The organism is Bacillus sp. NEAU-Y102 (assembly GCF_054788175.1).
Genome location: NZ_JBTWFK010000001.1, coordinates 57,672 through 173,014, shown reverse-complemented (window position 1 = coordinate 173,014; position 115,343 = coordinate 57,672). Strand labels below are relative to the sequence as shown.

Annotated in this window: 97 protein-coding genes, 6 pseudogenes and 1 riboswitch; of the genes and pseudogenes, 78 read left to right on the top strand and 25 right to left on the bottom strand. The window is 34.6% G+C overall.

The features are described 5' to 3' along the window. Nucleotides 1-137 precede the first annotated feature (137 nt). The gene (locus tag ACYFX0_RS00765) at nucleotides 138-1,388 is read right to left on the bottom strand and encodes an MFS transporter (RefSeq protein ID WP_106082066.1); all 1,251 of its coding nucleotides are present in this window, start codon (nucleotides 1,386-1,388) and stop codon (nucleotides 138-140) included. Between the two features lie 222 nt (nucleotides 1,389-1,610). On the opposite strand from ACYFX0_RS00765, the gene ACYFX0_RS00760 reads away from it, so the two are divergent. Further along, entirely contained in the window at nucleotides 1,611-2,192 is a 582-nt protein-coding gene (locus ACYFX0_RS00760) for a TetR/AcrR family transcriptional regulator (protein WP_098611775.1), read from the top strand. 81 nt (nucleotides 2,193-2,273) lie between these two features. On the opposite strand, the pseudogene ACYFX0_RS00755 reads toward ACYFX0_RS00760, so the two are convergent. Next, nucleotides 2,274-2,552: pseudogene (locus ACYFX0_RS00755) on the bottom strand (DUF7832 domain-containing protein); the annotation flags it as partial. Nucleotides 2,553-2,811: 259 nt separating this feature from the next. Here ACYFX0_RS00755 and ACYFX0_RS00750 point away from each other — a divergent pair. The 11 genes and pseudogenes from ACYFX0_RS00750 to ACYFX0_RS00700 form a co-directional block, all read left to right on the top strand. Further along, nucleotides 2,812-4,632 carry an S-layer homology domain-containing protein gene (locus ACYFX0_RS00750; RefSeq protein ID WP_306692630.1) on the top strand — a complete coding sequence of 607 codons (1,821 nt, stop codon included), beginning with the start codon at nucleotides 2,812-2,814 and terminating at the stop codon, nucleotides 4,630-4,632. Nucleotides 4,633-5,003: 371 nt separating this feature from the next. Further along, a pseudogene (locus ACYFX0_RS00745) lies at nucleotides 5,004-5,420 on the top strand (DnaD domain-containing protein); the annotation flags it as partial. A 135-nt stretch (nucleotides 5,421-5,555) separates the two neighbouring features. Then, complete coding sequence (locus ACYFX0_RS00740) at nucleotides 5,556-8,969, top strand: DUF4132 domain-containing protein (protein WP_247727458.1); 3,414 nt, start codon at nucleotides 5,556-5,558, stop codon at nucleotides 8,967-8,969. 468 nt (nucleotides 8,970-9,437) lie between these two features. Beyond that, entirely contained in the window at nucleotides 9,438-9,803 is a 366-nt protein-coding gene (locus ACYFX0_RS00735) for a hypothetical protein (RefSeq protein WP_106082063.1), read from the top strand. Between the two features lie 80 nt (nucleotides 9,804-9,883). After that, nucleotides 9,884-10,657, top strand: a complete 774-nt coding sequence (locus ACYFX0_RS00730; protein ID WP_106103367.1) for a DUF6612 family protein — start codon at nucleotides 9,884-9,886, stop codon at nucleotides 10,655-10,657. Nucleotides 10,658-10,829: 172 nt separating this feature from the next. Continuing rightward, nucleotides 10,830-11,897 (top strand): glycoside hydrolase family 113, encoded by a 1,068-nt coding sequence (locus ACYFX0_RS00725; RefSeq protein ID WP_000739768.1) that lies wholly within the window; start codon nucleotides 10,830-10,832, stop codon nucleotides 11,895-11,897. A gap of 89 nt (nucleotides 11,898-11,986) precedes the next feature. Then, nucleotides 11,987-12,178 (top strand): DUF378 domain-containing protein, encoded by a 192-nt coding sequence (locus ACYFX0_RS00720; RefSeq protein ID WP_000670804.1) that lies wholly within the window; start codon nucleotides 11,987-11,989, stop codon nucleotides 12,176-12,178. A gap of 207 nt (nucleotides 12,179-12,385) precedes the next feature. Next, a complete protein-coding gene (gene serC / locus ACYFX0_RS00715) occupies nucleotides 12,386-13,468 on the top strand; it encodes a 3-phosphoserine/phosphohydroxythreonine transaminase (protein ID WP_106082060.1) in 1,083 nt (360 codons plus the stop codon). A 12-nt stretch (nucleotides 13,469-13,480) separates the two neighbouring features. Beyond that, nucleotides 13,481-14,653, top strand: a complete 1,173-nt coding sequence (locus tag ACYFX0_RS00710; RefSeq protein ID WP_000490235.1) for a 3-phosphoglycerate dehydrogenase family protein — start codon at nucleotides 13,481-13,483, stop codon at nucleotides 14,651-14,653. A 13-nt stretch (nucleotides 14,654-14,666) separates the two neighbouring features. After that, nucleotides 14,667-15,914: a DUF1015 domain-containing protein gene (locus ACYFX0_RS00705; protein WP_001063062.1), complete on the top strand. Its 1,248-nt coding sequence runs from the start codon at nucleotides 14,667-14,669 to the stop codon at nucleotides 15,912-15,914. Nucleotides 15,915-15,998: 84 nt separating this feature from the next. After that, nucleotides 15,999-16,199, top strand: a pseudogene (locus ACYFX0_RS00700) (hotdog family protein); the annotation flags it as partial. Nucleotides 16,200-16,260: 61 nt separating this feature from the next. Here ACYFX0_RS00700 and ACYFX0_RS00695 read toward each other — a convergent pair. From ACYFX0_RS00695 to ACYFX0_RS00685, 3 genes are all read right to left on the bottom strand, one after another. Next, nucleotides 16,261-16,656 carry a DUF3224 domain-containing protein gene (locus ACYFX0_RS00695; protein WP_000454103.1) on the bottom strand — a complete coding sequence of 132 codons (396 nt, stop codon included), beginning with the start codon at nucleotides 16,654-16,656 and terminating at the stop codon, nucleotides 16,261-16,263. A gap of 75 nt (nucleotides 16,657-16,731) precedes the next feature. After that, on the bottom strand, nucleotides 16,732-17,763 hold the full coding sequence (locus ACYFX0_RS00690) for a S66 family peptidase (RefSeq protein WP_000905878.1): 1,032 nt from the start codon (nucleotides 17,761-17,763) through the stop codon (nucleotides 16,732-16,734). Beyond that, the gene (locus ACYFX0_RS00685; protein ID WP_106082059.1) at nucleotides 17,757-17,999 is read right to left on the bottom strand and encodes a hypothetical protein; all 243 of its coding nucleotides are present in this window, start codon (nucleotides 17,997-17,999) and stop codon (nucleotides 17,757-17,759) included. Before ACYFX0_RS00685 ends, ACYFX0_RS00690 begins: the two co-directional genes overlap by 7 nt. 35 nt (nucleotides 18,000-18,034) lie before the next feature. Here ACYFX0_RS00685 and ACYFX0_RS00680 point away from each other — a divergent pair, with 35 nt between their 5' ends. Both ACYFX0_RS00680 and ACYFX0_RS00675 read left to right on the top strand, forming a co-directional pair. Further along, nucleotides 18,035-18,676, top strand: coding sequence for a F0F1 ATP synthase subunit alpha (locus ACYFX0_RS00680; RefSeq protein WP_016077469.1), 642 nt, complete (start codon nucleotides 18,035-18,037; stop codon nucleotides 18,674-18,676). A gap of 331 nt (nucleotides 18,677-19,007) precedes the next feature. Then, a complete protein-coding gene (locus ACYFX0_RS00675; protein ID WP_000747488.1) occupies nucleotides 19,008-19,847 on the top strand; it encodes a YitT family protein in 840 nt (279 codons plus the stop codon). A 213-nt stretch (nucleotides 19,848-20,060) separates the two neighbouring features. Here the strand turns inward: ACYFX0_RS00675 and paiB are convergent, their stop codons facing one another. The 3 genes from paiB to ACYFX0_RS00660 are packed head-to-tail and all read right to left on the bottom strand — an operon-like array spanning nucleotide 20,061 to nucleotide 21,704. Then, complete coding sequence (gene paiB, locus ACYFX0_RS00670; protein WP_000275827.1) at nucleotides 20,061-20,684, bottom strand: protease synthase/sporulation negative transcriptional regulator PaiB; 624 nt, start codon at nucleotides 20,682-20,684, stop codon at nucleotides 20,061-20,063. Between the two features lie 23 nt (nucleotides 20,685-20,707). Further along, entirely contained in the window at nucleotides 20,708-21,226 is a 519-nt protein-coding gene (locus tag ACYFX0_RS00665) for a GNAT family N-acetyltransferase (RefSeq protein WP_000207056.1), read from the bottom strand. 25 nt (nucleotides 21,227-21,251) lie between these two features. Continuing rightward, nucleotides 21,252-21,704 carry a MarR family winged helix-turn-helix transcriptional regulator gene (locus ACYFX0_RS00660; protein WP_106082058.1) on the bottom strand — a complete coding sequence of 151 codons (453 nt, stop codon included), beginning with the start codon at nucleotides 21,702-21,704 and terminating at the stop codon, nucleotides 21,252-21,254. Nucleotides 21,705-21,818: 114 nt separating this feature from the next. On the opposite strand from ACYFX0_RS00660, the gene ACYFX0_RS00655 reads away from it, so the two are divergent. From ACYFX0_RS00655 to ACYFX0_RS00640, 4 genes are all read left to right on the top strand, one after another. Continuing rightward, the gene (locus ACYFX0_RS00655; RefSeq protein ID WP_074789731.1) at nucleotides 21,819-22,484 is read left to right on the top strand and encodes a YczE/YyaS/YitT family protein; all 666 of its coding nucleotides are present in this window, start codon (nucleotides 21,819-21,821) and stop codon (nucleotides 22,482-22,484) included. A 161-nt stretch (nucleotides 22,485-22,645) separates the two neighbouring features. After that, nucleotides 22,646-23,323: a response regulator transcription factor gene (locus tag ACYFX0_RS00650; RefSeq protein ID WP_000781960.1), complete on the top strand. Its 678-nt coding sequence runs from the start codon at nucleotides 22,646-22,648 to the stop codon at nucleotides 23,321-23,323. A 1-nt stretch (nucleotide 23,324) separates the two neighbouring features. After that, on the top strand, nucleotides 23,325-24,701 hold the full coding sequence (locus ACYFX0_RS00645) for a sensor histidine kinase (RefSeq protein WP_097825870.1): 1,377 nt from the start codon (nucleotides 23,325-23,327) through the stop codon (nucleotides 24,699-24,701). Nucleotides 24,702-24,903: 202 nt separating this feature from the next. Continuing rightward, nucleotides 24,904-25,374 carry a DinB family protein gene (locus ACYFX0_RS00640; RefSeq protein WP_000831311.1) on the top strand — a complete coding sequence of 157 codons (471 nt, stop codon included), beginning with the start codon at nucleotides 24,904-24,906 and terminating at the stop codon, nucleotides 25,372-25,374. A gap of 182 nt (nucleotides 25,375-25,556) precedes the next feature. Here the strand turns inward: ACYFX0_RS00640 and ACYFX0_RS00635 are convergent. Both ACYFX0_RS00635 and ACYFX0_RS00630 read right to left on the bottom strand, forming a co-directional pair. After that, nucleotides 25,557-26,636: pseudogene (locus ACYFX0_RS00635) on the bottom strand (MFS transporter); the annotation flags it as partial. Nucleotides 26,637-26,705: 69 nt separating this feature from the next. Further along, nucleotides 26,706-27,329, bottom strand: a complete 624-nt coding sequence (locus tag ACYFX0_RS00630) for an ArsR/SmtB family transcription factor (protein ID WP_014895296.1) — start codon at nucleotides 27,327-27,329, stop codon at nucleotides 26,706-26,708. Between the two features lie 184 nt (nucleotides 27,330-27,513). Between ACYFX0_RS00630 and ACYFX0_RS00625 the strand changes: the two genes are divergently transcribed. Both ACYFX0_RS00625 and ACYFX0_RS00620 read left to right on the top strand, forming a co-directional pair. Next, the gene (locus ACYFX0_RS00625; protein ID WP_000477741.1) at nucleotides 27,514-28,578 is read left to right on the top strand and encodes an ABC transporter permease; all 1,065 of its coding nucleotides are present in this window, start codon (nucleotides 27,514-27,516) and stop codon (nucleotides 28,576-28,578) included. Further along, nucleotides 28,578-29,249: an ABC transporter ATP-binding protein gene (locus ACYFX0_RS00620; RefSeq protein ID WP_000202594.1), complete on the top strand. Its 672-nt coding sequence runs from the start codon at nucleotides 28,578-28,580 to the stop codon at nucleotides 29,247-29,249. The genes ACYFX0_RS00625 and ACYFX0_RS00620 overlap by 1 nt, the downstream gene beginning before the upstream one ends. 50 nt (nucleotides 29,250-29,299) lie before the next feature. Here ACYFX0_RS00620 and ACYFX0_RS00615 read toward each other — a convergent pair whose 3' ends face one another. Both ACYFX0_RS00615 and ACYFX0_RS00610 read right to left on the bottom strand, forming a co-directional pair. After that, entirely contained in the window at nucleotides 29,300-30,412 is a 1,113-nt protein-coding gene (locus ACYFX0_RS00615) for an LPXTG cell wall anchor domain-containing protein (protein ID WP_142398800.1), read from the bottom strand. A gap of 150 nt (nucleotides 30,413-30,562) precedes the next feature. Continuing rightward, nucleotides 30,563-31,144, bottom strand: coding sequence for an ATP-binding protein (locus ACYFX0_RS00610; RefSeq protein WP_000826975.1), 582 nt, complete (start codon nucleotides 31,142-31,144; stop codon nucleotides 30,563-30,565). A gap of 215 nt (nucleotides 31,145-31,359) precedes the next feature. On the opposite strand from ACYFX0_RS00610, the gene ACYFX0_RS00605 reads away from it, so the two are divergent. From ACYFX0_RS00605 to ACYFX0_RS00580, 6 genes and pseudogenes are all read left to right on the top strand, one after another. Then, nucleotides 31,360-32,280, top strand: a complete 921-nt coding sequence (locus ACYFX0_RS00605) for a class I SAM-dependent methyltransferase (RefSeq protein WP_002082494.1) — start codon at nucleotides 31,360-31,362, stop codon at nucleotides 32,278-32,280. Nucleotides 32,281-32,423: 143 nt separating this feature from the next. Beyond that, a pseudogene (locus ACYFX0_RS00600) lies at nucleotides 32,424-32,639 on the top strand (RtcB family protein); the annotation flags it as partial. 285 nt (nucleotides 32,640-32,924) lie between these two features. Then, nucleotides 32,925-33,884: an RtcB family protein gene (locus ACYFX0_RS00595; RefSeq protein ID WP_044783136.1), complete on the top strand. Its 960-nt coding sequence runs from the start codon at nucleotides 32,925-32,927 to the stop codon at nucleotides 33,882-33,884. Nucleotides 33,885-34,211: 327 nt separating this feature from the next. Then, complete coding sequence (locus tag ACYFX0_RS00590; RefSeq protein ID WP_106082056.1) at nucleotides 34,212-35,444, top strand: DUF4073 domain-containing protein; 1,233 nt, start codon at nucleotides 34,212-34,214, stop codon at nucleotides 35,442-35,444. Between the two features lie 397 nt (nucleotides 35,445-35,841). Beyond that, nucleotides 35,842-36,837 (top strand): D-cysteate sulfo-lyase, encoded by a 996-nt coding sequence (gene cuyA / locus ACYFX0_RS00585; protein WP_001046613.1) that lies wholly within the window; start codon nucleotides 35,842-35,844, stop codon nucleotides 36,835-36,837. A gap of 260 nt (nucleotides 36,838-37,097) precedes the next feature. Next, entirely contained in the window at nucleotides 37,098-37,652 is a 555-nt protein-coding gene (locus ACYFX0_RS00580) for a hypothetical protein (protein ID WP_098901705.1), read from the top strand. A 130-nt stretch (nucleotides 37,653-37,782) separates the two neighbouring features. Here the strand turns inward: ACYFX0_RS00580 and ACYFX0_RS00575 are convergent, their stop codons facing one another. Continuing rightward, nucleotides 37,783-38,376 carry a hypothetical protein gene (locus tag ACYFX0_RS00575; RefSeq protein ID WP_000554429.1) on the bottom strand — a complete coding sequence of 198 codons (594 nt, stop codon included), beginning with the start codon at nucleotides 38,374-38,376 and terminating at the stop codon, nucleotides 37,783-37,785. Nucleotides 38,377-38,772: 396 nt separating this feature from the next. Here ACYFX0_RS00575 and ACYFX0_RS00570 point away from each other — a divergent pair, with 396 nt between their 5' ends. Both ACYFX0_RS00570 and cypD read left to right on the top strand, forming a co-directional pair. Beyond that, nucleotides 38,773-40,251, top strand: coding sequence for a DHA2 family efflux MFS transporter permease subunit (locus ACYFX0_RS00570; RefSeq protein ID WP_016098696.1), 1,479 nt, complete (start codon nucleotides 38,773-38,775; stop codon nucleotides 40,249-40,251). A gap of 735 nt (nucleotides 40,252-40,986) precedes the next feature. Then, nucleotides 40,987-44,184, top strand: coding sequence for a bifunctional P-450/NADPH--P450 reductase (cypD, locus tag ACYFX0_RS00565; protein WP_106082055.1), 3,198 nt, complete (start codon nucleotides 40,987-40,989; stop codon nucleotides 44,182-44,184). A 211-nt stretch (nucleotides 44,185-44,395) separates the two neighbouring features. Here cypD and ACYFX0_RS00560 read toward each other — a convergent pair whose 3' ends face one another. Next, complete coding sequence (locus ACYFX0_RS00560) at nucleotides 44,396-46,507, bottom strand: TerD family protein (protein WP_247727456.1); 2,112 nt, start codon at nucleotides 46,505-46,507, stop codon at nucleotides 44,396-44,398. A 673-nt stretch (nucleotides 46,508-47,180) separates the two neighbouring features. Between ACYFX0_RS00560 and ACYFX0_RS00555 the strand changes: the two genes are divergently transcribed. From ACYFX0_RS00555 to ACYFX0_RS00520, 8 genes and pseudogenes are all read left to right on the top strand, one after another. Further along, complete coding sequence (locus tag ACYFX0_RS00555; RefSeq protein WP_000022536.1) at nucleotides 47,181-47,609, top strand: DUF5412 domain-containing protein; 429 nt, start codon at nucleotides 47,181-47,183, stop codon at nucleotides 47,607-47,609. A gap of 364 nt (nucleotides 47,610-47,973) precedes the next feature. Further along, entirely contained in the window at nucleotides 47,974-48,924 is a 951-nt protein-coding gene (bla, locus tag ACYFX0_RS00550; protein ID WP_000636466.1) for a class A beta-lactamase, read from the top strand. Between the two features lie 191 nt (nucleotides 48,925-49,115). Next, the gene (locus tag ACYFX0_RS00545) at nucleotides 49,116-49,802 is read left to right on the top strand and encodes a response regulator transcription factor (RefSeq protein ID WP_000444082.1); all 687 of its coding nucleotides are present in this window, start codon (nucleotides 49,116-49,118) and stop codon (nucleotides 49,800-49,802) included. Next, entirely contained in the window at nucleotides 49,799-50,875 is a 1,077-nt protein-coding gene (locus tag ACYFX0_RS00540) for a sensor histidine kinase (protein ID WP_106082053.1), read from the top strand. The genes ACYFX0_RS00545 and ACYFX0_RS00540 overlap by 4 nt, the downstream gene beginning before the upstream one ends. Before the next feature lie 247 nt (nucleotides 50,876-51,122). Further along, nucleotides 51,123-51,884, top strand: coding sequence for an ABC transporter ATP-binding protein (locus ACYFX0_RS00535; RefSeq protein WP_000595165.1), 762 nt, complete (start codon nucleotides 51,123-51,125; stop codon nucleotides 51,882-51,884). Between the two features lie 16 nt (nucleotides 51,885-51,900). Then, nucleotides 51,901-53,730 (top strand): FtsX-like permease family protein, encoded by a 1,830-nt coding sequence (locus ACYFX0_RS00530; RefSeq protein ID WP_016077487.1) that lies wholly within the window; start codon nucleotides 51,901-51,903, stop codon nucleotides 53,728-53,730. A gap of 563 nt (nucleotides 53,731-54,293) precedes the next feature. After that, nucleotides 54,294-55,640 carry an FAD-binding oxidoreductase gene (locus ACYFX0_RS00525; protein WP_016098693.1) on the top strand — a complete coding sequence of 449 codons (1,347 nt, stop codon included), beginning with the start codon at nucleotides 54,294-54,296 and terminating at the stop codon, nucleotides 55,638-55,640. Between the two features lie 42 nt (nucleotides 55,641-55,682). Then, nucleotides 55,683-55,877, top strand: a pseudogene (locus ACYFX0_RS00520) (alpha/beta hydrolase); the annotation flags it as partial. A gap of 474 nt (nucleotides 55,878-56,351) precedes the next feature. Here ACYFX0_RS00520 and ACYFX0_RS00515 read toward each other — a convergent pair. From ACYFX0_RS00515 to ACYFX0_RS00505, 3 genes are all read right to left on the bottom strand, one after another. Beyond that, nucleotides 56,352-58,139: a helix-turn-helix transcriptional regulator gene (locus ACYFX0_RS00515; RefSeq protein WP_247727453.1), complete on the bottom strand. Its 1,788-nt coding sequence runs from the start codon at nucleotides 58,137-58,139 to the stop codon at nucleotides 56,352-56,354. Nucleotides 58,140-58,253: 114 nt separating this feature from the next. Then, entirely contained in the window at nucleotides 58,254-58,832 is a 579-nt protein-coding gene (locus ACYFX0_RS00510; protein ID WP_000836849.1) for a sensor domain-containing protein, read from the bottom strand. Nucleotides 58,833-59,190: 358 nt separating this feature from the next. Further along, the gene (locus ACYFX0_RS00505) at nucleotides 59,191-60,528 is read right to left on the bottom strand and encodes an erythromycin esterase family protein (protein WP_127725871.1); all 1,338 of its coding nucleotides are present in this window, start codon (nucleotides 60,526-60,528) and stop codon (nucleotides 59,191-59,193) included. A gap of 359 nt (nucleotides 60,529-60,887) precedes the next feature. Here ACYFX0_RS00505 and ACYFX0_RS00500 point away from each other — a divergent pair, with 359 nt between their 5' ends. The 3 genes from ACYFX0_RS00500 to ACYFX0_RS00490 all read left to right on the top strand — a co-directional run bounded on the left by ACYFX0_RS00500 (nucleotide 60,888) and on the right by ACYFX0_RS00490 (nucleotide 64,416). Then, on the top strand, nucleotides 60,888-61,772 hold the full coding sequence (locus ACYFX0_RS00500; protein WP_460269658.1) for a CPBP family glutamic-type intramembrane protease: 885 nt from the start codon (nucleotides 60,888-60,890) through the stop codon (nucleotides 61,770-61,772). Nucleotides 61,773-62,408: 636 nt separating this feature from the next. Continuing rightward, entirely contained in the window at nucleotides 62,409-63,854 is a 1,446-nt protein-coding gene (locus ACYFX0_RS00495; protein WP_001064072.1) for a L,D-transpeptidase family protein, read from the top strand. 346 nt (nucleotides 63,855-64,200) lie between these two features. Beyond that, a complete protein-coding gene (locus ACYFX0_RS00490; protein WP_460269656.1) occupies nucleotides 64,201-64,416 on the top strand; it encodes a hypothetical protein in 216 nt (71 codons plus the stop codon). A 191-nt stretch (nucleotides 64,417-64,607) separates the two neighbouring features. Here the strand turns inward: ACYFX0_RS00490 and ACYFX0_RS00485 are convergent, their stop codons facing one another. Together ACYFX0_RS00485 and ACYFX0_RS00480 are read right to left on the bottom strand one after the other, a co-directional pair. Further along, nucleotides 64,608-65,981 (bottom strand): sensor histidine kinase, encoded by a 1,374-nt coding sequence (locus tag ACYFX0_RS00485; RefSeq protein ID WP_460269654.1) that lies wholly within the window; start codon nucleotides 65,979-65,981, stop codon nucleotides 64,608-64,610. After that, nucleotides 65,978-66,652, bottom strand: a complete 675-nt coding sequence (locus ACYFX0_RS00480; RefSeq protein ID WP_001264526.1) for a response regulator transcription factor — start codon at nucleotides 66,650-66,652, stop codon at nucleotides 65,978-65,980. The genes ACYFX0_RS00485 and ACYFX0_RS00480 overlap by 4 nt, the downstream gene beginning before the upstream one ends. A 271-nt stretch (nucleotides 66,653-66,923) precedes the next feature. On the opposite strand from ACYFX0_RS00480, the gene ACYFX0_RS00475 reads away from it, so the two are divergent. The 3 genes from ACYFX0_RS00475 to ACYFX0_RS00465 all read left to right on the top strand — a co-directional run bounded on the left by ACYFX0_RS00475 (nucleotide 66,924) and on the right by ACYFX0_RS00465 (nucleotide 70,829). Then, nucleotides 66,924-67,394 carry a hypothetical protein gene (locus ACYFX0_RS00475; protein ID WP_460269651.1) on the top strand — a complete coding sequence of 157 codons (471 nt, stop codon included), beginning with the start codon at nucleotides 66,924-66,926 and terminating at the stop codon, nucleotides 67,392-67,394. Between the two features lie 20 nt (nucleotides 67,395-67,414). After that, entirely contained in the window at nucleotides 67,415-67,738 is a 324-nt protein-coding gene (locus ACYFX0_RS00470) for a PepSY domain-containing protein (RefSeq protein WP_000912129.1), read from the top strand. A 1,015-nt stretch (nucleotides 67,739-68,753) separates the two neighbouring features. Next, a complete protein-coding gene (locus tag ACYFX0_RS00465) occupies nucleotides 68,754-70,829 on the top strand; it encodes a serine hydrolase domain-containing protein (protein WP_247727450.1) in 2,076 nt (691 codons plus the stop codon). 308 nt (nucleotides 70,830-71,137) lie between these two features. Here ACYFX0_RS00465 and ACYFX0_RS00460 read toward each other — a convergent pair whose 3' ends face one another. Both ACYFX0_RS00460 and ACYFX0_RS00455 read right to left on the bottom strand, forming a co-directional pair. Continuing rightward, nucleotides 71,138-71,461, bottom strand: a complete 324-nt coding sequence (locus ACYFX0_RS00460; protein WP_000528636.1) for a hypothetical protein — start codon at nucleotides 71,459-71,461, stop codon at nucleotides 71,138-71,140. A 135-nt stretch (nucleotides 71,462-71,596) separates the two neighbouring features. Beyond that, a complete protein-coding gene (locus ACYFX0_RS00455; protein ID WP_001145295.1) occupies nucleotides 71,597-71,989 on the bottom strand; it encodes a VOC family protein in 393 nt (130 codons plus the stop codon). 111 nt (nucleotides 71,990-72,100) lie between these two features. On the opposite strand from ACYFX0_RS00455, the gene ACYFX0_RS00450 reads away from it, so the two are divergent. The 14 genes from ACYFX0_RS00450 to menA all read left to right on the top strand — a co-directional run bounded on the left by ACYFX0_RS00450 (nucleotide 72,101) and on the right by menA (nucleotide 87,090). Beyond that, nucleotides 72,101-74,410: an AAA domain-containing protein gene (locus tag ACYFX0_RS00450; RefSeq protein WP_247727449.1), complete on the top strand. Its 2,310-nt coding sequence runs from the start codon at nucleotides 72,101-72,103 to the stop codon at nucleotides 74,408-74,410. A 75-nt stretch (nucleotides 74,411-74,485) separates the two neighbouring features. Further along, nucleotides 74,486-74,587, top strand: a riboswitch (SAM riboswitch). 88 nt (nucleotides 74,588-74,675) lie between these two features. After that, nucleotides 74,676-75,881, top strand: a complete 1,206-nt coding sequence (locus ACYFX0_RS00445) for a M20 family metallopeptidase (RefSeq protein ID WP_000501376.1) — start codon at nucleotides 74,676-74,678, stop codon at nucleotides 75,879-75,881. 351 nt (nucleotides 75,882-76,232) lie between these two features. After that, entirely contained in the window at nucleotides 76,233-77,489 is a 1,257-nt protein-coding gene (locus ACYFX0_RS00440) for an MDR family MFS transporter (RefSeq protein WP_247727448.1), read from the top strand. A 168-nt stretch (nucleotides 77,490-77,657) separates the two neighbouring features. Continuing rightward, complete coding sequence (gene arsR, locus ACYFX0_RS00435) at nucleotides 77,658-77,963, top strand: arsenical resistance operon transcriptional regulator ArsR (protein ID WP_098901708.1); 306 nt, start codon at nucleotides 77,658-77,660, stop codon at nucleotides 77,961-77,963. 60 nt (nucleotides 77,964-78,023) lie between these two features. After that, nucleotides 78,024-78,461 carry an ArsI/CadI family heavy metal resistance metalloenzyme gene (locus ACYFX0_RS00430; protein ID WP_460269646.1) on the top strand — a complete coding sequence of 146 codons (438 nt, stop codon included), beginning with the start codon at nucleotides 78,024-78,026 and terminating at the stop codon, nucleotides 78,459-78,461. An 18-nt stretch (nucleotides 78,462-78,479) separates the two neighbouring features. After that, entirely contained in the window at nucleotides 78,480-79,520 is a 1,041-nt protein-coding gene (arsB, locus tag ACYFX0_RS00425) for an ACR3 family arsenite efflux transporter (protein ID WP_042598263.1), read from the top strand. 24 nt (nucleotides 79,521-79,544) lie between these two features. Next, the gene (gene arsC / locus ACYFX0_RS00420) at nucleotides 79,545-79,949 is read left to right on the top strand and encodes an arsenate reductase (thioredoxin) (RefSeq protein ID WP_000428371.1); all 405 of its coding nucleotides are present in this window, start codon (nucleotides 79,545-79,547) and stop codon (nucleotides 79,947-79,949) included. Nucleotides 79,950-80,257: 308 nt separating this feature from the next. After that, nucleotides 80,258-80,914, top strand: a complete 657-nt coding sequence (locus tag ACYFX0_RS00415) for a uridine kinase family protein (RefSeq protein WP_000359529.1) — start codon at nucleotides 80,258-80,260, stop codon at nucleotides 80,912-80,914. Between the two features lie 321 nt (nucleotides 80,915-81,235). Next, on the top strand, nucleotides 81,236-82,219 hold the full coding sequence (locus ACYFX0_RS00410; RefSeq protein ID WP_247727447.1) for a phosphotransferase: 984 nt from the start codon (nucleotides 81,236-81,238) through the stop codon (nucleotides 82,217-82,219). 54 nt (nucleotides 82,220-82,273) lie between these two features. Beyond that, nucleotides 82,274-82,873: a DJ-1/PfpI family protein gene (locus tag ACYFX0_RS00405; RefSeq protein ID WP_247727446.1), complete on the top strand. Its 600-nt coding sequence runs from the start codon at nucleotides 82,274-82,276 to the stop codon at nucleotides 82,871-82,873. Nucleotides 82,874-83,241: 368 nt separating this feature from the next. Beyond that, entirely contained in the window at nucleotides 83,242-83,991 is a 750-nt protein-coding gene (locus ACYFX0_RS00400; protein WP_000503231.1) for a metal ABC transporter ATP-binding protein, read from the top strand. Continuing rightward, on the top strand, nucleotides 83,988-84,854 hold the full coding sequence (locus ACYFX0_RS00395; RefSeq protein ID WP_000706183.1) for a metal ABC transporter permease: 867 nt from the start codon (nucleotides 83,988-83,990) through the stop codon (nucleotides 84,852-84,854). Before ACYFX0_RS00400 ends, ACYFX0_RS00395 begins: the two co-directional genes overlap by 4 nt. Nucleotides 84,855-84,871: 17 nt before the next feature. Next, nucleotides 84,872-85,807 (top strand): manganese ABC transporter substrate-binding protein/adhesin MntA, encoded by a 936-nt coding sequence (gene mntA, locus ACYFX0_RS00390; RefSeq protein WP_000669597.1) that lies wholly within the window; start codon nucleotides 84,872-84,874, stop codon nucleotides 85,805-85,807. 371 nt (nucleotides 85,808-86,178) lie between these two features. Further along, nucleotides 86,179-87,090 carry a 1,4-dihydroxy-2-naphthoate polyprenyltransferase gene (menA, locus tag ACYFX0_RS00385; protein WP_000536383.1) on the top strand — a complete coding sequence of 304 codons (912 nt, stop codon included), beginning with the start codon at nucleotides 86,179-86,181 and terminating at the stop codon, nucleotides 87,088-87,090. Nucleotides 87,091-87,188: 98 nt separating this feature from the next. Here menA and satA read toward each other — a convergent pair whose 3' ends face one another. Continuing rightward, the gene (gene satA, locus ACYFX0_RS00380) at nucleotides 87,189-87,746 is read right to left on the bottom strand and encodes a streptothricin N-acetyltransferase SatA (protein ID WP_001050464.1); all 558 of its coding nucleotides are present in this window, start codon (nucleotides 87,744-87,746) and stop codon (nucleotides 87,189-87,191) included. A gap of 395 nt (nucleotides 87,747-88,141) precedes the next feature. Between satA and ACYFX0_RS00375 the strand changes: the two genes are divergently transcribed. From ACYFX0_RS00375 to ACYFX0_RS00330, 10 genes are all read left to right on the top strand, one after another. Then, entirely contained in the window at nucleotides 88,142-88,984 is an 843-nt protein-coding gene (locus tag ACYFX0_RS00375) for a polysaccharide deacetylase family protein (RefSeq protein ID WP_081144015.1), read from the top strand. Between the two features lie 347 nt (nucleotides 88,985-89,331). Continuing rightward, nucleotides 89,332-90,924 (top strand): spore germination protein, encoded by a 1,593-nt coding sequence (locus tag ACYFX0_RS00370; RefSeq protein ID WP_106082044.1) that lies wholly within the window; start codon nucleotides 89,332-89,334, stop codon nucleotides 90,922-90,924. After that, nucleotides 90,921-92,108: a Ger(x)C family spore germination protein gene (locus tag ACYFX0_RS00365; protein ID WP_460269640.1), complete on the top strand. Its 1,188-nt coding sequence runs from the start codon at nucleotides 90,921-90,923 to the stop codon at nucleotides 92,106-92,108. The genes ACYFX0_RS00370 and ACYFX0_RS00365 overlap by 4 nt, the downstream gene beginning before the upstream one ends. 27 nt (nucleotides 92,109-92,135) lie before the next feature. After that, complete coding sequence (locus tag ACYFX0_RS00360) at nucleotides 92,136-93,224, top strand: GerAB/ArcD/ProY family transporter (protein WP_033668948.1); 1,089 nt, start codon at nucleotides 92,136-92,138, stop codon at nucleotides 93,222-93,224. A gap of 365 nt (nucleotides 93,225-93,589) precedes the next feature. After that, complete coding sequence (locus ACYFX0_RS00355; protein ID WP_000798165.1) at nucleotides 93,590-93,952, top strand: Na-translocating system protein MpsC family protein; 363 nt, start codon at nucleotides 93,590-93,592, stop codon at nucleotides 93,950-93,952. Nucleotides 93,953-94,559: 607 nt separating this feature from the next. Continuing rightward, nucleotides 94,560-96,092 (top strand): NADH dehydrogenase subunit 5, encoded by a 1,533-nt coding sequence (locus tag ACYFX0_RS00350; protein WP_106082043.1) that lies wholly within the window; start codon nucleotides 94,560-94,562, stop codon nucleotides 96,090-96,092. After that, complete coding sequence (locus ACYFX0_RS00345; RefSeq protein WP_460269638.1) at nucleotides 96,092-98,698, top strand: DUF2309 domain-containing protein; 2,607 nt, start codon at nucleotides 96,092-96,094, stop codon at nucleotides 98,696-98,698. Before ACYFX0_RS00350 ends, ACYFX0_RS00345 begins: the two co-directional genes overlap by 1 nt. A 63-nt stretch (nucleotides 98,699-98,761) precedes the next feature. Then, on the top strand, nucleotides 98,762-99,283 hold the full coding sequence (locus tag ACYFX0_RS00340; protein ID WP_106082041.1) for a carbonic anhydrase: 522 nt from the start codon (nucleotides 98,762-98,764) through the stop codon (nucleotides 99,281-99,283). A gap of 327 nt (nucleotides 99,284-99,610) precedes the next feature. Beyond that, a complete protein-coding gene (locus tag ACYFX0_RS00335) occupies nucleotides 99,611-100,636 on the top strand; it encodes an alpha/beta hydrolase (RefSeq protein ID WP_106082040.1) in 1,026 nt (341 codons plus the stop codon). 174 nt (nucleotides 100,637-100,810) lie between these two features. Continuing rightward, a complete protein-coding gene (locus tag ACYFX0_RS00330; protein WP_069604627.1) occupies nucleotides 100,811-102,028 on the top strand; it encodes an NAD(P)/FAD-dependent oxidoreductase in 1,218 nt (405 codons plus the stop codon). A gap of 136 nt (nucleotides 102,029-102,164) precedes the next feature. Here the strand turns inward: ACYFX0_RS00330 and ACYFX0_RS00325 are convergent, their stop codons facing one another. Next, a complete protein-coding gene (locus ACYFX0_RS00325; RefSeq protein ID WP_106082039.1) occupies nucleotides 102,165-102,734 on the bottom strand; it encodes a DUF3841 domain-containing protein in 570 nt (189 codons plus the stop codon). A gap of 310 nt (nucleotides 102,735-103,044) precedes the next feature. On the opposite strand from ACYFX0_RS00325, the gene ACYFX0_RS00320 reads away from it, so the two are divergent. From ACYFX0_RS00320 to ACYFX0_RS00300, 5 genes are all read left to right on the top strand, one after another. Next, on the top strand, nucleotides 103,045-103,470 hold the full coding sequence (locus ACYFX0_RS00320; protein WP_001061041.1) for a MarR family winged helix-turn-helix transcriptional regulator: 426 nt from the start codon (nucleotides 103,045-103,047) through the stop codon (nucleotides 103,468-103,470). Between the two features lie 5 nt (nucleotides 103,471-103,475). Then, entirely contained in the window at nucleotides 103,476-104,297 is an 822-nt protein-coding gene (locus tag ACYFX0_RS00315; protein WP_106082038.1) for an SDR family oxidoreductase, read from the top strand. Nucleotides 104,298-104,369: 72 nt separating this feature from the next. Continuing rightward, nucleotides 104,370-105,800, top strand: coding sequence for a cryptochrome/photolyase family protein (locus ACYFX0_RS00310; protein WP_460269633.1), 1,431 nt, complete (start codon nucleotides 104,370-104,372; stop codon nucleotides 105,798-105,800). Nucleotides 105,801-105,911: 111 nt separating this feature from the next. Then, nucleotides 105,912-106,367, top strand: a complete 456-nt coding sequence (locus ACYFX0_RS00305) for a TspO/MBR family protein (protein WP_000749748.1) — start codon at nucleotides 105,912-105,914, stop codon at nucleotides 106,365-106,367. 103 nt (nucleotides 106,368-106,470) lie between these two features. Then, nucleotides 106,471-107,181, top strand: a complete 711-nt coding sequence (locus ACYFX0_RS00300) for an alpha/beta hydrolase (RefSeq protein WP_016077501.1) — start codon at nucleotides 106,471-106,473, stop codon at nucleotides 107,179-107,181. Between the two features lie 87 nt (nucleotides 107,182-107,268). Here the strand turns inward: ACYFX0_RS00300 and ACYFX0_RS00295 are convergent, their stop codons facing one another. Continuing rightward, complete coding sequence (locus tag ACYFX0_RS00295) at nucleotides 107,269-107,634, bottom strand: YxeA family protein (protein ID WP_000714889.1); 366 nt, start codon at nucleotides 107,632-107,634, stop codon at nucleotides 107,269-107,271. 575 nt (nucleotides 107,635-108,209) lie between these two features. On the opposite strand from ACYFX0_RS00295, the gene ACYFX0_RS00290 reads away from it, so the two are divergent. After that, nucleotides 108,210-109,748, top strand: coding sequence for an alpha/beta hydrolase (locus ACYFX0_RS00290; RefSeq protein WP_460269629.1), 1,539 nt, complete (start codon nucleotides 108,210-108,212; stop codon nucleotides 109,746-109,748). A gap of 112 nt (nucleotides 109,749-109,860) precedes the next feature. Here ACYFX0_RS00290 and ACYFX0_RS00285 read toward each other — a convergent pair whose 3' ends face one another. Further along, nucleotides 109,861-110,016 carry an acyl dehydratase gene (locus ACYFX0_RS00285; RefSeq protein WP_074789697.1) on the bottom strand — a complete coding sequence of 52 codons (156 nt, stop codon included), beginning with the start codon at nucleotides 110,014-110,016 and terminating at the stop codon, nucleotides 109,861-109,863. Between the two features lie 119 nt (nucleotides 110,017-110,135). Here ACYFX0_RS00285 and ACYFX0_RS00280 point away from each other — a divergent pair, with 119 nt between their 5' ends. From ACYFX0_RS00280 to ACYFX0_RS00255, 6 genes are all read left to right on the top strand, one after another. Beyond that, the gene (locus ACYFX0_RS00280; protein WP_000549431.1) at nucleotides 110,136-110,522 is read left to right on the top strand and encodes a YflT domain-containing protein; all 387 of its coding nucleotides are present in this window, start codon (nucleotides 110,136-110,138) and stop codon (nucleotides 110,520-110,522) included. Between the two features lie 74 nt (nucleotides 110,523-110,596). Continuing rightward, nucleotides 110,597-110,998 (top strand): peptidase U61, encoded by a 402-nt coding sequence (locus ACYFX0_RS00275; RefSeq protein WP_106082036.1) that lies wholly within the window; start codon nucleotides 110,597-110,599, stop codon nucleotides 110,996-110,998. Between the two features lie 35 nt (nucleotides 110,999-111,033). Next, nucleotides 111,034-112,059 carry a ParM/StbA family protein gene (locus ACYFX0_RS00270; protein ID WP_000839447.1) on the top strand — a complete coding sequence of 342 codons (1,026 nt, stop codon included), beginning with the start codon at nucleotides 111,034-111,036 and terminating at the stop codon, nucleotides 112,057-112,059. A gap of 305 nt (nucleotides 112,060-112,364) precedes the next feature. Further along, on the top strand, nucleotides 112,365-113,315 hold the full coding sequence (locus tag ACYFX0_RS00265) for a magnesium transporter CorA family protein (protein ID WP_000388934.1): 951 nt from the start codon (nucleotides 112,365-112,367) through the stop codon (nucleotides 113,313-113,315). 458 nt (nucleotides 113,316-113,773) lie between these two features. Beyond that, the gene (locus ACYFX0_RS00260) at nucleotides 113,774-114,217 is read left to right on the top strand and encodes a MarR family winged helix-turn-helix transcriptional regulator (RefSeq protein ID WP_000111431.1); all 444 of its coding nucleotides are present in this window, start codon (nucleotides 113,774-113,776) and stop codon (nucleotides 114,215-114,217) included. Between the two features lie 219 nt (nucleotides 114,218-114,436). Further along, nucleotides 114,437-115,315 carry a LysR family transcriptional regulator gene (locus tag ACYFX0_RS00255; protein ID WP_000423185.1) on the top strand — a complete coding sequence of 293 codons (879 nt, stop codon included), beginning with the start codon at nucleotides 114,437-114,439 and terminating at the stop codon, nucleotides 115,313-115,315. The last annotated feature ends 28 nt before the right edge of the window (nucleotides 115,316-115,343 follow it).

Here is a 115,343-nt window from a genome sequence, read left to right as displayed (position 1 = left end):
ATTTCGATAGTATAGGATCTCTTATTATGAAATTGTGAATCAACGGCATTTTTTATATGAAAATGCCGTTGATTTGTGTTAAAAAATAAATGCTATTCTATAGTCTTGTAGAAAAACACGTATTAATCATAAATGAATTATTCTTCGTTCAGCTGTGATGATCGCCGCAAGGTTATTATCCAAAATAAAAGAGCACAAGCACTAATAGATACACCTAATATGCATACGCCATCCCAACCATATTTTGCATACGTATTTGTTGAAAGAATTGCACCTGTTGCACTACCGATAGAATAAAAAATCATGTAACTGGCAGTAAGTCGACTTCTTGCTTCGGGACGCACTGTGAACAGCATACTTTGATTGGTGACATGTACAGCTTGCACCGCTAAATCTAAGAGGATAATGCCGAAAATTAGTAATAATAGAGAGTGATTAATAGATTTAATTAGGAGCCATGAAAGTACTAATAAAGATAAAGCTATGCCAGTTGTTCTTTGTCCTAATCCTTTATCAGCTAATTGTCCAGCTTTAGTAGCAGCTAATGCACCTGCAACTCCAGCAAGGCCGAACGCACCAATAGCTGTATGTGAAAGATTATGTGGTGTAGCACTTAGAGGTAATACTAAAGAAGTCCATAAAATACTGAATGAAGTGAAAATGAGCAATGCTAATATTCCGCGAATGCGTAAGAGTTGTTCTTCTACAAATAATAAGAGTACAGAACGTATTAACTTCCGGTAAGGCATAGTTGTCATTCTGCTCTGTTCAAGAGTAGGTAAATTACGATATAACAAAACAGTTACGAATAGTATAAGTGTAGCGGAGGTGAGATAAACGGATCGCCATCCAGCTAAATCTGTTAATGCGCCTGCAAATGTACGCGCAAGGAGAATGCCTATTACAACGCCGCTTGTAACGAAACCTACTATGCGTCCACGTTCAGCTGGATTTGCTAAAATGGATGCGTATGCGACGAGTGTTTGCGTAACTGTTGCAAGAATTCCTACTAAGGCCATACCTATAAAAAGTACGATGGCCGAGGGAGCGGTCCCAATTACAATTAAAGCGATAACGGATAAAACCATTTGAACAATAATGAGTCTTTTTTGGTTTAATAAGTCACCAAGTGGAACTAATAAAAGTAATCCGATTGCATAACAAACTTGAGTAATAGTAATCACAATACCGATAGTTGAATGACTAATCTTAAATTCATTTGATAAAGAATCAAGTAGCGGATGAGCGAAATATATATTTGCCACCGCCATCCCGCAAGCTATTGCGAATAATAGAGTCATGTAGCGGGACATGTTTGTGCTAATAGGTGAATGTAACTGGGGATCATTATGTTTAAGAGTGGTCATCATCTTTTCCTTGCTATTCATAAAATCAGCTCCATTTTGTATTGTTGTAAATAACGTACCGAACGGTATGTTATTTTGTAAGTAAAATATAATCTTGAGTAAATATATATGTCAAGTTTCTTTTGATTTAATTCCGTTTTCTTTGACACATCGTTTATAATTTAATACGATATATAATATACTGATTGGTACATAAAGTGTTAGTTTATAATCTGAAAATGTAGAGGAAGGGGATATTTTTAAATGGCTCGACTACGCGAATTTGATGAAGAAAAAGCTTTGGATGCTGCTATGCAACTTTTTTGGGAGAAAGGATACGCTGCTACTTCATTAAGTGATTTAACTGCAAGAATGGAAATACAAAAACCGAGTTTATATTCAGCTTTTGGTGATAAAGAGGGCTTATTTGAAGCGGCATTAAGGAGATACACAAATTTACATGCGGCTCGTATACGAACAAAACTTCAAAACGAACAATCTGTAAAAGAAGCAATTCGGATGTTTTTTGAAAATATGGTGGAAGAGGAATATAAAAAAGAGTTCAGTAAAGGCTGTTTTTGTATTAACACAATGGTTGAGCTTGCTCCTCATAATGAAAAGTTTGAAGTACTGACTAGAGAACACCAAATGTATCTTGCAGTTATTTTTCAAGAATTAATCATGAAGGGAATTCGATCAGGAGAACTACAAAGTGATTTGAACGCTAAAGCATTAGCGCAAACATTAGTCACGTCCTTAATTGGATTAACAGTGTTAATGAAATCACGCCCAGAACGTTCCGTTATAGATAATTCGGTATCTATAATAGTATCGTTAGTAAAATAATTTTTGAGTGAGATGTTAATCAGCAAATTAAATATTAAGAAAGTCGATTCCTTATTAAAATAAGAAATCGACTTGTTATAATTATATATTTTGTAAGTTGTCTTTCCAAAAATTATAGCTATTATCAATAACTTCTTTTAATTTGAAATAATTTTCTCAAGTAACTTGCACGTGGTAGAGAGTTTCTCCATCGTCTGTAAAAATACCTGAGTAATCATCTATATACTTCCACTCATCCTTATTGTTAAAGTAGTACATTGCGAATTGGTTGCCCTCATCATTTAACATGTCGTCTACTAACACGCCATCCCAATTTATATAAATTTGTGTGCCAGTCATTTGTTTAAGTTTAAATTGATTATTTTGACGGCATTTGTAATTAGTTGTAAAATAATGTTTGTTGACGAATTTTATAAAAAGTATGTTAGATGAAATTCATCTGTAGGGATGACATATAAATATTTTCTTAATGGGTATAAAATATAGTAATTTAAATATATAAATAAAAAGAAAATGCATTAGAAGTACATAGTAGATTCATATTTTAAAAAATTAATGTGACAATAAAGGGAGGTTGAGATACATACACGGCGGGAATGTGTATGTATCTATTATAATAATGAATAAGACAATCAAACAACAAGTAATCGCACTATCAACAAGTCTAGTGATTTTAGGGAGCGTACCTTTATCAGTATCAGCAGAAGAGATAAACAACTCTCAAACTGATCAACTTAATATTGCCCAAGGAGAACACGGATCGAGCGGATTAAATTATTCTAATTTCAAGTTGGAAGTTCCTAATCATGTACAAATTAACGAAGCAGAAGTATCTGAAAATGAAAAAATGCTTTTAGAAGAATATAAGCATAAACATGATGAAACAGAAGAATTAAACAAAATGCAAGATGCTAAGAAGGGACAAGTAGCAGAAAAGGAAGCTATTTCAAACATTGAAAAGGCATTTGAATCTGTAGATGGTCGAAATGATGGGTCTGATCGTCAAATGAAACCTGTTGCAAAGCCAAGAGGTATTCAATATAGCGCACAGAGTACGAAGAAATATGGAACACTTGCAGGAGTTCCATTTGTGGAGTGGATTGTTCCAGCAGGAAATCCTGATATTCGTCCTGCAAATCCGATGAAAGCACGTTACATTACAATTCATGAGACCGCAAATACAGCCGCTGGTGCTAATGCTGAAAATCATGCGAAATATTTATACAAGCAAGCAACTGAAGGCACTTTCCGAACAGCTTCATGGCATTTTACTGTAGACGATAAACAAATTTATCAACACTTACCAACAAACGAAAATGGTTGGCATGCAGGAGATGGAGATGGATCAGGAAACAGGGAATCTATCGGTATCGAGATCGCGGTTAACCAAGATGGTGATTACAATAAAGCATTAGAAAATGCAAAACGACTTGCAGGTTATTTAATGAACAAAGAAGGAATTGGTGCAGATCATATTTACAAGCATCAACAATGGAGCGGGAAAAAATGTCCTGACATTTTAATTTCACGTGGTAATTGGGCTGGTTTCGTACAAGGAATTCAGTGGTATGCAAATATAAATGCGCAGATTGATACGCCTTTACAAGATAAAAATGACTCATTTAATCCAAATGAAAATAATCCAGCTGAACCTAGCATGGAACTAGTGGTAAATGGTAGTGGCATCAATGTACGTAGTGATGCGGGTATTGAACATCGTGTTGTACGTAAAGCTTCAAACGGAGATCGTTACAAAGTATTAGCGGTTAAAAATGGTTGGTATAAAGTAGGTAATGGAGAATGGATTTTCTATGACCCAAGTTGGATTAAAATTAACTACAATGTACCAAAGGAAGAAGTACAAAAGCCAAAGGAAGAAGTACAAAAGCCAAAGGAAGAAGTACAAAAACCAAAAGATGATATTACAGGTGGCTGGTTTGAAGGGCATATTCGTAAATTAAACAGTCTAGGTATTATGCAAGGCGAAGGTAATGGTGTATTTGCGCCATATCGAAATGTAACGAGAGCGGAGTTTGCGAAATTAATCTCGAATGCTCTTAAACTACCAGAGGGAAATAAGTCATTTGTAGATATTAATGAGGCACATCCATCACTTCATGACGGTATTAAACGTTGTGCAAGTGCAGGAATTATTAATGGTCGTGGTGAAGGGATTTTTGATCCTAACTCACCAATTACTCGTGAAGAAGTATCTATTATGATTGACAAAGCATTACGATATAAAGGAATTACAGGTGAGTTAGTAGCATTACCATTTACAGATAAGCATTTAATAACATACAAAGAATCGGTTCAACGATTATACAGTCTAAAGGTAGTTAATGGTATTGGAAATAATGAGTTTGATCCTCGAGGCACAGCAACTCGTGGTCAGGCAGCTGCCTTTATTGTGAAGATGTTAGATTCAATGCAAAAATAAAATGAAACTTTAATCAGTGAGGGTCACTCGCATTGCAATCGAGCAGTTTATTCACCGAATTTTGAAATGAGAGTGTTACTGCCCGCAAATAGCAGAAGAAATTGTATGTAGAAGCTGACATTGGTAGAAGTAAAAAATAAGAAGAATTTGAAAGGAGCTATCCAAAATAATAATTTGGAATAGCTCCTATTTAGTAGGAAGAACAAATTGTATTTGATAGATTGTAATGTAGAATGCCCTTCCAAGCCCCTCATAAGCCCCTACCAAGTAATAAATTACTAAGAAAAAACAAAAACAAAAACAACTACAAGAACAAAACAAGCGCGAAAAAATGAAACCGGCGTTGTAGTAGTAAAAAAATTGTAATTCGAATGCCAAAACCATTCCCGCATGCCTATCTTTATAATGAAGGATTAAAATTTTCCTATTTACTAGCAAAGAGTGGAGGGAAACATATGGCGGTATACCGTAATGTGCAGGTGAACTTTTGGCAAGATGAATTCATATTAGATTTAACGCCAGAGGAGCGTTATTTTTACATATATTTGTTAACTGGTACGAAAACAAAGCAATGTGGTATTTACATATTACCGAAGCGTGTGGCAGAGCTTGAAACAGGTTATAGTATGGAGACTGTTGAGAAGCTGCTAAACAGGTTTGTTGAGTATGGAAAGATTCTATATGATACGAAAACGAAAGAGGTATTCATAATAAACTGGTTACACTATAACCCTATTTCAAATACGAATGTGGAGAAGTGCGTAATGGGAAGTTTAGAGAGAAGGAAATGTATTTTGAGTAGTGTATTTTAATTTACATTAACTTAACATAGAATGTATGTTCGTTTTTGTGAGGTTTATGCTATACTACCATTAAATAAGGGTATTTTTATAATAGATAAAAAGATGCGGGGGGTACAAAGTTTGACTACTAGTACATCTGAGTTGTTTCAATATGTTAATATGACAGAAGAACAGAAACAATTATCACAACGATATTTACAGACAAAAGAAGAAGGGATTTTAAAAGATATTCAACTAACGACAATTCGTGATCAAAAAAGAAGCGATTTTGCGGAGCGATTTATAAACGATTTTAGGAAAGTGCATAAACAAGATCCGGATTTTTTTCGATTATTTTACCATATACTCGAGGAGCAATTATTAAATGTTCTTGTAGTCCGTTTTGCGCATGTCAGTTTTTCTAAAATGAAGATTTATTTAGAAAAAAGTGCACTTCCTTTGGACAAACTTGTAGCAATCGCATGTAAATATTTATCCAGTATTTCAAGTTATGTGAATGAAGCAGATGTTTTTCTTAGAGAGTTAACAAGAGAGAATCCGAACTATATAGAGGGACAATTACATACTTTACCAACTAACCAGCAAGTAACATTACTTCTTGTAATGTTTGATGTAGATTATGAAAAGTTTCGTACATATAGTTCTTTATTGAATGAGAGGTTAGAAGAACATACAGAATTTATATTGAAACTGCTAGGGGAAAAGGAAAAGGTTGAAGCAGTTAAACGGTATTTAAAAGGTAAAGATGATAGTGAAGTATTTATAGGTTGGAATTTACCGGAACATATTTGGCGGCTATTATTTTGTGTTCATAAATATTCGGATGTTGCGAGGCGATATATTGAAATATTGGCGAAGAAAAATGTTTGGGGTTTTATAAACTATGCAACACGTTATATGTGTCACACTCTCGGTCAGTCTCAAAACTACAAAAAAACTGGTAGTGTAAATAGAGAAACATATGAAGAAATTCAAAGTTTTTGTACACAGTTTTGGATTTCTAAGGAACGATTTTTCGCGCATCGTCTAAGGCAACATGATTTGAATAGTGAGGATTTTTGTAAGACGTATGAATATGAATTGCTATGCTTTATGTTGGAGGAAGATCCTGAATTTATTCAACGTACTTTGCAATATGTAAGTAAAATGAATTATCTCATCATCGCACGCACGTTAGCTGAAAAAGGATATGAGCTAAATATAGGGAAAATGCGAGAAGAATTTTTTGTTGCTGCTTTGCAAATAAAATTGTCTACAGTGCGGGATACATATCGTGATTATTTACTAGGGAAATTGTCACTTGAGGATATGGAGCAAATACTTAAAAATCCGAAATATAGAAGTATGTATTGGGGTATGCCGGTGTTAGAGGTTGCGCTTCTTTGGGATATAGATGATGTAGCGAAGAGGGAAGCTGTACTTACACTACAGTTTGGAGATGAAGATAGTGTTAATTTATACGAACTTCTTTACGAATGTTCTGTCAGGGGAGTAGAACCGAAACAAGTATTAGAAGATCTGCTTTCGTATGGATTAAGTAAGGAAAAGCTTATCGCTTATGCAGTTGAAGAAGCTGCATGTTACAGTGAAGAGCGAAATAAGGCGAAGGAAGCGCTTGTTTGTGTAATTGTAAAAGAACAAGCGTACATCATTGAACGATTTGATGAGTATTCTGCTGTGGCCAAAGCATATATTTTAGAAGAGTTAGCAAAGGATAACATGATTAAAATGCGTCCAATTTTAATTAAAAGCTTAGGAGATTCATCTAAAAAAATGCGTGAGTCTGTAGTTAAACTGCTTTCAAAAGATGTAGAAGCTGCAGCAGATGTAGCAGTTGAACTTCATAATAAAAAGAAAATTGTTCGTGAAAATGTGATGAAAATACTTATAGAGTATAAGCTTGAAAAATATACGAAACTTGTACAGGAAGCTTTGCAAGAAAGTAAAAATGAATCTTTCGCAGGGAAATTCTCGTTTTTATTTCAAACGGAGGAAGAAAAGATAGAAGAACTATGTGCACGTATTTTAACTGAACAAACAAGAAATTCACTTCTGCAATTGATTGGGGATGAGCCACAAATCCGTTTACGTGACTCTGATGAAATTGCTGATGCTGCAATTCCGTTAGCCTATCTACAACAGTATATTTCAGATGTTGTTATTGAGAAGAAAGAAACAGCAGAAGTAATTGGTAGAGCTTTAAATGAAGAGGACTTAAAAGAATATGTGCAAACAATATATCAAATATGGATTTCTCAAGACGCAGATGTGAAGAAACGTGGAATTCTTTCGTTATACGGAATGTATAGTGACGACAAAATGGTCGACATACTTATAAAGCAAATTGATGAATGGGTGCTTCAAATGAGAGGAAAGATAGCAGCGGATGCCGTTCGTGCTTTAGGTTTGTCTTCATCTAAGCTTGCACTTATGTCTATTCATGCAATAGCATTTAAATATAAACATAAGCAAGTACGTAATGCAGCAAAAGAAGCGCTAAGTTTTGCTGCGAAAACACGTGGTATAACAGAGGAAGAGCTGGAAGATCAATTGGTGCCGGACCTCGGCTTTACTATACATGGTGAAAAAATAATTGATTTCGGGAATCGAAGTTTTACTGCCATTTTAACTACAGAGTCAAAAATTGAATTAGAGACAGAAGAAGGAAAACGTATGAAGTCACTTCCAAAGCCGAATGCAAAAGATGATGTAGAAAAGGCTGAAGAGGCTAAAAAAGAATTAGCCTCTTTAAAGAAGGAACTCCGAAATACTCTTTCCATGCAAAAACAACGATTGGAAACGGCACTTTCATTAAAGCGTTATTGGTCACATAATGCATGGAAGTCTGTATTTATGGATAATCCAATTATGAAGCAATTTTCTATTTCACTCATTTGGGGTGAGTATAAGGAAGGGAAGTTGCTGAAGGCATTCCGTTATGCAGAAGGTGGCGTGTTCTGTACAATTGACGGGAAGAGTTATGAACTTTCATCTGGCACTGTTATTGGTTTCGTTCATCCGTTAGAATTGCCTGAGGCGGAGAAGGAATTATGGAAAGAGCAATTAGAAAGTGCGGGAATTGTTCAGCCGTTCCTACAAATTGAGCGTCCAGTGTTTGTAGTAGAAGAGAATGATGAGAGTGCTATTGAGAGATTTGGCGGTATTTTACTAAATGGTCGTTCGTTATTCGGTAAGATGACGAAGCTTGGATGGATCCGTGGGTCTGTTCAAGATGGCGGTGTGTATTATACATTTTACAAAGAAGATACTCGTACCGGATTAGGCGTGCAATTGTCATTTAGCGGAGCGCCGATTGGTTATGAAGATGAAGAAGATGTATGTGTATTTGACATTCAATTTTATAAAGCAGGTACAGTGAATCGTGGTTCATATGAATACGATGAGATTGATGATGAAAGACGCATTGTACCAAAAGAAGTAGATAAACGCTTCTTTAGTGAAATGTTATATGATGTGCAAGTAGCGACAGATTCAAATCTTGGGCATAATGAAAGTTGGCGTAGCGAACGATAAGAAAACCCCCTTCATTGGTAGGAAAATGAAGGGGGTTTTTCAATGTTTCAAAAGGTTCTTTCATAATAAAAGCGAATTAGGGGGAAGAGGATTTTTATCCTTTTAGAAGGGATTGGTATCATGATCAAATAGATGATTGGGTAAATGGAGAGTATCATACGACTACACTGAATACAGCGGGAATCGAAGGGAAAATGTTAACGTTATAGCCACGGTAATGATAGAAAAGACTTTTACTATATGTAAGAGTCTCTTTTTTTGTAAACGCGACAAAATTTGACAAAAAAATTTGCAGGAACTTGTTATAATTTCTGTTGGAATATTTTGTTTAACGAGAAATGGGTGTATAGCGTAAAAGATTTCGATGTCATACAAATACATTTTTTGTTTTACATTCAAGGATTTCATAAGAGAAGAATTACAAAAATGAATGACATGGAGAATTCATAGGGGGAGAGGAGATTTAGCATGAGTATTAAAGTAATAAGAGCGACAGGGATAATGGGAGGAGCAGCAAGAGTTGCTGTAAAGGTAGATAACGAAGTAGTAATGAAACTTGAGAATAACGAAGAATATACGCTTCCTTTTGAGGGAGATGAAGTGAATATAAAAGTGAAACAATTCTTTTTTGGAAGTAAAGAAAAGAAAGTAAAGGATGGCGATGTAGTAGAAATTAAGATAAATAGTATTGCCATGCTATTACTGATAGTGTCAATGATGGCTGTTTTATTCGGTTCGTCAATTGGTATAAATATTGTTGTTTTTGGTGTGATAGGAGCTTTAGTTACATTAGTATACGGATTGAATAACTGGTTTCGTTTAGAGGTTAAATAATTATTGTATATATGTTTATTTCAGTTGATTTACTATACATGGGATGAAAATATTTTAAGCGGGAAATGGGGAGGATCAGTATGAAGAAAATGGTTGTAATATCTAGTTTAGCGCTAATAGTAGGTTTAACAACTGGTTGTAGCAGTGAAAAAACAAGTGGACCTAAAACAGTATCTGTAAAAAAAGAAAAAGAGTTAGTAGCGAAAGATATTTTTAAAAAAGCAGCTGACGGATTAAAACAAGAGGAGTATCTTACATTGACATCTCTTATGTCAATGAAGGGGAGCAACCAATCAGAAGAAATTAAAATGAAAATACAGATGGAGCCGAAACTGAAGAATTCTAGAGCTGAAATGAAAATAAGTGGTACAGATATTGTAACGTATGAAGTAAATGGAAAGGTCGCTGCTCAAGTGAAAAACCCTGATACAGGAGAGTTAGTTACGATACCTAATGATCAATTTAATGTAAATGATGTAATGGTCAGTAAAAATTTACTTAATGAGTTAGATTTACCGGAAGCTTTGGCTAAGAAAATGAAGGCAAAGAAAGATGGAGACACATATAAACTTACACTTGAATTAAAGGGAAAAGAAGCGGTAGATACGTTACAAAAAATTAATGGGGATATGAAAAAATTAACGGAAGGATTTAATATGGATGCGTTTAACATTGAATATATAATAACAAAAGATTATAAATTTGAAGAGATGCGAACAACTATAAAAGTGAGTGAAAGTAACTCAGATAAAAAAGCTAGTACAGATAAGGAAAAATTGGATGCAGTTGTGAGTATAAAGATTGATTCATATGAAAAGTTTAATTCAATTAAGTTACCAGAAGGGATTCAATAATTTCAATCGTAAAAGGATAAAAAGGAGCGGAAAACTGCTCCTTTTTTATTTTTCCTACTATTTTTAGGAGATTTATATGAATATAGTTGAACGGCACTTCATTTTTTTCTGGAATAAATGTGAAACGTTGTATAAAATAATCAAGAAAGCCAAAAATTATAGGGGGAAAGTTGTGAAGAAAAATAAGAGTTTAATAAGTTTTTTAGGAGTGTTTATTATGTTGTTTTCTTTTTGTTTTCAAGGAAATGTACAGGCAGATGTAAATACTGTTCAATCTGGAAAAATCAAATCAGGAAACGTAACAGTATGGGAAGTTGGAAATGTAGCGAAAGTATTAGCGGATGTGGAGCGCTTAAATTTAAATACAGTAAATGTACCGATTCAAGTAGATATCCCAAATGTGACTTCTACTAACATGGTAATTAATCAAGCGCAAAAGCAACAAGCTATTATTTTAATTCAAGAATTATTAAAGCGTAATATTCAAGTTATAGTGGAACCGTTCCCGTATATTCAGCAGGGGAATGTTGGAGAGACAGAATGGAACCCAAGTAACATTAATGATTTCTTCTGGAATTGGAAGACGGTTATTCTGCAAGATATTTTTAATTCCATTACAAGTAAATACAATGTGTATGGACTAAAGATTGCTTCTAATTTCGTGAATATGGAGTATGCAGAAGGATACTGGAGCGATACAATTGATTTTGTTCGTAATCAGTATAAAGGAAATGTTTTGTATCAAATGAACTGGTGGTTAACAGCAAGCTGGGACCCTTCTTATGAAGCGAAGTTTAAAGAGAAAATCAATCGTCCGTATTTAAAAAAGGTGGATATTGTAAGTATTGATAGTTGGTTTGAAGTTTCAGGAAAAAGAAATCCAACATATGAAGAAGTAAAGAAAAGTTTATTTGCGACGACAGTGTATAATCGTGGACAAAATGTTGTTCAGCAATTGGAACAATTACATAATGCAACAGGAAAACCAGTTTACTTCGGTGGGTTTAACGTTCCGGCGCGTGAACTTGGATTACAAAATCCGTGGAATCCAGATGTTTCAAATGTGTTTTCAAAAGATGTACAATTAAATGGATGGCGTGCTTACCGCGATGTATTAGAACCGAAACCATATTTTAAAGGTTTTTCAATTTGGTTTATTGGCTCTAATGATAGTACACATGCGTATCAAATACATAGTAAAGAAGCAGAGGCAGTTATTAACGGGTGGTACCGAAAATAATTTTTATAAAATAGGTAAGTTTTAAAGATTACTACATATATTTCTAGTGAAAGGCCTTTCACCATCTTATCACCTAGGGGGCAATCATAATGAAATTTTTGTCTTACCTTACAGTAATTTTGGTGATTCTCGGCGGTTTGAATTGGTTATTTGTAGCGTTAGATTACAATGTAGTTGAGAAATGGTTTGGTTCTATGCCGGCGCTTGTGGACACTATTTATTGGCTCATTGGTCTTTCTGCTATTTATCAAATTTTTGATCGGTTCTTTACGAACGACTAGCTATTATTATTCTATTATTAGAGTGTTAAGTGCGATTATGTACTTAACACTTTTTTATGTATATATAAAAAGTCTGCACTTGCAAGCGATTCCATCGCGTCTTGCGTCGTAATAATAGAAAACAAATTGACCATATATTATATTTTGGGTTATAATTCAGAAAGTTTAAAAAATAATCGAATGAGAAATAGGGAGGTTATGAGGGTAATGGAGAGAGTCTATAATTTTTCAGCAGGACCATCAATACTCCCTTTGCCAGTTTTAGAGAAAGTGCAAAAGGAGCTTTTAAATTATAACGGGACAGGCATGTCTATTATAGAAATGAGTCATCGATCTTCTTATTTTCAAAGTATTATAGAGGAAGCGAGTAACTTACTTCGTGAATTAATGAGCATCCCTGATGAGTATGATATTTTATTTTTACAAGGCGGTGCGTCATTACAATTCTCTATGATACCGTTCAACTTAATGAATACGTATAAAAAAGCTGGATACGTACTAACTGGCTCATGGTCTAAAAAGGCACTACAAGAAGCCGAAAAAGTTGGGGAAGTACAAGTGATTGCTTCTTCCGAGCAAGAGAAGTTTACTACGATTCCTAAACTGGACGGTTTATTAAGTGATGAAAAACTAGATTATGTACATATTACAACGAATAATACAATTGAGGGGACAAAATATGTGGACATTCCACATGTAGAAAGAGTGCCGCTCGTTGCGGATATGTCCTCAAATATTTTATCAGAGCGATATGATGTTTCGAAGTTTGGTCTTATATATGCGGGGGCGCAAAAGAATTTAGGACCTGCGGGCTTAACGATTGCTATTATAAAAAGAGATTTAATTGGGGGAGCAGATCGCTCTTGTCCGACAATGTTAAATTATGAAACTTACAGTAAAAATAACTCCTTATATAATACACCGCCATCCTTTAGTATTTACGTAACAAAACTTGTACTAGAGTGGTTGAAAGAGCAAGGCGGGGTATCTGCGATTGAAGAACAGAATAGAATGAAATCTTCACTTCTTTACAATTTCTTAGATGAATCAAAATTGTTTACTTCACCAGTTGATCCTACGTATCGATCACTTATGAATCTTCCGTTTACAACACCGTCAGAAGAGCTGAACAATGAGTTTTTACAAAAAACGAAAGAACGCGGCCTTGTTACGTTAAAAGGACATCGCTCAGTCGGTGGTATGCGTGCAAGTATTTACAATGCGATGCCAGTACACGGTGTACAGCAATTAGTAAATTATATGAAGGAATTTGAGCTTGAGAATAGATAGGGAGATGGGGATATGTTTCGTGTTCAAACGTTAAATCAAATTGCAGAAAAGGGTTTGCAAGTTCTTGACGGAGAGCGTTATGAAGTAGGGGATAGAATGGACCACCCAGATGGTATTTTACTTCGCAGCTATTCTTTACACCAAGAAGAGTTTTCAAAAGACTTAAAGGCGATTGCAAGAGCTGGCGCTGGTGTAAATAATATTCCTGTCGAGCGATGTACAGAAAAAGGAATTGTAGTATTTAACACGCCGGGGGCAAATGCAAACGCTGTAAAGGAACTCATTATTGCCAGTCTTATTATGTCTTCACGTAACATTATTAATGGTGTAAGTTGGACGAAAAACTTAGAGGGTGAAGAAGTACCACAGCTTGTTGAATCAGGAAAGAAACAATTTGTTGGATCAGAAATTGCAGGGAAACGTCTAGGTGTTATCGGACTTGGCGCAATCGGTGCTTTAGTTGCGAATGATGCGTTAGCGTTAGGGATGGACGTTATTGGATATGATCCTTATATTTCAGTTGAAACAGCTTGGCGTCTTTCTACACATGTGCAAAGAGCATTTAGCCTTGATGAAATTTTTGCAACGTGTGATTATATTACCCTTCATATTCCTCTTACAAATCAAACGAAGGGAATTATTGGGGAACACGCTATAGAGAAGATGAAAAAAGGTATGCGTTTATTCAATTTCTCAAGAGGAGAACTTGTAGATGAAAATGTTCTTCAAAAAGCGTTAGAAGAAGATGTTATTACGCATTACGTAACAGACTTCCCGAATGAAAATGTGATAAAGATGAAAAATGTAACAGCGACGCCTCACCTTGGTGCATCTACGTCCGAATCAGAAGAAAACTGTGCATTCATGGCAGCGCGCCAATTACGTGAATATTTAGAGACAGGAAATATTCGTAATTCAGTAAACTATCCAAACGTAGAATTGCCGTATATCGGAAAGAAACGAATTACAATTATGCATCAAAACGTCCCGAATATGGTAGGGCAAATTACAGGATGCTTAGCGGAACATCATATTAATATTGCCGATATGATTAATCGTAGTAAACATTCTTGGGCATACACAATGATTGATATCGATAACGGAATTGATGATATAATAAAAGAGAATATTGTAGAAAATATAAGCAAAATTACAGGTGTTGTAGCCGTTCGAATGATTGTGTAAAGGAGAGAGGAATGTGGCAAAAATACGACCGTTTCGGGCCATTCGTCCAGTAGAGGAAAAAGCGGCACAAGTGGCAGCTTTACCGTATGACGTATTAAATAGTGAAGAGGCAAGGGAAGTTGTAAAAGGGAATCCATATTCTTTCTTGCATGTTGATAAAGCAGAAATTGATTTAGACCCGGCACTTTCACCGTACGATGATCGTGTATATGAAAAAGCGGGTGAAAATTTAAATCGATTTATACGAGAAGAAGTGTTCATTCAAGACGAAGAGCCAGCGTTATACATTTATGAACTGACGATGCAGGGAAGAACGCAGTCAGGCCTTGTCGTTTGTACATCTATTGATGAGTATGAAGATGATACAATTAAAAAACATGAGAGAACGCGTCATGAAAAAGAGCTAGATCGTATTCGTCACGTAGATGTGTGTGATGCAAATACGGGTCCTATCTTTTTAACGTATCGTACAAAAGAAGAGATAAAGCATTTCATTGCCAGCTGGAAAGAAGAACATGCGCCAATCTATACATTTACAGCAGAAGACGGCGTTAGGCACGTTGCTTGGAAAATAGCTGATGAAGAAGTAATTGCAAGTTTAGTAAACTTATTTGAAGATATTCCTAACCTGTACATTGCAGATGGACATCACCGCTCTGCATCAGCTGCAAAAGTAGGGATCATGCGAAGAGAACAATATCCGAATTACACAGGAGAAGAAGAGTTTAATTTCTTCCTATCTGTATTATTCCCTCAGGATGAATTATCGATTTGGGACTATAACCGAGTTGTGAAAGATTTAAATGGCTTATCAGAGGAACAGTTTTTAAATCAAATTACGCAGTACTTTTATGTAGAAGAAGCACCTGTTTCTCCGTATAAACCAAATGAGCCAAAAACATTTGGTATGTATGTAAATGAGAAGTGGTATAAGCTTACTGTGAAAGAAGAAACATTTGATGCGAATGATCTTGTTAGAGGTTTAGATGTATCTATCCTGCAAGATCATTTATTAAGTCAAGTACTTGAAATACATGATCCGCGTTCTGATTCACGCATCGATTTTGTCGGAGGAATCCGCGGATTAGAAGAACTAGAACACCTTGTAAAGAGCGGTGAATATAAAGCAGCATTCGCATTATATCCGACATCAATGGAAGCTTTATTAGCAATCGCAGACGCTGGAGAAGTTATGCCGCCAAAATCAACGTGGTTTGAACCGAAACTGCGCAGCGGGTTGTTTGTACATTCATTAAAATAAATAGACTTCTTTAGATTGAAAAACCGAAATGATTATAGTTTCGGTTTTTCTTATTTTAAAAGAGTTTTTGAGGAGGCGCATGGGATGAAATTACAAGTAGGCGAAAAAATCACCTTTGAACGAACGTTTACAAAAGAAGATGTTGCGCTATTTACGGAAGTATCGAAAGATGAAGGTGTTCATCATGTTACGCCAGATGAGCAAGGGAGATTCGTTGTACAAGGACTATTAACATCAACGCTGCCTATAAAAATTGGTGGTGACTATAACGTACTAGCTCGTCAACAAAAAGGACATTCCTAGTATTACAATAAATGTCTTTTCCGCTAAATTATAGGATATTTTGCTAAAATTCCAACTCTAAAATTAGTTTACTGGTTTGACCTGTAAACTGATAATTATAGGACCCTCTCAGATTTTCTAAGTTACCAGTAGCTTTAATAATTGTTCCTGGGGAATCTAAATTTCCTTTATCAAATATTCCTTGCTCTATAGCTGTAAATGTCCCTTGTTGCCCCTTATAAATTCCTTCAAAGTGTAAAAATCCAGAAATTTTAGCAGTAGCTAAGTGACCATCATTTATATTTGAGTCTAAATAATATAAGAAGTATTCAACAAAAGCTTTTCCTTTTAATTCACCATCAATATCATATTCGACATGTGCAATATTAATAGGGAAATCTTTTCTAGTATCATCGATTGGTTTTTCATCCCATTTACTTACTGTAAATGTTACTTCCATACACGTAATCTCCCTCCAATTATATACTTTTAAAAAGTACCAATTCACAGACATATCTCATAGGAGTGTTTTTATTCATTCCACGCCACTCTCTAAAATAGAAAAAGATACATTTTCACAATCAATTTCTGCCAACGCGCCGTAAGGTAAAATAAACTTTGGCTCGGTATGGCCAAAATTTAAATTATAAAGAATCGGTAAATCTTCTAAATGATGTTCCTTCATAACCAGCAGTATTTCATGTTTATATTCTTCATAATATTGTTCATCTTTCGGTTTACCGAAGATGATACCTTTTGCTTTTTGCAGAATACCTTGCGCTGCATAATTTCGTAACCAATATTTTATATAACTTGGTTCCGGATGATCTTCAGAGGTTTCAAAGAAAAGGATACTATTCTCCCAATGTTTTTTCTCAGGCCAAAGTTCCGTTCCTTTTGCAAATTCCAGTACTTCTATACAACCACCAATTAAACGCCCTTGTACAGTAGTAGAGCCTTGAAGTAGCTCATATCCTTTGTTTTGCTGCATCGTACGTCTTGTATCCTTATTACTCTCTATCCATTCTAAACGCTCACTCGTCCATTCATGAGCTGGTTGAATTTCGTCAATCGTTTCATTTGAAAAGAGAGTTCGATTTACCATTTCAACTGTATATGGATCCATCTCTACATTTTCAGCAAAATCAGTCAAAATTGCTGGACCGTATAAAGAGGAAAGGCCTGCTTTATGACAAAATAAATGTGAAATAGTAACGTCAGAGTACCCCATAAAAATTTTCGGGTTTTCGCGTATCACATTAAAATCTATATAGGGGAGTAACCGGATGCTATCTTCACCGCCAATATTCGCGATAATTGCTTTCACGCGTGTATCTTTAAATGCAGTCATTATATCTTCCGCACGAGCCTCTGGATTGTTATAAAGGTATTCGCTACCTTTTAAACTATTTGGCATTGGGATAACCGTAAGACGAAAAACCTCTTCTAATCTTTTTACTCCTTGCTCATATCGCCATCTTATTTCAGAATCACCTGCTCCTCCCCATGAAGGACTTACTGTCGCCACGATATCTCCTGGCTGTAATCTCTTTGGTTTTATTAACATATGAATCCCGCTCCTACATAATGTAATGAACTACGGCTATAAAAATCGTAGCGCTGAAAAATATGATGCATAACATTAGCTTCTTCATCATCAACAATTTCACCTGCTGTAACTCGAGAATCTAGACTCATTGTTGTATATTTAAAAATTACAGTATGCAACATTGCATGAGGAAAACGGTTGTTATTTTCACAACCTGTAACTATAATGATTACAGGTTGGTCGATACCAATCAAACAAATACAATCATCATGAATGGAGATGTTTCATAATGGGTATGAAAAAAATAATTTTAGCAGGTGCTTTAGGGATCGCAGCATTATCAGGAACAAATTTACCAGGACTAGAAGTAACAAAAGCGAGTGCAGCTTCTATTGAATCGAACTTCTCGACGTTAGAAGGACGAGTAGTAGAAGTAGATAACGGTGTAATTGTCGTAAAATCTAAGCAATACGAAGAACCTGTTAGTGTGTATATTGATTCATTTTCAAATGTGAAAGTAGGAGATGAAGTAAAAGCTACTGGATCTATGATGCGTAATTTTACAGAATATATGGTTGCAACTGCAGTTGAAAATACAACAAACAAGTTAGGTATGCACATGAAAGAAGATGGCTCACCTAATTATGTAATTGGAGAAGTATCAAAAGTAGGAACGATGGAAGATGAGGGAGACGGTGCTACTAAATATGTTGTAGTTGAGTATCCATCGCTAAATGGGAAGAAAGATATTATTGATGTTTTCTTAACAAAGGGACAAGTATTTAATGTGGGTGAGAAAGTGAAAATTGATATGGAGTATGTGGGCTGGGGTGGTATTTCTATTAACTGGAACACAGTTGATCATATTGAAAAAGTTCATGAAGCAAAGACGAACGCTGAAAATAATGATGATGTATGGATTTGGTCTTAATAAGGCGAGTATAGGTCGTTATTTGCAATTTTCTCCAAACAATACATGTAAAAACTAAATGTATCATGCAGTACCCATCTAATTCTCATTGCGTATGACAATTAGATGGGTACTTTTTTATTTGAAATTTGTGCAAGTCAATGTTTAGCATTTCTTTTTAAGAGTAAATTACGGTTGAAATCAAAACTTTATTTGCAGTACATAATAAATAATGTTGATTTTTTATCTTATATTAAAATAAAAACAAACCACTGTTCGATTTGAATATTCCACGATATAATAGTGAGAGTTTATGGCAGAATAAATATTTACATAAGAAGTGAGGTACTGTATGAAAAAAAGAACGACAGACATTATTTTTATTATTATCGGTGCATTTCTTTTTGCGTTAGGTGTTAATTTGTTTGTTATCCCGAACGAGTTTGGTGAGGGTGGGGTAACAGGTATCACGATTATTACGTACTATTTATTTGAATGGTCACCGGGCTTAGTTAACTTAATTTTAAATGCGATTTTGTTAATAGCCGGTTATAAGTTTTTAAATAAGATTACAACAATTTATACGATTATCGCTGTAGTTACGAACTCGCTATTTCTTCATTTGACAGAAGGCTGGACGATTGCTTCGGATGAAATGCTTGTAAATGCCATTTTCGGAGGAATATTTATTGGGTGCGGGATTGGTCTTATTATTCGCGTTGGTGGAACAACTGCAGGTACTACGATTTTAGCAAGGATGACGCATAAATATTTAGGCTGGAGCATTAGCTACGGTCTACTGTTCTTCGATTTAATTGTTGCGTTTTCATCTTATTTCATCATTGGTGCAGAAAAACTGATGATAACAATTATTATGCTATATGTAGCAACGAAAGTGATGGAGTTTGTAATTGAAGGTTTAAATCCGAAGAAAGCCATTACGATTATTTCTGATAACCCGAATGAAATAGCTGGGAAGGTAACTACCTTAATGGGCAGAGGGGTTACTGTGTACTCAGGTCATGGCTATTACACGAAAACTCCAAAGGAAATTCTTTATGTTGTTATTAATAAGCAAGAAGTAGTGAAGCTAAAGCGGATTGTTCAAACTACGGATCCGGCGGCGTTCATCGCTATACACGATGTTCGTGATGTGTTCGGAGAAGGATTTGTTGATATTTCGAAGGCTTAGAAATTATTTTTGATTAAAATAATCTTAATACTAAAATGTAAGAATCTATTTTGAATAATCTTTTTTCAAAATAGATTCTTTTCTAATGGATCTATATTTATAATTAACCCCCATGCACTTTAAGCTCAATCTTTTACGTTCTAAAGAAAACTGCCGATAAAGCCCTCCAGTCTTTTCTTTAATTTTGAAATGTGAGAGTTGAATTACAATGGATTATATGTGATTGTTTAATCTATTCCCCATGAGTTTTGCCATTTGTTTCGCATCTGGATTTCCTTCATCGTACAATTTATCAATAATATTACTATAATCCCTCTCATTCCGATTTTGACTTAATTTATATGCAGCCTGGATGTCTCCTACTTTAATTTTAAACCCAACTATCCCTTTCAGTTCATTTTCTAAGAGAGTTGGGGAAAGTTTATCCCATAATATTGGATTTTCACGATGTTCTTCATATTTTTTCAACATTGTTGTTAATTCATCTATTAATTCCTGTTTATCTAAAATACTTGCTTTACCATATATATGAACGGCTTGATAATTCCATGTTGGAACTTCTTCATTTTCATACCAAGAAGAAGAGATGTAAGAGTGCGGTCCCTGAAACATTACAAGAACATCTTCGCAGGTTTCAAATGTTCTCCACTGGGGGTTCCCATAAGCCATATGTCCAGTAATAAAATAGTCATCACCTTGTTTAGTTAATCCAAAGGGCAAATGAGTTGCGATTGGTTTCTCTTTTTTAGTTGTGACGATTGTTCCAAAAGAGTTTTTTTGAACAAAATCCCAAATTTCATCAACATTTGTGACTTTAAAATACTTTGGAATATACATAATAGCCCACCTTTCAAAAAAAGTTATATGAGTGTTTTGATCATTATAAGGTCAACTTGTTCGTCATCGCCCATATAAAAGGAATGAGAGCCAGCTTGTACAAAACCTAATTTCTTATAAAAAGCAATAGCATTTTCATTTTTCTCCCATACGCCTAGCCAAATATTCTTTTTATTATGTTCTATTGCAATTTCAATAGCATTATTTAGTAGATATTTACCAAGACCATGTTTTTGAAAGGAGCTCTTTATATAAATTCTCTCTACTTCAAGTGATTCATTTCCCATTTCTTCAGACTGAGCATCATCAATATTGACCTTTAAATATCCAGCAATTTCATCGTTAAAGTAGACAAAAAAGAATTGAGAAGAGATATTGGATAATTCTTTTTCTAATTGTTTTAAGTTAAATGCCTTTTCCAAATAGTGATTCATACTTTCGGGTGAATTCTGATGTTTAAAAGTCTCATTAAATGTTTCATAACTAATATCTTGAAGTCTGTGTATATCTTCAAGGGTGCACTTTTCTATATGTGTAGTCATTTGAATAGTTCGCTCCTTTATATAATCAATAATTTCTCTTATTTCCCTTTTTTACAAATTCCCAATCTTTTTCTATATTTTCTCTTACTCTTTGAAGAAGATTAGAAATAGTTTCCGCTTCTGTTTCCGAAAATCCCTCTAATGCAACAGTATTTGAATAATCGTTTTCTCTTTTAATAAAAGGATAGACATTTTTCCCTTTTTCTGTTGGGAAAAGTTTTTTGATTTTCTTGTTAGATTCATCTTCTTTCTTTTCGATAAATCCATTGATTTCAAGCTTTTTGATAGCACGGGCTGCGGTTGTACGATCTACTTTTATCATCTCAGATAGCTTTTCTTGAATGATTCCTGGGTTTTCACATATTCGCACAAGGTACAAATACTGACCTTTTGTAAGCTCATATTCTTTAAATTCTATATTACTAATAGAATCTAATGCTCTTGCAATCATGCCAATTTCACGAAGAATTTCTTTCATAATGAACTCCTTATCTTTTGTTTTTATTGCAAATGCAACAATTTGAAGTTACATTTAATATAAAATATTTTTATTGTAAATGCAACAAAAATGACGATGAAGAGGTTGATTAAAATGAAGTATGTTTTTTATGTATTAGGAATTTTAATATTAACCCTTGGTATTTCTGTCACAATACAATCAGATTTTGGCACTTCACCTTTTGATGCACTTTTAGTAGGACTTTCTTTAAATGTGGGGCTTACTGTGGGAAGCTGGGAAATAATAATAGCTTTATTATTAATATGTTGTAATTCGAAATTAAAAAGACAAAGACCAGAGGTACTAGGGTTGTTAACAGCATTCATAACGGGTATTGGTATTGATGTGTGGCTATTTTTATTACGCGATTTAATTACACCTGAAATATGGTACAGTAAAATGATTTATTTTGGAATCGGATTAGTTAGTACAGGATTAGGAACTGCAATATATTTACAAACAAATTTTGCTCCCATTCCAATTGACCGATTAACTTTAATCATACAAGAATTAACTAGAACGAATATTTTTATAGCACGAACATTTATTTACCTTATATTCTTAATAATGGCAACGATTTTACATGGACCAATTGGTGTTGGAACTATATTAACTGTTTGTTTAGGTGGGTTATTACTGAATTTCTTTATACCACTTACTAAAAAAGTAATAGATCACTTATTCGTACACCAGAGTACGTCATCAAGTTATAAGAAAAATAAAGCAGCTGACCATAATGATAACAAAAGTATCTTCTAAGGAATCCTTTTCTTTAAATTACTTATACATTTGAAGACTGACTGTTTTTGAAACCTTCTTCAATCCACCAAGAACTTATAAATTCTGTTTTTCTTTTTCTTGCAAAAAATCCAATTGTTTCTTAATGTAGTGATGTAGAAGGATGAACGAGAGAGGGTTTAATGAAGATGATACATATTTTATTAGCTGATGATGATAAACATATTAGAGAGTTATTGCATTATCATTTACAAAAAGAGGGGTTTAAAGTTTTTGAGGCTGAAGATGGAAAGATAGCGCAAGAAGTATTAGAGAAGGAAAATATTCATCTTGCGATTGTAGACATTATGATGCCGTTTGTTGATGGTTATACGTTATGTGAAGAAATTCGTAAGTATCATGATATTCCTGTTATTTTATTAACTGCGAAAGACCAGTTAGTGGATAAAGAAAAAGGATTCATTTCTGGTACAGACGATTATATCGTAAAACCATTTGAGCCAGCTGAAGTCATTTTCCGTATGAAAGCATTACTTCGTCGTTATCAAATGCTGAGTGCTGATATTATTACGTTGCACGGTACAACAATTGACCGAAAAGGCTTTGAAGTGAAGTGTAACGGACAAACGATTTTGCTTCCACTGAAGGAATTTGAATTGTTATCGCAACTGGCTAGTTATCCTGGAAGAACATTTTCAAGGGAAGAATTAATTGAATTAGTATGGGGAATGGATTTTGAAGGGGATGAACGAACGGTTGACGTTCATGTAAAGCGATTAAGAGATCGTTTTTCAAAACGAACGGATGATTTTCAAATTACAACGGTGCGCGGCCTCGGGTATAAGTTGGAGCTGAAATAAGATGAAATCACTATATTCTAGATTTGTATTTATGACGGTCGGCATTATGCTACTTAGTAGTATTATAGGCTTTTTATTAACGAACGTATATTATCAAGTGAAGTTAAAACCGTATAATAGTGAAAAGATTTTAAAGTATGCTGAAGAAGTAAAATCGTTATATGAAAAGCAAAGTGAAGAAAATCAAGAGGCATACTTACGGTCTATTGCGAAGCTAGGATATGAAATTTATATTGTCGATGATCAAAAGAATGGAAAGCGTATCGGAAATGCATTTCGTAAGACGACAATAAGTGATGATACCGTTCATAAAGTATTGCAGGGGGAGACATTTAATGGTGTTTCTACTTATCCAACGCGCCTTTTCATTACAGGATTTTTCGATAATGAATTAATTAATAGCGTCGGTGTCCCGGTAAAACACGGTGATAAACAGTACGCTTTATTCATTCGCCCTGACATTCAGCAACAATTTGGCGAGATGCGAATTTTCTTAGCGGTATTACTTGGGTTTATCGTTTTACTAAGTATTATTTTTATAGCGATTGCAGCAGGTTATATCGTTCGTCCCATTCGTAAATTTACGAAGGCTACGCAAAAAATTGCGAGTGGGGAATATGAAATTGAATTAGACGTAAAACGAAAAGATGAAATAGGAACGTTATCTACAAGCTTCCAAAAGATGACGAAGAGTATTAAAGAACTAGATGAAATGAGACAAGAATTCGTTTCGAACGTTTCACATGAATTTCAGTCGCCACTTTCTTCCATACAAGGTTTTTCAAAGACGTTGCAAACAGAAAAGATGAGTGAGGAAGAAAGAAATCATTACTTACAAATTATTGAGGGTGAAAGTAAGCGAATGTCTAGTTTATGTAAACAGTTACTTACGCTCGCTTCATTAGATAAAGAGGAAAAGGTTCTACAAATAAGAGAATTCAATCTACAGAAGCAAATTAAAGACGTCATTTTTATGCTTGAGTGGAAATGGCGGGAAAAAGATATCGCCGTTGAATTTGATGTGCCAGATATCACTATAAAAGGTGATGAAAACTTACTTCATCAAGTATGGAGTAACATTTTCACGAATAGCATTAAGTTTTCAAACGATGGTGGGACGATTGAGTTTTTCGTCGAAGAGTTAGAGTCTAGTGTCATTATCTCTATATCTGATAACGGAATTGGTATGGAAAAAGAAGAGATGGACCGTATATTTGATCGTTTTTACAAAGTAGATACGGCAAGAGCGAGAAACGTAGAAGGTAGTGGTTTAGGATTATCGATTGTGCAGAAGATTGTGGAACTGCATAACGGAGACGTTTCAGTGTATAGCACGAAAGGGGAAGGGACTACTGTTCGGGTGGAGCTTCCGAAATAGATGGAAGAGGCTGTTTGGGAACGGCCTCTTCTTTTTTTGGGCGCTAGTATACGTGTAAAGTGAAAGAATGGGAGTCATTTTAATTACATAATTGGACCGATTTGTGGCATAAGATTAGCAGGAAGTTTATTTAAAAATGTAGAATCTCTACAGAGTTATAAGGATTGTATTAAAACTTGAACCGTGTAGGGAGGAAATTAATTTGAAACGAACTGACTTGTTATTAAACGCACTAGATTCAACATTCGATAAAGAGAGTTGGTATGCACCGTTTAAACATGCTATAGAAGGACTTACAGCCGAACAGGCTATGTGGAAACCATCTGGTGAGGAAACGAATACCATTTGGGAGAACGTTAATCATCTCATTTATTACAAAGAGAGGCTTGCTGCAAACTTGGAAGGTCATGGATGGGCACATAACCTTGACGGTAATGACACTTTTTATCTTACTAAGCAATCTAATGATGACACGGAATGGAAGGAAGTCGTTGAACGTTCTGAAAATGCTCAGCGTAATTTAAGACAGGTATTGAGCGTGATTTCTGAAAAAGAGCTTGAACAAAATTCACTTGAAGAGAAATTACTGGACATCATGCTTCATGATGCTTATCATACAGGCCAAATTATTCAATTAAGGAAAATGCAGGGGGCATGGCCAGCAAAGCGTTAACGGAACGTATTAGTTATTCCATTAAAGGGTGCTATTTTGCATCAAAAAGTAAACAAGCATAACTTCGTTCGAAATTTCGAATAGGGTTATGCTTGTTTGAGCTTTGTAACAGAAAGAAAATATTTTCTTTCTGTTACAAAGCAGTACCTTTCACCTGTTCTTCCTTAAACCGAAGCTCAAAAGTATCCGCCAATTAAAGAGCCAAGCGGCATAGCAATTGTGCCCATACTCCGTGTGACTGAATTGATACGCCCAAGATATTGGTTTGGAATTACAATTTGACCAATAGTCGCAAATAATATGTTGGTCGCACCAATTGGTATCCAAGCTAAGCCGAATAAAAAAATAGATAACCATTGAAACGGTACAACCGTAGAGAGAAACCAAAAGAAAGCACCAGTGGCAAAGCTAATAATGGAGACACGGCCAACATTATATTTACCAACCGATGAACTGAATAGTGCTCCAATTAAACAACCGGCGGATATAGCGGCTAAAAAGAAACCATATAATTTCACACCGCCTAAAGAATCAGCGAAAGAAGGGAGTATTGCCATCGTCATACCGATTGAAAAATTAGCGACAACGGAACCGATTAAGAAGACGCCCATCAATGAACGAAAGACGATTGAAAAGCCTTCTTTTAAATCAGAGAAATATTGCTTTGTTGAAAGTGTTGTGTCTGCTTCAGTTTGTTTTGGCATTTTTAATGAAAAGAACAAAAGGGCAGTAATCGCGAATGTAAAGGAGTCGATCACATATAAAGTAATTGCGCCAAATAGTGCTACTAATATTCCAGAAAGAGTCGTACAAATTAAATCAATGCCTTGATATGCAAATGAAAAGAGTGAGTTTCCTTTTAATAATTGTGTTTTATGCAGTAGAAGTGGTAAAGCTTTCGATTGTGCGGGATAGGCGAATTGTTCGATAAAAGCTACGATGGGCATGATGATGAGTAGTAGGTGGACTGTTAGTAGGTCGAAGTAGTGTGTAATTGGAATGATTAAAATAAGAATGCATTGCAAAACTTGTGTGATGACGAGGGTGTTTTTTATTGACCATCTATCGACGAATGGACCAGTAAGAAATTGTAATGCAGAAGGTAATAACGTAAGGGAACCAGCCAATCCAGAATAAAAAGGATTACCACTTAATTTGTATACGAGCCACATTGCTGCTACATAATACAAGCTATCTCCTATGTTTGTAAAAATTCTCCCTAAAAATAATAAGAGGAAATTCCGGTTTTTTAATATGTCCACTTTATCTACTCCTTTATAATAATTTTATTCGGTAAAATAAAATTGACCGTCTCGGTAAAAAAAATCGTATTACGATTTTTCTTCTTTTTTAATAAATTGCTGCATTGTTCTCTCGGCGATTTGAAGTGCAGTAGTAGAAATATAATAAGGTTTGCTATTCGGATCTTTATCTGCACCTTTTGTGATTTCGTTTAATTCAGCCATTAATTCATAAAACTTTTTCACCCACACTTGAAATTGTTCTGGCGTAGCATCAAATTCCCAGCAGGATGAAACGTAATTCCACTTAGCTGGATCTTCACTTGCATTTTGTAATGTAAAAGCTTCTTCTGGTGCAGCAAGAATTTGGCTTTTCGTTCTTTCTATCATTTGTAAAAAGATTTGGCGACCTGATTCGCTTAATATTTCTAAATGAGGTAATAGATCTGCGGCAGGGGTGAAGCCTTTAGCGACAGATTGATAAAACTTTTGAACAATGCCATTCTTTTCTTCTGTATAAACAATCTCTATAAGACCATTCTTTTCTAATTCTTTTAAATGATAATGAATTTTCGCCCTTGAAATGCCGAATTTCTCAGATAGTAATTGTCCAGTATAAGGACGTTCGCATAGACGTATCATCATTTCGGCACGTAGTGGATCGCTTAATGCTTTTAGTTGGCTATAAGTGGTTAGTGTTAATACGGGCTTCAACATGATCAACTCCTTTAATAAAATTACTCGGTCAATATTATTTGACTGAATTGTATCAAGGATTCTATTTATTTTCAATACTTTCAGAAAATTTATTTTTTACTCTGTAATCTTCTGTTCATATTCCGTTCATATTTCTTTTTTATGATAAGTGCATAGAAAGAAAGAGGAAGGAGCGAGCATAATGTTTTTAGCTCTGCGTGAATTGAAACAATCAAAATTAAGATACGGATTAATCGGACTTATCATGGTTTTATTATCATTTTTAGTCCTTGTTATTTCAGGATTAGCAAATGGATTATCATATGATAATGCTTCATCGATTCAAAATATGGAGGCGAATAAGTTCGTTTTAGCAGATGATGCGGAAAATAAATTACTTCGTTCACAAATTAAGAAAGACGATGTAGATAACGTAGTAAATCAAGTGGACGAGAAAGAGGCAGTTCCATTTCGGGTGAAAGTTTCAACGTATGAAAAGAAAGATAGTTCGAAAAAGGTTGATATCGCTATTTTTTCAAGTGAACGTGATTCATTTTTAGAACCGAACATTGTAAAAGGTGAGAAATTAGGTACAGCAAATAATGAAATGGTTGCTGATGAATCAATTAAAGAAAAAGGAATCGATATTGGGGATACAATTATCGATCCTGTTTCAAAGAAAGAATTTACAATCGTCGGATTTACGAAAGATCAAATGTTTAGCCATACACCAGTCGTTTATGTAAATGAAGACGTATGGGGCGCTATTTCACAACCAAACCAAAAAGATTATAGTGCAATCGCACTTAATACAGATAAAGAAGTAAAAAATGCACACGTAATTGACAAAAAAGAAGTGCTGCAAAGTATTCCAGGGTTTAAAGAAGAGCAAGGAACATTAACAATGATCATTGCATTCTTACTTGTTATCGCTGCATTACTAATTGGTGTATTCTTCTACGTCATTACACTGCAAAAAACACAGCAATTAGGTGTATTAAAAGCAATCGGTACAAAGAACTCGTATTTAGCAAATAGCTTAGTCGTGCAGGCGTTATTCTTATCAGTCGTTGCGATGGTAATCAGTATCGTTCTTGTACAAGGGTTAGAACAAATTTTACCAGCAGGTATGCCGTTCTTATTAACAACACCGATGATTGCACAATATGCAGCAATCTTTATCGTAATTAGTATTTTAGGAACACTTATTTCGTTATACCAAGTATTAAAAGTTGATGCGCTAGAGGCAATTGGAGGCGGGATGTAATGACTTCATTATTAAAATTAGACAAAGTAAGTAAAGTGTACGGAGAAGGGAATACGGAAGTAACAGCCCTTCATCCGATATCGCTTGATGTGAAAGCCGGAGAATTTATCGGAATCGTCGGTCCTTCTGGATCAGGGAAAAGTACGTTATTATCAATCGCGGGTGCATTATTATCACCATCAAAAGGGGATATTTACATTCGTGAGCAAAATATTACACAGTTATCAGAAAAGGAAATGACAGACATTCGTTTGAAAAAAATCGGCTTCATTTTCCAGTTTGCAAATCTTGTTCCATATTTAAATGTGAAAGAACAATTGCTTTACATTGCAAAGCTGAAAAAAGAAAGTAAACAAGAATCGGAAAAGCGTGCAGATCATTTATTAGCGGCATTTGGATTAGGAGAAAGAAAGAATCATTATCCAAATCAACTATCTGGCGGGGAAAAACAAAGGGTAGCAATCGCTCGTGCGTTCATGAACAACCCAGATTTAATATTAGCGGATGAGCCAACGGCAAGCTTAGACTCAAAACGTGCACGTGAAGTTGTAGAAATGATGAAACGTGAAGTGAAAGAGAGCCAAAAAGCAGCAATTATGATTACACATGATGAAAGAATGCTTGATGTATGTGATCGTATATTGATGCTTCGAGATGGACAGTTAATATAAAAAAAGGAAACCCGTACATGTATGTGCGGGTTTCCTTTTTTTTAATGGATTTATTTAGAGAATAACGTTTTAATTTTATTACGAGTAAGTAATAAAACACCGCCTAATACAGATAGCATTCCTAGAGCCATATTGTTTGATTGCTCGCTACCAGCGTTAGGAAGTTCTTTAGCGTTATTGTTTTTAGTACCATTATCTGCTTGCGTTTGTTTAGCCTGTGATACTTCATTAATCTTATTATCAACATTTTGCTTCGTTGTATGTATCTCAGCTAATTTGTCATCAATTTTTTTCTCAGTGTGTTTAAAGTCGTTGATTTTAATATCTAAGTCTTGTTTTTTCTTTGATAAATCGTCTGAAACAGTTTGTTTTGATTGTTTAATTTCGTTAATTTTATTGATTAAATCTTGTCTAGCTTCTTGTAATGCAGCTAGTTTGTTTTTCACATCTTGTTTAGCTAGTTCTAAGTTAGCGGAAAGACTGTCTAAATTGCCTTTAATTTTCTTAAGTTCCTCTAACGTGTTACCAGTATTCGGCTTGTTTTCTTTTAACTCAGCAAGTTTGTCCTCAGCAGTTTGTTTCGCTTTCTTTAACTCAGCTAATTTTTCATCTACTTGTTTTTTTACTTCCTTAAGTTCATTAACCTTTTGATCGATGTTCTCTTTATGTTGCTTCATTTCATTCACTTTTTCATCGACAGTTTGTTTATGTTCTTTAATCTCATTCACTTTGTTATCGATATTTTGCTTATGCTCTTTTACTTCAGCAACTTTATCTTCTACTTGTTTTTTATGCTCTTTAATTTCAGCGATTTTATCTTCGGCGATTTGTTTGTCTTGCTGAAGTTTTGCATCTAACTCTTGTTTATGTTGTTTAATCTCGTTAATTTTTTCATCAGCAACTTGTTTACGTTCATGTAGTTCATTCACCTTCGTATCAACATTTTCCTTAACCTTGTTAAGTTCATTCAATGTTTGATCCACGTTTTCTTTGTGTTGCTGCAATTTCGCATCTAACTCTTGTTTATGTTGCTTAATTTCAGCTAATCGATCTCCCGTACTTTGCTGAGGAGTAGCATCATTTACTTCCGCATGAGCAGGGTTCGCGCCAGCAATCATTGCTAAAGCTAGTGTAGACGCAGCGATTGTTTGTTTTGTTTTCATATTTTTGTACCTCTTTTCTTTCATATGCATGAACTGTTTTGTGTAAAAATGAGCATATAGAAGTAGATTATCTTATTATTATATACTATGTTAGGCGCTTAGAGGAAGGATTTGCATAATAATCTATGATTATGTAATTTTTATAATCTCTTATTTGGGGGTAGGGGATAAACCTTTAGCTAGATGAACAATTTCTTCTATAGTAAAGCTTACATCTTTATTATTGCGAATAACAAACAAATAATCAGCCTCGTTTTCTACAGGATCTACCACATCATCGTGAAGTGATTCAGTTTGTTGTCGATCAAGTACTTCTTTGAAACTAGAATATCCACCTCTAAAAATATTCGTACTTCGCGTGCTTCGAGCCACTCTTTCGTAAAGTACATCATCTGGAATGTCAAAATGAACTAATATGCGTACATATTCATTCTGTGGAAATAATTCGTTTAGTAAATAGAATCTTCCGCTTTTACTGCGATTGGAGTTACAAATAATAAGGTGTAAATTTGTATGTTCTTTCGCATAATCAACAATGAATTTTGAAAGACCGTGCTTTAGTATATTTGAACCTTCTGTCGGCTGTAATTTTTCATAATGTGTGTTAATAAATTCAGCTTGGTTGTCCTGGTCCATAATAAAAGAATTAGGTAACTCTTTTTCTAGCTCTTTTGCAAATGTAGTTTTTCCACTGTGTGTTTTTCCAACTGTAATGATGACTAATCTTTTCATGACGCCCTCCATTTGTATTGTTATGAACTGGAATATTCGGTGTAGATCGAAATCTTCCTGCTAGAGATTACACAAATTATTGGAGCGTTAGTAGGCTGAAAACTTGACAAAAAAACTTATTTATGCTATAATTTACCAATATAAAAATAAGGTGTATAATAGGGTTCTCCTGGCCAGGGGAACCCTATTTTTGTTGTGAAAATGAAGGAGAGTGTATGTGCGTGAAACAAGGTGAAGCAAGTGTAACGTCGTTAGTATCAGCTTTCGGAAGGGCGTATCATAGTGAATTTGATAATCCTAAAATCTTTGATGATTATGTAGCTAAAGATTTCATTTCACAAAAAGAACGTAACAATATTGAAACGAACATGGTTCAAGGGATTCACTTTTTCAATAAAGAAATTGCAGAGCAGTTTCAAGACAATCCAAAAGAAATATTAAAATGGATTACGCAAGTTCAGTTATCACCAACACCTTTAGCACGTGCCGCATATTGTGAAAGAGTATTACTACATGAAATTACATTAGGAGCGAAACAATACGTCATACTCGGTGCAGGCTTAGATACGTTCAGTTTTAGACACCGAGAATTAGAAAATAAAATAGAAATATTTGAAGTGGATCATCCTTCTACGCAGGCGTTTAAGAAGGAAAGAATAAAAGAAGTAGAACTTGAAGTTCCAAATAACCTTCATTTTGTTTCAATGGATTTTACGAAAGGATTTTCCTATGAACAGTTACGCAATGAAAGATTTGAAAATAAAAAGACTTTCTTTAGCCTTTTAGGTGTTACGTACTATTTAACGAAAGAGGAACTTGCTAGTTTAATAGAGTGCTTGTTTGAGATAGTTCCAGTAGGGAGTTCTATCGTTTTCGATTATCCCGATGAAAACTTATTTACGAAAAAAGGACTGTCCAATCGAGTTGAAAATATGGTGAAAATGGCTGCGGTAGGCGGAGAACCGATGAAATCATGTTATTCTTATGCTGAAATGGAAGAACTGTTAGAGAAGGCGGGCTTACTCATTTATGAGCATTTATCACCAGAGGATATTGATGTATTATATTTTGAAGGACGAAACGATTATTTAGAAGCTTTTGAGACAGTACATTATGTACATGCGGTAAAAAGGTAGGAAATTAGTAGGCATGGGGAGGAATCTCTGTGTCTTTTTTTATAAAAAAGGAAATGAGCTGTAGTGGTGGAAAATATAATTATAAATATATAATATCTATAAATTAATGTTTTGTAGAAACTAAAGGAAAGGGGTAATAGAAGATGTTGAAATTACAAGGGAAATACAATGAAGCAAAAGTGTTTACTACGAATGTAGAAAAAACTGCAGCAGGTCAAATTATTGATCTTTGTAACCAACAATTCGTAAAGGATAGCAAGATCCGTATTATGCCAGATACACATGCGGGCGCAGGTTGTACGATTGGGACAACAATGACAATTCAAGATAAGATTGTTCCTAATTTAGTCGGGGTTAACTAAGCGGCTCAGACTTTAAACTACTCACTCAATTGACTGGAAACCCTAACGATAAAAGGCGAGGGCAATCAGCAGCCAGTGGTTATGGTGACATAATCGAATGGTTCAGAGACTTGTACGATGTTAGCAGACTAAGGTACAGAATTATTCCTCATCCATTTTGAATTGAAGAGGAATAATTAATACGGTGAGCCTACAGTAGAGACTGCATATCTCGATGACTGTAGAGAAGGTATAGTCCACTCTTTCAGGAAACTGAGAGGTAAGTACGATATTGGTTGTGGCATGGAAGTTGTTATGATTAATAAGAAAAAAGAGGAAATCAACTTCGATCACTTAGACGAAACGATACGTAAATTTGTCCCAAGTGGTTTTCGTATTCGAGATAAGGAACATAGATTTTCAAAAATGATTGATTTTGATAGTGTAAGAGCCCCGTTTACATTGCAACGTGCTCAAAAAAGTATTGGTACGCTTGGAGGGGGCAATCATTTTGTCGAACTGAATGAGGATGATAAAGGAAATGTATACATTGTCATTCATAGTGGTTCGCGTAATTTAGGGAAACAGGTAGCAGAGTATTATCAAAACTTTGCTTACGAGCAACTTATAAACGTTAAATCTATTAAAGAAGAAATCATTGAACGTTTAACGAAAGAAGGTAGACAACAAGAAATACATGAAGCTTTACGTGAAATTAAGAAACCGGTGATTCGCAAAGAATTAGCTTATTTAGAAGGACAAGGATTTAAAGATTACATGAATGATATGAAAATTGCTCAACAATATGCGGAATTAAATCGTAAAGCAATGATTGATGAAATCGTCACTAAAATGGATTGGAAAGTAACAGATCAATTCACTACAATCCACAACTACATCGATATGGACAATATGATTCTAAGAAAAGGTGCTATTTCAGCTCAGAAAGATGAACGAGTAATCATTCCAATTAATATGAGAGACGGTTCTATCATTGCATTTGGTAAAGGAAATCCAGATTGGAACTTTTCTGGCCCTCATGGAGCAGGACGTATTATGAGCCGTAAGAAGGCGAAAGAAGTACTTAACTTAGAGGATTTTCAAAATACAATGACAGAGGTTTGGACTACATCTGTTGCAGAAAGTACTTTAGATGAAGCACCAATGGTATATAAGCCAATGGATGAGATTGTTGAGAATACAAAGGACACAATTGATATTAAACATATTATTAAGCCGATTTATAATTTTAAGGCTAATTAAAAGAGGAGTAACGTTTATTAAATGAAGAGAACTTGAAAAGAGAGCGTATTTTGTGGCGGTTATATAACAAAGATTAAAAAGACAACATATCAAACGAAGAGATTCATCATATTCATTTACATTTATGTAATGTTAAAGACTAGAAAGCTAGATTGGCGCGAATTACTAATTGTGGAGTGTGAAAAAAAGACAAAATCTCTTAAAAAACACTTAATTTTTTATTCCATTAATCTTTACAATCGCCCCCTATAATGTGAATTGGACAAGCACCTAAGAGAAAGCAGAACATGTCAGTTTGTACATTCTATTATTAGGGGGAGAATTTGTATGAAAAAGACGGTTGCTTCGTTAGCAGTTATGGCGGCATTATTACCGACGTTTTCAGCACATGCGGAAGGGAAAGAGCAAGTTCGAAAATCAGCTACAACTTTTAATGTTATTAGTGACATTCAAGGTGATTTAGGAGATTTTGATCACGTATTAAAAGATATGAATAAAGTAACGCCACTTTCTAGAGCGCTTATTATGAATGGGGATATAACGCCAACTGGACAACAGTCACAATATGATGATGTAAAGCGTGTGTTAAATAAAAATAAGCATCCAGAAAATGTATGGTCTACTGTTGGGAATCATGAGTTTTATGCTGGGAAATGGACAGCAGATGGGAAACTCTCTCAAAGTACATGGCCAAATGGTGTAACTGAGGAAACTTTATTTAACCGCTATCTGAAATTTAGTGGACAAGAAAAGGTATATCATAAAAAAGAATTAGATGGCTATCCACTTTTATTTTTAGGAACTGAAAAATATATGAAATACCACGATTCAAAAATGTGGGACGAAGTATATATGAGTGATGAGCAATTAGGTTGGTTAAAACAAAATTTAGAAGAGTATAGTCAAAAAGATAAAAATAAACCAATCTTTATTTTCTCTCATCACGTTTTACCTGATACGGTATCGGGATCAAGACAATCGCCGTATTTACAAGATTATTTAAACGTGGATAAATTGTACGATATATTAAAAGACTATCCGCAGGTTGTTTTCTTCACGAGTCATACGCATTGGGATTTAAACTTACCTGACTGGGCTGGTAAAAAGAAAATTAAAGGCGGAGATGAAAAAGGTTTCACTGTTGTAAATACGGGTGGGATTGAAACAGGCTGGATGTCAGCAGGACCAAATGGAGGAGAGAAAACTGCTCCAGATGGCTATTCATTTAAACAAGGGTTACAAGTGAAAGCATATGGTAACGATGTAATTGTGACAGCTTACGATTACAAACGTGATAAGGATATAAAGAAGTTATTAATTAGTGATTCAAAAATTGCGCAGATGGCACCAAATGTAACGGCAGATGATAGTAAAAATATAATTGTCGGTGCAACTGAATATATGGAGTATTCTATAGAAGGAACGAATGAGTGGCATACGTATAGTAAAGCAAATCCTCCGAAATTTAATGGAGATAAAGTCGTATACGTACGCCATAAAGGTGAAATGAATTTAGAACCGGGATTAACACAGTTACTTCGTTTTTCGGTAAATAAGTGATTGGAGGGAGCCCACATTTGAATGTGTGGGCTCTTTTTTTGTTGATGAGAAAGGGGTTGCCTGTCTGTCGTTTTTTGTCGATAGATCGATATATTAAGAAAATCGTTGATATATTGCAAGTTACGATAGATATATTTGAAAAATCGTTGATATATTGTAAGGAATGAACGATATATTTGAAAAATCGTTGATATATTGTAAGGAATGAACGATATATTTAAAAAATCGTTGATATAAATTTCATGTACCGTAATTAAGTTAAAATCATTAATACGGTTTTACTTATCAAAACGAAATTCTAATACATTTTTAACCCAGAAAGATGACTTCACCATTTTTACGTGTAATAATAGTAACGTTACATATATTGTGAAAGAAGTACAAAAGGAGCGTTACAATGAATTTAGCTAAATTCCCGAGAAAAAAATATACAGAATCATATACACCAATTGAAAAGTTAAACAACTTTTCTGAAGCACTTGGTGGCCCGACTATTTATTTTAAACGAGATGATTTACTTGGTTTAACAGCTGGTGGCAATAAGACGAGAAAATTAGAATTTTTAGTTGCAGATGCACAGGAAAATGGTGCAGATACGTTAATTACAGCTGGTGGTATTCAGTCAAATCATTGCCGCCTGACACTGGCAGCTGCGGTAAAAGAAAAAATGAAATGTATCCTTGTATTAGAGGAAGGGCTTGAGCCAGAAGAGAAGAGAGACTTTAACGGAAACTATTTCTTATATCACTTATTAGGTGCTGAAAATGTCATTGTTGTACCAAACGGAGCAGACCTGATGGAAGAAATGCATAAAGTAGCAAAAGAAGTAAGTGAAAAAGGGAATACACCATATGTAATTCCAGTTGGTGGATCAAACCCTACGGGCGCTATGGGATACGTTGCTTGTGCGCAAGAAATTATGGCGCAATCATTTGAGCAAGGAATTGATTTTAGTTCAGTTGTTTGTGTAAGTGGTAGCGGCGGTATGCATGCTGGGTTAATTACTGGTTTTTCTGGAACACAAAGCCATATTCCTGTAATCGGAATTAACGTAAGTAGAGGAAAAGCTGAGCAAGAAGAGAAAGTAGCAAAACTTGTAGATGAAACTTCAGCACACGTTGGTATTCCAAACTTTATCCCGCGCGACGCTGTTACGTGCTTTGATGAATATGTAGGGCCAGGCTATGCGTTACCAACGCCGGAAATGGTAGAGGCAGTTCAGTTACTTGCGAAAACAGAAGGTATTTTACTTGATCCAGTGTATACAGGTAAGGCAGTAGCGGGATTAATCGACTTAATTAGAAAAGGTAAATTTAATAAGGAAGACAATATTTTATTCGTACATTCAGGTGGTTCACCAGCTTTATATGCGAATACTTCTTTATTTGCGTAAGTGTAAAAAGCATTGGGTATCCAATGCTTTTTTGTTATATACTGGAATTGTCGAGAGGCGGGAGGATGATATGAATTCAAATTTAAAATGGATTATATATACGGTACTCGGCATTTCTATTCTATTAATCTTATTTGTGGCTTATGGGGTGTATTCGTATTTTATATTTTAAAAGCGTAATGGAAGTGAACCATAATGTAATGTATGTTATAGTTTGATATGTTAATTACTTACAATACTTTCTACAAGGAGAATACATAATGAGAGCAAAGAAACTAGTAACGTTAGCAGTTCCATTTATGCTGTTAGTCGGATGCGAGGTAGGAGATAAAGATTCTACTCATAAGACTGAGCAAACTAGTAAACCAATAACGAAAACAGTACTTTCCGAACAACAGTATCCGTACTACATAAGTGAGCAAGTGGTAGAGTTCCAATTTAAGAAGGATGAACTATTACTAAACTTAGGAGAATCCTTAAAGGACAAAGAAAAAGCAAAAGCTGTTTTAAAAACATCAAACGAGATAGATAAAATTTTAGACAATATGGAACACATAAAAGTACCTGATACATACAAAGACATTCACAAATCCATACAAGAAGGGGTAACAGAGGCAAGAAAAGCAACCAAGTTAATTAAGGATGCTGGTAAAGAAGATAAACAGAAGATTCAAGAAGCTACAATGAAAGGTACTGAATTTTTATCAGGTGTAGACGGAGAGCATTGGAAAAAAGCAATTTATGAGTTATCGCAGGAAAACAAAGATGCTTATAGTAAGGCACTTGATAAGAAAGTAAAGGAGCACTCAAAGTAAAACAGTAACTTGTAACAATACATATCCACCTAAAATTTCCGCGAATGCTATGCTAGGAAGTTAGGTGGGAGATTACTGTCCTTAAATGTGGCTGATTAAAGCTACAGCCACATTCTCCTGTTCTAATTAACTAAAAGAAGAACTTCCCCATCCCGATTAGACTACTAATCATTCCTATTCCACTCATGGTGCCTTTTCCTGCTGTAAATAAGTTTCCAAGCATTCCTAGCTGACCGTTACCTCCGTTATTTCCCCATCCCATTGGGGCCCACGGACTACCCCATCCTGGAGGGTTTCCAAAAACACCCGAGTTATTGGTATTGATATGAAAAGGCTTAGCTGGCGGCGATAATAAAGCGGCAAGATGACCTTGTGCGAACATCCCTGTATGATTGAATGGTTGGGCCCAGGGGAAGGGAGGTTTTTGAAAATTAAAACCTGCATGACCTGGTAATGGAGGCCAATTAGTAGGGTGACCTTGTGGCATTATCCCTGCATAATTGATTGGTTCCCCCCAAGAGAAGGGAGGGGGTTGGGGAGTGAATCCCGTATAATTGGCTGATGAATCCCAACTAACTGGATAGACTCGGTAACTCCAATTCTCAGGAATCTTCAAATCATTCATTACCTCAGATTTAGTTATTTCGGGCTGTGAATATAATGAAATTTGGTTAGTATATTGTTCCCCGTTTCCCTTTGAATTCAAATACCAATATTGGTGCATACGCTTATTCTCCTCACTTTAAAAATGTAATGTTAGACTTAGCCTATGTAATATTCCTTTTTATGGATGGTTACATAACTAGATCTACAAGCCTGTATTTAAAGGAATGGGTGTGTGGCCTTGTTGATTTAAAGTTTCACTTTATTTTAGAAGGGTATTTTCAGTCGCTTCTTTTATATATTTCAGCCTAATTTAAATTCCGTTAACAAACGTTTTTATAAAGGTTTCATCAACAAAAAGATTTTAAAATGTTATGTTGGGCAAGTGGAATTGCTAAAAAGAGAATATCCATTCGAAGAGTTTGGCAAAATACTGCAAGGGTAATGTTTTCTTGTGCAAATATGTAAACGATTTAAACGAATCAATGAAATTTATAATGAAGGGGCAATTAAATATATGAGTGAAACATTACATAAAAGAAAACCACCATATTTAATGCTTGTAATCCTTTTTATTGGGGCATTTGTTTCATTTCTAAATAACTCGCTTTTAAATGTAGCCTTGCCATCAATAATGAAAGATTTAGACATTCAAGATTATTCAACGATCCAGTGGCTTTCTACAGGGTATATGCTTGTAAGTGGTATATTAATTCCGGCATCAGCATTTTTAATAACGCGTTTCTCGAATAGAAGCCTATTCATTACATCTATGGTGATTTTTATTCTTGGTACTGCCTTAGCAGCTGTAGCGCCGAATTTTGGTTTATTACTTACTGGTCGGATGGTTCAAGCGGCAGGCTCTTCAGTTATGGGGCCTTTGTTAATGAATATTATGCTAGTAAGCTTTCCAAGAGAAAAAAGGGGAACAGCAATGGGGATTTTTGGACTAGTTATGATTACAGCTCCAGCAATTGGACCGACACTATCAGGTTATATTGTAGAGTATTATGACTGGCGTTTGCTTTTTGAAATGATTTTACCGTTAGCAATCATTAGCTTACTGTTAGGGATTTGGAAATCTGAGAATGTCATGAAACAAAACAAAAATGCAAAACTTGATTATCTCTCATTACTATTATCTTCTGTCGGTTTTGGCGGTTTGTTATATGGATTCAGTTCTGCAAGCTCCGATGGTTGGACAAATAAAGTTGTCTTAACAACCTTAATCATAGGCGCTATTGCCCTAATTGCTTTTATTATCCGCCAATTAAAAATGGATGAGCCGTTATTGGATTTACGTGTTTACAAGTACCCAATGTTTGCACTTGCGTCTGTAATTGCAATTGTCAACGCAGTGGCCATGTTTTCGGGGATGATTTTAACACCAGCTTATGTACAAAACGTCCGTGGTATTTCACCGCTGAGCTCTGGGCTGATGATGCTTCCAGGTGCGGTAATAATGGGGATTATGTCACCAATTACAGGTAAACTATTTGATAAATATGGCCCTCGGATTCTTGGTATAGTAGGACTTTCCATTACAGCCGTTTCAACTTATATGCTGGCAAATCTGCAACTCGATTCTAGTCACACACATATTATTCTTATTTACACATTGCGGATGTTTGGGATGGCGATGGTGATGATGCCACTTATGACAAATGGCCTCAATCAATTGCCAACTCGCTTAAATCCGCACGGTACAGCTGTTAATAATACAGCTCAACAAGTGTCCGGTTCGATTGGTACTGCTATTCTTGTTACGATTATGAACTCTGTAACAAAAACAAAAGCTGAAAGTTTAATGTCTGATATAGATCCAACAACCTTCACAGAAACTACGAAGGCAATAGTAACTCAGAAGGCTTTATTATCCGGAATTCAATATTCATTCTATGTAGCGCTTGGCATGAATGTTGTTGCACTACTATTAGTTTTTTTCGTTAAACGTGTAGATACAAGTGCGGAAGCTGTCGAGAAGTTAAATCGGTAGAGAAGAATAAAACGCTAGATAATGATTCCTACAAGTTTTTTTGCTGCTAAGGCGCCGATATTTAAAGCTGGAAAAGAGCTGAAAGAAGCAGTGAAATAATTATATATAGTGAAAGAGGACCTGACGTTCATATCAGGTCCTCTTTCATTAGTAACACGGTATACTTGCTTATCGTATTGGTTTAACTAAACTACTGATTTTTCGAATACTACAATCTTAAGCTCGTCAACTTCTCTATTTTGGGGTGTTTTAGAAGAAAATAAATCAAAATGATCGTTTTATAAACAAATACAAGAGATGAGATCCGTTTGCAATTTCTCATAAACATTACAAGTCTAGATTATCTTTTAACACCAACATTAAAAGGCTCCAATTATATTTATTCGCTTCATGTTAATTTAGTATTTTTCTACAATTTATAAATCTAATTGCCAAGCTTATACGCAATATCATAATCATGAATAGTTAGGGAAAGATAAAATAAGGTAATCAATTACATATCTTTATCCCAGGCGATTAGTTGCTATTTCCTCTTTATTAAATGGGATATGTTATCCCGCATTAACGGGCAGTAAGACCCCCACCTCAAAATTTAGCGGAAGCAAAGAAGTTAGGTGGGGGACCAACTGCCCGTAAAAGCCCGATTGGTTCAACTAATAATCAGTGGGGGATGAACAAAACCCCCACTGATTAAAGTTTCACTTTATTTCATGCTTTTTTGAAAGGGTGTTTTAAATGGAAAAAAAAGTATCTGCCATTCCTCAGCCGAAAACATATGGACCGCTGGGTAATCTCCCATTAATCGATAAAGATAAACCGACTCTATCGTTTATTAAGCTGGCGGAAGAGTATGGTCCCATTTTTCGAATTCAAACTTTAAGTGATGCCATAATTGTCGTTTCTGGACATGAACTGGTAGCAGAAGTTTGTGACGAAACGCGGTTCGATAAAAGCATAGAGGGTGCTTTGGCAAAGGTTCGTGCCTTTGCTGGAGACGGATTATTTACTAGCGAGACTCACGAGCCTAACTGGAAAAAAGCTCATAATATTTTGATGCCTACATTTAGCCAACGGGCAATGAAAGATTACCATGCCATGATGGTCGATCTTGCTGTACAACTCGTTCAAAAATGGGCACGGCTTAATCCGAATGAAGACGTAGATGTTCCGGAGGATATGACTCGCCTTACGTTAGATACAATTGGTCTATGTGGTTTTAATTACCGATTTAATAGCTTTTATCGTGAGACCCCTCATCCTTTTATCACTAGCATGAGCCGTGCTCTAGATGAGGCGATGCACCAATTGCAGCGGCTGGATATAGAAGACAAACTCATGTGGAGAACGAAACGTCAATTTCAGCATGATATCCAGTCTATGTTTTCTTTAGTAGATAATATTATTGCTGAACGTAAAAGTAGTAGAGAACAGGAAGAAAATGATTTACTTTCCCGTATGTTAAATGTACAAGATCCGGAAACTGGTGAAAAACTAGATGATGAAAACATTCGTTTCCAAATTATCACTTTTTTAATAGCTGGGCATGAGACAACAAGTGGGTTGTTATCTTTTGCAATTTACTTTTTATTAAAGAATCCGGATAAGTTAAAAAAAGCCTATGAAGAAGTAGACCGTATTTTGACAGATCCTACTCCAACATACCAACAAGTTATGAAACTGAAGTATATACGGATGATTTTAAATGAATCGCTACGTCTATGGCCTACCGCTCCAGCATTCAGTCTCTATGCAAAAGAAGATACAGTGATTGGCGGGAAATACCCAATTAAGAAAGGAGAAGATCGTATTTCTGTTCTTATTCCACAGCTGCATAGGGATAAAGATGCATGGGGAGACAATGTGGAAGAATTCCAACCTGAACGATTTGAAGAGCTGGATAAGGTTCCTCATCATGCTTATAAGCCATTTGGAAATGGCCAGAGAGCATGTATCGGTATGCAATTTGCACTTCATGAAGCCACTCTTGTAATGGGAATGCTTCTTCAACATTTTGAATTAATCGATTATCAAAACTATCAGCTGGACGTAAAACAAACATTAACGCTAAAGCCCGGTGATTTTAAGATTAGGATTCTACCCCGAAAACAAACTATTAGTCATCCTACTGTTCTTACACCTACAGAGGACAAGCTGAAAAACCATGAAATTAAGCAGCACGTTCAGAAGACACCTTCTATTATTGGGGCTGATAATCTTTCACTTCTTGTTCTGTACGGCTCGGATACAGGTGTAGCAGAAGGTATTGCAAGAGAATTAGCAGATACAGCTAGTTTAGAAGGGGTTCAAACGGAAGTGGTAGCTCTTAACGATCGAATTGGAAGTCTACCGAAAGAAGGAGCGGTTCTTATTGTAACTTCTTCTTATAATGGAAAACCGCCAAGTAATGCAGGACAGTTTGTGCAATGGTTGGAGGAACTAAAACCAGATGAGCTAAAAGGTGTTCAATACGCAGTTTTTGGTTGTGGAGATCATAATTGGGCTAGTACCTATCAACGGATTCCAAGATACATTGATGAGCAGATGGCTCAAAAAGGAGCAACAAGGTTTTCTAAACGCGGAGAAGCAGATGCAAGTGGTGATTTTGAGGAACAGCTCGAGCAATGGAAACAAGGCATGTGGTCTGATGCGATGAAGGCATTTGGATTGGAATTTAACAAAAATATGGAGAAAGAGCGTAGTACTTTGAGTCTGCAATTTGTCAGTCGTCTTGGAGGATCTCCTCTTGCACGAACATATGAAGCAGTTTATGCAACTATACTAGAAAATCGTGAACTCCAATCATCCAGCAGCGATAGAAGTACACGACATATCGAGGTATCCTTGCCAGAAGGCGCTACATATCAAGAAGGAGACCACCTTGGAGTGCTGCCAATTAATAGCGAGAAGAATGTTAATCGAATTTTAAAACGCTTTGGATTAAACGGAAAGGATCAAGTCATACTGAGTGCAAGTGGACGAAGTATAAATCACATACCTTTAGACAGTCCTGTTAGTTTATTGGACCTTCTTAGTTATAGTGTCGAAGTTCAAGAAGCAGCCACTCGTGCACAAATACGAGAAATGGTAACATTCACAGCATGCCCTCCTCATAAAAAAGAATTGGAAGCATTATTAGAAGAAGGGGTCTATCATGAACAAATACTAAAGAAACGTATTTCAATGTTGGATCTTCTTGAAAAGTATGAGGCTTGTGAAATCCGATTTGAACGCTTTTTAGAACTGCTTCCTGCGCTCAAACCGCGTTACTATTCTATTTCAAGCTCTCCACTTGTTGCACAGAATCGTCTGAGCATTACGGTCGGTGTTGTTAATGCGCCTGCATGGAGTGGAGAAGGGACATATGAAGGAGTCGCTTCTAATTATTTAGCTCAGCGTCATAATAAAGATGAGATTATTTGTTTCATTCGAACGCCACAATCAAACTTTGAATTACCTAAAGATCCAGAAACACCAATTATTATGGTTGGGCCAGGTACTGGAATTGCACCATTCCGTGGATTCTTGCAAGCGCGTCGTGTTCAAAAGCAAAAAGGTATTAATTTAGGACAAGCGCATCTATATTTTGGTTGTCGTCATCCTGAAAAAGATTATCTCTATCGTACAGAGCTAGAAAATGATGAAAGAGATGGATTAATCTCTTTACACACAGCTTTTTCTCGTCTAGAGGGACATCCCAAAACATATGTACAGCATTTAATAAAACAAGATAGTATCAATTTAATTTCGTTATTAGATAATGGAGCTCATCTTTATATATGTGGTGATGGCAGTAAAATGGCTCCGGATGTAGAAGATACCCTTTGTCAAGCATATCAAGAAATTCATGAAGTCAGTGAACAAGAAGCAAGGAATTGGTTGGATCGTGTGCAAGATGAAGGGCGATATGGAAAAGATGTTTGGGCTGGTATATGAATGTTTCTTAATTAGATACGTATTAACTAATGAACTTCTTTCGAATAAATTTTACTTTATTAGTATCGTGTATTTAGCTGAATAATGATTAACCGGACTATTTAGTATCTACTAAATAAAAAACAGGACCTGATATGCATCTATCAGGTCCTGTTTCACATAGACATTATACATGGATATTTTCCACACATTATCAATGTTTGTAATGTAGTTAGCCTTGTGGGTCAGCTATAAAATCAGATATTATTTTTTCAATATCGAAAGGAGTAATCCCTTTATCCAAAGAGAAAATAGTTTCTGCTTCTTCGATGTCTTGAACGAGTTCACCTCTAGCTTCAATATGTAATCGGAACAAGTCATATAAATTCGGTTTAACTAAATTAGTTAAAGCCTTTCCAACTAGTATCATACCTTTTTGATTCGCCTCGATGGTATTATCATAAGTTAGATCTCTTGTAAGAGATAAATCTGTCCAAATCAATTTTCGTTCCTTTAAGTCTAAGATAACTGGAATAGAGATTTGGGTGTCGGCAGTAATATCCACTTTATCTTGAACAGTAGAAGGTTCAAATATTTCACCTGAACCAGGATATTGACGAACCATCCAACCAGTAAAGCATTCTGGTAAATCTTTATATGGTTGGTCTGTGTAAGAAAGCAAAGTCATGACTACATAGCGTCCACCATATTTCAGCACAGACGGAATATCGAAATCAATGAATTCAGATGCCCCCTTTGGTGCAGAAGTAATGTCTCCGCTATGGTAGGCTTTGAAATTTTTTGAACGTAAGTTCGTGAAGGATACATGTTCTTTGTATTGCCAATCTTCGTCGTACATTGCAGCAGACAAATCAATGTCAACGCGTCCTGTATGTTGTCCATTCACATAGCCTTCTTTCCACCATAGGAAAAAACGAATCGTATCTCCTTCTGGCAAATCTACTTTACTTCCTCGAGATAATGTGCGAAGCGCTTTGCTGGCTGAACGTTGAGAGAAGGGAACTAAGTGATTTTTTAACTGTTCATCCAAAAATACTTTTCCGAGACTTGGAAGTTTTGCGAAGCGATTTTTTAAAGTATCTTCACACATTTTTACAATCATTAAACAAATATCCTCTGAGATAAATGGAAGTGTATTTTCAATACCTATAGCTTTTGCTACATTTCCCTTTGGAAAAAAGGTACGAAATTCATTTTTATCATTTCGATGCTTAAAATGAGCTGTGAGTTGAAGTAATACAGGAGTAGAAACGTCTCCTATTATACTTAGAAACTCTTCGAGAATATGGAAAACATCTGTTGACTTATCACTACATAAACGGATTAAATGATCCAAGCGTCTGGCAAATTCCCCAGGGCGAGTTTTTAAAAGATTTTTCGCTGTCATGATATCACGATTCAACAAAGCTGCTTCTATTTTTCCATTAAATGTTTCAACTTTAATGTTGTTGCGAAGAATCTCAAATGCTCGGTGGGTTTTTGGGAAACGAGTATGATATTCTGCTGGATGAAGAATTTCACCTAGACGAATCCAACGTTTTTTGTATCGAAGCATATCTTCAGTAATGTTTCCGCATTGCTCTAACAATCCTAAAAGGAAGCGTCTTTCTGCTCGGTTAAACTTCTTGAATCGAACGGAAGATGCTAAACTCACATCGCCTTCAGATAAAGCAACTGCAAGGCGAAGAACATCAGTTGCTGTTTTAAAATACTTTGCAGCAGCATCGGCTGATATTTTTCTGTTTATTAATAAAACTCCAATTATAAAAGACATATTTTCCTTATGAGGAATTACATTAGGTAGAAAACAGGAAACATCTTCAGTGTGTGTAATAGCCCATTCTACATCTGTCTTATCAGTTGAGGAAATAGAGCTGTTTGCACTAATCAATTGAGAAATCATTTGATTGAAATCTTCTTCACTTCCTAAGTTAATAACTTTCAAATCAACGCTATCTAAAAGAGGAAGTCGTTCTTCTACTTTTGATACAGGTAGGCGCAACGTCACATAATGAATAATAGCATTAATGTATAAATCAGCGTCACTTAAATCCATCATTTGTTGCGGAAAGTTTGGATACATAGGAGTAAACTGAATATGTGCACCAACCATTTCTTTTAAATGTTTTACCAACTCTTTGTAAAACGATGTGAATGTATCAACCGAAAGTGTTTGCAACTCTTCTATTAAAGGCTCGGAAAAAGTAAATCCTAAACTTTCCAAGTTTTTTAAAACAGTGGCTAAATAAATGTTCGGTAGTTTATTTTCTTCTCTTTTTATAATTACTTTCAAACTTCTTCTTATGTAAATAGAATTTTTCATGAGAACGCCAGCTATTCACTCCTTATAAAAGAGGGGAATAGTCTGACTGTCCTCCTTTCAGTGGTAGATTTTTATTTTTACATGCATAAACACACTAATTATAGAGAAATGCACTGAGGGTACATAGCTATTTTTTAGTGGAAAATTAGGGGTATAACATTTAGTTGTTAAGTGGTAATTTGTTAATTAAGAAAAGAAAACCTCTACATCAATGGTTGATAAACTAAAGTTTATTCAATCCCAAAGAAGAAAGAGGTTTTATAGTCTAATTGTTTTCATAGGAAATTGACAACTCTAAAACAATTTGAAATTTCTGGAAAAGAAGGAAGAATTGTCATAGCCTATGTGTTTAGCAGGAAAGTAACATCCCTATTTCGCCAAAGAAGTTAGAAGGAAGGAACGTCATAGCCTGCTTTATTAGTATATTCTCTTGCGAAGAGCAATTCAAGTATACTGTCTGATTTTTTATATTTTTCTTAAAGGGGAATTTTCATGTTTATCCCGCATTAACGGGTAGCCCGATTGGTGAGTGGGATTAAAGTTTCACTTTATAAAGAGGGAGACCATCACATGCCCTTTTTATAATACTATTACGGGAGGATTTTTATTTTTGATATATTATACCATTTATTTAATGGTATAATATGGTATTAGTTCTATGGAATGGAGTTGAATGAGTATTATAAATACAAAAGGTGAAATTAAAAAAACAAAAAGAAAAGTATTACTAACTATAATTACTATGTTAGTAATTATAATTGGGTTTGGATATTGGAAATTTTTTAGTTTGCAAGGTGTTCCAAAAGGGGAATTAATTCGAACAGTGAAATCTCCAGATGGAAAATATCTCATCAAGACTTATTTTCATAATGCAGGATCATTAAGTGCGGATGCTGTTAGGGGTGAATTAGTTAACCTTGATACAGATTCAGAGAAAAATATATATTGGAATTATCCAGATACCGATCCATATATTGAATGGGTAAATAAGAATATTGTTAGAATTGGAGATCAAACTTTAGATATTTCACAGAAAGAAACCTATGATTGGCGTGATGATGATAAGCACGTTAAAGAAATGCCTAAACAGTTTAGTAGATAAAGCAAGAAAATTTAAATTTATTTAATCTTATTCGTTTAACTATAGATAGGATTATATGAGTGAAAAAGTCCATTTAGATCTTCTAAATGGACTTTTTTAGGTTTCTAGATACGACTACTGATAAAAATGGAACAAACTTGTTACTTAAGTTGTCTATTAAGTATACGTATAAAACAGGTGTTCATGATAATTCGCTCATTTTATCCCGCTATTTACCCGTAAAAGCCCGATTGGTGAGGGCTTCTTGCATTTCACTTTATGAAAAGTGAGATGCAAGAAGAGTGATATCCGATAGACTTTTTCATTGTGTCGGTATGTATAACACCTAGAAAAACTATATATTCTTGAAAGAGGTTGAAAATGTATGATAGTCTTAAACAAGTTTTTTAACATTTTACATTACAAAAAGATGGTACCTGTAGTATTTCTTTCATGTGCAACGCTTATAGGCTGTTCCGATGGTAATACTCAATCTGAATCACTTAAACAAACGAAACAAACAAATCAAATCAAACAAGAAACTACTGGTAATGATTCTTTTGCTAAACTTGAAAAAGAATTTGATGCTAAACTTGGTATTTATGCATTGGACACTGATACGAATCAAACCGTTACGTATCAATCAGATAAACGGTTTGCATACGCATCTACCCACAAAGCTTTAGCTGTGGGAGTACTTTTACAAAAGAAATCAATAGAAGATCTAAATCAAAGAGTTTTGTATACTCGTGAAGATCTTGTTAATTACAATCCAATTACAGAAAAGTATGTTGATAGGGGGATGACTCTGAAAGAGCTTGCAGATGCTTCCCTTCGATATAGTGATAATACTGCACAAAATCTTATTCTTAAACAATTAGGTGGACCTAGCGAATTCAAAAAATCACTGAGAGAAATAGGAGATACCGTTACAAATCCTGAACGTTTTGAACCAGAGTTAAACGAAGTGCATCCAGGAGACGTACATGATACTAGTACCCCAAAGGCATTAGCTACTAGTCTTCAGGCTTTTGCGTTAGGAGATGTACTTTCAACTGAGAAACGGGATTTATTAATAGATTGGATGAAAAGGAATACTACCGGAGACAACTTAATTCGTGCTGGAGTTCCAGGAGGATGGGAAGTAGCTGATAAGACGGGCTCGGGATCTTATGGAACCAGAAATGATATCGCAATTATTTGGCCACCAAATAAAAAGCCAATTGTTCTTGCGATACTTTCTAATCATGATAAAGAGGATGCTAAATACGATGATAAGCTTATTGCAGAAGCAACCAAAATAGCGCTGGGTGTCTTAAAAGCTAAAAATAAATAATAATAGTATTAGTTATTGAAATTTTCCTGTTTTTCCGTCACAATACTGTGACGGTCTTTTTGTGTATTTTACAAAGAATCGTCTTAATTAAAGAAAAAAAGATAGAAACTATCTCTAGTAAGTTTATTAATTAAGTAACAACAAATATATGCTTTATTGTATACTTATTGCATTTAATGTGGAGGAATAATATGGAGTCAAAAATTCTTATTGTTGATGATGATAAAGAGATTAGAAATCTTATCTCTGTATATCTAGAAAATGAAGGCCTAAAAACTCAAAAGGCAGAAGATGCTATACAAGCTTTACAACTGTTAGAAGAAAAGGAATTTGATTTGGTTATTTTAGATATTATGATGCCGAATATGGATGGCATTGAAGCATGTATGAAAATTAGGGAAGATCGCAATATGCCTATCATTATGCTATCTGCAAAATCTGAGGATATAGACAAAATTCAGGGCCTAGCCTCTGGTGCAGACGATTATTTATCAAAACCGTTTAACCCATTAGAATTAATCGCTAGAGTGAAATCCCAATTAAGAAGATTTAAAAAATACAATACGTCCGTAGAACATAATAAAAGCATTCTAGAAATTGGTGACTTAACCGTAAATACAGATACACGTCAAGTATGGGTAAGAGGAAAAGAAACAAGGTTAACTCCAAAAGAGTTTGCTATTCTCGAACTACTTGCCCGCAACAAAGGGATTGTCCTGAGTGTAGCAAAAATATATGAAGCAGTTTGGAAAGAGGTTTTTTATAAATCAGACAATACCGTCATGGTGCATATTACAAAAATAAGAGACAAAATTGAAGAGGATTCTAAACATCCCATTTACATTAAAACTGTTTGGGGAATTGGGTATAAAATATGAAGAATGTTAGTTTCAGAAATAAGATCATTATAAAACTTCTTGGTGCTGTTGCAATTAGTTTTTTTATTTCATTTGGTTTAACAATCCTCATTTTGGCATACGTCATAGATCCATTATTTATAAAACACGAAGAATTTGGTATGTTTGAATTCAATGTCGCAATGTTGTTCTTATTCGCGTTCGCAATCTTTACCTTTATTATACTTTTTTTGATATTGGTTCGAAAGAAAATAGTATATTTGAAGCTTATTTCTGATAACGTGAATGATATTGCCAATGGAAAACTAGGTCTAACAATTGGGATTAAGGGGAAGGACGAATTGACCCAACTTGCTAAAAATATCAACTATATGTCTAAGGAATTGGAAAATACATTTGAACAAGAAAGACGATTAGAACGTACAAAAAATGAACTCATAACTAACGTATCTCATGACTTACGCACACCGTTGACATCTATTATTGGTTATTTAGATTTATTAAAAAGAGGGCAATACAACAATAACACACAATTACAGGAATACCTTGAAACCACTTATTCAAAGTCACAGAGACTGAAATATTTAATTGATGAGCTGTTTGAATATACTCGTTTATCAGGCATAGATGCTAAGTTAAATCTTAATGAAGTTGATTTATCAGGTCTGTTGGAGCAAATAGTTGGAGAATACATTCCTATATTTGAAAAGGAAAGTTTAATCGTTCAAAAATCAATTACACAAGAAATAATACCTATCTTCATAGATGCAGAAAAAATGGTACGTGTATATGAAAATCTGTTTATGAATGCGATAAAGTACAGCATGAAACCATCCCAATTATTCATATGTCTTGAATTAATGGATAACAAAGCAATTTTAAAAGTATCAAATAAAGTCGAGAGACCGCCTGTTAGCGATCCAAATAAATTGTTTGAAAGGTTTTTCAGGGGTGATAAGGCAAGAAAAAATGATCAAGGAAATGGACTGGGACTTGCTATCTCAAAAAGAATTGTTGAACTTCATGATGGTAATATACATGCAGAATATGAAGATGGCTGGATGTCCTTTATTGTTGAACATCCAATCAAATAGACCGGCTTATGGAATTACAGGTTCCATAAGCTTTTTTTATAAAACTTAAGAATTCTTAAGGATTTTACAGGGTGTTTCCTAATTTTCATAGTTTATCATGGGTGTATTCAAAGTGATGAGGTGAGCAAAGAAGAAAAAAGGAAAGACTTCATTGTAGCTTTAGGGTGAATGCAATATGACTATTTTATTAGTAGTAAACAAACGTAGTAGCTTATTGTAATGAAATAAAAAATGTAGGAGGATATAAATGATAAAGCCAGTTGTAGATGTAAAAAACATTCAAAAATTGTACGGTAAAAAAGGTGAGAATCAATCACATGCATTAAAAGGTGTATCATTCTCAATTCAAGAGGGGGAGTTTGTCGGTATTATGGGGCCTTCTGGTTCTGGTAAAACAACATTATTAAATGTAATTTCAACGTTAGATAAAGCGACAGGCGGCATTGTTGAAATTGCAGGAACGGATATTACGAGAATGAAGCAAGGTGAACTTTCTGATTTTCGTTCACAAAAGTTAGGGTTCATTTTCCAAGACTTTAACTTATTAGAAAATTTATCTATCTATGAAAATATCGCACTCCCACTTTCACTTCAAGGTGTTTCATCTCGTAATATTGGAAAGAAAGTAGAAAAAGTAGCTGATATGTTAGGTATTACAGCTATACTTCAAAAATATCCTTCTGAAGTATCTGGTGGACAAAAGCAACGTTCTGCAGCAGCACGTGCGTTAGTTCATGAACCAGCAATTATTTTGGGAGACGAACCGACTGGAGCTCTAGATTCTAAAAATGCAACGAGTTTACTTAATGCCATGACAAGCTTAAATAAAGAGCAAGGTGTATCCATTATGATGGTTACGCATGATCCTTATAGCGCAAGTTACTGTCAGCGTATTTTATTCATTCAAGATGGTGAGTTATATAAAGAAATTCATCGCGGTGGTACCCGTGAAGAATTCTATAAAGAAATTTTAGACGTGCTTGCAAACTTAGGCACACAAAAAGCGTAAGGAAGGAAGTTCAATCATGTTATTTAAGCTTTCTATGTCAGGCCTAAAAAGTAAGTTGCAAGATTACATTGTTTTACTTGTTGGTCTTATTGTCTCTATTTCAACTTTTTATATGTTTCAAACGCTAGCATCCAATAAAACGTTCCTTGAATCTAACTCTTCTATTAGGGATATTGTGGCTGTCTTTAAAATTGGTTCCTTTTTGTTAGCGGTTATCACATTTTTTTATATTTTATATGCAAACTCTTTCTTATCAGCTCTTCGTCAAAAAGAATTTGGTATGTATATGATGTTAGGAGCAAAAAAGCATAAAGTTACATTACTTATGTTTATCGAAACAATCGTATTAGGCGCTGCGTCTCTTGCGATTGGTATTACAGTTGGTGTAGGACTTGCAGAAGGAATCGGTCAGTTATTAATGAAACAACTCGAGTTTGCTGGTGAAGGTTATAAAGCATTTTATCTGCCATCAATAGCTATTACTTGCGTCTTCTTCTTTGCACTATTTGTATTATCTGCAATTATGAATAGTATTAAATTATCGCGTATTTCTGTACTGCAACTTGTACATGCAGATGCACAAACAGAACGTGTTGCCATAAAAGGAAAAATGACAGTTGTAATTGCATTCCTTGGTATTCTTTTATTAGGTATTGGTTATGCATCACTGATCTATATGTCATATGCAAATCCGCTAATTGCTTTGGGATTAATGGCCGTTGGATTAATCTCAGCAACCGTTGGTACTTACCTTATATTTGGATCCCTTCTTCCAGTTATGATTAACAAGCTAAAGAGTAATAAAAAACGTAGTGAAAAAGGCCTCAATGCTTTTACTTTTGCACAATTAAATTTCCGCATTAATAGTCTAACAAATGTGCTTGCAACAGTAGCAATTTTAGTGGCTCTTGGTGCTGGTGGAATTGCTTGTGGTATGGCATTTAAAAACAACATTATAAACATGACAGATCAAATGCGAATTTACGATTCAGTCATTCATAATCCAACTGCGGAAGAAAAGACAATTTTGGGTGGTATCTTATTTCAAGAAAAATTTGAATACCATTACAAAGTTGATGATAGGTATGTTTATTATCTTAAAGAAGATGTAGAAAAAAATCGTCCTTTCTTGCAAGGTATGAAAATAGAGAAAGTTTCAGAGGAAATACCAATTGGTGCATTTTCAATAAAATGGGTTAAAGGAGAGATCGACACAAAACAATGGATTCAGGCTTTCAGAACGATCCAGCCAAATTATATGTATCCTGATTATGAAATCAAAATTGTAGAACAAAACATATACGATGGGTTGAAGGGTAAAGAAAGTACTGTATTTATAGGGAAAACAGATGATTTTGGATCATACATAAAAGAATGGAAAAAACTTGATGAATTACAGATAGCAAAATATAAAAATGTGAAAGCGGAAGAATTGGATAGTAAGTATCAAAAATATATTATGAGTCATGATTTTTCCAGCGGACTAATGTTTATGGGCTTTTTCGTTGGAGTTGCATTTTTAGCAATGATGGCAAGTTGCTTAATGTTTAAAGTTCTGTCGGGAGCATCAAAAGATGTAGCACGTTATCAAATGCTTCGTAAAATTGGTGTTCGCCGAGAATTATTAACAAAATCAATCTATAAAGAGTTATTCTTCATATTCTTATTCCCAGCAATTGTGGGGATTACTCACATATTAGTTGGTATGAACATGTTTGGATCGCTTTTAATCGATCCGTACTTTCGTATTTGGTTACCACTTGTTATTTTTGTAGTAATTTACTCGATTTATTACTTGATTACAGTTCAATTATATAAAGGGATTGTACTCCCGAAAAAAGATTAATGTAATGATGTTATTTATACGAAGTATAGACATAATCGGACCTCGTTTTATTGATTATTTTGAATGGGTACAAGAAATTTAGAAATAATAGGTGGACTAGCACTACGGTCCATAAACTATTTATTTTAGATTTTAAATTAAAAATTTATCTTTTATCTAAGAAGGGGCGCGGCAACGATTACTACTTTTAGGGGCCATTGGCAAGTTTTATTTAATAGGATTAATTTGTATGAGTTTTCTTTAAAGCTTGTAATGCTATAATCTCATAAGTTAAAGTTTCACCCTGAAAATCTATTATTTATAATGAGTAGCCCGAAAGAGAAAGGATTGTTGCCGTGTCCTATCACCATCAAGCAAGGTTGATAGGTATGCGTCACTACGCCATATAGTAAAAATAAAGGCTCAAAAACGGCTTTTGTCGATTTAAAAGCTGCACGGATTTGTTTAATTTTATGAAAAAAAGTAAGAATCACCAATATAATTGGCGGTTCTTACTTTTTTTTACATACATATTATTAGCATGATAGCATTAAAAATTTTTGTACGGAGAGAGAGGTTTCTATATGCTCTATGATGAAAATATAAGTTTAACAGGACGTATTGTATCGCCTGGTGAAGCGCAATATGATTCAGCACGTCAAGCGTTCAACACATTTTTTAATAGATTCCCTTTTGTTATTGTCTTTGCACAAAATACTCAAGACGTTGTGAATGCAGTACGATGGTCGTTACATAATAACGTACCTATCCGAGTACGTTCAGGAGGGCACAATTATGAAGGCTTGTCAGTTTTAGATGGTGGTATTGTAATTGATGTCAGTGAGATAAATCAAATAAAAATAGATCCAACATCAAAAACTGTTACAGTAGGAGCTGGTTGTAAAAATCTCCATCTAGCTGAGCTTCTTGGGAAAGAGGGATTAGCTATTCCTAATGGGGTCTGTCCTAAACCAGCTATCGCAGGAATAGCGCTAGGTGGTGGGCAAGGTATTCTTTCTCGACCATTAGGACTACTACTTGATCATGTCGTAGAAATAGAAATGGTTGATGCTAACGGCTGTGTATTGCAGGTTAATGATCAGGAGCATCCTGATCTATTTTGGGCTTTACGTGGTGGAGGCGGAAGTTTCGGTATTTGTACATCTTTTCGCTTTCGTACTCAGGAAATTAAGACTGTTGGTTTTGTTGAAGTTAGTTGGAGGCATCAAGATTTAAAAGCCGTTATACAGGAATGGCAAAAGTATACTCTACCTACTTCTGATAAACGCTTTACTCCTACATTATTATTGTCTTCAGAAAAGACAGCTCCTGTGTTGATGCATGGGATTTTTCATGGATCAGTTACAGACTTACAGAAATTGATACAACCACTTCTCAAAATTGGATCACCTATAAAGGTAGACATAAAAGAACTCTCTTATTTAGAAGCTATAACGTTAATATCCAATCATCAGCCTACAACTCCTTTTCCATTTAAAAGCGTAGCACCTTTTATGGATTCTTTATTACCTGAAGAAGGTATTGCTACGATTCAACATTTTATGAGTCAATGTCCACCTAATTCTACTGTTTCTATATTTTTTCAGGGCTTAGGGGGGACTGTTTCTGCAGTACCCGAGGAAGCAACTGCTTATTTTTATCGAAAAGCTCTAATGAATATGGTGTTATTTTCCACTTGGGACAAACCTGAGGGAGCTGCACAAGGGATTCGTTGGGTAGAAGCTTTTCGTCACGCGTTGATTCCTTTTACGAAAGGTGTCTATGTTAACACACCTGACCTCTCAATGAAAGATTGGTCGGATTTATATTATGGTGAAAACTTTAAACGATTGACTCAAGTGAAAGCTAAATACGATCCAGAAGATATTTTCAATTTTCCACAAAGCATTCCACCTGTTTATAAAAAATAGAAATCCTTTGCCGACCTTAAATTTTGCAATTTATAAAGAATGATAGATAATCCTTTTTGGAAATAACAATTAAAAGAGAGAGATAACATTGATTATTGACTGTATCAAAAGTTAAATCACTTCTTTACAGAAGGAGAAGGAGAATTAAGTCAATCGGATGAATAGTATAGTCCTGCTAATATCCCAGAGTATGTTATAAATGATATTGCCACTTGGGTGCAAGGAAGAGTGAAATGAAATTAGCAACTATATTTTTAAATGACTATTTTCAGAGACAACAAGTGAATTAGGGGGGACTGGTTTAGAGGAATCCCCACATGAAAAGACCTGAAACTGTCTTCCGTATAGCGATAATAAAGATGTTTAATTTCTAATATAGAAAACAATAGCGTTGCTACATTCAATATGTAGTAACGCTATTTAAATTTTTTAAAACAGGGTTAAATTTTTCAAAAAAATTACCTATCAAAAATGATATTCAATTAAATTCATAAGTTTATCCCGCATTAACGGACAGTAAGACCCCCACCTCAAAATTCAGCGAGAGCAAAGAAGTGAGGTGGGGCGGGCTGCCCGTAAAAGCCCGATTGGTGAGGGCTGATAATCAGTGGGGGATGAACAAAACTCCCACTGATTAAAGTTTCACTTTATCCTTTACTGTATCTTGTAACTACATTTTACCTTGCTGTAGAGAAACAAAAAACATTTTTCTTATTCAATAATTCCAATTTCTAGAGCCTTTTGAACAGCTTCTTCTTTGTTGCGGACTCCTAGCTTTGTATAAGCTGTGGAAGCATAATTTCTGACCGTACCATTCGATAAATATAACCTTGATGCTATGGTAGTGTATCGAAGTCCCTTTGCCACTAGCTGCAATATTTCTACCTCCCTAGCTGTTAGCTCATAAGCGGTTGCTTTTGATTGTGGTGTCTCTTTTTGCTCATCAAACTTCTCAAATATTTTGTGAGACATTCCCTGATCAATCAGTGTCCCACCTTTGTGAATAAGTCGGATCGTATTAGCTAGCTCCAATGTTTCAATAGATTTGAGTAAAAAACCATCCGCACCGTTGCGAAGTGATTCCAACGCCTGTTCGGTATCCTGAAAAGTTGTGAAAATCAATACGCGGATATGTGGCCATTGTTGCTTAATCTTTTTGGTTGCTTCAACTCCATCCATGTGCTGCATATCTAAATCCATAAGTATAACATGGGGTTGAAGGCGCCCACACAAATCGATGGCTTGATTGCCATCCTCAGCTAAATCGACTACATTTAAATCTTCATATCTATCGAGTAGTGTCCTCAAACTTTCCCGAACAAATGGTTGATCGTCTACAATTAACAAACGAATAAGTCCATCTTTTATTTCAGTTTGTCGCGGTATGGTACATGTAACAAGCATTCCTTCCTCTGGCTTTGTATATACAGACAATTGCCCTTGTAAATTCATTGCTCGTTCTTTCATCGCATTCAGACCGAAGCCTTCCTGCCATTCTACATTTCCTTTTCCATTATCTTGAACTTCTAATCTCGTATATTGTTGTTCAAACTGCAATGAAACTATAATTTCAGTTCCCTGACCATGACGTACTGCATTCGTAAGGGACTCTTGTAAACAACGAATGAATGCGATCTTCGCTTGCCGAGACAGTGGATATTCCTCTCCGAATGTCCTAAAACTTACATTTACCTGAGCGTGCTCCTGAAATTCGACCCCAAGATTTTGTAGAGATTGAATCAAGGAAGGCGATTGACACGGAGACTCCATTTGATGTAAGTAACCTCTCACATCTTCGATGCTTTTACGTCCCATTTCAAGCAGAGAATCTAGCCTCTGTATACCCATTTCAGTAGCAATTTCGGTACGCAACGTTTCCATCCCCATAATAATAGAAGTATAAGCGTGACCAACTGTATCATGAAGCTCACTCGACAGTCTGTTTCGTTCTTCCGCCAGTGTAATGCGTTCAATCTGAGACATATATTGCTCAAGTACCGCGTTTTGTTTACGAATCGCTTCATTTTGCTTATGATTGACGATTAATAAATGGAAAGCGAAGCCCATTACATAAGCAAGTCCATAGTAGGTAACTAAAATCCAATAGCTATTACTTGGCGCAACCGCATAGAGAATTCCAGTTGTTATAAAAACTGTTGTTGGAGCTGTCCAATAATAGGACAAATGCTTACTATTCGCAGCAATTAGAAAAGCCGATATCAGAAATGTAACGTTAGCTTCCGGAAATAAAGAGGTTAAATATATACACAGTCCACCATATAGCAGTATTTCTGTGAACAAGTAATATTTGTAATTGAACAGTAAGGCTACCCATGGAATCGAGAAGGCAACAACCTCCCAAAAAATAACAATCCAAAGTGGCAATGTTAAACTATCCTGAAAATCGAATGTGGTTATGGCGATAGAGACACTAACAAGTATACGGACTCCTAACATAATCCAATCGTACCAAAACCAATACTTAACCATATCTAACAAGTCATTTACCCCCTAAGTAGCCTACCTTTTTACTTCATATATTATAATTTAATCCTTCATGCCTATTATACTTTTTAATTTAAAACTGCGATACTACTCACAGATTGCAAACTTCTATTGATTTAGTTGCTGAATCATACTACGTGTATAGCCCCCAATTTTCTGTGTCAAACCTTCTACTATTCTAATACTTATGGCGGTAAATACTATACCCATAAACATTACAAAGAGTGACTTGGCAAACGTATCTATCTGTATGAATATAATATTCATATCGATGTATCGATACAGTAGTGGTGCCAACAGGAACATAAGTGGCATTACATAAAAAATGATTGCACTAATAAGACTGAAAATGCCAATCACAAATTTCTGCATTAACCAATAGACAGCAGACCAAGTGCGACGATCTGTAAGCACTAATTTCACCTGAGCCCAGTTCGATGTATCCATTGTTATATTTCTATCGTAAGAGTCTGTTGAAATATCTGTATAAATTTTCGTCTGTATGCGCTCGAATTGGATAAAGTGTGTGGTAGTCTGTAGTACGCGCATAATTAATGGAATCCCAACAACAGTAAATGAAAGGGTGAAACTAAATAGCAGAGCTATTAGATAAAAACAAAAATAAAACAATCCTGTAACGAAAGTTAGCAATAAAAAATAACCATTCTGGATGAATTTTGATTTCATAAAGTTCATCGCTCCTATCTATGTAATAACCGAATCATACTGCTTTTTTTGTCATTCTCACTAGTGTAAAAGTGTCATATGACATTTCTAAATGATGCTAAAAAGGGGAGAGCAGCCTACTGCTGGTTAAAAAGATGCTTATATCCCGCTATTTGCCGGGCAGTAAGACCCCCACCTCAAAATTCAGGTGGAAGCAAAGAAGTTAGGTGGGGGTCGGGCTGTCCGTAAAAGCCCGATTGGTGAGGGCTGATAATCAGTTGGGATGAACAAAACCCCTACTGAATAAAGTTTCATTTTATTAATCCTCCACAAAACAATCCCGTTTTTGCATTTGCAAGAACGGGATTGTTTTGTACTTTTATTTAATATGAGATGGACTTGTTTTTCGAATGTGAAAAATAATATCAAATTGCTCAAGCAATGATTTATCAAAGTATGTCGATTCGTTTGGGAATATTTGTCCCCCTATACTTAGTAATGGTCTTTTGGCTTTAACCCATTTCTCTGCTTGTCCTTTAAGGTGACGGTTATCCAATAAAAACATGTTATATGGTACTTTTCCGAGGGTATAGTTAAAACTATTTACATTTTGTGGAATCGCACGCGTTGTAATCTTACCTCCAGTAGAAGGATCATATTCGCTGTATAAGGTGAAATTCCCCTTCGTAGTTGTACTACCAATTGTGACATAATTATTGTCTAAACGTTCCTTCAAAAATTGCCCCGCAACATAAGGGTATAATTTCTCATCGATAATTCCTTTAGCAATATGAATATTGTGTCCCCATACCATCGTTTTACCACCAAATGTTTCTTGTGCCCACATTGCATGATCGGCCAAGTATTGCTCATGTAGCTTTAACATACTTGGATAGTCGTTAGGAATTAGCATTGTGGTAAATTTCTCTATTGCACTTGCCGTTGCTTTCGCCCAGATGTACTCGGGTGAAACTATTTCTGTGTTGGCTTGTTTATTCTCATCTTTTAGTAATCGAGCTACTCTCTCAGCGTTTGTTTTGAACTTTTCTTTTATTTCAGGAGCAAGGTCCATATATTCCTGTGTACTTCCATTAAAAGCCGACAATTCTTTATAATTTTCTTCTACTTCTGCCAGCAAATTTGGTCGATGCAGCTTTACATAATCAATTACTTTATTAAAGCAACCTTGGTCCAATTCCTTTAAGTCGAGCCCGATAAATTGGATCTTTTTTTTATTGGATGGATCGGCATTATAATCTTTCATCCACTCAATCATGGCTATAATTTCATCAGTAGGATATAACAAGTTTAAAAACTCCCTAGGGTTTCCTTTTCCTGTTTGGATATATTCATTTAGCTTTAAGCCGTTTCCCCAATCTTCTTCCATTGCGAAATTTGTAAAACCCATCTCAGTAACCAAATATTTCACAAGGCGAAATTTCATAGTGAAAATTTCAGAGCTTCCATGAGTATTCTCTCCTAATCCCACATATTGCGCGCTCCCAATCATTTTCTTAAGTGGTTTTAAATCCTCAAATGATTTTGACGGCTCTATCGTTTTTAATGGGTAAGCCTGTGATTGTATGGATTTAACTATATTTTTTTGTATTGATTGACCTGAATTTTCGACTGCTACTGTTTGAGCCTTTCCTACTTCTACACATCCTGTGACTAATAAAGCTGTACTAACCATTGCAATTATGCTTTTCTTATTCATTTTTTCCACCTCAATTGAATTATTTGTAAAGCAAGATTGATTCATTGTACTTGAACGAATCAATTGCCTTAATTCAATTGTTATCTATTCCATATCATATTTTCTAGTTACATATTGTCATAAGGTTAATTGACACAGGTCATAGACTAATCATTACACTTTTGTACTATCGGTTATGACAACTTATAAATAATAATTACATTGATGAGTCGTAAGTAAGACTAGACTATAAATTGGGGAGGGATTTTAAAGATGAATGAATCTGTATACAAAAACATTTTTATTCTAAGTTGTGTCTGTGGAAATGACAAGAAGTAAATTCGATAAACAAGTGAATGAAAGGGGAAGGGCGGATTAAAATGATATTACACGCAAAATCGTTCCACAATAAAGATAAAATCCAACGTGCTAAAATAGGACTTCAACTCTTTTTGAGTATCTTAATCATTACTTCTATTATCCTAAATGTAGTAGTAATAATTACGAAAAGTATGCCGCTTATTGTGGTATATATGTTTACCCCAGCATTATCTTCTATTTTGACTCGCATAATACTGAAAGAAGGGTTTAAAGATGTATCTTTTAGTCTCGGTAACTTAAAGATATGGAAAGGGATTGGTTTTGCTCTGCTAATCCCTATGATTATTTGTGGAATTACTTATTCTATCGCCTGGTTGAGCGGAATTGCGGGGTTTCAGTATCCCGAAGTTGGTATGTTTATTTTAGAACCGATCTACAATATGCTTGGGCTTCAGTATGTAACGGCACCATTCAACTTCATTTATCTAGTAGTATTGAGCGGCATTTTCGGAAGTTTGCTTGGCTTAATCCCGGCTTTGGGAGAAGAAATGGGTTGGCGAGGTTATATGCTCACAAGGCTAGTCGATGCAGAGTTTTCACGGCCCATCCTTATTAGTGGATTGATTTGGGCAACGTGGCATGTTCCAATAGTTATTGCTGGTCTATATGTAGCGGGACCATCTGTCGTTCTTTCAGTACTTGGTATCTATCTTTGTATTGTACCATTCGGTTATATTATAGCTTATTTACGACTTATCACAGGTAGCATTTGGCCTTCGGTTATCATCCATGCTACTTGGAATGCCATTATTCAAGGACCTTTCACACGTGCAAGTACAGGGTATCAAACTGAGATTTGGATTGGAGAATCTGGCTTGATAACCGCTATTATTATCTTGATTACTTCAATAATTACGTCTCGAATCGTAAATTTTACTAAATAGCATACGGATGTGTTTTAAATTCAATTAGTGAAATATGACGAGGCGAAATAAGATGCACCTAAAAATATTAGAAAAAATCTAGTTGAATGGACTCTTACTTAATCTTAGGCTGCTGGATATATGGGAGGCATCAAGCTAAGGGTTTAATTTATAAAAATAAACTTGATTGTCATAAAAAACATAATGTTTTTCATTTAAAGGCTATGAGATGAAATTTCATCATCTTCATCACGTTAGACCTTCAGGAAATAAAAAGTTAAACGATTATACAAATACTCTAACTGAAAAAACGATAGTCCTTTTATCAAAAATGTAGAAGGACTATCGTTTATTTTTTTGACAAAATTAGGGGTTGATGTTCATAAAATGGAGAATATAATTCGTATTTTACGTAAAGAGAAAAATTTCCCCCTAGAATATTAAGCTAAATCTCTTGGTGTGACGGTTGATTTAAGTTTCACTTTATGACTTGTAAAGGGCTGTTCAATGCATCGTACTATTAAAAAATCTAAATTTAATTATTAAATTGCGATAAAATGTGGTCGGAAATAATGAAATTTTAGGAAAAATAAGGTACACTAGTCTATGATTTTAGTTGAAAATCGTTTGACGTTAATGCATACGGGGGAAAGATTGATGAACAACAATACAACAAATGAATCAGTTGAAGAAATTGATCAAAAACGAGTAAGATCAAAAAAACGTTATACAAATTGGAAGTTTATCGCAGTGGGTATTGGTGTAATTGCACTTCTTATTGGGGGAATGAGTTATTATCAGGCAACTCACTTCAATTCGAATGTTACAATTAATGACACAAAAGTTGGTGGTCTGAGCGCTGATCAGGCAATACAGAAATTAAAGACATCTGGACTAGCAAACAAAGTCTATGTTGATCAACAACAAATTTTAGATGAAAAAGATACAAAAACGGAACTTACGGAAAAAGATTTGCCTCAAGTTAAGAAACTATTAAAAAGTCAGTGGACATTTTTCCCTTCCTCAAAGGGAGAAAATTATTCATTACTACCAGAGAAGGCAGATCAGTATCGTAGTGAAACGATGAAAAAACTTGTAGAAGAAACGCTCATCTCTATGAATGAAAAATTAAAAGCGCCTCAAGATGCTATGGCGAAGCTAGAACAAGGGAAAATTGTTATTTCGAAAAGTGTTGAAGGAAAACAGTATGACGTTACTAGTCTACTGAAAGATTACGATAAGCAAAAATATAAAAGCGAAATTCATCTGAAGTCTGCATACATAAAACCTATTAAAGAAGACGATCCGATTGTCAAAAAAGAGGAGAAAGCACTACAGAATCTTCTTGGGCAGTCTGTTGAGTATAAAGTGCAGGATGAAGTTTATCCTTTAAAAGCGAAAGATTTAATTCAAAATGCCTCTATGTCAAAGGATATGAAAGTTACAATTGATGCGAGTGACATTAAGAAGAAAATTACTGAAATTAATAATGCCAAATCAACATTAAATAAAGATTTCTCATTTAAAACGCATTCCGGTTCAGTTATATCAGTAAAAGGGCAAGGCTACGGCTGGGCACTAGATGTTGAAAAAGAAACTAAACAAGTTCAACAAGCCTTTGAGAAAGGCGAAAAGTCGCTTTCTGCTTCTAATATTCACGGAAATGGTTGGGAGAAGGAAGGTATCGGTTATAAAACAACAGCGAATAATGGCATCGGAGACACGTATGCGGAAGTTTCAATTGCAGAGCAACAAATTTGGATTTATAAAGATGGAAAATTAGTCGTTACAACAAATGTAGTAACGGGTAAACATAGCACGGGTGAAGATACATCACCAGGTGTGTGGTACGTCCTATACAAACGAACACCATACACGCTAAGAGGTAGCGCAGTAGGGAAAGCTGATTATGCGGTTAAAGTAGATTACTGGGTTCCATTCACAAATAGCGGTCAAGGATTCCACGATGCCGGCTGGCGAAAAGACTGGGCAAATAATGCTTATTTAACAGGTGGATCAGGTGGGTGTGTGAACCTTCTTCCTAATGTTGCAAAAACTGTATATGATAGTTTGAACACGTATGATCCAGTAATTGTGTACTAAAAAATAGCTACGTATCTAGAAATAAACAAAGCAGGAAATCTTACCTGATGGTATATGAAAAAACACCTCTTGCATTCGCATACTAAGTGTGCAAATGTAATGGAGGTGTTTTTGTTTGAATATAAAAGTGTATTGCTTATAAGAAACAAAGTAGAAAGAGATTGAGAATAAGTATTCAAATAATCAATAAAATTGACAATGAATATCATTTTCACTTAATATAGAATCGTCGCATTTAATTAGACATGAATTTTTTGTTAATATAATAGATTTCTATTAAGTTGTCATATTTACGAACTATCATTAAATATTTTAAGAATTTAAACGTAGGAAAGGGTAATATAAAATGAACTGGAAAAAAGGCGGGTTATGGGTTATTATTTTTTTCGTTATAAAAGGCACGATTTCTACACTTTTAATCGTTACAGGTGCTAAATATTTTGATTTATCATTTATGCAACTTATCTTATTAATTCTGACCTTATTAGTGATTTCTCTAATAAGTCGAAAATTGCTCTATAGACATAAACAAAACAAAAAGCAAAAAGAGCTAAATATATAATGAAGCCCCAGAGACCATTGGATTTCTGGGGTTTTATTTTGATAGTTTTTTCGCATGTATATTAATTTAACAGAATAGGTTGTCCAAAATGATAAAATCGATGATGTTTAAAATGCGTCAGTTATTTTTACATAAGGATTGTAGAGAGCCTTTGAATCAATCTTTATTCTGAAGCGACAGACACGTATAAATTATGCTCTTTTTTCAATTGGTAGTTTAAATGTAAAAGTACTGCCTTCTCCTAATTTACTTTCAACCGTAATTTCTCCTCCGTGTAGTTCGACAATCCATTTTACCATCGACAATCCTAAACCTGTGTTTCCGATGTTTGAAGATGTGCGTGCTGCATCAACTCGATAGAAGCGGTCCCATATTTTAGTAATATGTTGCTCGCTGATGCCGATGCCATTATCGGAGACTTTACCTATTATGTTGGTTTCATCACGGAATAGTTGCATATTCACAGTTCCACTCGCTTTGCTATAAGCAATCGCATTCGTTAGTAAATTCATTAATAAACGCATCATCAATGTTTGATCGGCTTTAATAAATAGGTCTTTCTCTATATTAATTGTTATATCAATCGAAGCCTCTTGTACCATTAATGAGAGCTCTTCTACGACGATTTCCGTTAATTCACTCATATTGATACATTCAAATTGGAAAGTATTATGGTTTCCTTGGTCAGCTCTTGCTAATAATAAAAGTTGTGAGATTAGAGTGGATATTTTACGTGATTGCTTTAAAATTACTTCTAACGATTCTTCCATTTCTTTCGGATTATTCTTCTGCGATAAAGCGTATTCGCATTGTGAAATAATAACAGATGTTGGTGTTCTTAATTCATGAGATGCGTCAGATGTAAATTGTTTTTCACTTTCAAATGATGTCTCCAATCGCACAAACATTTTGTCAAAGGTTTGTGCTAAATGATACATTTCGTCTTTCGGTGAACCTTGTAAATTAATTCTCTTCGAAAGGTCTTTACCATCACCAATTTTACTAGCTGAATCACTCATTTGTTGCACAGGTCGAAACGCCCTTTGCGTGATAAAATATCCTCCGAATGCCGCAATAAGAATAAGTAATGGGAATGAGATGATTGTTACCACGATAAGCGTATTCATCGTTGAGGATAATTGGTTCATAGTCATTATTCCACGAACCCAGATTTGCTCATCGCCGCCTGCATTATGGAGAAAATCATATACTATCCATTCTTTATTGCCGTCTTTAATGGTTTGTATTTCATCGGATTTAAGCGATATCTTTTTATTAAAGCTTGTTGGACTATGTCCTACTAACAGCTCACCTTGTTTACTATAAATACTAATATTTACTCCATCTTCTAAGGTTTCAAAATCATCGTCAATCTTTAACTGCCCATGCTTATATTTGATATCTTCCATGCTTTCTTTTACTGTGCTCTTTAATTGATCTTTCATATTAAAAAGCAAAACTTTATCTGAAGAAGTTAAAATAAAAGCTAACACGAGTGCCATAATAATTACAATTAGCCCCGTATACCACAGGGTTACTCTCATTTTTATTGATAGTCTTTTCATGATTCTACTCGCAATACGTAACCAGTTCCTCGTACTGTATGAATTAACTTCGTTTCAAACTGGCTATCAATTTTTTTGCGAAGATAGCGGACGTAAACATCAATAATATTTGAGCCACCTTCATAGTCGTAATTCCACACATGTTGCTCAATTTTATCTCGTGTCAGCACAACTTCTTTATTACGAATCATATATTCTAAAATAGCAAATTCCTTACTGGAAAGAGTGATAACTTGGTCTCCTCGTGTTACTTTATGCATATTGCAATCTACCACTAGGTCAGCGATTTCAAACACATTAGATGTATTTCCTGTTTTTCTTCGCATTAACACTCGAATTCTTGCTAACAGTTCGTCAAAAGCAAACGGCTTTACTAAATAATCATCCGCACCTAAGTCGAGTCCTGTTACACGATCATCAATTGTATCTTTAGCTGTAAGAAGCAAGACAGGAGTTGTATTATTGTCCGCGCGTAATCTTTGTAATACTTGTAAACCATCTATTCCTGGAATCATAATGTCAAGCACAATCAAATCGTAGGTAGCCATGTTTATATAATCCAAGGCATCTTCTCCATTCCCACATGCATCGACACTATAATGTTCTGCATTTAATCGTTTTACCAATATATTTTGTAAGTCTTGTTCATCTTCGACAATAAGAACTCGCATTAACATTCTCCTTTTCTTCTTATTAATATGTATCACTATAATTCAAAAACATTAAAGCAAGATTAGAAACGATTTAATTATATCATTTTATCCAGCATTAACGGGCAGTAAGACTCCTCCTTCAAAATTCGGCGAATGCGAGGGAGTTAGGGGAAGTCGGGCTACCCGTAAAAGTCTTCACTTTATTTTTTTATACATTAATCTTCCTTTAATGTTTGTTCAGTAATATAAAGGCAAGGATAAGGTGCACATGTAAAGGGAGGAAAACAGAATGCGAAAATGGATGCTGATTGGAGCGATATCTTGTGTATTGTTAACAGCTTGTTCTACTCAAGCTGTTAACAATACAGAAGTGCAACAACTGAAAGTGGAAAATGATAAATTACAAAAAGAAGTTGCTCAACTACAACAAGAACCAAACAAAACAGAGCCTGCTACGAATGATACGAAGCAAACACAAGATTTCAAAAACGAAGTCACATCTATTGTAGAAAAGGCAAATAACACGAAACCAGTTGGAGCAAAAGAAGATAACTTAAATATGTACTTGGTAACAAAAAAAGAAATTGACCAATTGGATGACAAGATAGATCTATCTGATAATCAGCTAGAAGCAGATTATCACGCTGGAACGATAACTGTTGAACAATATCAAACGCAAGAAAAAGAACACGATATACTGGAAGATCAATTAGAGCAAGCAGAAAATGCGCTTGAAGCAAGATTTGGAATAGAGGAGTAATCATTAAGGAGTGGATGAAAATGTTAAAGCATAAAAAGAAAATAATTATAAGTGTAATTGCTATTTTAGTAAGTGGTATTGCTATTGTTGGTGGATATTATGGTATGGGTTACAATTATGCAAAAAAGAATGAAAACTACACAGAGAAACAAGTTCGTGAAATTTCTTTAGCTCATACAAATGGAGAAATTATTAATGTGAAAAAAGAATTCGAATTAGAAGATGATAACTTAGCACAATCAAAATTTGAATATGAAGTAGAAATCAAGACACCTGATAATTTGTTAAATATTTTAAAGGTTAGTGCTAGAACAGGTACAATAGAAATCGATAATGAAGATTGAAAAAATATCGACAAATAAAATATTACGTACTTGATTTTTGTTATCGATAGCGAAGAAAAAGACGGTTCCCTAATTTTACAAGGGAATCGTCTTTTTTTTTGTTCTATGGATCTATGCATTTTTTATACTTTCCTATCCTGGTGCGGTTTTAGGGTTCTTGTCTCTTATTGGATTAACTGAAAAACTGTATAAAACCTTGTATACCCTTAGTGTGGTTTTTTCCGAAATACTGGCGGTACCCCGTCGCTATCAATCAAAGCTCATACAACGTCAATTATATTAGGGGGTGTTTCAGTTCTCGTTTTATCTTTTTACAATGATGAATATGAAATAATGACTTCCACTTATAAGAATGTGAAGAAGTGTTGATGCCAGTTGGAACTGTGGTAAAGGTTGAGGGTGGAATCTAAGGGAATATTAGAGATGTGCATGAAAGGTTATTAATCCATCTTCTATAAAATCGTGGGATTATATATGCACTTATTATCCTGGAGATTTTAAAATAAAACCTATCTAATTATAGAAGTGATTTGAACGTAAGGAAATTGTAAGAAATGGATAAGAAAAAAGAAATTTTTATTGTGTAGGATACAAATATAGAGAAGCGTAAAAGAGGGAGGGTAAATAGGATACATTTATACGAAAAACAAACTAGTAATAAGAGCATTCTATTGGTGGCAATTACTGAAAGAACAGAATACTCACTACAGTTCCTACAGGAAAGGGAAGAATCAATGGATATGGTCTAGGAATCTATGAAATTATATTTCCTAACGGTGTCCCGATATGGGAACATACAGATGTTATTCTAGGATTTGATACTTTTGCTGGAGGGGCATATGTTGACGGCAATTTGAACAGTATGGGTAGAGCCGAGAATACTGGTCTTTTTAAAAGTATTTTACTTGTTGAATATAGACAGTAGGGATAAAGCCAGAATAGTAGTTTATGTGATGTTTGTAATTGAACAAATAAAAGATGAAATCGATCATTTATCTAAGGAGGAATTTTTCTTATGGAAAATAAATTATCTGGAGTGTTAGCCGCTACCTTAGCTCTAACGATGAGTCTACCAACAGGAGCGATAGCGTCTTCTAGCAGTAAGACTCCGGTTGTATCTAGCCAAGAAGTTGCTAGCAAAGATTTGGAGAAGATTGCTGCAGAGAACGCTGCACTGCTCACGAAGTCCTATGAGACGACTAGTGTACAGTATGCGCTGATTGATAATGGTAAACTTATTTTGTCGGGGCAGACAGGTAAGAACGACATAGAAGGGAAAGAGCCACTAACCAAAGATACTCTATACGGAATTGGTTCAACCAGTAAAGTATATACAGCTGCGGCTGTTATGAAACTGGTAGACGAAGGAAAAGTTGATTTGGATGCTCCTGTTGCCCGCTATATTCCTGATTTCAAAATGGAAGATAAACGATATAAGCGTATTACACCGCGTATGCTGTTGAATCACTCCTCGGGTTTGCAAGGTTCGACGTTCAATAATGCATTTTTATTTAAAGATAATGATGCTTATGCCCATGATATATTATTGCAACAATTGTCCAACCAAAACTTGAAGGCAGACCCTGGTGCGTTCTCAGTATACTGTAATGACGGTTTTACACTGGCTGAGATCTTGGTAGAAAGAGTCAGCGGTATGAGTTTTACTGAATTTCTACATCAAAAGTTTACAGAGCCATTAAAACTGAATCATACGATAACATCGCAAGACAAATGGGAAGACGAAAAGCGGGCTGGACTGTATTCTCCGACATACCAGGGACAGCTACCAAGTGAAATGGTGAATCTAATTGGTACGGGAGGAATCTCTTCTACTGCAGAAGATGTGGTGCGATTCTCACAAATATTTATGGGACAGGGAAAAGAAATTCTCTCTAATAAAGCAGTCAAGGCGATGGAACAAGAAGAATATAAAAAAGGAATGTGGCCGGGAGATAGCGGAAATGTGTTCAACTATGGACTTGGCTGGGATAGTGTGAAACTATACCCATTCAGTGAATATGGGATAAAAGCGTTGACTAAGGGTGGGGATACGATACTGCAACATGCTACATTGGTCGTGCTTCCAGAACAGAAGATGGCAGCAGCTGTATTGTCCTCCGGCGGCAGCAGCATGACAAATCAACTGTTGGCAAATAAATTACTGCTAGCTAGGCTTAAAGAGAAAGGGACAATTAAGGATATAAAGCCAGATAAATCCTTCGGAAAGCCCGTCAAGGCTAAAGTGCCTCAAGACGTGGTAAAAAAAGCAGGATTTTATGGAAATAGCTATAGCCATTTCAAAATAGAAATTACGAAGAAGGGAGAACTGGTTTTACCAACTAAACCGGAAGAAAAATATGTATATACGGCGGATGGAAGCTTTATAAATGAGAAGGGTACTTCCAAGCTTAACTTCGTCACAGAGAAGAATGGAAAAGTTTATTTGAGAGAGAGCACATATGAATTATCACCGGGATTGGGGCAAAATGTGCTGACTCACTATTTAGCCCAGAAATTAGAAAACAATGTGTTACCGAAGAAAACAGCTGCTGCATGGGCGAAGCGCGAGGGTGGCAAGTTCTATCTCGTTAACGAAAAATTTAATTCTATGAACTATCTAGGACAACTAATGCCTCTTAACACACAAATTACGATCAAGGATGGATATTGGGACGGCAAAAAAATTACAGGTCCGAATACGGCGACGCATCAAATTCAAATTCCTGTGATGAATGGGCGGGATACAAAGGAAGCCCATTTCTATACAGAGGATGGTACTGAATATATGGAGATGTCCAGCTTTTTATACGTCAGTGAATCTAACGTAAAACCCCTTGATACAGGTCGATTATCAAAAGTTACATTGCAAAAAAATGGGCATGCGAAATGGTTTACGGTCCCGCAAGAGGCAGCAGGGAAAACGATGAATGTGGAGTTGCCATCAGGAAGTTCATTCGCGGTGTATGATGAGAATGGAGTATGCGTCAATTTTACCGTCGTTAGTGATAATAACAAAGTGAAACTACCAGAGAATGGAACGGTTGTATTTGCTGGCGCACCGAACTCCGAATTTACAGTCGCATTGAACTAGCTACAACTCGGGATAGACTTCAATAAAACAGTGCGACATGGAAAAGATATTTTATTTGTATCTTAAGTATTACCTTATTACAATTAAATTCTTAGCTTAATAGCAATGGGATAGCACCACATGCCTATCAGCCTAAGAAAATAAATCAACCCCATGTCCATCAAGCTAGTAAAAATAAATACCCAAAATATAGTAAAATTGACATCCCCAGAGTAAAAATGTAAAAAATTATTGTTTAGGGGCAACATAAAACCTTAGTTTGATAACGATATGGCGCTACTCATAAAAAAGAAATAGGAGAGAATATCCTATTTCTTTTTATTAATATAATAAAATGTAATGAATAGATCCAAAGTAATGATAATAATTAGAAGTAACAAGTGTATAAGTGCATCAGTTTTTCCGTTTAGTAAAGACTTTACAAAGAAATCCCATTCTGTTTCATAGGGAGGTTCTACCCAATTTCGTTGCAGACCTAATACCATTCCATTTATAAAATAGACAATACTTAATAGAATCCTTCCAACAAATAAGGCAGCTGTTTTTATATTCCAATCCTTTATCTTGATTACATAAAGGATTGGAAATAGTATCAGTATCCAAAAAACAATAATAAAGACTGTATTTCCCATTCTCTCCTCCTAACAAAATGATTGTATTTTTAATCTTGGTAAATTCTTAGGTTGGAGGTATGTTTCATTGTTACTGGTTAAAAACAAGGACCGTAATTCCGGCTCCTTTTCTATCCCGCAAAATAAAGGTTTGCTTTATCTCTCCGTCTCAAAAAACTCAATCCACTCTCCATCAGGACCAGCGAAGAATATGTAACGTGTTCCATCTGGTAATGTTTCGACTTCTTCTCCTAGTAAAAAGGTTACTGTGTGTTTCTTTAGTCTTGTGATTTCTTCTTCTAATGAATCTACCTTAAAGCAAATGTGATGTACTTTTCCTTCTGCCGGAAGAGAAGAATTGTAGCCTTCAATTAATTCAAGTATCGTTTCCTTCGATTCTTCTACACCTAAAAAAGCGAGTTTTAAGTCTGGGTTTGGGTGTCCCATTCGCTTAATGAGCTGTAAGCCAACTACTTTTTCATAAAAAGTAATAGATGTTTCTAAGTTTGCAACCATAAGTCCTACGTGTTCAATTCTTCTAACTGGCATGTAGATTCCTTCTTTCTGAAAATTATATACAATATATTATTGAAAATTAAGAAAATAAGCAAGATAAAAACCTTACAAATTTAAGCGTGTTGTATGGTATAGTGAGAAAGTATGTTTGGGGAGAAGGAAGGAGATTATACGATGAATATACCTACTCAAACTCCTTCATTATCGGAAACGATGAAAGAGTGGCATTATGCATTAGCATATGAAATTAAACATTGGAAAACGATAGGTGGTAGTAAAATTTCTATCATGAACGGTCGTTTTTTATATACAGATTATGAGAATACAGTGTATGTATTTCAGCTTATTTCGGAAGTAAGTTTACCTGAAGGTTCACCAATTCGAATTGAGTTCGATGGTGAGGAAGCGACAGGAGAAGTATTATCTGTACATGGATTAGAAATAGAATTGAAATTAAATGATTATATACAAGGTGAAATAAGAGAAGCGGTTTTATACAGTGAACCGTGGCAACTTTTAGAGCAACTGCAAGAGCGATTGAAAGAAGCACGTAAAGATAAGCTAAAACGTAATCGTATAAAGCGTCTCGTTGATGGGACGAGCAGTCCGAAGCATATTGAGAAGATGAAAAATCCGAAAAATGAACTAGCATATCGTTCGTTTTACAATCCGACAACGTACGTATGGGGACCGCCTGGAACAGGGAAGTCGTACAATTTATCACGTATTATTTCGGCTCATTACCAAAAAGGAAAATCGGTACTTGTGTTAGCTCATAGTAATGCGGCAGTGGACGTATTAATGAGCGAAGTAACGAAACAAATTGAGAAGAAAAAGAAATGGACACCTGGCGAAATTGTTCGTTACGGTTATAGTCAACATGAACATATACGAAATCATGAAACATTACTTACGTCGAAGCTAGTTGAAACGACGAACGGATCTTGGGGAGAAGAAAGACTCTATTTAGAAGAAACACGACAAGATCTTCGTGAAAAGATTTTATCATATAAAGCGACTTCTGCTGATAAGAAGCGTATACAAGAGATTGAAAGTGATCTTCGAAAGCAAAAAGCGAAAATTAAAGAAGTAGAAAAAGAATATATTGAAAATGCGAAAGTAATTGGTGCAACTCTATCAAAATGTGCAATTGATGCGCTAATTTATGAGCGTACATTTGATTTAGTTGTCGTAGATGAAGTGAGTATGGCGTTCGTTCCGCAAATCGCATTAGCTGCTTCACTTGGAAAACGTATCGTTGTTTGTGGCGACTTTTTACAATTACCTCCAATTGCGATGGCGAACCATGAACTTGTTCGCAAATGGCTTGGGGAAGATATGTTTTACCATGCTGGGATTGTTGAGTCTGTTAATAAATCAGAAGCACATCCGAACCTATTTATGTTGCAGGAACAAAGACGTATGCATGCGGATATATCGAAGTTTACGAATTCGTTTATTTATAAAAATAGAGTATACGATCATCCGTCTGTTTCAGAGCGTAAAGAACTTGCGCAATTGCAGCCGTTCGCAAATGAAGCGAGTGTTTTATTTGATACGAGCAAAATGGGAGCTTTTTCGTTAAAAGATGCGGCTTCTGGTTCACGTTTTAACATTATGTCTGGTTTAGTAGCGATGCAAATGATGTTAATCGGATTGTTAGACGGTGTTCAGTCGATTGGTGTTGTGACACCTTACAGGGCGCAGTCACGCTTTTTATCAACGTGTATTAGAGAAATGTTGCAGAGAACGAAATATCAAAACATACCAGTTTTAGCGGCGACAGTTCATAAGTTCCAAGGTTCTGAAAGAGATATGATGATCTTTGATACGGTTGACAGTTATCCGCAAGAACGACCTGGCGTATTATTCTTTGATCACAAAAACCATCGCCTCGTCAATGTAGCAGTGACAAGAGCGAGAGGGAAGTTCATTCAATTATCAGATTGCCATTATATGCGTAAAAACCTTTCGAGAAAACAAGCGTTATCACAATTAACAGCTCATATAGAACGTCATGGAGATGTGTATGATCGCACGACATCAAGACAATTGTGGGAACGGAAAATTTCGAAACGTTTACGCTGGTTTATGGAAATGAATCTTGAAGAGCCGAAAGGGTTATTAAAAGATATTTTAGCCGCAAAACGAAAAATTATTATTTCACTTCCAAGTACAAAACAAGTGGATAAGCGAGTATGGCAAGCGTTAATGCGTACAAATGCACAGATAACAGTTTATAGTGATGGACCAGTTCCACTGAAAAATGTAAAGTTACAAAGACAAAATAAAGCATTCCCGTTTATCGTAATTGATGATGAAATCTTCTGGGCAGGCGCACCGCTTACATCTCAAATGATGTTTGAAGGTAGTACAGAATTTCCGTACGTATGTGCCAGACTGCAAGCGCCAGAAACAATTGGTGTATTAAAAGGATTTTTAGATATTCGGTAAATTCGGATAGGAATTCCTTGACTTTTATTTGGAATGAACTTAGAATGAATGTAATTTAATATAATTTTATGAAAATTCTTATCGCGAGAGGTGGAGGGACTGGCCCTATGATACCTCGGCAGCGGATTCGTTATGAATACTGTGCCAATTCCAGCAAGGTAACTTGAAAGATAAGAAAGAAGCTCATTTTGATTGTATATACAGAAGCCTCTTTCTATCTTTTAGAAAGAGGCTTTTTTACGTGAAAATAAAAGGAGGAAGAACAATGGGAGCGACAGGAGTAACGTCACAAAGAAAAACAATTGAAGAGAGTATCGAAAGAAATAAGGAAAAGTACATAGAAACAAGTCATGATATTCATGCGAATCCGGAGATTGGAAACCAAGAGTTTTACGCATCCAGAACGTTAAGCTTATTACTAGGTAGTGCAGGATTTCAGCTGCAACACAATATAGCTGGACATGAAACAGGTTTTATCGCGCGAAAAAGTTCAGGAAAACAAGGACCAGTCATTGCATTTTTAGCGGAGTATGACGCTTTACCAGGACTAGGTCATGCGTGTGGTCACAATTTAATTGGCACAATTAGCGTTGCAGCAGCAATCGCATTATCAGAAACGCTTGAAGAAATTGGCGGGGAAGTTGTCGTGTTTGGTACACCAGCAGAAGAAGGCGGGCCAAATGGTAGCGCGAAATCAAGTTATGTAAAGGCAGGTTTATTTAAAGACATTGATGCGGCGCTTATGATTCATCCGAGCGCAAAGACAGCGACAACGAGTCCTTCATTAGCAGTCGATCCACTTGATTTTCATTTTTACGGAAAAACAGCTCACGCTGCAGCCTCACCAGAAGAAGGGATTAATGCATTAGATGCGGTTATTCAGCTCTATAACAGTATTAACGCACTTCGCCAACAACTTCCGTCAGACGTGAAAATTCATGGCGTTATTACAGAAGGCGGAAAAGCACCTAACATTATTCCTGACTACGCCGCGGCAAGGTTCTTCATCCGCGCAGCAACGCGAAAAAGATGTGCAGAAGTAACAGAAAAAGTAAGAAACATTGCTGAGGGAGCAGCGTTAGCAACAGGTGCAAAAGTAAAAATTCATCAATTCCAAAATGAAATCGATGAATTACTCGTAACAAAAACATATAACGATATCGTAGCGGAAGAATTAGAACTATTAGGTGAAGAGGTAAATCGTAAAGAAAGAGTAGGGATCGGTTCAACCGACGCAGGAAACGTAAGTCAAGTCGTACCGACAATTCATCCGTACATTAAAATCGGACCAGATGACTTAATTGCACATACGAATGAATTTAGAGAAGCAGCACGTTCAGAACTTGGAGATAAAGCATTAATTACATCGGCAAAAGCATTAGCAAATACGGCGTATCGATTAATTACGGAAGAAGGGTTGTTAGAGAAGGTGAAGGAGGAGTTTAGAGAGGTGCAGAGGAATCAGGGGTAAGGCACTTTTTCGAATATAAATCTAATTCATATGCAGAAATAATAGAAAAGAACATTGAAAAAAATCAATGTTCTTTTCTATTTATGAATCATTTGTTTCTTCATTAATTTTGAGGATGAATTTCTTTATTGATATCTTGGATCTGGTCTAGTCTAGTTTAATAGTAACGGTGATCTGTGAGTTCGAATTGCATTAAAGGATAATAACTAGAGAATGTGTTGTAATTAAAATTTATATTTCTATATTAATTTGTAAAATAAATTCACTTTATGTTATTATATTTCCCTTGGACTGACAGTTTATAAAATGTATAGTGAATATTTGAAAAGTTAAAATAGGGGATGTATTACGTTGAAATGGTTATCTTGGGACAGAAATTTAAAAACTAGATTGATTGGCGAAACTATGTTCAATACATTGTTTTGGATGTATTTTCCGTTTATGGCAATATACTATAGCGATGCTTTTGGTAAAGCAATTGGCGGAATTTTAATGGCAATTATACCTCTTGTAGGCATAATAGGTAATTTGTTAGGTGGATATTTAGCTGATCGATTAGGGCGTCGACCTGTCATGCTATTAGGCACAATCATACAAGTAGCAATGTTTGCAGTTTTTGCTTTATCTCATTCACATTGGATTAATTATTTAGCCTATATCGGTATTGGAATTAGCGGGGCAATATACAGTCCAGCAAGTTCTGCAATGATAGCTGATATAGTGCCAGAAAAGGATAGAAGGGTGGTCTTTGCCACTTTTGTTACAGCAAATAATATTGGTGCTGTATTTGGACCAGTGTTAGGTTCATTTTTCTTCTTTCATTATCGAAGTGAATTGTTATGGACTTGTACAATTGTTACATTTATTTATTTTATAGCAATCTATTTCATAATTAGAGAAACGCTGCCCGAAGCTTCTAAAAATGATGGAGATAACAATCCAATATCAAAAATCTTTAAAGAACAATGGGATAATTATATGAAAATTTTTAGTGATAAAATTTTCTCTCTTTACATATTTGCGGGAGTTTTGATTATGATAGCTTTCATGCAGCTAGATCTTTATCTTGCATTATATGTAAAGGAATTTGTACCAACTCAATCTCTTTTCTCATGGAATATTGGTTCATTCTCTTTGAGTAATACTGAAATTTTCGGATGGATGATGGGGTTAAATGGCATTTTGTTTGTTTTATGTTCTTTACCTGTTGCAAAATATTTTGAGAATTGGAGCGACCGAAACGTTTTAATTGTCTCTAATATATTATTTGGAATGGGTATGTTTCTAATAGGGTTAACAACGAATATATGGCTACTATTTGGCTTTATGGCAATATTAACTATTGGGGAATTGATTCGTTCGCCAGTTGTACATAGTTTTGTCAGTAAATATGCACCTGAAAATTCTAGAGGACAGTATATGGCAGCATCTAATTTACAATTTACCATTGGGCGTTTTATTGCACCAATAATGATTGTATTTTCTACATGGCTATCTCCAATTGTTGTGTTCGGAATTATATTGCTTTGTACCCTTGTTAGTGCAGTTTTCTATGTGAAAGTATTTCGTATGATTTCAAATACAAACATGCATAATTCTACAAAATAGCCCTGTTATGCAGGGCATTTTGTAATTTAATAACTTAAAAGTTCTGTTAAGGGAAAGAAGAGAAGAATATATTAATCAAAAAAAATTGATTAATTAGTTGCATAAAGAGCTAAACTACATATATACTATAAATATCAAAAAAAATTGATGAAGGGAGAGTGAACTAAAATGGCACAAGATTTTCAGCTCTATGAGAAAAAATTTAAAGCGTTGGCGGATCAGAAACGTTTAGAAATTATGTATGAGCTTTGTCAGCGAGGTCAGACGTGTGTATGTGATTTAACTGAAGTTTTTGAAATGACGCAATCCAAGTTGTCCTATCATTTAAAAATCTTATTAGATGCAGGTTTAATTGTAAAAGACACAAAAGGTACGTGGAGTTATTATGATTTAAATGATGCGGAAGTAAATAATTTATTATCAGAAGAATTATGCTGTATCTTTAGAAAAACAGGCAAAGGTAGCTGCTGTTAAAATTTTATTCTATTAATCAAAAAAAATTGATTAACGACATATAAAGAGGAGGAATAAGGTATGAGATATGTTCACGTCGGTATAAACGTTACGAATTTAGAGAAATCTATTGAATTTTATGAAAAGGTATTTGGTGTATTACCAGTTAAAGTGAAATCAGATTATGCAAAATTTCTATTAGAGACGCCAGGACTTAATTTCACGCTAAACGTACGAGATGAAGTGAATGGAAATCAAGTAAATCACTTTGGTTTCCAAGTGGATACAGCTGAAGAAATTACATTACATAAAGAGCGATTAGAAAAAGAAGGTTTCTTTGCGCGTGATGAGATGGATACGACTTGTTGTTATGCATTGCAAGATAAGTTTTGGGTAACGGATCCCGATGGTAATGAGTGGGAGTTCTTTTATACAAAAGCTGATAGTGATGTTCACAAAATAGAAGATTCATCTTGTTGCATGACTTCAAATGAGGTAGCTAAAAATTCTTGTTGTTAATAGGAGATGGAAAATAAAATGAAACGTTTATCTTTTCTAGATCGATATTTAACACTATGGATTTTTCTAGCTATGGCAGTTGGAATTGGTTTAGGGTTTGTGTTTCCTAGTGTAGTAGATGGACTGAATACATTACAAGTTGGAACGACGTCTATTCCGCTTGCTGCTGGTTTAATTGTCATGATGTATCCACCATTAGCAAAGGTTCGTTACGAGGAAATGGGCCGAGTATTTAAAGATGTAAAAGTATTGGTTTTATCTTTAGTACAAAACTGGATTATCGGACCTGTACTTATGTTTGTTTTAGCAATTATTTTTCTTCCTGATAAGCCAGAATACATGGTCGGACTCATTATGATTGGTTTAGCACGTTGTATTGCAATGGTAATTGTTTGGAACGACCTTGCTGATGGGGATAAAGAGTATGCGGCAGGTTTAGTGGCTTTTAACTCAGTATTCCAAATGTTATTCTTCTCCGTTTATGCATACGTGTTTGTAACAGTCATTCCAGAATGGTTAGGAATTGAAGGTGCTATTGTCGATATTACAATGATAGAAGTAGCGAAATCCGTATTTATCTATTTGGGAATTCCTTTTATAGCAGGTATGTTGACACGCTTTGTACTCGTTAAGTTAAAAGGAAGACAGTGGTATGAAAAGGTGTTTATACCGAAAATTAGTCCACTTACATTACTTGCATTACTATTTACAATCATCATCATGTTCTCCTTAAAAGGGGAGATGATTGTTAGCGTGCCACTAGATGTGGTAAGAATAGCGATTCCGTTACTCATTTATTTTATTGTAATGTTTTTTGTATCTTTCTTTATGGGAAGGAAAATTGGTGCCAACTATCCGGTAACTACAACGTTAGCATTTACAGCAGGTAGTAATAACTTTGAGTTAGCAATTGCTGTAGCAGTTGGGGTGTTTGGTATTCATTCAGGCGCAGCATTTGCAGCTGTTATCGGACCGTTAGTGGAAGTACCTGTAATGATTGCACTTGTAAACGTCGCTTTTTGGTTTAAGCGTAAATATTTTAATAATCAACCAGTATAATTAAAAACAAAGGCGGAAAACAACATGGAAAATAAAAAGACAATTTATTTCTTATGCACAGGAAATTCATGCCGAAGCCAAATGGCAGAAGCATGGGGCAAACAATATGTAGGGGATAAGTGGAATGTATATTCTGCAGGTATTGAAGCACATGGAGTAAATCCAAATGCTATTAAAGCGATGAAAGAAGTTAATATTGACATAACGAATCAAACATCAGATATAATTGATGTAAATATTTTAAATAACGCTGATTTAGTTGTTACCCTTTGTAGTCATGCGGATTCGGTTTGTCCTTCGACACCTCCGCACGTAAATCGTGTTCACTGGGGATTTGATGACCCGGCAGGAAAAGGGTGGTCTGAATTTCAACGTGTTCGCGATGAAATTGGAAAACGTATAAAGAGATTTTCTGAAACAGGGGAGTAAATAAAGGAAAGAGTCAATCTTCTATTGTATGATTGGCTCTTTTTTTATTGTACATAGTTATGACTGCATTGGTTCGCATAAATTACCGAAAAGCAGAGGATATTCTGTTGGGTTTATAAAGTTAGAAATGTATTTAATCATGTAGGTGTTCATAAATAATAAAGTCATATAAAAGATAATAAAGTTGCTTAGAATTAGAGGTGGTATGATGAATAATCACACTATCTTTCCCTTTTTATGTATAATTAAATAAAGGGATTTTTGGATATTGAAATAAAGGGTAGTATATTAGCGCAAGGGGGATAATGATGGATAAGTTGTTACAAGAAATCATAAATTGGTTAAAGATGAGAGATGAACAAATTGTTATCGGTATTTCAGGACATGGTGCAGCTGGAAAAACAACGTTTACTAATAGACTCGTAAACCTACTAAATCAAAATGAAGTAAATTATATTAATACAGATCCTTACATTGTTAGTTCGGATATCCGTAAGCATGCAGTGATTCACTATACTTATCAAAATGAAAATCATCGTTATAAAATGACAGCTTGTCATCCAGCTGCGCACCATTTGGCAGCTTTAGAAAGAGATATTCATATGGTTAGAGCTGGGATAGATTTTTATACGATAGATACGCATTATATGAAAAGTAAGTTGATTTCTTCGGAAAATAAAGTAACGATTGTGGAAGGAATGAGCGCCGCATTTATTAATCCTGATTTATTTGATTTGAAAATTTATTTTTATACAGATGGCGAAACGGAACTAATAAGAAGATCAAGCCGGGATATAGCTGAAAGGGGAGCCGATATAAATTATTTAAGGCAGTCTCATGAAGAACGCCGGATTCAATATGAAGTATTTATGCATTCGTATAGTCAGCGTTTTGATATCATTATCAAAACCTCTGATGAAACAATATGTATAGAAAAAAATACATTTGAGTTTTATAAAGTTTAAATGAAAATCCTCAATTTGTTAATTGCATTATAACGGTTATTTTTTCTTATTTAGTACTTGTATTAAACAAATGTATTATTTAATCAATAATACATTCACTATGAAATAACTAGATTTTTAAAAAGATTTAGTAGCCTTCTTTCATCTACATAGATAGAAGGCTATTGTAATTTTGGCGACAAAATTACATAACTTTATTATTACTCCACAGTAGGATAGAATTCTTTATTTGAATACATTAGGTGTATCTTAAAAATCCTCACTTTAAAAGGTTTTTATTCGGAAGTACAAGAATGAATTTTTGCATGAAAGGGGAATAGGGTGAAACGTATAATAAGAAATGTAGTAATAAATTATTTTAAAGAAATTCATTCACTAATAGTGGAAGAAGAATTACATAAGAACAGTTGGCATACCGATCTACACTATAAAATTATCGTAAATGGAGATCGGTATTCCGCACGGTTTATCAATAGCGATCGAACAATCAATCCAGCTTTTGGGCCGTTATCAAATGAACAATTGAAAGAGCAAGTACGATTTACGTATTATTTACGAGAGCATGGAATCCCATTTATGCAGATTAAGGAGAATCAGGCGGGAGGGTCATTTACATTTGTTACTTGGAATGATGAACAGTACCGGTTTGTATTGTCTACTTGGATTGAAGGGGAGCATGTTACTCATTGTACAGAAACAATGGCAGAGATTTTTGGAAAGGAAGCAAGAAATATACATGATATTTCTAGTACATTTCAAAGCTCGACTTTTCAAAAGAAATCGCATTTAGATGGATATGGTGAGTTTATAAAGCTATTAGAAAATAAAGGTGGTACATGTAAGGAATTGCGGGGGTATATAGAGCTCGCTAAGTGTCATATAGAATGTGTATATACGAATGATTTGGAGTTTATTGTACAAACCGATTTAAATCCTTTGAATGTTTTATGGGGATCAAGTCAAAAGGTAAAAGGAATTGTGGATTTTGAATCTATTAGTTATGTTGACCGCGTTGAAGGGTTAGCCTTTTTAATAAAGTGGTATTCTCGAACAGAAGGAATACATTCGCATGAAGTATGTTCAAGTGTTGCTAGTTCATTTTTAGAAGGATATAAGGCTAATAATATTTTAACCTCAAACGATTATAAAAGACTGTCTTCATTATTATGGTTATCTGGTAGTTTGAATTGGAATTTTGTGAAGAAAACGCTAAATGTATTAGAAGATGCGGGGCAGCTAGAGGAACATTTTGAAGTTTATAGAGTGAGAGGAGAAAGACTATCTTCATTGTTAATTTGTAGATAACATTTATTGTCCTAATTTACGATTCAAAAAAGAAACTATATGGGGTGTCCGAAAATGAAAATACAAATTGTATTGTTTGATGGCTTCGGAGAACTTGTCTCTTTCGCGCCGTTTGAAGTACTGAAAAGAGCGATAGAAGAAGGAGCTCCATTTACGGTGGAATTCGTTTCAAGTGAACGAAAACAAGAAGTTACTACCTCGTTTGGAGTTACGGTTACACTACATGATTTTTTACGAATGGATAATCGCCCAGATTTGTTAATTGTACCTGGTGGTGGCTGGAATCATAAAGCAAAGCATGGGGCACGAAAACAAGCAGAGCTTGGTACTTTGACCGAAATGATTAAAGAGATGCACAAAGCAGGAACGATCGTTGCTGGAGTTTGTACAGGAGGTATGCTACTAGCAGCCTCCTGTATATTGAATGGTCGAAAGGCGACAATGCACTATTTGGCACAGGGTGAAATGAGTAAATATGGGGCAGAACTTCTTCATTACCGAATTGTAGATCAAGGCGATATTATTACTGCAAGAGGAGTTACTTCAGGAACTGATTTAGCTCTTTGGATTACGGAAAAGTTCGCAAGTTCTAAAATTGCAGCTGCTGTTGAATATAGAATGGAATATGAGAGGCGAGGTGTTGTTTGGAAGTAATTTAATTATATTTTTTGCTGCAGAGCGTATCAAATATTGTAAAAGAGAAAGAGCCAACTCATACGAGTAGGTTCTTTCATTTATATACTATATTGCTTATTTTTTCACAGTAATATCTTTTTCAAAAAATCATAAAATAGATAATATATTTTGTTCCACATTGATAATTATTTTCATTATATATTTATAAATTAGTAAAATTTAGTTTACAAATTTTCATATAGCTTATATAATTTGACTCATATAAAAAAGTTTCCTTAAGGAAACTTAAGTGCGGGTTTACATTCGCTTTATATTTTTTTGCTTAAAAGTTGCCTTTGCGCAAAATAATTATATACACGAAAAAAAGAAAGGGGAATGCATAAAAAATGGGTGAGGCTATAATTGTTAAAGATTTGTTTGTATCGTATCAAGGGAATCAAGTAGTTCAAAATGTCTCCTTCGATATTGAAAAAGGGAAGCTCGTTGGAATTATTGGTCCAAATGGAGCGGGGAAATCTACTTTAATGAAAGCTGTATTAGATTTAATCCCAAATGATAAGGGATATGTCCAAATTCTTGGAGAGGATATTCGAAGCGTTAGAAAGAGTGTTGCATATGTACCGCAAAGAAGTGATATAGATTGGGACTTTCCGATTACAGTTTTAGATGTCGTGCTAATTGGAACGTATCCATCTTTAGGTATGATGAAAAGACCGAAGAAAGAGCATCGGGATTGGGCGTTTGATTGCTTAAAAAAAGTCGGAATGGAAGAGTTTAAAAATCGCCAAATCGGTGAGTTGTCAGGTGGACAACAACAACGTGTCTTTTTGGCGAGAGCTTTAGCGCAAAAGGCGGAAATATTCTTCTTAGATGAGCCGTTTGTCGGAATTGATGTAACAAGTGAAGAGACAATCATTAAAATTCTTAGGGAACTACGTAAAGAAGGAAAAACGATTGTCGTTGTCCATCATGATTTAAGTAAAGCAGAATCGTATTTTGATAAATTACTATTAATGAATAAAAGCTTAATTCATTACGGAGAAGTACGCCAAGTATTAGAACCAACTGTTATGTCAAAAGCGTATGTGAATCAAGGAATATTGTTTAATAATGCAGCGGAGGTACATTCATCATGAAGATTGTAGAATTTATAGATGCATTAACGCAGTATAGTTTTCTGCAGAAGGCGTTATTAACTTCCGTTATGGTAGGAATTATCTGTGGTGTCATTGGATGTTTTATTATTTTACGAGGTATGGCATTAATGGGTGATGCCATTTCACATGCTGTTCTTCCAGGAGTAGCGCTTTCTTATATGATTGGAATGAACTATTTTATAGGAGCGGTTTTAACAGGTGTTATTACTGCAGTAGGAATCGGATTTGTAAGTCAAAATAGTCGTATTAAACATGATATGGCGATAGGAATTATGTTTACATCTGTTTTCGCTGTAGGGATTATTTTAATTACCTTTATGAAGAGTAGTTCTGATTTGTATCATATTTTATTCGGGAATGTCTTATCCGTTCGTTCTTCTGATATGTGGATGACACTGATTATTGGAGTGGTCATTATTGGTCTTGTAATGTTGTTTTACAAAGAATTACTCGTATCCACGTTTGATCCAACGATGGCGCAAAGCTATGGATTACCGAATAAATGGATTCATTATGGCTTAATGATTCTCCTTACAATGGTTACAGTAGCTTCACTTCAAACTGTTGGAATTATTCTAGTCGTTGCGATGCTTATTACACCAGCGGCTACAGCGTATTTATTAACAAACCGTTTATGGGTCATGATTTATTTAGCAGCAGGCATTGGTGCGCTTTCATCTGTAGTAGGGTTATATTTTAGTTTCTCTTATAATCTTGCTTCAGGTGCAACAATTGTTCTTGTCGCAACATTCTTGTTCGGATTGGCATTCTTTTTCTCACCGTCACAAGGTTTGTTTTGGAGAGCTATCAAAATTAGAAAAAATAGAGCAGAGTTGTCATAATTGATTGGAGGATAATGATGAAATTTAAAAATGTTGTATTATCGGTAATTTGTATTTTTGTATTTGCATTAACAGCGTGTTCGAGTAACACAAATGGAAAAGAAGAGGGTAATGGAAAATTAAAAGTTGTAACTACATACTCCATTATATATGATATGGTGAAGCAAATTGGTGGAGATAAAGTTGAGATTCATAGTCTTGTTCCAATCGGAGCTAACCCACATGAATATGATCCACTACCAAAAGATGTTATGAAAATGACAGATGCAGATATGGTATTTTACAATGGGCTAAACCTAGAAGAAGGTGGAGCGTGGTTTAAAAAGCTATTAAAAACGGCAAATAAATCAGCGAAAGATGCACCGGTTTATAAAGTAAGTGAAGGTGTAGAAGCTATTTACTTAGAAACAAAAGGATTAGAAAAAGAACCAGACCCACATGCTTGGATGAATATTAAAAATGGTATTTTATACGCTGAAAATGTGAAGCAGGCATTAATTAAAGAAGATCCTAAAAATAAAGAGTTCTATACTAAAAATGCTGATGAATATGTAGCAGAACTTCAAAAGTTACACGATGAGACAGTAAACAGAATTCATCAAATTCCTGAAGAAAAACGTTTCTTAATCTCTAGCGAAGGTGCTTTTAAATACTTTGGAAAAGCATATGACATTAAGACGGGATACATTTGGGAAATTAACTCAGAGAATCAAGGTACGCCAGATCAAATTAGAGATGTTGTAAGTTTAATTCAAACAAACAAAGTGCCAGCTTTATTTGTTGAAACAAGTGTAGATCGACGTAGTATGGAAACTGTTTCAAAAGAAACAAACGTGCCAATTGCAGGGACAATTTTTACAGACTCACTAGGTAAATCAGGTGAGGATGGAGATACTTACTTAAAAATGATGAAATGGAATATAGATACCATTATTAATGGGCTACAAAAGTAGGATTTATCTGTTTTTCAATGTAGCGTAACTATTGAATTTTTATAAAATAAGAGATGAAAGAGCTAGCTCATATGAGTTGGCTCTTTTATTTATCCCAATATTTGCGGGCGGATAAGATTTCCTCCTTAAAAATTCAGCGAATGGGAGGGAGGGCTGCCCGTAAAATCCCACTGAATATGTACTAATAATCAGTGGGGGTGACAAAACTTCTACTAATTAAAGTTTCATTTTATAATTTTTACTTTATTAAAAGTAGATTTGTTAGAAAGGATAATCATTTATTGATATAATGAATGGATGCGAAGCAGGAAATAGATAGAAAGATACTGCTAGTAATTTATACTTAAAATGTAGGGAGATTGAACAGAGTTATGGGGACAGAAAAAGAAATTAGTTCCGCTAAATTAATATGGAAGATGACGCGCCCACATACATTAACGGCGACGTTTTCTCCTGTAATTTTAGGGACAGTGGCATCACTTTATGTTGCCAAAATTGATTGGCTGTTATTTATTGCGATGATGGTTGCATGTTTAGCATTGCAAATAGCAACTAACTTATTTAATGAGTACTATGATTTTAAACGTGGATTAGATACCGCTGAATCCGTTGGCATCGGTGGCGGAATTGTCCGTCATGGATTGAAGCCAAAAAATGTGTTAACAGTTGCACTTTTATTATATGTCGTAGCAGCTTTTATTGGCATTTATATTTGTATGAATAGTAGTTGGTGGTTAGTGGTTATTGGTTTAATTGGAATGGCGGTTGGCTATTTATATACAGGTGGTCCATTACCAATTGCGTACACTCCGTTTGGAGAATTAGTTTCTGGATTGTTAATGGGGACATGTTTTGTACTTATTGCTTTCTTTATTCAAACAAATACGATAACGATTGAAAGTGTATTGATTTCCATTCCAATTGGGATTTTAGTCGGTGCAATCAATATGTCAAATAACATCCGAGATATAGAAGAAGATATTAAAGGTGGAAGAAAGACATTAGTAATCCTCCTTGGGAGAGAAAAAGCCATAGTAACACTAGCGGTAGCCTTTTTCATTGCGTATTTATGGATTGCCGTAATTGTATTAATGGGTTATATAAGCCCTTGGGCATTAGTTATGTTCCTAGGTTTGAGAAAGCCAATCTCTGCTATTCAAAGTTTCCAAAAAGGAGCAAAGGACCCTGGGTATATGCGCATCGCAATGAAATCAACAGCAATGACAAATACGATTTTTGGCTTCTTATTATCGGCAGGATTATTAATTAGTTATCTGTTTTAGATAAAAAATCTTGTTAAATAACTTAACCCCAATTTCTCAATTTTAATATGGAGAAATTGGGGTTTTTATTTTGACTTTGTTTAATGCTAAAAACAGTTTCATTTGAAATATAAATACCAATAAATTGCAACTTCATCATTTTCAATATCTAAACCTTTATAAACAAGAAAATCAAACCCACCAATTACAAATCCACATTTTTCATAAAATTTACATGCTGCGACATTATTATTTTGCGTTTCAAGCATGATCCCGGGCATGTTGCCTTCTTTTGCCCATCGCTTTGCCTGATCAACCAATCTTTTACCAACTCCGAGTGTACGATATTTTTTATCCACCGTTATATCTTCTATGTAAGCATAGTGATTCCAATTCTTTTTCAATACCATTAATCCAATGATTTGGTTATGTAACAGTGCTATGTAAATGACTTGATTAGGTTTATTTATATATTCATTGTAAGCCAGTTCTTCATTATCATCTTGATTTTGTAAATAACTTTTTTCATAACTTGGAACGTCTTCTACTGTATATTCTATGCGTCTATTTACTTTGGAAAGAGAAAGAATTAACCGAGCATTCACTATAAAACTGTCATCGATCTTCGGGAAATTGTCTAAATCATTTTTTTCTAACTCTCTAATTAAAAGATTCATCGGAGCACCTCCACATAATAATATTTCTTCTAGTTCTTTATTTGATTCAAATGAATTCCAATTACAAAATTATAATAGAATTTCAATAGTATGGCTAACTCAGTATTTTATCTTTATAACAGCATACTATTATCTTGATATAAAAATTTTGTTTAGAAAGAGTAGTATTTTTTATTTTGGATGTATATCCAGTTTTCAAATTTAACTGTATTAGAGAAAACAATATTTTTCTAAAGAGTGGATGCAGTACGCTATTCTTTAACTAATTTCGACATTATCTGCATTTTATCTTCACCTTCCTCTATTAATCTATTTATTGTAAATATCAACTGGAGTTAATGCTTAGCTGTATAAATAATGAATATGAAAATTAGTAGGGAAAGGATCGAAACATAATGAAAGAATCACAAAATAAGAAAAAAATAAATGTAGGAACTAAGGCAATACTATCTCTAGGGGTTGTTTTAGCAACGACCTTTTTCACATTCTTTTTAATTGGGAAATGGAACTCTATCCCAGCGAAGGGAGTAGCTAATGAAAGTAGTAATCAAGTTAATACGCAACAACAAGAAAAGAAAAAGGAAACACCACCAGCAAAACAGAAAAGACCTGATGGAAAACCGGTAGGAAAGGTTGTTTATTTAACATTCGATGACGGTCCTAGCGAATTAACTGGGAAATTTTTAGATGTACTAAAAGAGCAACATGTTGCTTCGACATTTTTTATGCAAGGTAGCAATTTACAGAATACCGCTTTTCAGGAAAACGTAAAGCGAGCGGTAAAAGAAGGACATTATATTGGTGCTCATAGTATGACACATAATAGTGATAAGTTATACAAAAAAGGACAATTTGTACCGGAGATGAAAGAAACGTTAGCTCTTATCCATAATATTACGGGTACAACTCCTAAACTAGTTCGTCCGCCATATGGATCTGCACCAGGATTAAAGGGCGAGGAAATTCGTAACCAAATTGTAGAAGCAGGAATAAAAGTTTGGGATTGGACGATAGATTCAAATGATTGGAAATTAAAAGGTAATCCACAGCAAATTATAGAGAATGTAAAGCGTACAACAACAGAAGATGTGGAAGTAGTTCTAATGCATGAAAAACCACAAACATTACAAGCGCTTCCTGAAATTATTAAATTTTATAAGGAAAAAGGATATGAATTCGGGGTATACAATGAAGCGGATCATTTTCAACTAAACTTCCAGAAAGATCAACGTCTATAGTATCAAATAAATAAATTAAGAGCATGTTCTGATTCATCTTTCTTCAGGACATGCTTTTTTTGCTTGTTTCTATAAGCTCATTAGTACCAATTTAACAAAGCATCAGTTACAAGTTACTTTATGGATACCTCATTTTAGAATAACTAACTTATAGAAAAATTGAATAATTTTCATGTGTAAGGAGATTTTAAGAAGGATATAGAGGGGATATTTTCCTTTTGTTTTCTAGATAAATGATTACTTACCCAAAACATTATAGTGGAACGGTTTCTAAAGCTTGTCTGTCAAGAAATCCTAACACTAAAGTTCAAGTATAAAAACATAAACCACTCGATAAATGGGGTAGTATGATGAAAAAACTTAGTAGAAAGCGTTTGAGAAAAGATATTCAGGAACTTGAGAGTGCAAGTATGCTGCTCCATAATAATCAAGAGTGTGAACTCAAGCAGAATGTATCTGCGAATGAAGAAGTTTTGAGACAAGTTTTTGAAAATTGTTCCGATATTGTTTTTCGTCCAATAATCATAGATAGTCAAAATAAAATTCTTTTTATTTATATAGATGGATTAGTCGACACTAAAGTTGTGGAACAAGTTGTTTTGAAACCAATGATGTTCGAAGGTCTGCCTAGTGGAGTAAAGAGTGTGGATTCGGTAGGAGAAATTATAAAAAATCAGCTAATTGCGGTTTCTCAAGTAAAGACAATCTCTAAAGTTCGTGAGGTTATAGAAGCAGTATTGAAAGCGAATATCGTCATTTTAACAGAAGGAGAGAGTCAAGCTCTAGTCGCTGATTTAAAAGGTTTTGAAAAACGAGGTATTGAAGAGCCGGCTGCCGAGATCTCTGTTCGTGGCCCTCGGGACGGGTTTACGGAAACAATAAGGGTCAATACGAGCCTGATTCGCCGAAGAATTCGAAGCCAAAAACTAAAAATGGAACCTTATTCGATTGGGGAATTGTCACAGACAGATGTGGTAATTGCCTATATTGAGGGAATTGCACCTGATTCGGTTTTGGATGAAGTTCGCCAAAGGGTAAAGCGAATTCAAATTGATGGAGTGTTGGAGTCAGCTTTCATTGAAGAGTTTATTGAGGACCAACCCTTTTCTCCCTTTCCACAAATTCAAAATACTGAGCGGCCAGATGCGGTTTGTGCAAGTTTATTAGAGGGGAAAGTCGCCATTTTAGTAGATAACACACCTTTCGTTTTGATCGTTCCTATGACATTTTGGACAGGTCTGCAAGCAGCGGAGGATTATTATGAACGCTCCATCTACACAACTTTTGTTCGATGGATTCGTTTAATATTAATTAATATTTCATTATTTCTTCCTTCTCTCTATGTTGCTATTACAACCTTTCATCCTAAATTAATTCCGACAAATTTGCTTATTAGTATTGCAGCTGCGCGAGAAGGCATTCCTTTCCCGGCTGTCATAGAAGCGCTAATGATGGAGTTTTTATTTGAAGGTTTGAGGGAAGCGGGGGTTCGGTTACCAAAACCTGTTGGATCCGCAGTTAGTATTGTCGGAGCACTTGTTATCGGGCAAGCTGCTGTGCAAGCAGGTATTATTTCGGCACCTTTGGTCATTGTTGTGGCGACGACCGGTATTGCGTCATTTGCATTCCCGCGCTACAACTTAGGAACAGCTTACCGGATGTTACGCTTTCCTATGCTGTTATTGGCAGGAATGCTCGGGCTATACGGTGTTGCAATAAGTACCCTTGCGATTTTGATTCATTTAACTAACATTCGTTCTTTTGGCATTCCGTATTTAAGTCCAGTTGCACCTCAGACTCCTCGTGATTTAAAGGATGTTTTTCTCCGAACACCTCGTTGGAATATGACCCACCGCCCAATAATGGTATCTGGTGAAGAGAAAGTCCGTTTTCCAGGTGGACAAAAGCCAGATGAGAAACGGGGAGGGGAAACAGAATGAGCCTGCACAAGGCACTCTGTATGATACTGGTCATTTCTTTATGCTTCTTGACGGGATGTTGGGATCGGACAGAATTAAATGATTTGGCAATAGAATTAGGATGGGGACTTGATCAAGCGAAGAATAATAAGATTGAAATTAGTGCTCAGTTTATTATTCCATCAAAAATGGGAATGGGACAGAGCGGAAGAAGTAATGCAGGAAAAGCGTTTTTTACAGAATCGGGAACGGGAAAGGATACACATGAAGCTATACAAATGATGCAAACAAAAATGTCGAGAGAAATTTTTCGAGGGCACCAGCGTGTAATATTGATTGGAGAAAAAATGGCTAAAAGTGGTCTTGCTCCAGTTTTAGATGCATATAGCCGCGATCCTGATATTCGATTACGAGTAGGTGTGTTCGTCATAAAAGGGAATACTGCAAAAGATTTTCTGAAAGCGTCCATCCCTTTAGAGTCTATCCCGGCACTTGGGGCACTTAAAGAGCATATGCAAATAGAGGCAGCGGGAGATATGTCTTTATTAAATTTTCTTATTGCTGGTACGAGTGATGGAATCACCCCGATTTTGCCCGTTATTAAACAAAATGTGTCTCATGAAAAAGGTAAAACCGTGGTCAAAGGGTTTCAAATTGTAGGCGGTGCTATATTTAACAACGATTTCAAATTGGTAGGATACTTGAACATGCAGGAATGGTTAACTACTCTTTGGATAGTGAATCGTTTAAGTAAACAGACTGTTACAGCAACGGCCTCTAAAGGAAATGGTAGTGCAAGTTTATATATGACAAAGATCAATAGAAAAATCATACCTACTATACAAGGGGACACAATTAAGTGTGACATTGTTTTTTCTGGTGAAGGAACAATTCAGGAGAACAATACGAATTTAGATCTTTCGCAGCCAAAAAATCTTACTCTTTTAGAACATGTATTGGAAAAACAGTCCGAAAAGGAAGCTCTCCAAACTATTAAAAAGGTTCAAAAACAATACGGAACCGATATCTTTGGATTTGGAGAAGCCATTCATCAAAAATATCCATCCGAATGGAAAGGGTTAAAAAAGAATTGGAGTAAACAATTTCGAAAAGTGGAGGTTTCTGTTCATACAAAGCTTACTATTCGGCGAGTAGGACTGACTGGACCACCGTTGCAGTTGAAGAAAAATGAAATGAAAAAATAAGGAGGAATATAGAGTGTGAGAAATTCGATGAAAATCTCTGGCAGGCAAATCTTTTGGATGATGTTCACATTTGAAGTGGGACAATCACTCCTTCTAGTTATTCCAGCGACGATTCGTACTGTCAAACAAGATGCGTGGATCTCGATTTTGATTGCAGGAGTGATAGGGGTTGCTCTTACTTTTTTGGCAACTACACTTGGTTCGCTTTATCCGAAACAAACTCTCATTGAATTTAGTCAAACTATTCTTGGTAAATGGCTAGGAAAGCTACTGATGATTCCTTACTTCTTTGGGTGGTACATGATAATTTGGATAACCGTCCGTGAATTTGGTGAATTCATTATTATCGCTTTGTTTCATAATACACCTTTGTGGGTCATTGTCTTTACTGCGATGTTATTGCTCATTTTTATCATTTACCAAGGAGGGGTGGAAGGTATTGGACGTTTAAGTGAAATCATAGGGCCAATTGTACTTTTAATGATAACGTTTATAATCATTTTGAATGTTGGCAATATGAATTGGGATTATATGCGGCCTATTTATCACGATTCTGGCTGGCTTCCCATCCTTAAAGGTTCCTATACCCCTGTAGCCGCATTTTTTGGAGAGGCTGTTATGATGATGATGTTCGTTTTCTTTATGGATAAACCAGAGCAAGCGTCATCAAGGGCGATGTTGGGGGTAGGATTAGCCGTTTTCATGGTAACAATCGGAACATTAGCGGTCATTTTAACATTCGGTCCGAATTTATCTTCAAGTTTTTTGTATCCGGTTTACGATTTGAGCCGATACATATCTGTCATGGAGTTCATTCAAAATGTGGATATTTTGATAGTTATTATTTGGTTTTTTAGTATTTTTGTGAAATTGGCGTTATACATGTTTATCGCTTGTTATGGAACAGCACAAATATTTCATTTGAAGGATTGGCGAAAAGTAGCGTTAGTTCTTGCTCCTATTTCGTTCATCATAGCTGTGTCAGTTAAAAATATCCAAACATTTACCCATTATTACTACATATTTTTCGTAATTCCAATTGCATTTCCCGTTTATGAGCTAGGGATTCCTTTACTGTTATTGGTGGTTGGCAAAATTCGAAGGAAATATGCATAAGCCCAATCGGTAATATATTTGGAGGGCAGGTATACTTTTAGTTTTTTGACTAATATAAAAAGAGAAAAATCCTACTTATAAGTGTAGGATTTTTTGTTTGTATATTACGTTACAAGAGTTTCCTTATTTTCTCCGGAATGTCCTTTTTAGAAATGTATGCAACAGAGCCTTTATAGTAAGAGTATTTTGTTGGGGATAATCAAAAAACATATATTGCAATATAAAAATTCACTTTAATACTAAAGGATACATGACAACGATTCCTATAAATTCTTCTCAATAATTGAAAATAAAATCAATCCAGATTATTATATTGTTATTGTAATTATAAATATAATTACATTTTATTGAAGGAGGATACAAAGATGAAAAACTCAAAAGGCTCTATTGAATCAGAGATAAGCAAAGCAATTACTCACTGGGAAAAGGACTACCTAGGACGCGGGTCTATATCCGTTAAGACAGATATATTACGGGATATGATTATCGTAAATTTACAAGGGATTTTAACGCCGGCTGAATATACGGTTTGCGAAACAAAAGACGGTATGTTAACGATAAAGAAAAATCGTTCGGAGTTAGTTGAATCTGGAATTGAAGATCTAAAAGAGATTATACTAGAATTAACTGGAGAGAAAGTGAAAAGCTTTCATACGGATATAAGCTCCCGTACAGGCGAACGAGTAATGATTTTTAAATTGCTTCATAATCTTGAGGAGAAATTTTAAAAATACCTTAAGGTTAGTGGAAGGATTAAGAAACCTACAAGTTTTGCACTTTATTAACAGGCTAATAATTAAAAACTTGAAGTTATTTAGGTATAATAAATCTTAATTCTAATAACTCTTAAAAAACGGATAAAGAAATTGACAAACTGCTTAATATGGTTTATCTTATAATTGTTTTAAAAAATTGATAGATGCTCATTTTAACAGTTTGCTATAATTAAGGCTTTAGCATTTTTTTAATATGTAATATTGACTAAATGAAAAAGTTTCTTAATTAAAAGATAGCGTATAACATAAATTGATATATTGATTGCATAATCTAGGAGATCAGAAATATACATTTCTTTTTAACAGGAGTAATACATACATTATTATCCTCTATAAAATGGGAGCTCTTCAAAAAACTTTATTGAAGTTAGTTGAAGGGAAACCGACAATCTCCATAATTCAATGATGATATAAAATCATTGAATTATGGAAGTTGTCGGTTTTTTTTATGGGAAAAAACGATGCACTAAAAAGAGTGAATGAAAATTGAAATTTAAAAAATCATCTTAATTAAAAGGAATTTTTATAGGTTATTTTCGCTTAGAAGGGAGTATTTAACATGTTAATTTCGCTGAGTTCATCAACACTGTTAACATTATTTTTTATGGCGCTTAGTGCTTCTTGGCTAAGTGGATTATTGTTTTTACATGCAAGGATACCTTTACGTTTTGTTCATATCCATATTGGTATCGCTGCTTTGCCTTCATTGATTTCTTTACTCGCACTTGTTAATAACAATGGAGATAGAGTTGTGGGGCCTTGGCATCTAGATACTTTAGCTTGGTTAATGGCTTTCTTTGTTCTTACAATTGGTTTAATCATTCAGCGTTTTTCTGTACGTTACTTAATGGGAGACCGCTCATATCGAAAATACTTTTTACTTTTTACATTTACTACAGGTGTATCTTCGGTTGCATGGTTAAGTGATGATCTTCGTTTAATGATCATTTGTTGGGGAGCAACGCTTATAGGATTGGTTCTACTCATAGGGCTAAATAAAGGTTGGAAAGTAGTTAGTGAAGCAACTAAAATCTCTGGCTATTTATTTACAATAAGTTGGATTGCGTTGCTATCAGCTATCATTTGGTTGTTTCAAGGCACTGGACAGTGGCAGTTAACGTCAGTTTTAACGAATGAAAATGTAGCGCTACATGGAACATTGGAGAGAACAGGAATTAACTTATTAATTATATTAGCGGTGATGATTCCAGCAGCACAATGGCCTTTTCAAAGATGGTTAATTGAGTCTGCTGTTGCTCCAACTCCTGTTTCTGCTATTATGCATGCGGGTTTAGTAAATGCTGGCGGTATCATGTTAACTAGATTTTCACCTCTTTTTCATGATGATATTGCACAAATAATTTTACTAATTTTCTCTAGTATTTCTGTCTTAATAGGTACAGGAATTAGTTTAGTCCAAGTTGATTATAAACGTCAGCTAGTAGGTTCAACTATTGCACAAATGGGATTTATGCTTATTCAATGTGCATTAGGCGCCTATTTAGCGGCTGTTATTCATTTAATTTTACATGGTTTGTTTAAAGCTACACTGTTTTTACAAGCTGGTTCTTCAGTAGAACGTTTTGGGGTAGTGAAGCAGTCTAATGAAAAGATGTCCAATTTATGGATTATGGTCGGACGTGTTTTAGGATTATTTATAGCAATTACTTTCTGGTTTATGACTTCTGGAGAGGGGTATCAACTAGTTAGTGCGTTAATCTTAGGCTGGTCACTATACTTTTCATGGAAACAGCTTGTTGTTTTTGGAGAGGGAAGAATGGGACGAATTGCTGGCGTAATTGTTTTGATTGGATTTTCTCTCATTTACTTTACCGTTCATAATTCTCTTTACAAATGGTTGCATACTGACATGTATCAAAGTGTTCAACCTTCAGCTCCAGCCGTTATCTTTGTTATATGTATTTTACTATTTAGTAGTGTTATTAGTACTTTCGTTACTCGTAATCAATCTTCTACTTTATTCGCTGTACTTTATCTTTGGTTAGTTCGAGTAGGTGAGGCGAGAAGAAAGTCAGTAGAAAGTCACCCAAGCTATCTGAAACATTATGTATCAAAGGGAGGTAATTCGTGATGAGCATACCGTCAATATTAAAGAAAGATACAAACATTGATATGCAAGAAAATACTATAAATGATTTAGTTGCATCTGCTAGCCGTGTTATTGCGCCACTTTGGCCTATCTCTACGTTTGCAGCTCATCACCCTTGGATGGGACTTGAAAAGCAATCATTTGAACAAGTCGCAAATTGGTTAAAAGAAGCTCGTAATGTGGATATTTATCCTAGTGCCTCCATGATTCATTCGGCAAAAGCGAAAGGTGAGATTGAGGAATCATTTTTACAAATGAGTTTGTCTCGTTGGCTGGATTCACAATCTTTTAATATTCCGCGAGAGAAAGCAGAGCGATTTTGCCAAGCAGCTTTAAAGTTAGAAAAATTACCTTCTAGTTTATTATCATCGACAGAATTAAATAAATTGGCAGAAGAAATGATATATATAAATACAACAAGTATGAAAGCCTCTGTTATGCAGCCAATAAGTTCGCTTATAGAAAATCGAAATAGTGAAAACCTATCTGATATTCTTAATTATCATATTATTAAATGGTGTAAATTATATCTTGATGACTCCGGATCAAGTTGGACGATGCCAAATCGAGAGAAAGGTTTTTATCGTGCATGGCAACACCTTATTAAATTTGATCCAGCGCTCAGTAAAAATGAGCGTAAAGTTTTAAAAGATTGGCCACAAGATGCCCAAGTAGCTTTAGCGAGAGCATTATCTGAACTAGGAATTTCTGAATCTAACATACAAGCTTACCTTGAAGGGCACTTACTTTCTTTGCCTGGGTGGGCAGGAATGATACGATGGCGCTCACAACAATCAATTCAGGAACAGGAACTCCTAATAGAATATTTAGCAGTTCGAATTTCTATGGAGCTGGCTATTACAAAGCCTTATTTACCTTTAAAAAATCAAAAGGTTGAGAAAAAAGTTGCAATCGTCCCGCTTATAGCTTCTTGGATCTATTGGGGGAATATTTCAACACGGGAATGGTTACAAATGCCTGCTGCTGAACAAAGTGAATTATTAGTATTCGCTTATCGTTTTGATGAAAATATTCGTAGGAAACTTTGGCTGGAAGCTTGGGAACAGACGCATGCAGAGCAATTAAGGAAGAAGATTGCTTCTAAACAACGTGCAACTAATGATAAAAAGCGTGTATTAGCTCAATTAGCATTCTGTATTGATGTACGTTCAGAACCGTTTCGTCGCCATCTTGAAAAATTAGGTCCGTTTGAAACATTTGGAATAGCTGGTTTCTTTGGATTACCAATTGCAACTAGTGAACTAGGTAGTAATAACAACCATCCTTCTTTGCCAGTTATACTCAAACCGAAACATCAAATAAAAGAGCTCACAAATGAAAATGAACTTAAATCTTATGAGCAACGTAAGAGGGTAGGCAGTTCGGTACGTTATACATTTAAAACGATGAAACAGAACGTACTGACGAGTATGGCGCTACCTGAGTTAAGTGGTCCTTTATTTGGTCTACAAATGGTGACAAGAAGCTTTGTCCCAAGAGGAGTTGGTGCTTTCATTCGTAACCTTCGTAAAACTATGTTACAAAAACCTGATACAACATTCTCACTTAATCATGTTCATGACACAAAGGGCGAGATACCTATCGGTTTTACGAAAGAAGAAAAAGTGAACTATGTGCGTCAAGCTTTAAAAATGGTGGGACTGACAGAAAAATTTGCTCCTTTAGTTGTAATGTGCGGACATAGTAGTCAAAGTACGAACAATCTTTATGCTGCAGCACTTGAGTGTGGTGCTTGTGGCGGAGCAGCAGGGGGATTCAATGCAAGAGTTTTTGCTACTTTATGTAATCTTCCAGAAGTAAGAGAGGCATTGGCTGCTGAAGGTATTAAAATTCCTGAGGACACCATTTTTGCAGCAGCTGAACATAAAACAACAGTGGACGAATTGGAATGGATTTACGTCCCGGAACTTTCGGAAGCTGCGCAAGAAGCATTTGATTGTATCGAGTCGATTATGCCAAATGTGAGCCAACATGCAAATAGAGAGCGTTTAACGCAATTACCAAATTTTAAAACGAAAATAAAAAATCCGAGTAAAGAGGCACATCGATTTGCAGAAGATTGGAGTGAAATACGTCCAGAATGGGGATTAGCTCGTAATGCATCTTTTATTATCGGGCAACGAGAATTAACTCAAGATTGTGACTTAGAAGGTAGGGCGTTCCTCCATAATTATGATTGGAAACAGGATGAAAGTGGCGATATATTAGCTAACATTATTGCAGGACCAGGAACAGTAGCTCAGTGGATAAATTTACAATATTACGCTTCAACTGTAGCACCTCATTATTATGGTAGTGGAAACAAAACAACCCAAACTGTAACGGCAGGTCTCGGTGTTATGCAAGGGAATGCAAGTGACCTGTTGCCAGGCTTACCTTGGCAATCGGTTATGCAGTCAGATAGTGAGACGTATCATTCACCACTTCGTTTACTAATTGTCATTCAAGCACCTATTGAATATATAGAACGTTTGTTAAATAATGATTTCACATTTCGAGAAAAAGTTCAAAATGGATGGGTTAGACTTGCAAGTGTTGATCCAGAGGGACGCTGGAAAAACTGGTAACAATTATTATTGTTACTAGCTTAAAAGTTTCATAAATACAATAATGAAGAAGGAGTGCTCCATATGAATTCAAAGAATAAAAAAGTTTTATTATTAACAGACATTGAACACGGAATAGAGCCTAGTATCCAACAAGTAACTAACATTCACCAAGAAAACATGTTGACTATACACAGCTATGATTCTGTAATTGTACATCCTTATGGAGATATAATGAGATCTATTATTATTGCTATTTATCAAGAAAATGTTAAAGAAATTTTTGTTGTAGGAATAGAGGATAAAGAAACTTCTCCAGTTAATCTACAAATTCAACGTGATTTCATAAAAAATAACAGGGAACTAGACTATCTCTTTGAAAATTGCATGCCTGAATTTTCAAGTGGTAGCCTCGATGAATGGCTAAGTGGAAAAGAAAATGTTAGTGAAAATATTGAGAAGAGTATAGATATGATTTGTCATCATCCACTAGTACCGTCTGATGTTAAAGTTCATGGTTTCAAGATTGATAGAAAAGGTGAAAAAGAAATGGTTGTTAAAATTCCTACTAATAAAATAGTGAAACAAATGCATTCTTATGTGTAAGTTATCGATAGATAAGCAACTTTTATTTGGACTTGTGTCCTTTACAAAGAGCAAAAGAAATCTTCTATAAATGGAGATCTTTTGCTTTTTTTGTTTGGATTTTTAATGTGTTTTATACGAGACACTTAATACATAACAAAATAAAAATATATAAATTTTTGCATGAAATTTTAAATGCGGATTAGCAGGTGATAATAAAGTTAATCGTAAAATAGAAGTGTATATTGTGATTTATCCCGCTTTAACGGGCAGCCCTATTGGTGAGGGCTGATTAAAGTTTCACTTTATTTTAAGGTTATTATGAAAAAGAATGGAGATTCTTTTATTATGAGAATAAAACAGTTAAAAACTAAAATGATATGGAAAAAAAGAATGCTGCTAACTATTTGTATTGTTTTCGGATTGATTATTGCTGGAGTTGTTTTTTGGAATGTTTCACCTATTCCGAAAGCGTTTCTCATAAAAAAAGCATTTGAAGGTGGAATGTTTGTTCAATCTAATAATTATAAAAACGCTCTAAAAGAGACACAAATTGTTAAAGATATCAATTATGATTCTAAATTTCCTGATGGTACATTAGACATTATTTATCCCAAAAATCTTACAGAAAAAACACCTGTTATTTTTTGGGTACACGGGGGTGGATTTGTAGGTGGAGATAAATCAGACATTACTGGTTATGCAGTAGAATTAGCTGCTCGTGGTTATACAGTGATAAATATAAATTATGCTCTTGCTCCTAAAAGAAAGTATCCTACACCAGTACTACAACTTGGTGAGGCTTATGAATATATAAAAGAAAATGCAAAGAAATATAATGTAAAACTAGATGACCTGTATTTTGCAGGAGATTCTGCGGGAGCGCAAATATCTGGACAATTTGTTACTATTCAAACATCTCCAGATTATGCGAAATTAACCGGAATTGACGCTATTGTTGCTCCTTCTACAATTAAAGGTATACTGCTATTTTGCGGCCCGTATAATATGCCTGCATTAGCTAAAATGGAAACATCCAAAGAAGTCCAAGACTTTATGCGTACTACTGGCTGGGCTTACTTTGGGAAAAAGAAGTTTGAAACATTACCTGAAATGGAAATCGCCTCTATTTATAAACACGTTACAAAAGATTACCCACCAACGTTCATCACAGATGGAAATACTGCATCATTTGAAGATCAAGGTAAAGCATTAGCTTCTACTTTACAAAATAAAGGAGTACCTGTAGATACACTTTTCTTTGATAAAAATATCTCTGGCGAGTTAGCGCATGAATTTCAATTTAAAATGAACACTCCAGCAGGTGAAGAAGCTTTTAACCAAGTTCTTAAATTTCTAAATGAAAATAAATAATATATATACTATTAACTTTTTATAAGCCTAGTTTAATACCATATATGGGTGAACAAAATATTGCATTAATAATCTAATGGTAGCAAAAATAAATTTGATAAGAAGTATATAGTAAGAATGATTTGGAGATACAGATGGGGATATAACTATTTTATTTAGGACGGTGCACTTTAAATGGATTTACAGAAAGGGAAATTATATTGGAACACAACTTTTTCTAATACACCTTCTTATCCTCGGTTGGAAGAAGATATAAAATGTGACGTACTAATAATAGGAGCAGGAAGTTCAGGTGCTCAATCAGCATACTATTTGAGTGAATCAGATTTAAATATTGTTGTCGTTGATAAAAGAAAGGTAGGACACGGGAGTAACCTTACAAATACAGCACTTATTCAATATTTAGGTGACAAGATGTTTTTTGAACTTGTAAATACATTTGGAGAAGAGTATGCAGTTAAGCATATGAAATTGTGTGAACAAGCTATTAATGATATTGAATATGCTGATCAAAACTTACCTTATTGCTCTGACTTTAAACGACGTGACAGTTTATATTATGCAAGCTATGAAGAGGATATAAAGAAATTAGAAAAAGAACTGTATTATTTACATAAGCATGATTTTAAAGCGACTTGGCTATCAGAGGAACAAATTGGACAGAGATATCCATTTAAAAAACGTGCAGCTATTTATACGTATAATGATGGTGAAATAAATCCTTATAAATTTACACATAGTTTATTAGAACAAGCTTCTAATAAAGGAGTTCAAATTTATGAAGATACAGAGATTGTTGGCAAAAAGTTAGAGAAAGAATGTGCTATCTTTTATACAAAGGGGGGCAATTCTATTACTGCCAATAAAGTAATTGTGGCTGCAGGATATGAAGGGTTAGAATTTAAAAAGGAAAAGAACGCTACACTGATTAGCTCATATGCAGTTGTTACTAATCCTGTAGAAGATTTATCTTCTTGGTATAAACGTACTCTCATTTGGGAAACTGCGAGACCATATATTTATATGAGAACTACTGCAGATAACAGGATTATTATAGGTGGGTTAGATGAAGATACAAACATTGCTCAAGAAAGAGATTCAAAATTAATCCATAAAAAAGAGAAATTAGTAAATGAATTTAATAAGCTCTTTCCCAATATAACAGTTGAACCTGAATTTTATTTAAGTGCTTTTTATGGTGGTACTCATGATGGTTTACCTATAATTGGAATGTATGAAGAGTTTCCAAATTGTCACTTTATCTATGCGTATGGAGATAATGGATTAGTATATAGTATGGTGCTTTCTAAAATTGTTCGAGATATAATTATTAGCGGTTCAAGTCCGGATTTGAATTTATATTTACAAACTAGACCAAAACTAAATGAGTAAACTGCATGTATACAAAATCATAGTAGTAAGAGTTTATTTACGGTTCCATTATAAAAAACGCTATTTTAAATGTATTAGTTTAATGTGATTATTTGTTATGTTTATGAATGCTTAAATAAAGCATTCATAAACAATATTATTTGTTAAATCCATTTATCTTACTAAGTTCTGTTATTTGTATAATCCATTCTTTTTTTAGGTAGGGTAGAGTTGCTTGGATATGATGATATTCCCATTCTTCCTCAATGGTAGGGTAAAGATTAAATAAGTATTTTTCTTCATCATTTGTTACACTTGCTTTAGGATTGCCAGTAAGTTTAAAATAAATGTCGCACCATCCGCTATAGTTTGTTAACATAAATAAAAAATTAGGACATGTGAATTCGATGAGGTATATTTCTTTCTCTAATTGAATATCTGATAGTAATTCCCTTGCAGTCTCAAGAGTAGGCTTCTTTTGGTAACCATTGCATGAATGCCATGCCCAAATGGGGAAATCTATAGTAAAGTCAATACCTTTCTGTTTCATGTGTCTTACAATGTATTTATATGCTGTGCAATCTTCTTTACTAACAAAAATAGGGTCGGCTATAAGCTTACCTGTATTCAAAAGTATATTTATAGCATTTTTGTTTTGAAAAGTCCATAGAATTGTTGAATCCATAGATGTATTTAAGTTTGACTGTTTATCAAATTGTTTTTTCATCTTTCGCTCCATTTTCTTTTTTATTTTGCAGAATTAAGAATAAATATGACTAATCGGACAATAAAAAATACCTATGCTAGATACAATTGTAAATGCTTATTTAAAGTAACAGCAAGGAATAACCTTTGTATATAGAGTGTACAATACATGCAAAACAGGATTAAAGAAGATTTTAAATATAATATGAAATAGTACAAAATAAGAATTTGATATATCTTTTATATATAAACTATTAATTGAAGTTTGTAATTAAACATTATAGTTAGTATACTAACTATATAATTAGTATACTAACTATATTGGAGGTTATATGAATAATTTAGGCTATTTATTACACAAGGTAAGTATAATGACGAAAACAGAATTATCAAATCAATTAAAAGAATATAAAATAACAGCTCAGCAATGGTCTGTGTTAAAGGATATATCTCTTTATCCAAATGGAACCACCCCGGCTATGATTGCTGAAAGGCTCTTAGCAGACCGTCCAACAGTAACCGGAATTATACAAAGATTATTGCAAAAAGAATGGATTCTTATAAAACATAATCCTAAAGATAAACGGTCACATTTAATATTTTTAACAGATGAAACTAAGACATTAATACAGGAGATAGAAAATGTAAGCGATGAAGTTATAAAAAATGCTACAGCTAGTATTCCAAAAGAGGAAGTAGAAAATACAGTTCGAGTTTTGCAAAGTATGATTCAAAATTTACAAAAAAATAAAGGGTGATTAAAATGATTTTAGTAACAGGTGCTACAGGGAATGTAGGAAAAGAGGTTGTAAAATGTCTAATAAAAAGAAATGCTACTTTCAAAGTCACAACGCGCAGTAGAGAAACTGAAGGAGTGTATTTTGATTTTGAAAACCCTCCATCTGTAAAGGCGGCTTTAACAGGTGTTACTAAAGTCTTTCTAATAAGACCACCACATCTAGCTGATGCAAAAAAGTATTTCCAGCCTGTTGTAGATGCCGCAAAAGAAATAGGTATAAAACACATTGTATTTTTATCTTTATTAGGTGTAGAAAAAAATCCGATAGTACCTCATGCTAAAATTGAAGCTATGATAAAGGCTTCTGGGATCCCTTACACATTCCTAAGACCGAGTTTTTTTATGCAAAATTTATTATCACAACATGGTGATGAATTAAGAAATGAAAAAATAATTGAAGTACCTGCTGGTAAAGGGAAAACAAGTTTTATAGATGTACGGGATATTGGAGAAGTTGCAGCTAAGATATTAACCGAAGAGGGACATGAATTTAAAGCTTATTCTTTAACGGGAAATGAGGCATTAACATATTATGAAGTTGCTGCTATTATTTCAAAAATAATAAATAAAGATATTACTTATACAAATCCAAGTATATTTAAATTTAGAAAAAGAATGATTCAAAAGGGACTTAACAGTGACTTTATTTGGGTTATGATTGGAATATATACAACTGCAAAATTAGGGTTAGCTAAAAAAGTCGCATCAGATTTATCGAATTTACTAGATAGAAGTCCAATAACTATGGAAACGTTTGTTTACGATTACAAAGAATTATTAATATAATAATGCAAAAGTAAAAAAGAGGATTATTCACATAAAGAATCTATTATGTTTTAAGAGTAAGAGGGGATAGCCATGCAAAACAAAATTATCGTTATGTTTCAAAAAGATTTTCGTTTATATGATAACCCAGCTCTATTTGAGGCTGTTCAGTCCGGGGAGGTTCTTCCGGTATATGTACAAGATGAAACTTTTTCAATAAGAAGTGCGGCAAAGTGGTGGTTACACCATGCTGTAATAGATGTAAAGAAGCAACTTGAGGCATTGGGCTCTACTTTAATAATTCGTAAAGGACGTACGGAGGAAGAAATACTTTCTCTCATAGAACAATTAGATATAACGGCTGTATATTGGAATATTTGCTATGATCCGGACAGGTTACAATCTAATCAAAAAATGAAAATGATGTTAGAAGATAAAGGTATTATTTGTAAGGAATTTAATTCGCATTTATTATTAGAACTGTGGATTATAAAAAAGAAGGATAACACTGAATATAAGGTGTTTACGCCTTTTTACAATGCATTTCAAAAGCAGGTAATACCTAAACCTACTAGCAAAGTGCAGAGTATAAAATGGGGAAGCTCTTTACCAGCAAGCTTATCTGTTTCAGAATTACACTTGCTGCCAACTATACCGTGGACATCTCATATTGAATCAATATGGGAGCCTACAGAGGAAGGGGCATACAAAACATTCAAGAAATTTTTCTCTAGCAAATTAGCCTCTTATAGTGAAGGAAGAGATTTTCCAAATCAAAATGCTCATTCGATGTTGGCGCCATATCTTTCATTTGGCCAAATATCAGTGAAGTTAATGTATCATTACTTAATAAATAAAAGTACCGAAAGACAATGTAGTCTTTTTGAAAAACAAGTGAATAGTTTTATACGCCAATTAATTTGGCGAGAGTTTTCTTATTATTTGCTATATCACTATCCGTTTACAGTATATAAACCTCTTAATAAAAACTTTGAACATTTTCCGTGGAATAAGGAAGAGGAGTTATTAAGAGTATGGCAAAAAGGTGAAACTGGTTATCCGTTTATTGACGCGGGAATGCGGGAGCTTTGGCAAACAGGTTTTATGCATAATCGGACAAGAATGGCTGTAGCCTCTTTTCTTGTAAAGCATTTGTTAATTCCGTGGCAAGAAGGAGCAAAATGGTTTATGGATACACTACTAGATGCTGATATTGCAAATAATACAATGGGATGGCAATGGGTTGCTGGAAGTGGAGCAGATGCATCACCGTACTTTCGTATTTTTAATCCTATCACACAAGGAGAAAAGTTTGATAAAAATGGAGAGTATATAAGAAAATGGGTACCAGAATTAAGAGATATACCGAATAAGTATATACATAAACCTTGGGAAGCACCTGAGCATATTTTACAAAAGGCCAATATAAAGCTTGGTAATACATATCCTTTGCCAGTCGTTGATCATAAGGCAGCAAGAGAGAGAGCACTGTGTGCATATAAAAGTATGAAAGAGTTCGTATAAAATAGATTAAACGATATGTATTTGAAATTTAAATATTAGAAATTTATCCATTACAAGGGCATACTAATCATATAAAGTTTCTATAATCTTCTAGTAAAAAGGAGAATGTTTATGAAAAAATCTAGTATTATAGTATTTTTACTAACATATGGTTTGTTTTATGTTTCTAGTGTTTTATTCCCTATTGATCGTACTTGGTATGATGCGTTAGAAAAGCCGTCTTGGACACCTCCTGGTATGACAATCGGAATGATATGGGCTGTATTATTTGGACTTATTGCATTATCAGTTGCAATTATTTACAACAACTATGGATTCAAGCCAAAAACATTTTGGTTTGTATTCCTTTTAAATTATATGTGCAATCAAGCGTTCAGCTACTTTCAATTCAGTCAAAAAAATTTGTTTTTAGCAACAGTAGACTGTTTACTAGTCGCTATTACTACGTTACTTCTCATTATGTTTTCTTCCAATTTATCTAAAGTATCGACATGGTTGCTAATTCCATATTTTTTATGGTCTGCATTTGCTACATATTTATCTTGGACAATTTATAGTATAAATTAAAGACGTAAATGAAAACTTGAGCACAATAAAAATGCTCGAGTTTTTATGTTTATTAATGATAATCTAAAGTATAGAATATATACATCTTAGGGAGGTCATACATATGAAGAAATGGATGAAAATTGTTCTGTACTCTTTACTTGGTATTTTACTTATAGGGAGTATTACTTTTTTTACTTGGTCCCAGTTTACTTACAAACCAACGAAAGAGGCTTTGTCGTTAGTGAATGATAAAAAAGATGAAGATAATATAGTTTTTGGACAGAAAGATGCTAAAATAGGGGTTATTTTTTATCAAGGTGCTAAAGTAGAAGCTGAAGCTTATAGTTACTTAGGAGAAGCTCTTGCAAAAGATGGGCATTTTGTAGTAATGCCTAAGTTACCATTAAACTTAGCAATACTTGGAATCAATGCGGTAGATAGTGTAATTGAACAGTACCCTGAAGTTCAAAAATGGTACGTTGCTGGACATTCAATGGGCGGAGCTATGATTTCTAAGTATGCCTTTCAGAATGAAGACAAGGTAGATGGGATCATTTTCTTAGGCTCTTATCCTGCAGATGATTTCTCTACAAAATCGATTCCAATGTTATCTATTTATGGAGAAGTAGATGCTTTAGCAACTGTAGAAAAAATAGAGAACAATAAAAAGTTAATGTCAAAGAATACAACTATGCACATGATAAAAGGCGGAAACCATGCTCATTTTGGCATGTATGGTGAGCAAAAAGGTGATAATGCAAGCTTAATTACGTCAAAAGCACAACGGGATGAAACAGTTAAAGTAATTGAAGAATGGTTGTTAAAACAATGATAACGAACTTAATAAATCGATCGAAAGAATTCTCCAAACGGTAGATGGGAGTGATAATAAAGAGCCAACTCGTACGAATTGGCTCTTTTATTTCTTTGCTATCTCCAATTGTCCCCTTATTTTCTCTGGAATGTCCTTTTCAGAAATAATATCGTAGGAATAGACATACTTACCTTTCACATGAATTTTTAAGTAAATTTTTCTTGTAAAATCATTAGGCGTGTTCGTTCCAACTTTATATTCTTTTTCATTGCTTAATTCATCAACACCTTTTAGTGAGTACATAGCTCTTCCTTTATGATGATAATCTGGAACACCATATCCTTTCGCAACGGCATATACATTCTTTTCTTCAGCAATCGGATTAAATCTGTCTAAATCTCCGCGTAATATGAAAGGTAGTAAGTATATAGGGAGGCCTATTCCTAGTATGCAAATTACAAATTTTTTCATGATCGTTTCTCCTCTTGTTCATTTACATGATTCAGTATAGAAAAAAATTCTTATAAATATAGAGGGAAATTCCTTAAGGTTTTCTTAATAAAGTTTAACCGTGTGAAAAAAGACTAACTTGAGCAGTAAGCTTACGGAATGAATAGCCAAATAACCTGTTTTCTTTATTTTTTGAGGATAGGTTATTAGGTTTTATATTGGTATGAGTGAATTAAGAAATAAGTGAGATTTAGGAAATAGAATAAATTTATTTTACAGTAATAAGAGAATTAACTAAATAAATGAGAGTGAGAACAATTAAAGAAAGCATCTAGTCGGGTGCTTTTTTCTTTTGAAACAGAGAATCTCATGGGTCATTTACATGTAAATTAGTGCTGTGCTTCTAAGTCCTTGGAAAATCCAACAATAAAAAAAGAGGGGGAGGGCATTTTTTATTGAAGTTTGTTAATGATAGATTTTTAATTAGTTAGGGGGGATCGTAAAATAGATTATTAATCTCTTTGATAATTTTTATTTTCCTTATAGTTGGCATACTGTATTAGAAATTTTAAATTTTGAAAGGAGAATCAATAAGTATGGGTAAGAAAAGAAGAACAAGTAATAAGTTATTACTTGTTAGTGCGATTTTTTCAATAACAATTTCCTCAGTCTCATATGCGGAGGAAGTAATTTTACCTGAAAATTTTACGAGTTCTTCAAGTTTGTATGAGGGACGGAATACGGAAGTATTGAAAACAAGCTTATATCCTGATACATATAATTATCCGTTTAACCATCAATTTATTTCGAAATTAAAGGAAGCAAACACAACTATAAAAAAAGTAGACAATAGTGATGATGAAAATCCTATTCTATCTACTACCCTTTCATTTATTCGCCATATGAATAGTGAAGATTATAAATCTGCATTTGATTTAACCTCAAGGTCATTACAGAAAATAATATCCGAAGAATGGCTGAAGAGCTATTGGGAGGGACTCCCAGTACAATTACAAGCAGGTTCTTTTATAGAAATTGGAGAGGTTACACAAAAAGAGACAAATCCTGTTCATACAAATGTGGAGATTCAATTAGTTTTTGAAAAAATGACTGTACCTTTACTAATTAAACTAGATCCATCTGGAAAAATAGACGATTTTCAACTAAGCATGTCGTTTAGTCCTGTTGCAGAACGTCCATCATATAGTAAGCCTGAATCATTTGTTGATAAAGAAGTAGTAGTTGGAAGTGGTGCATTTCCATTACCAGGAACATTGTCGGTTCCAAAAGGAAAGGGTCCTTTTCCAGCGGTTATTCTTGTTCAAGGATCAGGAGCAACCGATCAGGATGAAACAGCGTTTGCTTTAAAACCATTTCGCGATTTAGCTGAAGGTCTTGCATCGAAGGGAATTGCTGTTCTTCGCTATAATAAAAGAACTTATGAACATGGGTTGAAAACACAATTTAGTCCCTTTTATACAGTTGATAAAGAGACAACAGATGATGCTCTTTTTGTAACTCAATTTCTTAAAAATGAGCCTCTAATAAATAAGAATCAAATATATATTCTTGGTCATAGTCAAGGTGGAATGATGCTTCCGAAAATGATTGAAAAAGACCAAAATAATAATATTGCTGGGGCAATTGTAATGGGTGGGCCAGCTCGTACGATCCAAGACGTTGTTTTAGATCAATTTGAGTACCTTTTTTCTATTGGAGCAATGAATCTAGATGAATATAAATTCTACAAAGCACAATTTGAATTATTAAATGATCCAAATTTCTCTAGTCAGAATCCCCCAAAAGATTTTTACTTAGGATCAGCAATATTTTGGGATTCTATCCGAAAAATTAAAGCAGCCGAAATGTCAAAAGAACAAAAGACACCGCTTCTTATTATTCAAGGGGAAAGAGACTATCAAGTTCAATCAAAAATCGAAATTCCTCTTTGGAAAGAACAATTAAAAGAACGAGATAACGTCGATTATCGACTATATCCGAAGTTAAATCATTTCTTTACAGAAGGTGATGGAGAAATAAGTAAACCGGATGAATATTATAGTCCTGCTAATATCCCTGAGTATGTTATAAATGACATTGCTGCTTGGGTGCAAGGAAGATCGCAATTAAATTAGCAACTATATGTTTTAATAAAGACTTTCTTTCTGTAATCAAACTAGAAACATTATTAGGTTATATGTTTTTTAGCACTCTTTTAAAAAGAGTGCTTTTTTATTTTCCTAGGATTTAATTAACGAAAAAAATATCTTGTACTCCTTTTGTAACTTTTTCTAAATAGAAATTTTCTATAAAACAATGGGCTTGCCTTCCAAACAAATCGTTATTTGTAGCACTTTTATCAAAGCAAACTTCTCGTGACATCGCTGTGATATTCAAAAACATTTATAACTTATTTTATGAAATTTTTTGAAAATTTAGGTTTAACATCTTTAAAATAGGTGTATTACATATTACATAACAACTAAATAAAAAAATAAAAAATCTAAAGGAGGAAAAATACAATGCACAAGAATGAAAGAAAACCGGTGGTTCATGAATATGAAAATGAACAGGAAGTAGTTATGAAAGTAAAAGAGCTAGAATTGCAAGGGATTCACCAAGATGACATGTATGTCTTAACACATGAAAAACATCTAACAAAAAAGATTGCGGATGATACAAACACAAATACGATTGGAGTAAAAGAACAAGGATTGGGAACAAGTATTATCAACTTTTTCTCCAAAAAAGGGGACGAACTTCGAAATCAAATGGAAGAAATGGGATTGTCGAAGGAGGAAGCTAACTTATATGAAGAAAAACTAGATCAAGGGAGGATTTTACTCCTAGTAACAGCTGAAACACCAATGGCGAGTGATAGGAAGTCGCAAACCTATCATTCTCTCTAATAGATTGCAATAGGTAAGGTAATTATTTTAAGTTGTAGCATTGAAGAAAATAAAAGTAGAGAAGGGTGAGAAAAATGAAACATACTATATTTAAATATGCTGTGATTGGGATTACGACCGGAGTCATCGTCTCCCTATTAAAAAAAGAAAATCGGAAAGCTATACAAACAAAAGGAAAAAGCGTAAAAGAAAAACTACAAGAAGGAAACATAAAGGAAACATTGGAGAAGGTAACTGAGACAAGTAAACAATTCTCTGCAACTGCAGCTAATGTTGCAAAACAAACATTACCACAATTGCTTACAGCCACACCAGTTGTCATTTCTACCATTAAAGACTTAACAGAAAACGAAAGTAACAAAAAGAAAAAAGATGAAAAGGATTACGAAATAAATGAAAATAGTAGGAACCTAGACGGAGAAAAAACGAAAAATGAAAAGGAATATGTGAAAGAAGGGAAAGAAGAGAGTGCCTAGATTTAATTCTTAAAAGAGAAAGTGAGGAAAAAAGTATGAAATCTCTGTATGCAATTGATGTAGGAATTGGCTTTACCAAGCGGGCATATCGACAGGATGTAGATTCTGAGATGACGATTAAGAGTGAAGCTTCCACACTAGCCCCTGTACCTAATCATACTGACAGTGAAGATTTAACAAAGGTGAGTTTTATAGACTTAGACTTTGCATACTACATGGGAAATGAAGCACATCAATCTGACGCTTCATTGCTTCCTCCATTTAATGAAGAAATAGAAAATTATTATGAAAGCGAACGTTTTAAACAACAAATATTTGGTTGCATTGCAAAGGATTATAAAGAAAATGTCGTGTTACCTTTAGTTGTTACCGGGCTTCCAGTCACTTGTTTTGGTAGTCAGCACGAGCAATTACAACATGCACTAAAAAAAGAAACTTCCGTGCAAATTGATGGGAAATTTATTAATATTACGGTGGAAAATGCTTTGATTCTTCAGCAACCAGTCGCTTTACATGCCTATTTCTTAAAAGAGGGAATTATTCAGGAACAAGATCGCATCTTAATTATTGATGGTGGATTTCGTACATTAGAAATGGCAGATATGAAACAGAATCTCATTTTAAATCATTATGAGACGGAACTAGGATGTAGCAAGCCTTTGAAAAATATTAAGAATATCCTGCAGAATCATGCGGGTGAAAGTAATCAATTGCATATTAACGACATGCCAAAAGTATTAGAAAAAGGATATGAATGTCGAGAAGAAAATCATGAGACAAGTCAGGTTCATACTTTGATTCAAAAAGAGTTGGATGCACACTTCCAAGACGTCATACGTGTATTACAAGAACAATTTACGTTAGAACAGTATGATACTATCATTTGGACAGGAGGAATAGTAGATCTCCACAAAAAACGAATTGAAAAAATGCAAAGTGAAATTTCTTCTTTCCGTATGGTAGACGCTTCGAAAGAGGCTGCACTTCATGGATACTACATTATTGGGAGTCAAGTATTTGACGACATCACCAATCAATCTGCATATGAATCCAAATTATAATAACGACTGAAATGGAGTTCATTGAATAGACGTGCCAAATTATGTAGCTTCTTTTCCACATATAATAAATTCTTTATAAGAAAAGATAAAAAGTGCTTGTATAGAGGAAATGTTTAAAATTGAAAATAAAAATAACTAATATATAGGGGGTCTTCCTTTTAAAAGAATAAGACCTCCTATGTCATTTATTTTGTAATTTAGATGATCTAAAAACTTTTCCTTCAAGACATGAATACCTACATACAAATTTCGTATTACGGATATGATTCGATCAAACATAAAACTATTTAGAAAGGAAGAATAATATGGAATGCATAAAAATGACGAAATGGAGTTGGTATCATGTGAAAACTAGTGAGCTTGAAAAACTTTCTTCTATAATCCCTCGTGATGTAACATCTTATTTCTCTCAATTTGTAAAGAAAATAAGTTCTCCTTGTGAAAATGGATTATATGTTTATACGTTATCACCAAGTCAAACTTGTGTATATGGTTCGTTTTTATATGATCAAGATAAAAAGGACGCCAAAATTCAAAAATTTCTTCATTATTTCGTAGCTCATGGAATACTGATAACAGTTCAGGAAAAAGAGGAAGAGGATTTCCAAAAATTAATACATAATTTCCCTATGGGTATAAAAAATTGTAATAGTTCCGCTGAAGGAGTATGTGCTATCTTATCAATATTTATATCTCACTATTTACGAAAGGTTGACTATTTTGAAAACAATTTCAGAAATGTATTATGGGATTTTTATCATCATAATAACATAGCAGTTTTAGAAAGAATTTATCATATTCGTCATGAATTATTTATGAACACACATGTGTTTCGCTTAATACAGGAAGTGTTACAAGGCTTGGAGGAAGCTTGGTTAGAAAACTTAACAAACACCCTTTGTTATAAACAAACACACGTAAAATTAGAGCGTGGATTACAACTTGTTAAAGAGTACCAAGAAGAATTAGACACGATGATTCATTTACAAGAAGTTGTTTCTTCTCATCGTGGGAATGAAATTATGAAAGCTCTTACTGTATTAACTGCTGTGAGTACGCCTTTGACAGCTTTAGGAGCATTATGGGGGATGAATTTTAAATACATGCCTGAACTAGAATGGAAATATAGCTATTTAATCGCTCTCTTATTTATTATTTTCACAACGGTAGGTATGTATATGTATATGCGATTCAAAGGGTGGACAGGTGATTTATTACGAGTAAAGAAAAAGAAATCTTTTTTTAAATCTAATTAGTCCTGTTTATAAAAAATATGATAGATATATAGTTAATAATATTTATTAATTGGGGTAGTGCCATATCCCTATCAAGTTAAAGTTTTGATGTCCCCGCAATGATAAAAATTGTGAATATTTATATGAAAGATTAGAGCTCTCCTTCTTGTAGGAGGGCTCTAATCTTTGTTTAAAAACTATAGCATATACATGGGCAGACTCAATATGTGAACTTTGTCCGGATTCAATTTAGAATATAAAAAAGGAGAACTTGCGTTAGAATACAAGCTCTCTTTAAAAGAAATAACGTAATTGAGATACTTATATATTAACAATTTTTTTCTTCTAATTCCATATTTCTTATGTTGAGAAATAAATGATAAGGGGCATAATAAAACTAAAATGAATTATTGACATAATATTTCGACGATAATATAATAAATCTCGAATTCAAGATAACTTGTAAAGGATTGGTAATTATGAGTGTGATTAATGATGAGAGCTTATCTTTAAAGTTATTTGTTACATTATCAAGGGCAGCACAGGCAATTACTAAGCGTATTGAAGAGGATATAAAAAGTTATGGACTTAATCCAACTGAATTTGCAGTGCTTGAGCTACTATATAGTAAAGGCGATCAGCCTATACAAAAAATTGGAGGGAAAATATTACTTGCAAGTAGTAGTATCACGTATGTAGTGGATAAGTTGGAAAAGAAGAGGTTCTTAATACGAAAACCATGTCCAAAAGACCGCCGTGTCACGTATGCGTCAATTACTTCAGATGGTATTCAGTTAATGGATAGTATTTTTCCTCAGCATAAAGAGGCGATTCGGCATATATTTGGTGGTTTGGACTATATTGAGAAAAAAATGATAATCGAAAAGTTGAAAAAATTAGGGTATTATGCACTCGAACTATAAATTTTTAGAAATATATCTCGAATTAGTAATGTCCTAATTAAATCTAATTTAAATAAATAGGAGGAAAAATTAATAAATGGTAGTAAATTTATTATAATACAAAATGAATAAACCATGTAATTTCAATTGGTATAGCATGAAATAAAGTTGTTATGTTAACGTATACATATCGTCCTTTAAATTATAAATCTTTCATAAAGCGGAGAGTGGGTATCAAGAATGGAATTACGTCATTTAGAGTATTTTATTCAAGTTTGTAATAATAATAGTTTCACTAAAGCTGCGGAAGTTCTAGGTATTTCACAGCCGACTTTAAGTCAACAAATCCGTGTTTTAGAAGGGGAACTTGATACACCCTTGTTTCATCGAGTTGGAAGAGGTATCAAAATGACAGAAGCGGGTAAGCTGCTATTTGATAAAGGAAAATTTATCATGCAACAATTTGATGACGTGTATAATGAAATTTTTGAATTAAAGGGTGTAAAAAGAGGTGTGATTACTATAGGAGGTTTATTAGAGGATCTCACTTATTTAACACCTTATATTATGAAGTTTCAACAACATTATCCCAACATTGTAGTAAAGATTATAGAATCCGAAGTTGCTGTAAATCAAATCGTTGACAAAAATATTGATTTCGGGATTACACGTAGTGCTCAAATTCCAGACATATTAACAAGCACCCTTTTGTATAGTGAAGAGCTCGTCCTTGTAATTCCAAAAAATCATCCTTTGAATGAAAAATCATTTGTTTCTTTTCGAGAATTAGTAGGGCTGAGTAGAATAATGGTTTCATGTAGTTGTCGTGAATCTATTAAGATATATTGTGAGAGTTTAGGGTTATCTTTATCTGAAGCAAATATAGAAACAAAATCTTCTATTTCTCTATTGAGCCTTGTATACAATGGACATGGGGTTGCCATAATACCTCTTTCACTGGTTAACTTTGTTAATAATGATACTTTGAGCATAGTTCGTATTACTGATCCAACACCAAGCCAAGATATTAATCTTATTCACTTTGATGATAAATTTTTAAGTTTTGCAGCACGTATCTTTATGCAGAAGTTAAATGATTCGCAAAAAGTATCAGTGTAATAGAAATAATAATGATTCTAGTGTAACA

Coding starts and splice junctions, on each gene's coding strand:
- ACYFX0_RS00765 (WP_106082066.1), bottom strand. CDS start 1,388: ATGAATAGCAAGGAAAAGATGATGACCACTCTTAAACATAATGATCCC.
- ACYFX0_RS00760 (WP_098611775.1), top strand. CDS start 1,611: ATGGCTCGACTACGCGAATTTGATGAAGAAAAAGCTTTGGATGCTGCT.
- ACYFX0_RS00750 (WP_306692630.1), top strand. CDS start 2,812: ATGAATAAGACAATCAAACAACAAGTAATCGCACTATCAACAAGTCTA.
- ACYFX0_RS00735 (WP_106082063.1), top strand. CDS start 9,438: ATGAGTATTAAAGTAATAAGAGCGACAGGGATAATGGGAGGAGCAGCA.
- ACYFX0_RS00730 (WP_106103367.1), top strand. CDS start 9,884: ATGAAGAAAATGGTTGTAATATCTAGTTTAGCGCTAATAGTAGGTTTA.
- ACYFX0_RS00720 (WP_000670804.1), top strand. CDS start 11,987: ATGAAATTTTTGTCTTACCTTACAGTAATTTTGGTGATTCTCGGCGGT.
- serC (WP_106082060.1), top strand. CDS start 12,386: ATGGAGAGAGTCTATAATTTTTCAGCAGGACCATCAATACTCCCTTTG.
- ACYFX0_RS00710 (WP_000490235.1), top strand. CDS start 13,481: ATGTTTCGTGTTCAAACGTTAAATCAAATTGCAGAAAAGGGTTTGCAA.
- ACYFX0_RS00695 (WP_000454103.1), bottom strand. CDS start 16,656: ATGGAAGTAACATTTACAGTAAGTAAATGGGATGAAAAACCAATCGAT.
- ACYFX0_RS00690 (WP_000905878.1), bottom strand. CDS start 17,763: ATGTTAATAAAACCAAAGAGATTACAGCCAGGAGATATCGTGGCGACA.
- ACYFX0_RS00680 (WP_016077469.1), top strand. CDS start 18,035: ATGGGTATGAAAAAAATAATTTTAGCAGGTGCTTTAGGGATCGCAGCA.
- ACYFX0_RS00675 (WP_000747488.1), top strand. CDS start 19,008: ATGAAAAAAAGAACGACAGACATTATTTTTATTATTATCGGTGCATTT.
- paiB (WP_000275827.1), bottom strand. CDS start 20,684: ATGTATATTCCAAAGTATTTTAAAGTCACAAATGTTGATGAAATTTGG.
- ACYFX0_RS00665 (WP_000207056.1), bottom strand. CDS start 21,226: ATGACTACACATATAGAAAAGTGCACCCTTGAAGATATACACAGACTT.
- ACYFX0_RS00660 (WP_106082058.1), bottom strand. CDS start 21,704: ATGAAAGAAATTCTTCGTGAAATTGGCATGATTGCAAGAGCATTAGAT.
- ACYFX0_RS00655 (WP_074789731.1), top strand. CDS start 21,819: ATGAAGTATGTTTTTTATGTATTAGGAATTTTAATATTAACCCTTGGT.
- ACYFX0_RS00650 (WP_000781960.1), top strand. CDS start 22,646: ATGAAGATGATACATATTTTATTAGCTGATGATGATAAACATATTAGA.
- ACYFX0_RS00645 (WP_097825870.1), top strand. CDS start 23,325: ATGAAATCACTATATTCTAGATTTGTATTTATGACGGTCGGCATTATG.
- ACYFX0_RS00625 (WP_000477741.1), top strand. CDS start 27,514: ATGTTTTTAGCTCTGCGTGAATTGAAACAATCAAAATTAAGATACGGA.
- ACYFX0_RS00620 (WP_000202594.1), top strand. CDS start 28,578: ATGACTTCATTATTAAAATTAGACAAAGTAAGTAAAGTGTACGGAGAA.
- ACYFX0_RS00615 (WP_142398800.1), bottom strand. CDS start 30,412: ATGAAAACAAAACAAACAATCGCTGCGTCTACACTAGCTTTAGCAATG.
- ACYFX0_RS00610 (WP_000826975.1), bottom strand. CDS start 31,144: ATGAAAAGATTAGTCATCATTACAGTTGGAAAAACACACAGTGGAAAA.
- ACYFX0_RS00605 (WP_002082494.1), top strand. CDS start 31,360: ATGTGCGTGAAACAAGGTGAAGCAAGTGTAACGTCGTTAGTATCAGCT.
- ACYFX0_RS00595 (WP_044783136.1), top strand. CDS start 32,925: ATGGAAGTTGTTATGATTAATAAGAAAAAAGAGGAAATCAACTTCGAT.
- ACYFX0_RS00590 (WP_106082056.1), top strand. CDS start 34,212: ATGAAAAAGACGGTTGCTTCGTTAGCAGTTATGGCGGCATTATTACCG.
- cuyA (WP_001046613.1), top strand. CDS start 35,842: ATGAATTTAGCTAAATTCCCGAGAAAAAAATATACAGAATCATATACA.
- ACYFX0_RS00580 (WP_098901705.1), top strand. CDS start 37,098: ATGAGAGCAAAGAAACTAGTAACGTTAGCAGTTCCATTTATGCTGTTA.
- ACYFX0_RS00575 (WP_000554429.1), bottom strand. CDS start 38,376: ATGCACCAATATTGGTATTTGAATTCAAAGGGAAACGGGGAACAATAT.
- ACYFX0_RS00570 (WP_016098696.1), top strand. CDS start 38,773: ATGAGTGAAACATTACATAAAAGAAAACCACCATATTTAATGCTTGTA.
- cypD (WP_106082055.1), top strand. CDS start 40,987: ATGGAAAAAAAAGTATCTGCCATTCCTCAGCCGAAAACATATGGACCG.
- ACYFX0_RS00560 (WP_247727456.1), bottom strand. CDS start 46,507: ATGAAAAATTCTATTTACATAAGAAGAAGTTTGAAAGTAATTATAAAA.
- ACYFX0_RS00555 (WP_000022536.1), top strand. CDS start 47,181: ATGAGTATTATAAATACAAAAGGTGAAATTAAAAAAACAAAAAGAAAA.
- bla (WP_000636466.1), top strand. CDS start 47,974: ATGATAGTCTTAAACAAGTTTTTTAACATTTTACATTACAAAAAGATG.
- ACYFX0_RS00545 (WP_000444082.1), top strand. CDS start 49,116: ATGGAGTCAAAAATTCTTATTGTTGATGATGATAAAGAGATTAGAAAT.
- ACYFX0_RS00540 (WP_106082053.1), top strand. CDS start 49,799: ATGAAGAATGTTAGTTTCAGAAATAAGATCATTATAAAACTTCTTGGT.
- ACYFX0_RS00535 (WP_000595165.1), top strand. CDS start 51,123: ATGATAAAGCCAGTTGTAGATGTAAAAAACATTCAAAAATTGTACGGT.
- ACYFX0_RS00530 (WP_016077487.1), top strand. CDS start 51,901: ATGTTATTTAAGCTTTCTATGTCAGGCCTAAAAAGTAAGTTGCAAGAT.
- ACYFX0_RS00525 (WP_016098693.1), top strand. CDS start 54,294: ATGCTCTATGATGAAAATATAAGTTTAACAGGACGTATTGTATCGCCT.
- ACYFX0_RS00510 (WP_000836849.1), bottom strand. CDS start 58,832: ATGAAATCAAAATTCATCCAGAATGGTTATTTTTTATTGCTAACTTTC.
- ACYFX0_RS00505 (WP_127725871.1), bottom strand. CDS start 60,528: ATGAATAAGAAAAGCATAATTGCAATGGTTAGTACAGCTTTATTAGTC.
- ACYFX0_RS00500 (WP_460269658.1), top strand. CDS start 60,888: ATGATATTACACGCAAAATCGTTCCACAATAAAGATAAAATCCAACGT.
- ACYFX0_RS00495 (WP_001064072.1), top strand. CDS start 62,409: ATGAACAACAATACAACAAATGAATCAGTTGAAGAAATTGATCAAAAA.
- ACYFX0_RS00490 (WP_460269656.1), top strand. CDS start 64,201: ATGAACTGGAAAAAAGGCGGGTTATGGGTTATTATTTTTTTCGTTATA.
- ACYFX0_RS00485 (WP_460269654.1), bottom strand. CDS start 65,981: ATGAAAAGACTATCAATAAAAATGAGAGTAACCCTGTGGTATACGGGG.
- ACYFX0_RS00480 (WP_001264526.1), bottom strand. CDS start 66,652: ATGCGAGTTCTTATTGTCGAAGATGAACAAGACTTACAAAATATATTG.
- ACYFX0_RS00475 (WP_460269651.1), top strand. CDS start 66,924: ATGCGAAAATGGATGCTGATTGGAGCGATATCTTGTGTATTGTTAACA.
- ACYFX0_RS00470 (WP_000912129.1), top strand. CDS start 67,415: ATGTTAAAGCATAAAAAGAAAATAATTATAAGTGTAATTGCTATTTTA.
- ACYFX0_RS00465 (WP_247727450.1), top strand. CDS start 68,754: ATGGAAAATAAATTATCTGGAGTGTTAGCCGCTACCTTAGCTCTAACG.
- ACYFX0_RS00460 (WP_000528636.1), bottom strand. CDS start 71,461: ATGGGAAATACAGTCTTTATTATTGTTTTTTGGATACTGATACTATTT.
- ACYFX0_RS00455 (WP_001145295.1), bottom strand. CDS start 71,989: ATGCCAGTTAGAAGAATTGAACACGTAGGACTTATGGTTGCAAACTTA.
- ACYFX0_RS00450 (WP_247727449.1), top strand. CDS start 72,101: ATGTTTGGGGAGAAGGAAGGAGATTATACGATGAATATACCTACTCAA.
- ACYFX0_RS00445 (WP_000501376.1), top strand. CDS start 74,676: ATGGGAGCGACAGGAGTAACGTCACAAAGAAAAACAATTGAAGAGAGT.
- arsR (WP_098901708.1), top strand. CDS start 77,658: ATGGCACAAGATTTTCAGCTCTATGAGAAAAAATTTAAAGCGTTGGCG.
- ACYFX0_RS00430 (WP_460269646.1), top strand. CDS start 78,024: ATGAGATATGTTCACGTCGGTATAAACGTTACGAATTTAGAGAAATCT.
- arsB (WP_042598263.1), top strand. CDS start 78,480: ATGAAACGTTTATCTTTTCTAGATCGATATTTAACACTATGGATTTTT.
- arsC (WP_000428371.1), top strand. CDS start 79,545: ATGGAAAATAAAAAGACAATTTATTTCTTATGCACAGGAAATTCATGC.
- ACYFX0_RS00415 (WP_000359529.1), top strand. CDS start 80,258: ATGGATAAGTTGTTACAAGAAATCATAAATTGGTTAAAGATGAGAGAT.
- ACYFX0_RS00405 (WP_247727446.1), top strand. CDS start 82,274: ATGAAAATACAAATTGTATTGTTTGATGGCTTCGGAGAACTTGTCTCT.
- ACYFX0_RS00400 (WP_000503231.1), top strand. CDS start 83,242: ATGGGTGAGGCTATAATTGTTAAAGATTTGTTTGTATCGTATCAAGGG.
- ACYFX0_RS00395 (WP_000706183.1), top strand. CDS start 83,988: ATGAAGATTGTAGAATTTATAGATGCATTAACGCAGTATAGTTTTCTG.
- mntA (WP_000669597.1), top strand. CDS start 84,872: ATGAAATTTAAAAATGTTGTATTATCGGTAATTTGTATTTTTGTATTT.
- menA (WP_000536383.1), top strand. CDS start 86,179: ATGGGGACAGAAAAAGAAATTAGTTCCGCTAAATTAATATGGAAGATG.
- satA (WP_001050464.1), bottom strand. CDS start 87,746: ATGAATCTTTTAATTAGAGAGTTAGAAAAAAATGATTTAGACAATTTC.
- ACYFX0_RS00375 (WP_081144015.1), top strand. CDS start 88,142: ATGAAAGAATCACAAAATAAGAAAAAAATAAATGTAGGAACTAAGGCA.
- ACYFX0_RS00370 (WP_106082044.1), top strand. CDS start 89,332: ATGATGAAAAAACTTAGTAGAAAGCGTTTGAGAAAAGATATTCAGGAA.
- ACYFX0_RS00365 (WP_460269640.1), top strand. CDS start 90,921: ATGAGCCTGCACAAGGCACTCTGTATGATACTGGTCATTTCTTTATGC.
- ACYFX0_RS00360 (WP_033668948.1), top strand. CDS start 92,136: ATGAAAATCTCTGGCAGGCAAATCTTTTGGATGATGTTCACATTTGAA.
- ACYFX0_RS00355 (WP_000798165.1), top strand. CDS start 93,590: ATGAAAAACTCAAAAGGCTCTATTGAATCAGAGATAAGCAAAGCAATT.
- ACYFX0_RS00350 (WP_106082043.1), top strand. CDS start 94,560: ATGTTAATTTCGCTGAGTTCATCAACACTGTTAACATTATTTTTTATG.
- ACYFX0_RS00345 (WP_460269638.1), top strand. CDS start 96,092: ATGAGCATACCGTCAATATTAAAGAAAGATACAAACATTGATATGCAA.
- ACYFX0_RS00340 (WP_106082041.1), top strand. CDS start 98,762: ATGAATTCAAAGAATAAAAAAGTTTTATTATTAACAGACATTGAACAC.
- ACYFX0_RS00335 (WP_106082040.1), top strand. CDS start 99,611: ATGAGAATAAAACAGTTAAAAACTAAAATGATATGGAAAAAAAGAATG.
- ACYFX0_RS00330 (WP_069604627.1), top strand. CDS start 100,811: ATGGATTTACAGAAAGGGAAATTATATTGGAACACAACTTTTTCTAAT.
- ACYFX0_RS00325 (WP_106082039.1), bottom strand. CDS start 102,734: ATGAAAAAACAATTTGATAAACAGTCAAACTTAAATACATCTATGGAT.
- ACYFX0_RS00320 (WP_001061041.1), top strand. CDS start 103,045: ATGAATAATTTAGGCTATTTATTACACAAGGTAAGTATAATGACGAAA.
- ACYFX0_RS00315 (WP_106082038.1), top strand. CDS start 103,476: ATGATTTTAGTAACAGGTGCTACAGGGAATGTAGGAAAAGAGGTTGTA.
- ACYFX0_RS00310 (WP_460269633.1), top strand. CDS start 104,370: ATGCAAAACAAAATTATCGTTATGTTTCAAAAAGATTTTCGTTTATAT.
- ACYFX0_RS00305 (WP_000749748.1), top strand. CDS start 105,912: ATGAAAAAATCTAGTATTATAGTATTTTTACTAACATATGGTTTGTTT.
- ACYFX0_RS00300 (WP_016077501.1), top strand. CDS start 106,471: ATGAAGAAATGGATGAAAATTGTTCTGTACTCTTTACTTGGTATTTTA.
- ACYFX0_RS00295 (WP_000714889.1), bottom strand. CDS start 107,634: ATGAAAAAATTTGTAATTTGCATACTAGGAATAGGCCTCCCTATATAC.
- ACYFX0_RS00290 (WP_460269629.1), top strand. CDS start 108,210: ATGGGTAAGAAAAGAAGAACAAGTAATAAGTTATTACTTGTTAGTGCG.
- ACYFX0_RS00285 (WP_074789697.1), bottom strand. CDS start 110,016: ATGTTTTTGAATATCACAGCGATGTCACGAGAAGTTTGCTTTGATAAA.
- ACYFX0_RS00280 (WP_000549431.1), top strand. CDS start 110,136: ATGCACAAGAATGAAAGAAAACCGGTGGTTCATGAATATGAAAATGAA.
- ACYFX0_RS00275 (WP_106082036.1), top strand. CDS start 110,597: ATGAAACATACTATATTTAAATATGCTGTGATTGGGATTACGACCGGA.
- ACYFX0_RS00270 (WP_000839447.1), top strand. CDS start 111,034: ATGAAATCTCTGTATGCAATTGATGTAGGAATTGGCTTTACCAAGCGG.
- ACYFX0_RS00265 (WP_000388934.1), top strand. CDS start 112,365: ATGGAATGCATAAAAATGACGAAATGGAGTTGGTATCATGTGAAAACT.
- ACYFX0_RS00260 (WP_000111431.1), top strand. CDS start 113,774: ATGAGTGTGATTAATGATGAGAGCTTATCTTTAAAGTTATTTGTTACA.
- ACYFX0_RS00255 (WP_000423185.1), top strand. CDS start 114,437: ATGGAATTACGTCATTTAGAGTATTTTATTCAAGTTTGTAATAATAAT.